The sequence below is a fragment of the Methylobacterium sp. 1A genome, assembly GCF_058072805.1.
Window position 1 is genome coordinate 3,421,187 of sequence record NZ_JBYQVE010000001.1, and the last position, 114,679, is coordinate 3,535,865.

The window sequence follows — 114,679 nt, forward strand, 5'->3', positions numbered from 1 at the left end:
CCTCGACCGCATCCCGCCCCTCCGCGCGTTCGGCACACACCGTCACGACAGCAACGCGACCGGATCTCGCTCGACAATGACCCCTGTCGCGAAGGAGCTTCTCTGACCTTCGGTGTTTAAGAATGGTGATTTTCCGCTCCGGCATTGAATCGAACTTCATAAAAGCGCGACCTCGAGATTCTATGACGAGTCATGCACGCATATTACAGATTTTATTGGGGATCCTATTGATTGTATATCATGCACAATCGGTCATAGTGCGAATATTACAATACGTTTGCCAAATTATCGATATGCACATCCCACGAAATCGAACGACTGGCGCGCTGATCCTTGGATCGTCGAGGCTCCTCAGACGGGCGCGCGACGGGGCCACGCGAGCGCGGCCGGCGCGGCGAGGTCGGGACCGGTGGCGATTGACAGGCCGGGCCGTACAATGCGGGGACACGGGGTCGCGCACCGGGAGGAACCGCATGAGGGTCGCCTGCATCGGCGAGTGCATGGTCGAACTGTCCGAACGCCCGGACGGGAATCTGGTCCGGGCGTTCGGCGGCGACACGCTGAACACCGCGCTCTACCTCGCGCGCCTCGGCGTCGCGGTGGACTACGTGACCGCGCTGGGCGACGACATCTGGAGCGACGAGATGGCGGCGGCCTGGGGCCGCGAGGGCATCGGCCTCGACCGGGTCCGGCGCCTGCAGGGCCGGATGCCGGGCCTCTACATCATCCGCACGGATGCCGACGGCGAGCGCAGCTTCCACTACTGGCGCGACCGGGCCGCCGCCCGGGACCTCTTCACCGAGCCGGGCGCCGCCGAGACGGAGGCGGAGCTGGAGCGCTACGACCTCGTCTACCTGTCCGGCATCAGCCTGTCGCTCTACGGCGAGACCGGGCGCGCCGCCCTGTTCGAGACGCTGTCGCGCCTGCGGGAGCGGGGCGGGCAGGTCGCCTTCGACACCAATTACCGTCCCCGCGGCTGGCCCGACCGGGACGAGGCCTGGGCGGCCTTCCGCGCGGCCCTGGACCTGGCCGACGTGATCTTCGCCTCGGCCGAGGATCTGGACTGGCTGTTCGGCGCTGCGGGCGAGGACGAGGTGCTGCGCCACCGCGGCCGGGCCGAGATCGTGCTCAAGACCTCGGACGGATCCGGCCCCGTCGCCCGGGTGCTGCACGGCCGGGCCGACACCGCGGTGCCGGCCGGGCGGGCCGCGCGGGTCGTCGACACGACGGCGGCGGGCGACAGTTTCGCGGCGGGCTACCTCGCGGCGCGCATCGCCGGGCTGGCACCGGAAGCCGCCGCCGCCGAGGCGCACCGCCTGGCCGGGGCGGTGATCGGGCATCGCGGCGCCGTGATTCCCCGGGACGCGATGCCGGTCCCCGCCGCCCGACCGCCGGGTGCGGACGCCTGAGGGAGGCGGGGCCGCCCTTGAGGCGGACAAGCGCAACCGCTACCTCTCTGCCAGCGGGGGACGGCCCCGCAGCGTCATCGCCGCGCGTGGTGCGGCCGAGAGGGCACCCGTGGCGCCGATTCCCCCGCCGATCCAGGTTCCCGAGCCCGACGCCGCGGCGGGCGGCGGCACCCCGAAGACGCGGGTCAGCGCGCGCGGCCGGCTGCGCACCTATTTCCTCACCGGCATCATCGTCGCCGGCCCGCTCGCCATCACGGCCTACATCACGTGGTGGTTCATCGCGCTGATCGATTCGTTCGTGAAGCCGCTGGTCCCGGCGAGCTACCTGCCGGACCACTACCTGCCGTTCTCGATCCCGGGCCTCGGCCTGGTGATCGCGTTCCTGGCGGTGACCCTGCTAGGCTTCCTCACGGCGAACCTCGTCGGACGCTCGGTGATCGAGTTCGGCGAGGTCCTGCTGGCGCGGACCCCCGTGATCTCCGGCCTCTACAAGGGCCTGCGGCAGATCTTCGAGACGCTGTTCTCGGCCAACGGCACCTCGTTCCGCACGGTGGGGCTCGTGGAGTTCCCCGTGAAGGGCACGTGGTCGGTGGTGTTCCTGTCCGCCCCGGCGGCCCACGAGGTCGAGGGGGCGCTGCGGGCCCGGGGGGCGCCGGCGGACGACCTCGTCGGCGTCTTCCTGCCCTGCGCGCCCAACCCGACCACGGGCTTCTTCTTCTACCTGCCGCGCGCGGAGGTGGTGGAGCTCGCCATCAGCGTCGACGACGCCGCCAAGCTGGTGATGTCGGCCGGGGTGATCCAGCCGGAGGACCCGCAGGGCCGCCTCAACGCCATGGCGGCCACCTTGCGGACGGCCCAGCAGGCCGGCGGACCGCTGCCCCGCCGGGAGCCGCAGGACGCGTGATGCGGCGCCCGGTCGCCGGCTTCGTCGCCGTCTCGGCGGCCTGAGCCACCCCGTGTCGCGCCACGGTGCAGGATGTCCCGCTGCCCCGGGTCGCTGCGCTGCGCTCGCGATGACGGCAGCGTCGACCGGAACCGTCGAAGCGGGGACGACCTCCGGTCCGCTCAAGGGGCCGTCCCCGAGGCGCCGGCGCGCGATCCAGGCCTCCTGCGCGCCGATCTCACCGCTCCTCGGCTTGCGGGAGACCGTGGGATTGGCGGCCATCGTCCACGAGAAAGGCCGCCCCGCGCGCGCGGGACGGCCCTGAAATGATCAGACTGCTATCGGCTCAGCGCTGCAGCGAGGCGGTCTGCGGCGCGATGGTCGGCGGCGTCGCCTGCGCGACCGTCACGGCGCTGCGGGGCGCCGTCGGGCCCCAGCCGGAGGCGCATTGCAGGGTGAGGGCGAGGCCCAGCGCGATGCAGAGCCCGTTGGCGGCCAGCCAGAAGGGCCGGGACGCCCGACGCACGGCGGCCTGCAGCTCGTCCGCGGTCTTGCCCGCCGCCTCGGCGGCGCGATCCGAGATCGGCAGGAGCCAGGGCTCGGTCGGCAGGGCGTGGGCACCGGCCATCTCGTGGGAGCCCGGCAGGCCTTGGAACAGTCCGTTCGACATGTCCGTCCTCCAGATTCGTCCGTGATGTCCCGGCTTACCGGGCCATTCGTTCATCTCCAGTTAAGGGAAGAATATGGCTGATGCAAGGTCACGAGGCCTGTCCGGAGCCTCCCGGACCGCCCGTACGGCGCCGCCAAGCTTCCGCGCGATCCCGTCAAACCTCTGAAACGAAACACTTTTCCAGAGAGCCTGTGACATCGGCGCATCGGAGTACCGATCCGGTCGCGCGGCGGCGATTCCGGATCCGGCCGTTCAGGAAGGCCGGACTTTCCTGAACGAATCCGTTCAGGAAACCGTTCATCCGGCCCCGATCAGCCGGATCGCGGCCTCCCGCTCGAACAGGTAGAGCAGCACCCGCAGCGCCTGTCCCCGCGGGCTCTTGAGGCCGGGATCGCGCTCCACGATCATCCGCGCGTCGTCGCGGGCGGCCTCCAGCAGGGCGGCGTCGCTCTCCAGCCGCGCCAGCCGGAACGCCGCCATGCCGGATTGGCGGGTGCCGAGCACCTCGCCCTCGCCGCGCAGCTTCAGGTCGGCCTCGGCGATGCGGAAGCCGTCCTCGCTCGCGCGCATCATCTCCAGCCGGGCCCGGGACACCTGCCCGAGGGGCCCCCGGTAGAGCAGCAGGCACGAGGAGGCCTTCGAGCCGCGCCCGACCCGGCCGCGGAGCTGGTGCAGCTGCGCCAGCCCGAAGCGCTCCGCGTGCTCGATCACCATGATGGTGGCCTCGGGCACGTCGACTCCGACCTCCACCACCGTGGTCGAGACCAGGAGCTTGGTCTCCCCGGCGGCGAACCGCGCCATGGCGGCGTCCTTCTCGGGGCCGGGCATCTTGCCGTGGATCAGCCCGACCGCGTCGCCGAAGTGCTTCCGCAGATCGTCGAAGCGCTCGGCCGCGGCGGCGAGGTCGACGAACTCCGATTCCTCCACAAGGGGGCAGATCCAGTAGACCCGCTCGCCCCCGGCGATCGCCCGGGCGAGGCCGGCCACGACCTCGTCGATCCGCTCGGTCGGCAAGGTGATCGTCCGGATCGGCTGGCGGCCGGCGGGCTTCTCGTCGAGGATCGAGACGTCCATGTCGCCGAAGAAGGTCAGCGCCAGGGTGCGGGGGATCGGCGTCGCGGTCATGACCAGGAAGTCCACCGCCTCGCCCTTGGCGCCGAGCGCGAGGCGCTGGTGGACGCCGAACCGGTGCTGCTCGTCCACCACCGCGAGGCCGAGGTCGCGGAACGTCACCGCCTCCTGGAACAGGGCGTGGGTGCCGACGAGGATGTCGATCTCGCCCGCGGCGAGGTCGGCCAGCGTGCTTTTCCGCTCCGCGGCCCGGTCGCGGCCGGTCATCAGGCGCAGGCGTAAGGAGCCGGCCAGCGGCCTCAGCCGCTCGAAATGCTGCCGCGCCAGGATCTCGGTGGGCGCCATCAGGGCGGCCTGACGCCCGGCCTCGACCGCCGAGGCCATGGCGAGCAGGGCCACCGCGGTCTTGCCCGAGCCGACATCGCCCTGGAGCAGGCGCAGCATCCGCCGGGGCGCCGCGAGGTCGGCGCGGATCTCCGCCACCGCCCGGCCTTGCGCGCCGGTCAGCGCGAAGGGGAGGGCGGCCTCGAGGCGCCCGCTCAGGGCGCCGTCGCCGGCATTGACCCGGCCGGCCTTGCGCCGCTGGCGGGCGCGCAGGAGCGCCAGCGCCAGCTGCGAGGCGAGGAGCTCGTCGTAGGCGAGCCGCTTCCGGGACGGCGTCGCGGGCGGCGGCTGGAGCGGGTCCTCGGCCTTCGGCGGCGCCTCCTCGGGGCGGTGCTCGAGGCGGAGCGCGTCCGCGAAGGCGGGCAGGCGGTTCCGCTCCAGCCAGGCCGGGTCCTGCCATTCCGGCAGGACCGGCAGCCGGTCGAGGGCCGCGACCGCGAGCTTGTTGATCGCCCGGGAGGTCAGCCCCTCGGTGGCGCCGTAGACCGGCTCGACGGCGGGGAGTTCCGCGAGGCCCGCCTCGTCCACGATCCGCGACGGGTGGACCATCTGGCGGGTGCCGTCCCAGAGGTCGATCCGGCCGGTGATGTAGCGGTGCGACCCGAGCGGCAGCATCTTCTCCACCCGGGCGCGGGGCATGCCGAAGAAGACCAGGGAGATGTCGCCGGAGGCATCCTCCACCAGCACCCGGTGCGGGCGCCGGCCGGGCCCGGCCTGGGCCGGGCGGTGCGCCACCACGGTGACGCCGATCGTCACCGGCTCGCCGGTGGGGGCCTCGCTGATCGAGCCCATGAGCTTCCGCGCCACGCCGCCCTGGGGCAGGTGGAACAGCAGGTCAACGACCCGGGCCTCGCGCTCGGGGGTGCCGAGCAGCTTCTCGATGAGCGGCGCCATCTTCGGCCCGATCCCCGGCAGGGCGCGGGCCGGCGCGAAGAGCGGGTCGAGGATGCTGGGCCGCAGAGGTGGGACGACGGCAGGCGCGGGGGCGGCCTCCGCCGCCGGCGCCTCGGCCGCGTCGGAATCGTTCAAGGCCGGGTCCTGAGTCGCGCGTGCATCTGTCATGGCGGTTCGGCGGACATGGTGCCGGAGGCGCCTTATCATCCGGTGCATCCCGGCGCGCCAGTGCGGCAGGATGGAGACCGACCCCGGAGACCGAATCCATGGCCCGCGACTTCCTGCCGGGTTTCGACCGGCACCGGATCGAGACCGCGCCCGGCGTGACGATCAACGCCCGCTCGGCCGGGTCCGGGCCGCCGGTGCTGCTCCTGCACGGCCACCCGCAGACCCTGTCGACCTGGCTCCACGTCGCGCCGCGCCTCGCCGAGCGGCACGCCGTGGTGGCGATGGACCTGCGCGGCTACGGCGATTCGGCCAAGCCCCCGGGCGGCGAGCGCCACGTCGCCTATTCCAAGCGCGCCATGGCGGCCGACGCGGTGGCGGTGATGCGGGCGCTCGGCCACGAAAGGTTCGCGGTGGTCGGCCACGATCGGGGCGGGCGCGTCGCCCACCGCCTCGCCCTGGATCATGCGCAGGCCGTGGAGCGGATCGCCGTGTTCGACATCGCGCCGACCGCGACCATGTACGCGCGCACCGACAAGGATTTCGCCACACGCTATTTCTGGTGGTTCTTCTTCATCCAGCCCTATCCCCTCCCGGAGACGCTGATCGGGGCCGACCCGGAATACTTCCTGCGCCACCACGTCGAGGGCCAGTCGAAGACCCCCGGCTCGACCCCGCCGGAGCTCTTCGCCGAGTACCTGCGCTGCTATTCCGACCCGGCCTGCCGCCACGCGATCTGCGAGGATTACCGGGCGGCCGCCGGGATCGACCTGGAGCACGACGCGGCCGATGCCGAGGCCCGGATCACCGCGCCGCTGCTGGCGCTCTGGGGCGCGAAGGGCGTGGTCGGCCGGACCTACGACGTGCTGGAGACGTGGCGCGAGAAGGCGACCGACGTCTCGGGCCGGGCGCTGGATTGCGGTCACACCCTCCAGGAGGAGCGGCCGGACGCGGTTCTCTCGGAGCTTGCGGCGTTCCTGGGTTGACGGGCTGCGGCGCCGTGGCCCCGCGTCGCCGGTCTTGGCAGATCCGCTGAAAAGCGCAGATACGAGACGTGCCGGGCTCGCGAACAGCGTCCCCGGTTGATGACTTCGACACCTCCGTCATCGCGAGCGGAGCGAAGCGACCCAGGGTGGCACCACGCTTCCTGACGTCCCGCTGCCCCGGGTCGCTCCGCTCGCGATGACGGGGCCGCGCATCAACCGGAACCTTGGGAAGCCCGACGCCACACTGTCCCGAGTGGGACGCGTCGATCGTGCAGGACACCATGCCGGAGGACACCAACACCGTCTTCGACGTCGCCGTGGTCGGGGCCGGGGCCGCGGGGCTCGCCGCCGCCCTGGCGATCGCGCGCGAGGGCACTCCCACGGCGCTGGTCGGGCGCCACGCCCCGGTGGCGGACGGGCGGACCGTCGCGCTCCTCGACGGGTCGGTACGCCTCTTGGAGGCGCTCGACGCCTGGGAGGCGGTGGCACCGCACGCGAGCCCGCTCTGCACGCTGCAGATCGTCGACGACACCGGCAGCCTGTTCCGGCCGCCGCCGGCGCGGTTCCGCGCCGCCGAGATCGGCCTCGACGCCTTCGGGTGGAACGTCGAGAGCGCCCGCTTGGTCGAGAGCCTGCGCGCCCGCGCCCGGGCGCAGGACAACCTCACCCTGGTCGAGGCGGACGCCGCCGGCGCCGTGCCCGGCGAGGCGGCGGCCCGCGTCGCGCTGGCGGACGGGCGTGCCGTCGAGGCCCGGCTCGTGGTGGGGGCCGACGGGGCCCGCTCGCCGCTGCGGGCCGCCAGCGGCGTCCGCGTGCGCGACTGGACCTACCCGCAGAGCGCCATCACCACGATCCTGGCCCACGCGCGCCCGCACCGCGACGTCTCCACCGAGTTCCACACCCGGTCGGGGCCCTTCACCCTGGTGCCGCTGCCCGGCGGCCACCGGTCCAGCCTCGTCTGGGTGACCGGGGAGGGGGCGGCCCGGCGGCTCGCCGCCCTCGACGACGCGGCGCTGGGGCAGGCGGTGGAGCGGCAGGCCCGGGCGATGCTCGGCGCCATGCGGGTCGACGGCCCCCGCGGCCTCGTGCCGATGCGCGGCCTCGCGGTGGCGACCCCCGTGGCCCCGCGGCTGGCGCTGATCGGGGAGGCGGCCCACGTCTTCCCGCCGATCGGCGCGCAGGGGCTCAATCTCGGCCTGCGCGACGCCGCGACCCTGCGCGACGCGGTGCTGGCCGCCGTCCGCGACCGACGCGATCCCGGCGCCCGCGCCGTGCTCGACGGCTACGCGCGGGCGCGCCGCGTCGACACGGCCGCGCGCACCGCCGCGGTCGATCTCCTCAATCGCAGCCTGCTCACCGACCTGCTGCCGGTCGACGCGCTGCGCGGTCTCGGCCTGCTGGCGATGACGCAGCTCGGACCGCTGCGGCGCCTGGTGATGCGGGAGGGCGTGCTGCCCCGGATCGGCGCGCCGGAGCTGATGCGCGCGGCGCGCTAGGACCGTTCCCGATCGTCTCGCGCCAGCGGCGCCCCCTTTCCCGCGCGGGAGAGGGGACCCGCGCCTCGTGCGGCACCGGCAGTGACAGGGAGCGGTCGGACGGCGCTTCCCGGAGGCGGCCTCAGTCCCGGCGCGAGCGCCCGGACGCCGCGACCTCGGCGCGCGCCGGAGGGGGCCTCAGAGATCCGGCTGGGCGGCGACGTAGGCGCCGAGCCGGGTCGCGAGATCGACCGGGCCGCCGCCTCGGGCCTCGCCCGAATCACCGATGAGGATCACCGGGATGCCGCGCTCGCGCAGCTGGCCGCGGAGGCGGGCCGCGCGGCGGGCGTAGGCGGGATTCCGGCGGGTGGGCGCCTGGAGCAGCACGGCCGCCGGACGGGCGATCACGGTCAGGACGTCGTCGGCCGCCTCCATCGAGGCGGTCACGCTCGCGTATCCGAGGCTGGCCAGCTCGCCCGAGAGGGACCGGTCCACGGCGCGGACGCCGTCGTCGACCACGAGCACTTGTTGCAGCGCACCCATAAGCTTGAGCGGTACTCCATCCCGGACGGCTTGGAAAGATAGCCGTCACGACAATCCGATGCAGAACCCGCGAAGAGGCGGATCGGATCCGTCGGTTCGTGTGCAGATGCGAGATTATCCGCGCCGCCTGAGTGCCGGATGAACCGGCGATCGTCCGCCGTTCAGGCGGAGGGGACGGTCGCGACGGTGGCGGCGATCGCCGCGACCGCCCCGTTCGCGCCCCCGTCCGCGCGCCCGTCCGCGCGGAGCGGGCGGAAGCCCGTGCTTCGCCACGCCAGGGGGTCCGTCGCCGGGATCGCGCCGCGGGTGAGCGGGGAGGCCGCGCAGGCCGCCCCCCGGCAGGCGAGGTCGCCGTCGGCGCCGGCGGCGAGGTCCAGGAGGTCGCGGGGCAGGAAGGCCTGCCCGGGCTCGGCCAGGGTCGCGGCGAGGTCGTCCGGGCCGGGGCGGGTCAGCACGAGCGCCTCACCCAGGACCAGCGAATCGAGGCGCTGCGGGCCCGCGGGCCCGGCGCCCCGCGGGGTCAGCCGGGCGGGCGCGCGGTGGACCACGTCGAGGACCCGGACGGTCCAGGGCAGCGGCAGGGCGGCGAGGGCCGATTCGACCCGCGCCGGGACCACCAGCCGGGTCGGAACCGGCCGCAGCAGGGCGGCGCGGAACCCGGTCTCGTCGAAGGGCAGAACGGTCTCTAGGCCGGCGCCGGCCGCCAGGGCGGTGCCCAGGCCGGTCACGAGGCCGCGCAGGTCGTGGCCGGGCAGGAGCGTCAGGACCCGCTCGTCCGCGGTCAGGGGCAGCGCGTCGAGATGGGCGGCGACCGCCGCCGCCAGCGCCGCGGCGGTGCGGTAGACCGGCCGGCCGGGATCGCCGCCCGCGAAGGTGACGAGGCCGCGGCCCGGCGCCGGCTCGACCACGCCCCGCTCCAGGGCCATCGCGTCGAGGCTGATCACGCCGTCCGGCACGCTCGGGCCGAAGGCCGCGAGGTAGCGCAGGGCGAAATGGCGCATGGCCGCGCGGGTGAGGTCCTCGGCGGGCCGGCGCGCGCCGCGGCGGCCCTCCGTCAGCACAGCGACGAGGCCCGCGGCCTCGATCCCGGCGGAGAGCTCCGCCCCGTCCCAGAGGGCGGGCATCGCGCAGGGCAGGTGGCCGGCCGCCTCGACGGCGAGGTGGGCGAGGGCCGATTCGGCACCGCCCGAATACCACAGCCCGATCCGGCTGCCGGCCGGGAGCCGCCACGCGGCGATCCCGCGGGCGAGCCGCCCGACGATCTCGGCGGCGGCCGCGTAGGTCCAGGTGATGGACGGGCGCCCGCACCACGCGACCCGGTCCCCCGAATCACGCAAGAGGGTGCGCTGCGGGCCCGCCAGGGCGGCGGCGAACAGGCGGGTCGCGAGACCGTCGGACAGGCGTCCGGACAGGACTCCGGACAGGCCGTCGGGCGCGTCCTCGGATCGCGCGGACGCGTCCGGTGCGGCGTCTTCCGCCCACTCCGCCACCGCCAACGCGCTCAAACCCGCCGCCCCCGCCGATCCTGCAGAACGCCTATCATCTCGGCCCGACAGGGTTAACCGACCGCTAAGAGCGGCCGAGCCGCTGGACGCCGCCGATCGCTGCCGGAGGGCGTCCGGAAGGCCTTCGGCGGCGTCCGGCGGCGCGGCCCGATCACGCGCTCGTGCCTCGCGGCCGCGCAACGTCGCGCTTGCGGCCGGGCGGATGGGAGCCTATCGGGGGCCGGGCGCGGTCGGGACGGTTCCGACAGCTTCCCCGGCCGCGGTGTCATGCCTTCGCCTCATTCGAGGGGAAAGGCAGGCCGCCCGGTCGCCGGGGAGAGGGATGCGCGCAGACGGCGCCCGTCCCGCCCGATGGCCGGACCGATTCATCCGGAGTTCCGGGCGGCGCGCCAACGCGGCGGGCAGCCGGACGCTCCGGCGGACCTGCCGCCAGGCCGGCTCCGCATCCTGCCAGCCACACCACGTCTCTTCCAAGGGGTCAGAGCCGATGTCCTTCACCCGCACCGCGACGCTCGCCCGCGCCGCCCTCCTCGGCCTCGCGGGCCTCGGTCTCGCGGCCGCGCCGGCCCTGGCGCAGCCGAAGAAGCCCGCCGCGCCCGCGCCGGCCGCCCCGGCGCCGACCGCCCCGGGCACCCCCGCGGCCAACACCCCGGCCGCCCAGACGGGCCCGCAGATCGTCGCGGTGAAGTCCGAGCCGAGCCAGGCCGACTGGACCAAGGTCTGCGGCAAGGACCAGGGTTCGGGCACCGACATCTGCTACACGACCCGCGACTTCGTGTCCGACCAGGGCCAGCCGGTGCTGGCCGTGGCGGTCTACGAGATGAAGAACGCCGCCCAGAAGCAGGAGGTGCGCGTGGTGCGCTACCTGCTGCCGCTCGGCCTGCTGCTGCAGCCGGGCATCCGCTTCAGCGTCGACGGCCAAGCGGCGACCGCCGGCCGCTTCGCGGTCTGCTTCCCGAACGGCTGCTTCGCCGAGGCCGGCGGCGTCGATGCCGGCGTGATCGCCGCGATGAAGAAGGGCACGACCCTGAACGTCTCGGTTCAGAACCAGACCCAGCGCGAGGTCACCTTCGCGGTGCCGCTGGCCGGCTTCGGCAAGGCCTTCGACGGCCCGGCCATCGACCCGAAGGTCCTCGAGGAACAGCAGAAGAAGCTCCAGGCGGAGCTGGAGAAGCGCTCCGAGGACATGCGCAAGAAGCTCGAGCAGCAGCAGGGCGCCGCCCCGGCCGCCGGCGCGGCTCCGGCGCCGGCCCCGGCCGCCAAGTAAGCGCCATCGACCCGCCGCGCGGCGGGTCCGTACCGGGGGCCGGGCCGCGAGGTCCGGCCCTTCGCGTTCGAGCCGCCCGGCGACGGGACCTAACGCGTCCCCGGGGTCGCCGAAGCCGGCTGGACGATCAGCACGCGCAGGTCCTGGTCGGGCACGTAGTCCCGGGCCTCCCAGCGGAACGTGGTCGGCCCGGTCTTCCGGATGTCCGTGCGGCAGAAGCTGACGACCGCCTCCGGGCTGCCCTTGTCGACCGTCAGGGTGAAGCGCCCGATCGGCGCGGCCCAGTTGCGCGCCGTGGTGACGATGTAGGGCACCACGGTCGCCCGCAGGGTGCCGCCGGGATCCGGCGCCTTCGCGTGCAGGCGCCGGATCGCCGCGAGCCCCGCCTCGTCCAGGCAGTAGGTCGCCCGGTAGGCCGCCCGGGATGCCGCCTTCGGGTCGAGCAGGTGGAAACCGGTCACCGGCGCGTAGCTGTGCGCGATGCGGACCTCCTGCCCGGGCGGGAAGGTCTGGAGCCAGTGGAACTTGGCCTCGCCGCGCCACAGCCCCTCGGTCATCCGGTCCGGCGTGTCGGGGACGTCGGGGAAGAGCCCGGCCTTGACCAGCGCGGCCCATTCGGGCGCGCCGATCCGCTTGGCCGCCGCGCTGATCGCCTCGAAGCGCAGCGGGTTCAGCGGCAGGCCATGACGGCGCAGCAGGTCCGTCACCTCGCGCTCGCCCACGAAGGCGCGCTCCTCCAGCTCGGGCTCGAGGGGCTTGCCGTCCACCGTGACGGTGAAGCCGACGAAGTTCGGGCTGTCGGGCCGGGGCAGCGCCAGGGCCGAGAAGCTGAGTTCCCGCCCGTCGATCGGCGGCAGCGGGAAGGCGATCCGGACCGTGCGCGCCTCCTGAACCTGATTGCGGAACAGGTAGGACACGTCGATCCGGTCGCGGGCGATCGACAGGTCCTCGCTCACCAGCGCGATCCCGGGCTCGCGCCGCAGGACGAGGCCGCCGGCATCGAGTTCGGCCGCGCTGTCGTTGGCGCGCGCCGTGCCCGTGAGCAGGCCAGCGAGCAGGCCAGCGCGCAGGAACGCGGCGGCGAAGCGCGGTTTGGCGACTATCGGGCGGGCTCGTCCGACGGCACGGGCCGTCGCGGCAGACGAGCGCCCGCCGCTTGCCAGGACCTTCACGGACCGGGCGCCTCAGTTCGTGGCGCGGTCGCGCATCCGGTACGCGCCGGCGGCGTCGCGCTCGAACATCTCGGCGATGCCGGCGTGGCGCAGGGCCTCGCCCGACGTGTCGGGCAGGAGGTTCTGTTCCGACACGTAGGCCACGTACTCGGTCTCGGCGTTCTCGGCGAGCAGGTGGTAGAACGGCTGGTCCTTGCGCGGCCGGACCTCCTCGGGGATCGACAGCCACCATTCCTCGGTGTTGTCGAACACCGGGTCGACGTCGAACACGACGCCCCGGAACGGGTAGATCCGGTGGCGCACCACGGCGCCGATCGCGAATTTCGCGGTTCTCAGTGTTACGTCCGACATGGTTCAACCCGTCCAGATCGGACAGATAGGTCCGATGACGGATCGTGTCACCCGGTCGCCGCGGAAGTCGGCGTTTCCGCGGCGCGGGCCAAGCGGTCCCGGACGGCGATCGCCTCCGGCAGCGGCCGCCACGGGACGGTCATCTCGGCGATGCGCCCGGCCGCGTCGAGACGCCGCTCATCCATCCCGTCGAGCCGGTGCGGGCCGGCCGCCGCGCCGAAGAAGGCGGCGGCGTGCGCGGGGCCTTCCAGGATCGCGCGGCTCTCGAAGGCGTCGACCACCGGCCGGATCGCCGCCGTCCCGCGCACGGGCTCGGCGGCGAGCGGGGTGTTGAGCACGCCCCCCTCGGCCATCTGCGCCAGCATGGCGTCCCGGTCCTTCGCCGCCAGGGCGGCCGCGAAGGCGCGAACGCGGGTCAGGTCCATCGGAGGTCTCCTACGGGATCCGGATGCCGAGCTCGGTCGCGATCGCCCGGGCGGTGGCCTCGCGCCGGGCCGTGATGTCGGCCGCCGCCGCCCGCACCCGCGCCACGGTGTCCGGGGAGGCCGTGTGGGGCGTGCCGCTGTCGAAAGGGGGCTCGGGGGCGTACTGGATCCCGAGCTGGATGGTCCGGGCGGCCTCCTCGCCGCGCAGCGCGGCGGCGAGCTGCAGCGCCCCGTCGATGCCCGCGGTGACGCCGGCCGCGAACACCCAGGTGCGCCCGTCCGCGTCGCGGTCGATCACCACGCGCGCGTCCACCGGCTCGGCGCCGAAGAACGGCAGCAGGTGCACGGCGTTCCAGTAGGTCGTGGCCCGCCGCCCGACCAGCAGGCCGGCCGCGCCGAGGATCAGGGCGCCGGTGCAGACCGAGAGGACGTGGCCGGCCCCGGCCGCCTGGTCGCGGATCCAGCCGAGCACGGCCGGGTCCCGCATCAGGGCCTCCTGGCCCGTGCCGCCCGGGACGTGCAGCACGTCGAGCCGCGGGGCTTCCGCGAGCGTGGCATCCGGCAGCATCCGGAGGCCGCGGACGTCGCGGACGGGCTCCGGGCCCGGCGCGTAGACCCGGTAGGTGCTGTTGGGCACCCGGGACAGGACCTCGAACGGGCCGGTGAGGTCGATCTGGTCCAGCCCCTCGAACAGGAGCGAGCCGATCTGCAGGTGGGTGTCGGGCGGGATCATGCCGGGCCTCCGTGGTGGACAGGGTGATCCTAGCGCGTCAGGATCTGGCCGAAATGCCAAAGAGCCCTCGTTTCTCGCCAGATCCGCCGCGCCCGGTCGAGGTGCTGGCCTTCCCGTCGGTGCAGCTCCTCGACGTGGCCGGGCCGCTCCAGGTCTTCGCCACCGCCAACGAGCACGGCGGCGCCGGGATGCCCTACGCGCCGCGGGTGATCGCGGCCGGCGACCCGGGGCTCACCGCCTCGGCGGGCCTGCGGCTGGTCGCCGACCCATTGCCGGATCCCGACGCGCCGGTGGACACGCTGGTGATCGCGGGCGGCCCCGGCGTCGTCGCGGCCTGCGACGACGCCGCTCTGGTGGCCTGGGTGCGGGCCCGGGCGGGCCGGGCCCGCCGGGTCGCGTCGGTCTGCACCGGCGCGTTCCTGCTCGGGGCGGCGGGGCTCCTCGACGGGCGGCGGGCCGTGACCCACTGGAAGCATTGCGGGGCGCTCGCCGCCCGCTACCGGCGCGCCCGGATCGAGCCCGACCCGATCTTCGTGCGCGACGGCCCGGTCTGGTCCTCGGCGGGGGTGACGGCGGGGATCGACCTGGCCCTGGCGCTGGTCGAGGAGGATCTCGGCCGCGCGACCGCGCTGACGGTGGCGCGCCACCTCGTGATGTTCCTCAAGCGCCCCGGCGGGCAGGCGCAGTTCAGCGCGGCGCTGGCGCTGCAGGCGGGCGAGGAGCGGTTCGGGCGGCTCCACGCCTACATCGCCGACAACCTGTCCGGCGACCTGTCGCTGCCGGCGCTCGCCGCGGCGGCCGGGATGAGCGCGCGCAGCCTGAGCCGGCACTATCGCGAGGCGACCGGTCTGACCCCGGCCAGGGCCGTGGAGCGCCTGCGGGTGGAGGCGGCGCGGCGCGCGCTGGCCGAGACGGCGCAACCGGTCAAGCGCGTCGCCCGGACCTGCGGCTTCGGCTCCGAGGAGACGATGCGGCGCAGCTTCCTGCGGCACGTCGCGGCGACACCGCAGGAGTACCGGGCGCGGTTCAGCGGGTGATCACACGGTCTCGCGGCGTTCAAGAGCCGCCAGGATGGTCTCGCGCACGCCTTCAAGATGTTTGTGGATGTCCGCATTCGGGATGCGGAGGAGGGCGAAGCCGAGCGACTCAAGGATTTCGGTCCGCGCGGCATCCCGAGCGATCTCGGCGGCCGTCGAATGCGTCGCCCCGTCCACCTCGACGATGAGTCCGGCCTCGATGCAGGCGAAGTCGATGATGAATCGGTCGATCGGGTGCTGTCGGCGAAACTTCCAGCCGTTCAGGGCGCGGTTTCGCAGGACGCGCCAGAGCTTGGCTTCGGCCGAGGTTTGAGTGCGGCGCAGGTTGCGGGCCTGCGGGATTGACTTATTCACCGCCCGGCTCCGGCAGTTCGGCCGCTCATTCAGCGAATGATTTGGCCGTTCCGCTTGCGTGGGCCTGTCTCGACGAACCTGTCGGATCGGACGTCGACGCTGGCGGCAAAGCGCGACGCGCCCCCTCTCCCGTGCGGGAGAGGGTTGGGGTGAGGGTCGAGAAAGTCCAGGATAGGGCACGCCGTCGACGCGCGTGTAGGCACACGCCTTCTTCGGACAGACTTGATCCCTCACCCTGTCCCTCTCCCGCACGGGAGAGGGGACCCGCGCTTCATCCTGCCGCTGCTGTGCCGCACACGATGCGCCAATCGAGTAGTCCGCACGGGAAAGGCGTATCGCGGGCTCGGTAACCCTCACCCCAGCTTGTACACTGCCGCCAGCTCCGGGTCCTTCGCGGCCACGAGCTTCGCCAGGTCCACGATGACCTTGGCCTGCTTCCAGGTGGCGTCGTCCTGCATCTTGCCGTCGAGCATCACGGCGCCGGTGCCGTCCGGCATGGCCTCGACGATCCGGGCCGCGAAGGCGACCTCGGCCGGGTCCGGCGCGAAGACCCGCTTGGCGATCGCCACCTGGCTCGGGTGCAGCGTCCAGGCGCCGGCGCAGCCCATCAGGAAGGCGTTGCGGAACTGCGCCTCGCAGGCGTCGCCGTCGGAGAAGTCGCCGAACGGGCCGTAGAAGGCCTTGATGCCGTTGGCCATGCAGGCGTCCACCATCCTGGCGATGGTGTAGTGCCAGAGGTCCTGCTGGGCGGTGGCGCGGGGGGCATCGCCGGAGGGATCGCTGAGCACCCGGTAATCCGGGTGGCCGCCGCCGACCCGGGTGGTCTTCATGCCGCGCGACGCCGCGAGGTCCGCCGGCCCGAGGCTCATGCCGTGCATCCGCGGCGAGGCCGACGCGATCGCGTCGACGTTGGCGACGCCCTCGGCGGTCTCCAGGATCGCGTGGACCAGGATCGGCTTCGTCACCCCGTGGCGCGCCTCGAGCTGGGCGAGCAGCTGGTCGATGTAGTGGATGTCCCACGGTCCCTCGACCTTGGGCACCATCACGACGTCGAGCTTGTCGCCGACCTCGGCCACGATCGTGAACAGGTCGTCCAAGATCCAGGGCGAGTTGAGGGCGTTGATCCGGGTCCAGAGGCCGGTGCCGGTGGCGGCGAAATCGGTGGCCTGGGCCATGGCGACGAAGCCCTTGCGGGCCGCCTCCTTCTGGTCGGCCGGGACCGCGTCCTCGAGGTTGCCCAGCACCACGTCGACGGTCCCGGCGAGCTCCGGCACGCGGGCCCGGACCTTGTCGTTGTGGGGCGGCACGAAGTGGATCATCCGCTCCAGCCGCACCGGCAGTTCGCGGAACGGGGCCGGCGCGCCGGTGGCGAGGGGCTGGAAGAAGCGGCGGGGCAGTTTCATCGGGTGCCTCTTGTCAGGGCTGGCGTCTGAGCCCCGTTAAGGCAGCTTGGGCGGGCGCGTAAAGCCGCGCCGCGCGGAAGTGATCTCGGACTTTCGTGACGCTCGGGCTTCCGGCCCGGCGCGCCGCAGGGCCCGCGGAGCCTCAGCCCCGGCCGCCCCGGCGCCCGGCGAGGCCGATCCGGTTGAGGATGCCGCCGCCGTCGCCGCTGCCGGCCACCACCACGAGGCGCCGGACCTCGCCCCGCAGGAAGGCCTGCAGGAAGCGGTTGTAGTCGCGGAACGAGACGCAGCCGTTCGAGGCGCCGGGCTGCCGCAGCATGTAGGTGTGGGCCAGCAGGCCGTCGCGGCCGTGGATCGCGGCGCTGCCGCCCACCGGGTTGAGCCGGATCGCCCGGACCCCGTGGAACAGGCGCTCGCGCTCGGTCAGCGTGTAGGTGCCGGGCGGGGTCGAGCCGCGCATGCGCAGGTGGACGTAGCGCGGGTTGTCCATGTGCTCGCCGAGGCCGGAATGGGCCTCCAGCACCTCGCCGGAGGGCAGCGTCACCGTGCGGGCGGTGATGTCGTAGACGGCCGTTCCGGCCACCGAATCGGGCTCCGGGCTGATCCGGGTGCGCGGCGCCTCCTGCGGCAGGGCGTCCGGGCTGGCATAGGCCAGCGCCTGACGGGGCTCCTGGCGGCTGTCCTGGCGGTTGTCCTGGCGGTTGTCCTGAGACGGCGCCGCGGCGCCGACGCCGAACAGCTTCTCGAAGAAGGACGGCTCCTCGGCCATCGCGGCGCGGAACACGTCGCGGGTCCGGGGCAGGGCGCGGCTCGCCACCCGCGCGGGCGGCGCCGGTGCGCGCCGCAGCTCGGGCGGGCGGGCCACCGGCAGCGGCACGAGGGCGGGAACGGGGGCGGGTGCGAGGGCGGCGGGCGTGGGCTCGGCCGCGGCCATCCGGACCGGCGCCCCCGTCCCCTTCTCGCCGGTCCTCTCGCCGGTCCTGTCCGCGACTCTCTCGGCGACTTTCTCTGCAGCTTTGGCCTGGGCCATCCGGACCTGGGCGGCCCGCGCCCGCTCCGCCTGCGCGACCTGCCGGGCGATCTCCCGGACCGCCGGGGACGGGGCGGCGGCGGCGACCTGGAAGCCGGCGACCGGCGGGGTTTCGCCCCCGAAGGCCGTGGCGGTGCCGGCGCCCAGCGCCGGGCTCCGGTCGAGCATCCAGGCGAGGCTCGGCCGCGGCGCCGCCGCGGCCTGCGGGACCGGGACGGCGGCCGGCCCGGCCGCCGCGACGGACTCCGCCTCGGGGCGGGCCGGCCCCTGCGGGTGGCTGAACACGGCCCAGCCGGCGAGGCTCACGCCGGTGAGAGCGATGAGCGTCGTCAGCCGGGCGCGGCGACGGGCGCGCCGCATGGCGCTCGGGTAGGGCGCCCGGGTGCGGACGACCGGGTCGTAGGCGGTCTCGACGTAGCTGGGGCGCGGGGGCGCCGGTCGCCGGGATTCCGCGCTCAGATACGCGGTCTGGAACGCGGCGAGGGACAACGCAGCCTGGGCCATTCGGGAACTCGCGTACGCGCTTCCCCTGGGCAGCCGCCGCCGTTCGCCCGCGAGAGCCGTTCTCACGCACGTGGCCCGGGTCACCCGTCTGGGGAGGACATCAACCGTCCACCCCATTAAGCCGTGCTGTGGTTAATCCCCGCTAAAGAGACAGTTTCCGCGGGCGTTCCCGTGTTGGGACACAGCCTCAGGTGGCCCGATTCGGCGCGTCCCCGGCCGCGTCGGCCGCCGGCTCCATCGGCCCGTGCCGGCGCGCGACCAGCAGGCAGAGCAGGGCCACCGGCACGCCGATGAGGGACGTGCCGACGAAGAACCACGCGAACCCGGTCCACTCGATCACGAAGCCCGAGAACCCCGCGAGCAGGCTGCCGGGCAGGGCGCAGAGCGAGGTCAGCAGGGCGTACTGGCTCGCCGCGTGGGCGGTGGCCGAGAGCCGCGACATGTAGGTGATCAGCACGATCGACGCGAAGGCGTAGGCGAAGCCGTCGATCCCGACGGTCAGCGCGAAGGTCCAGAACGCCGCGCCGCCGTGGCCGCCGTGCCAGGCGAGGTAGGCCAGCGCGAGGTGGGAGGCCGAGGCCGTCACGGTGCCGATGAGCAGGCTCGCCATCATGCCGATCCGCGGGATGATGGCGCTCGCCAGGAAGGTGCCCCCGAGCGCGATCCAGAAGCCGAACAGCTTCGTCACCGTCGCGATGTCGGTGTTGGTGTAGCCGAGCGTCTTGAACAGCGGGATCGCCATGGCGTTCGAGACGTAGCCGGGCATCCGGAAGCCCGCGACCAGCGCCAGCACCGGCAGGGCGAGCGGCCCGAGCCGGGCGAGGAGATCGCGGATCGGCGCCCAGACGGTCTCGACGAAGCCGCCGGTGGCGGGGGTCTCGGGGACGGGGGGTTCGGGCGCCAGCAGGGCCGCGACCGTGCCGGGCGCCATGAGCGCGGCCATGCACAGGTAGGCCACGCGCCAGCCATACGCGTCGGACAGGTAGAGCGCGCCGGCGCCGGCCGCGAGGTTGCCGATCCGGAAGCCGATCTCGGCCCAGGACGACATCAGCGCCTGCTGCTCGGGCGGCGCGGCGGTGATGCGCCAGCCGTCGATCACCACGTCCTGGGTGGCGCCCGCGACGCCGAGCGCCAGGGAGAACGCCACCGTCCAGGCGAGCCAGTGGGCCGGGTCGCCGAAGGCGACGCCCGCCAGCGCCAGGGCGACGAGGATCTGCGTGGCGACGATCCAGCCGCGGCGCCGCCCGAGCCAGCGGCCGATGAGCGGCGCGTCGTGGCGGTCGAGGAAGGGGGCCCAGAGGAACTTGAGCTTGTAGGCAATGGTGAGCTCGCTCATCAGCCCGATCGTGGCGAGCGGCACCTTCGCCTGGACGAGCCACGCCGACTGCGTCGCGTAGACGAGCAGGAACGGGATACCCTGCGCGAAGCCGAGCCCCAGCACCGCGGCGACGCGCCGGTCGGTGAACAGGGGCGTGAGGAAGGCGCCCGGCGCGGCCTTCACCGGCTCGGGCGCGCCGGTGATCGGCGCCGGGTCTGCCATCCACGCGTCTCCTCAAGCCGCCCCGCAGGATGAGGGGTCTCGCCGGGGCGCGACGCCCCCGCCCCTCACGCCGCCTTCTTCCCCCGCTCGGCGATCTTCACGAGACTGCGCAGCACCTCGGTGGCGGTCTTGAGCCGGGCCGGGACCGTGTTCAGCTCGCGCACGAACACCACGCTCATGTCGGGCCGCACCTTCGCGAACGACGCCTGCTCGGCGACGAAGGCCACGAGCCCCTGCGGGTTGGCGTAGGAGCGGTCGCGGAAATGGACCACCACACCCTTCGGCCCGGCCTCGACCTTCTCGACGTTCGCCTTGAGGCACAGGATCTTGATCGTGCCGATCTTGAGGAGCTGCTCCACCTCCGGCGGCAGCGGCCCGAACCGGTCGATCAGCTCGGCGCCGAAGCTCTCCATCTCGGCATCGTCCTGGAGGGTTGCGAGCCGCCGGTAGAGCGCCAGCCGGACGCCCAGATCCTCGACGTAATCCTCCGGGATCGTGACCGGCGCGCCGAGCGCGATGGTCGGCGACCACGCCTCTTCGGGCACGTCCTCGATGCCGGCCTTGAGCGCCGTCACCGCGTCCTCCAGCATCTGCTGGTAGAGCTCGTAGCCGACCTCCTTGATGTGGCCCGACTGCGCGTCGCCGAGCAGGTTGCCGGCGCCGCGGATGTCGAGGTCGTGGGAGGCGAGCTGGAAGCCCGCGCCCAGCGTGTCGAGGCTCTGGAGCACCTTGAGGCGCTGCTCGGCCTGGGCGGTGAGCTGGCGGTTCGCCGGGGTCGTGAACAGCGCGTAGGCGCGCGCCTTCGAGCGGCCGACGCGGCCGCGCAGCTGGTAGAGCTGGGCCAGACCGAACATGTCGGCCCGGTGCACGATCAGCGTGTTGGCGGTGGGGATGTCGAGGCCCGATTCCACGATCGTGGTCGAGAGCAGGACGTCGAACTTGCCCTCGTAGAACGCCGTCATCACGTCCTCGAGCTGGCCCGCCGCCATCTGGCCGTGGGCCACCGCGACCTTGATCTCGGGCATCTCGGCATCGAGGAACTTTTTGACCTCCGCCAGGTCCTCGATCCGGGGCACGACGTAGAAGGACTGGCCGCCGCGGTAGCGCTCGCGCAGCAACGCCTCCCGGATGGTCAGGGGGTCGAACGGCGTCACGAAGGTGCGCACCACGAGCCGGTCGACCGGCGGCGTGGCGATGATCGACAGTTCCCGCACCCCGGTCATGGCGAGCTGGAGCGTGCGCGGGATCGGCGTCGCCGACAGCGTCAGCACGTGGACGTCCGCCTGGAGCGCCTTCAGCCGCTCCTTGTGGGCGACGCCGAAATGCTGCTCCTCGTCCACGATGATCAGGCCGAGGTCCTTGAACGCGATGGTCTTCGCCAAGAGGGCGTGGGTGCCGACCACGATGTCGACCGTGCCGGCGATGAGCCCGGCGCGGGTCTGCTTCATCTCCCCCGCCGAGACGAAGCGGGAGAGCTGCGCCACCTGGACCGGCAGCCCTTTGAAGCGCTCGGCGAAGGTCCGGTAGTGCTGGCGGGCCAGCAGCGTGGTCGGGACGATCACCGCCACCTGCTTGCCGGAGATCGCCGCCGCGAAGGCGGCGCGGAGCGCCACCTCGGTCTTGCCGAAGCCGACATCGCCGCAGACCAGCCGGTCCATCGGGCGGCCGGCATTGAGGTCGTCCAGCACCGCGTCGATGGCGTTGGCCTGATCCTCGGTCTCCTCGAACGGGAAGCGGGCGGCGAACTCGCCGTAGAGCCCCTCGGGCGCCTGCAGGGACGGGGCCTTCCGGACGAAGCGCTGGGCCGCGACCTTGATCAGCTCGCCCGCCATCTCGAGGATGCGGCGCTTCATCTTGGCCTTGCGGGCCTGCCACGCGCCGCCGCCGAGCCGGTCGAGGGCGACCTCGGAATCCTCCGAGCCGTAGCGGGTCAGGAGCTCGATATTCTCCACCGGCAGGAGCAGCAGGCCGCCGGTGTATTGCAGCTCCAGGCAATCGTGCGGGGCGCCGGCGGCGTGGATCGTCTTGAGGCCCACGAACCGGCCGATGCCGTGGTCGGCGTGGACCACGAGGTCGCCGGGCTGGAGCGCCTGCACCTCCAGGATCACGTCCTGGGGCCGCTTGGCCTTGCGCTTCTGGCGGACCAACCTGTCGCCCAGGATATCGCCCTCGGAGACGACGGCGAGTTCGCCCGCGGTGAAGCCCGCCTCCAGGCCCCAGACGGCCACGGCCGCGTCGGTTCCGCGCTTGAGCGCGTAGACGTCGGTGAGCCGGGTGATCGCCACGGGCTTCCTCAGGCCGTGGTCGGTGAGCACGCCGCAGAGCCGGTCGCGGGACCCGTCGGACCAGGCTCCCAGGATCACGTGATGACCGGATCCCTGCAGATCGCGGATATGCGCCACCGCGGCGTCGAACACGCTGGCATTCTCGTCGGCCCGCTCGGGGGCGAAGCTCCGTCCGGCCTTGGCGCCGCAATCGATCACCGCGCGCTCGGACGATTCGGGCTGCGCGAAGGGCGTGAGCCGCGCCACGGTGGCGGTGCCGATCCGCTCCTTCAGCTCGTTCGGCGTCAGGTAGAGGGCGCGGGGCGGCAGCGGCTTGTAGGGGGCGACGCCGGCCTGCGGTGTCTTCATCGCGCCCTCACGGGCCTGGTAATAGTCCTGGACGAGGCTGATCCGCTCGGCGGCGGCATCCTCCACCTGCGGGTCGAAGACCAGCGGCACGCCGCCGAGATAGTCGAACAGCGTGTCGAGGTGGTCGTAGAACAGCGGCATCCAATGCTCGAGGCCGGCGTAGCGCCGCCCCTCGCTCACCGTCTCGTAGAGCCGGTCGTCCCGCGTCGCTGCGCCAAAACTCTGGATGTAGTTCTGGCGGAAGCGCCGGATCGTCTCGGTGGTGAGCTGGACCTCGCTCATCGGCATCAGGTCGAGCGAGCGGAGCTGCCCGGTGGTGCGCTGCGTCTCCGGGTCGAAGGCGCGGATCGATTCCAGCGTGTCGCCGAAGAAGTCGAGGCGGATCGGGGCCGGCAGGCCGGGGGGCGACAGGTCGAGGATGCCGCCGCGGACCGCGTACTCGCCGGTGTCGCGCACCGTCCCGGTGCGCAGGAAGCCGTTGGCCTCGACCCAGGCCACCACGTCGTCCATCGACACGACGTTGCCGATCGCCGCCGAGAACGCCTCCTTGGCGATGTGGGCGCGGGGCGGGACCCGCTGCACCAGGGCGTTGACCGTGGTGCAGAGGATGCGCGGGCGGTCCTCGGCCGAGCGGGTGCGGGCGAGGCGGGCGAGCGCCGTCATCCGGGCGGCGGCGACCGCCGTCGTCGGCGAGACCCGGTCGTAGGGCTGGCAGTCCCAGGCCGGCAGGCTCATCACGTCCATCTCGGGCGCGACGAAGCCGAGGGCCGCCTGGAAGGCCGCCGAGCGCCCGGAATCGCGCGCCACGTGGACCAGCACCGCCGGCGCGTCGACGGTGGGCGCCAGGGCGCGGGCGAGGTCGGCGAGCGCCAGCGCGTCGAAGCCCTCCGGGGCGTTCGCCAGGACCGGGCTGTCGCCGCGCTTGAGGGCGTCGATCGCCCGGGCGAGCGCGGAGGATTTCGGCAGCGCGAAGCGCGCGACCTGCGGCTTGGCGGCGGGGGCGGGGGGCTTCGGCTGAGGCTTGGCCATCGGGTCTTTCGCGGGGAGGCCCGCCGGGCGCGTCAGGGGTGGTGATCAGGTGGCGTTAGCCCATCGGGCAAGCGCGATAAAGCGATCCCGCGGTCACGGCTGAACGCACCCTATATGGCGGTTCTGCCGCAGCAGGGAACGGTTGTCGTCCTTGCGAGCGCAGCGAAGCAATCCAGGGGGGCGCCACGTCTCCGGGCGTCGCGCTGCCCTGGGTCACTTCGCTCCGCTCGTGATGACGGAGCGCGCTGCATCGGCCGAAAGCTGCGATGGGATGCGGTTGAAGCCCCCGGGCCCGCGCCCCTCAGGCGTCCGGCCCGACGATCTCCGCCAGCGCCGCCTCGACCCGGCCGCGGAAGAAGTCCGCGTTGGGCATGTGCTCGGTCATCGCGGCGGCGCGCGCCGTCGCCTGCCGCAGGATCTCGGCGCGGAGTGCCGGATCGGAGCGCTCCATCATCTCCAGCATGATGCGCACCACCAGCTCGGTGGCGATCGACCGGGCCGGGTGGTCGTAGTTGGGCTTCGGTTCGTCCATCGCGGGCTCTCTCGACCGGTCGCTCTCAGGAGTGGATCGGCGCGTCGTGCCGGTGGAACGCCCGCACCCGCCGCCAGACCGACGTGTCGTAGTTCGTGGGCGTCTCGACCTCGCCGGTCAGCCACTTGAACAGGTCGCGGTCCGGCACCTCGATCAGCGCCTCGAACTGGTCGAGCTCCGCCTCCGACAGGTCGCCGATCTCGGCATCGGCGAAGCGGCCCATGATCAGGTCCATCTCGCGGATGCCCCGGTGCCAGGCGCGGTAGAGGAGGCGGCGGCGGCGCGGATCGAGGTCGGCGCTCGTGCGGGTGGTGCCGGACATGGATGTCGGACCTCGGCTCAGGGAATCGCAGGGCCTAGATAGGCGTCCGGGTCCGGCGGATCCAGAACGGGGCCGCGGCCGGGCGGGTTACAACCGGGGCGCGAGAGGCCAAAAACGAATTGCCTCCGGCGGGCGGTCCGTTATCTCGGGCTGCAACGCCCCGGACGGGGCGGCGAGCGGGAGTCCAACGATGCCGAAGGCGATCCGGGTCTACGAGTACGGCGGTCCCGAGGTGATGCGCTTCGAGGACATGCCCCTGGCCGAGCCGGGCCCCGGGCAGATCCGGGTCAGGCAGGCCGCCATCGGCGTCAACTTCATCGACATCTACTTCCGCACCGGCGCCTACAAGTCCCCGCACATGCCCTACACCCCCGGCAAGGAGGGCGCCGGCACCGTCACGGCGGTGGGCGAGGGCGTGACCCAGTTCAAGGCCGGCGACCGGGTCGCCTACGGCTCGGTGGCGGACGGCTGCTACGCCGAGGAGCCGGTGATCCCGGCCTCGGCGGCCGTGCCGATCCCCGACGGGGTCGACGAGAAGACCGCCGCCGCCATGATGCTCAAGGGCCTGACCGTCGAGTACCTGCTGCACCGGACCTACGCGGTGAAGCCCGGCGACACGATCCTGTGGCAGGCCGCCGCCGGCGGCGTCGGCCTGATCGCGTGCCAGTGGGCCAAGCACCTCGGCGCCACCGTGATCGGCACCGCCGGCAGCCCCGAGAAGGCGGAGCTCGCCAAGCAGAACGGCTGCGACCACGTCATCCTCTACCGCGAGGAGGACGTGGCCAAGCGCGTGCGCGAGATCACCGGCGGCAAGGGCGTGCCGGTGGTCTACGACGGCGTCGGGCAGGCGACCCTGATGGGCTCCCTGGACAGCCTCGCGCCGCTCGGCCTGCTGGCGAGCTTCGGCTCGGCCTCCGGGGCGATCACCGGGCTCGACCTCGGCCTGCTGGCCCCGCGCGGCTCGCTCTACGTGACGCGCCCGACGCTCGCGACCTTCTCGTCGAACCGTGCCACCCTCGAGGAGGCGGCCGCCCGCCTGTTCAAGGTGGTCCGCGACGGCGCGGTGAAGATCGCGGTCAACGCCACCTACCCGCTGGCCGAGGCGCAGCAGGTGCACCGCGACCTCGCGGGCCGGGAGACCACCGGCTCGATCGTGATGCTGCCGTAGGGACCGACCGTGACGCCCGGCAACGCCGACCTGCTCCTCGTCGTCGACGTGCAGGTCGACTTCCTGCCGGGCGGGGCGCTCCCCGTCCCGGGGGGCGACGCGGTGATCGGCCCGATCAACGACCTCCAGCACCGCTTCCGGCACGTGGTGCTGATGCAGGACTGGCATCCGGCCGATCACGTCTCCTTCGCCGAGACCCATCCGGGGCGGGCCCCGTTCGAGACCGTGACGCTGCCCTACGGGCCGCAGGTGCTGTGGCCGCGCCACTGCGTCCAGGGCAGCCCCGGGGCCGCCTTCGCGCCGGACCTCGCCACCGACCGGGCGAGCCTGGTGGTGCGCAAGGGGCTGGATCCGCGGGTCGACAGCTACTCGGCCTTCCTGGAAGCCGACCGGGCCACGCGCACCGGCCTCGCCGGGGCGCTCCGGGAGCGCGGCATCACCCGCGTCGCCGTGTGCGGCCTCGCCACCGATTTCTGCGTCGCCTGGAGCGCGCTCGACGCGCGCGACGCGGGGTTCGACGTCCTCGTGGTGGCGGACGCGGTGCGCGGGATCGACGTGGACGGGTCGCTCGCGCGGGCCTGGGCGCGGATGGAGGCGGCGGGCGTCCGCCGGATCGCCGCGGCGGAGATCGGCTGAGGGCGTGCGGGGACCGGGAGGCGAACCGCCGCACGCCGCGCGGGAGACCGGCCCCGCGCCGACGCGTTGGCCCGACATCAGCATCCGACAGGAGCCTGCATGTCATCCAAGCACCCGAAGACCGACACGCCCACGGACGCCGACCTCAAGGGCAATCCCGGGATCGGCACCTCGAAGGGGATGAGCGGCGCCGACCCGGCGGATCTGCAGGCGGATTCGACCTTCGAGGGCGACGTCGACAACGAGACGAAGCTCGACGGCGGCGTCGACCCCGACCACCGGCCGCGCAAGAACGCGTGACCGAGAACGCGTGACCGGATGCCCGAGCCGGTGCGGCCCGGGTCGATCTCAGCGACTGCGCGCCGGCGCCTTCGGCCGCTGCGGTGCGGGGGCCGCGGGCCTGGCGCTCGGGCCGCCTGCCGGAACGTAGACCTGGGCCGGGCTCGCGGTGTAGCCCCGGAGTTGGGCCGCGTTGGCGGCCCCGAAAGCGGATGTGCCGTCCGCGCGGGCGGCGCCCGCCGCGAGGGCCGATAGAAGCGCGGCGGCCAGGGCCAGGCGGGCGTGCTTCGGCATCGACAGGGTCCTTGTGTTCGCGCGGGCTCGAGAAACCCTGATCCAGACCGGATCGCTCCGCTCTGCGATCGACCCGGCCTTCCCGACGTGCGGAACCGCACAGGCGCCGTGTCGTGCATGACGGCGGCGGCTCTATCGCTTTCCGGTTGATCGCTTCCCAACCGTCGTCGTTGCGAGTGGAGCGAGGCGATCCAGGGCAGCGCCACGCTGACCGATGTCCTGCTGCCCGGGGCCACTTCGCTGCGCCCGTGATGACGGAGCGTGGGCCTGCCCCGGAGGCCGTGTCAGAGCGCCAGCCCGAGCTGGAGCGGCGCCTCGGGCGCGTCCTGCGCGAAGCCCGACAGCGACACCCCGATCAGCCGCGCGCTGCGGCGCAGGGGGAACAGGCCGGCGAGCAGGTCGAGGCCGATCCGCTCCAGGGCGGCCCGGTCGGCCACCGGCACGGCGAGGGACTTCGCCCGGGTGACCTGCGCGAAATCCGAGAACTTGAGCTTCAGGGTCACGGTCCGGGCGCGCATGCCCTTGGCGTCGGCGCCCGCCCAGACCTTGTCGAACAGCGGCGCCAGCCGGGCGGCCAGGACCTCGAAAGCGGCGGTGTCGTCCGAGAAGGTGGTCTCGGCCCCGATCGACTTGCGCACCCGGTGGGCGCGGACCGGCCGCGCGTCGATCCCGCGGGCGACCGCGTGGTAGTAGGCGCCCGCGGAGCCGAAGGTCTCGCGCAGGCGCTCCGGCGTCCAGGCGCGCAGATCCGCCCCGGTCTCGATCCCGAGCCGCTTCATCTTCGCCTCGGTGACCGGGCCGACGCCGTGGAACCGGCCGATCGGCAGCGCCGCCACGAAGTCCGGCCCCATGGCGGGAGTGATGACGAACAGGGCGTCGGGCTTGCGGTGGTCGGACGCCACCTTGGCGAGGAACTTGTTGTACGAGACCCCGGCCGAGGCGATGAGCCCGGTGCGCTCCAGGATCTCGGCCCGGATCGCCTTCGCCACGGCCGTCGCCGTCGGGAGGCCCTGGAGGTTCTCGGTGACGTCGAGATAGGCCTCGTCGAGGGCCACCGGCTCGATGATGGCCGTGTGCCGGGCGAAGACCGCCCGGATCTCCTCGGAGACTGCCCGGTAGACCTCGAAGCGCGGCTTCACGAACAGCAGGTCCGGGCACAGCCGTCGCGCGGTGGCCGACGGCATGGCGGAGCGGACACCGAATTTTCGGGCCTCGTAGCTCGCAGCGGCCACCACCCCGCGCTCCCGGGAGCCGCCGACCGCCAGCGGCCGGCCGCGCAGCGACGGGTCGTCGCGCTGCTCCACGGAGGCGTAGAACGCGTCCATGTCGATGTGGATGATCTTTCGGAGCGCGACCTCCGGATCCATCGCCGCCTCGGGTCCCGACCAAGTTCCTGATCTGTTCCGAAAGACCGCGCGGGGCGGGCGGGGTCAAGCCGCGCCGGACGCGGCGTCAACAGGAGTCCGGTCCGCGCCCGTCATCGCGAGCGCAGCGCGACGTTCTCGAGCGCAGCGCATCCCTGGATTGCTTCGCTGCGCTCGCAAAGACGGGGTCTGCCGTCAGGCGACGCTGCCGTAGAGGTCGTAGGCCTCGGCCCGGTCGATCTTCACCGTGACGATGTCGCCGACCCGCACCGGGCGCCGGAAGGCGGCGTGGACGGTGCCGTCGATCTCCGGCGCGTCGGCCTTGGACCGGCCCCGCGCCACCCCGCCCTCGACGGAATCGACGATGACGGGCAGCCGCTTGCCGACCTTGGCCCGCTGCAGCCGGAGCGCGATGCCGTTCTGGGTCTCCATGAACCGGCGCTTGCGCTCGGCCTTCACCGCCGGCGGCACGAGGTCGCCCAGCGCGTTGGCGGTGGCGCCGGCCACCGGCTCGTACTCGAAGCAGCCGACGCGATCGAGCTTGGCCTCCTGCAGCCAAGCGAGCAGCTCCTCGAACTCGGCCTCGGTCTCGCCGGGGAAGCCGACGATGAAGGTCGAGCGGATAGCGAGGTCCGGGCAGGTCTGCCGCCAGCTGCGGATCCGGTCGAGCTGGCGCTCCTGGTTGCCGGGGCGGCGCATGCGCTTGAGCACGGAGGGGCTCGCGTGCTGGAGCGGCATGTCGAGGTAGGGGAGCACCTTGCCCTCGGCCATCAGCGGGATGACCTCGTCCACGTGCGGGTAGGGGTAGACGTAGTGCAGCCGCACCCAGGCGCCGAGCTCGCCGAGTTCCTTGGTGAGGTCGTAGAACTTGGCGCGGACCTGGCGGTCGCGCCACGGGCTCTCACTGTAGCGGATGTCGACGCCGTAGGCGCTGGTGTCCTGGCTGACGACCAGCAGCTCCTTCACGCCGGCCTTCACCAGTTTCTCGGCCTCGCGCAGCACGTCGGCGGCGGGGCGGCTGACGAGGTTCCCGCGCAAGCTCGGGATGATGCAGAAGCTGCAGCGGTTGCTGCACCCCTCCGAGATCTTCAGGTAGGCGTAGTGGCGCGGGGTGAGCTTGATCCCCTGCGGCGGCACGAGGTCGAGGAACGGGTCGTGGGCCGGCGGCACCGCCTCGTGGACGGCCGCCACCACAGACTCGTAGGCCTGGGGCCCGGTCACCGCCAGGAGGTCGGGGTACTTCTCGCGGATCTCCTCCGGCTGCGCGCCCATGCAGCCGGTGACGATGACGCGGCCGTTCTCCGCCATGGCCTCGCCGATGGCCGAGAGCGACTCCGCCTTGGCGGAATCGAGGAAGCCGCAGGTGTTGACGATCACCACGTCGGCGCCGTCGTGCCGCCGGGCCAGCTCGTAGCCCTCCGCGCGCAGGTGGGTGAGGATCCGCTCGGAATCGACCAGCGCCTTGGGGCAGCCCAGCGAGACGAACGAGATTTTCGGGGCGGCGCCGGGAGCGGGGCCGCGGGGAGCGGGCGTGGCGGTCATGGCATTCGGGTCGGACAGTCCGGCGGGGCGATCGGCCGCCCGGCGCGCGGGACCAGGAATTCGGGGTCGCGCTCCTATACAGGCTCCCGCGCCTCCGCGCGAGGCCGGCCGCCGCAGGGGTGCCCGGCCCTGCGCGCGAGCCTGAGCCCTGACAAAGATCCTATCGCTACGGCAAAGCTTTGCGGCCGGTTCCTCAGACCCCACATCAGGATTGGGCGGCGCGGCCCTGCGCCCCGGACACGGCCCGCCCGCGCGCGGCGGCGGGGCCTGCGTGGAACTGCCGCTTCCCCCGCGGCATCGCCTGTGCGACGGCAGCGCACGACGCACAGCTCGAGGATGGCGGCCCCGAACCCGGTCATGTGGACCCGAGAGATCCCCTTCATCGATCCCGTCGCGGCGGCGGCGCGGCTGCGCGCCCTGCCCGGGCTCGCCTTCCTCGACAGCGCCATGCGGCACGACCCGCTGGGGCGGCACTCGATCGTGGCCGCCGACCCGTTCGCGCGGTTCCGCTACCGCGACGGGCGCGCGACCCTCGACGGGAGGCCGGTGGCGGGCGGCCCGATGGCCGCGCTCCGGGCCTGCCTCGAACCCTACCGGCTCGAGGCAGGCCCGGAGCCGTTCCCCGGCGGGGCGATCGGGTACCTCGCCTACGACCTCGGCGCGGCGCTGGAGCGGGTGGCGCCGCCCGCCCGGCGGGCGGGGCTCACCGACGACATCGCGCTGAACCTCTACGACACCGCGCTGGTCGTCGACCACGCCGCCGGCACGGGCCGGCTCGTCGCCACGGGTTTCCCCGAGACCGCGCCGGACGCGCGGCGGGCCCGCGCGGAGGCGCGGCTCGCCCGCTTCGCCGACCTGCTCGGCGGCGCGGAGCCGCCGGTCCCGGCCCCTGCCCGGACGGCCCAGCCGCTCGCGTGGCGCTCGAACTTCGACCGCCAAACCTATGAAGAAGCAGTCGAAAAGGTCCGCACCTACATCCGGGCCGGCGACATCTACCAGGCCAACATCGCCCAGCGCTTCGTCGCCGACCTGCCGGCCGGCTTCGACCCGTTCGCCCTCTACCGGCGGCTGCGCGAGACCAACCCGGCGACCTTCGGGGCCTACCTGGAACAGGAGGGCCTGACCGTCGCCTCGTCCTCGCCGGAGCGGTTCATCCGCCTCGACGGACGGCACGTGGAGACGCGCCCGATCAAGGGCACCGCCCGCCGCCTCGACGACCCGGCGGCCGACCGGGCGGCGGCCGAGGCGCTCCAGGCCAGCGTCAAGGAGCGGGCCGAGAACGTCATGATCGTCGACCTACTGCGCAACGACCTGTCGCGGGTCTGCCGGCCGGGCACCGTCGCCGTGCCGACCCTGTGCGGCCTGGAGACCTACGCCAACGTCCACCATCTGGTGTCGGTGGTGACCGGCGACCTCCGCGACGGGCTCGACGCCCTCGACCTCCTGGAAGGGACCTTCCCGGGCGGCTCGATCACGGGCGCGCCGAAGATCCGCGCCATGGACATCATCACCGAGATCGAGGGCGACGCGCGGGAACTCTACTGCGGCGCCATCGGCCGGATCGGCTTCGACGGGGCGCTCGACACGTCGATCGCGATCCGCACCGTGTTCATGGACGACCGGCAGGCGGTCCTGCAGGCCGGGGGCGGGGTGACGCTGCTGTCGGAGCCCGGCCCGGAATACGACGAGACCCTGGCCAAGGCCGCCCGCGTGTTCGAGGCCTTCGCATGATCCTCGTCCTCGACAATTACGACTCGTTCGTCTTCAACGTCGTCCGTTACCTGGAGGAGCTCGGCGAGACGGTCCGGGTCGTGCGCAACGACGCGCTGGACGTCCCCGGCATCCGGGCGCTGGAGCCGGAGGCCCTGGTGGTCTCGCCCGGGCCCTGCACCCCCGCGGAGGCCGGGATCTCCCTGCCGGCGATCCGCGACCTGTCGGGCGCAGTGCCGATCCTCGGCGTCTGCCTCGGCCATCAGGCGATCGGCGCGGCCTTCGGCGGCACGGTCGCGCGGGCACAGCGCCCCCTCCACGGGCAGATGACGCCGATCGCCCATACCGGCGAGCGCCTGTTTTCCGGAATCCCGGCGCCGATGCCGGTCGGGCGCTACCACTCGCTGGTCGTGAATCCCGACCCCGACATGGAAAGACACCTCTCGGTCGACGCGGTCTCGCAGGAGGGGGAGGTGATGGCGCTGTCGCACCGAACCCACCCGACCTACGGCATCCAGTTCCACCCGGAATCGGTCCTGACCGAGGGCGGCCACGCCCTGTTCGCCAATTTCCTGGATCTCGCCCGCGCGTGGCGGGAGAGGCCGGAGGGGCGCCGCGATGCTGTGGCGTGACGGGGCGCTTCTGCCCGGAACCGCGGCTCCGCTCGACCACACCGACCGCGGCCTGACGCTCGGCGACGGCCTGTTCGACACCGCACTGGCGCTCGGCGGCCGCGTCGCCTTCGAGGACGCCCATATCGCCCGGCTCGTGGCCTCCGCGGAGACGCTGGGGATCCCCGCCGAGCCCGAGCGGATCCGTGCGGCCATGCGGGACCTCGCGGGTCAGGGGGAGCGGCTCGCGATCCGGACCACGCTGACGCGCGGCTTCGGCCCGCGCGGCCTGAGGCCGCCGGACGCGCCGAACCCGACCCTGTTCGCCACCGCGGCCGCGAGCGCCAGGGCCGCGTCCTTCGCGCCCCTGCGCCTGTGGCCGACGGCCATCGCCCGCAACGACACCTCCCCCGCCGCCCGCCTGAAGACGCTGGGCTATCTCGACGCGGTGCTGGCCGCCCGCGAGGCCGCCGCCGCGGGGTTCGACGAGGCGCTGTTCCGCAACACCCGGGGCCGCGTCGCCTGCGCGGGCACCGGCAATCTCTTCGCCCTGTTCGGCGCCAATCTGGTGACGCCCCCGCTCGGGGACGGCGTGCTCGCCGGCATCGTGCGGGCGGAGGTGCTGGGTCTCGCCGCCGGATGCGGGCTGCGGGCCGAGGAACGGTCGCTCGGCCTGCCCGATCTCCTCGGCGCGGAGGCCGTGTTCCTGACCAACTCCCTGCGGCTCCTGGCCCCCGTGACGGCCATCGGCGACACGGCCTTCCCGAGCGCCGGCCCGGGCGCCGGCCATCCGGCGGTGACCCGCCTCGTGGCGGCCCTGCGCGCCCGCGTGGCGCAGGCCTGCGGCGTCACGGAGGACGCGGTCGCGTGACCGAGGGAGCGATCGAGGCGTCAATCGAGACTTGGCGGCGCCGGCTGCGCTACGCGCTCGCGGCGATCTACGGGTTCATCGGCGTGGTCCACCTCGTGGCGACCGACGCGATGCTGCCGCTCATGCCCGACTGGGTGCCGCAGCCGCGGCTCGTCATCCTGGCGACCGGCCTGTGCGAGATCGCGGGCGCGATCGGCCTCCTCACCGGGCGGTTCCGCCGGGCGGCCGCGCTCGGCCTCGCCCTCTACGCGGTCTGCGTCTATCCGGCGAACCTCAAGCACGCGTTCGAGCACGTCCACGTCGAGGGCATCCCGGATTCCTGGTGGTACCACGGGCCGCGGCTCGCGTTTCAGCCGGTCTTCGTCTGGGCGGCGCTCTGGGCCGGCGGCCTGATCGACTGGCCGTTCGGCGGCCGCCGCGGGTCCGGACAGGGCGCGACCGAGATCTCCGGTGATCCGGCACGGCCGCCGAAAGATCCGGATCCCGACGCGCCGGCAACCATCCGCGAACCTTGATCACAGGATCCCGGGATCCCCGGATCCCGGCAGGCTTTGATCCCGGGATCCTGGCCGATCGACCGGCCGGAAGCCGCCGCGCGGGCCGGAAGACCGGTCGGCCCGGCGGCGATACGGGCGGACGACATGCCGAAGCGCCGCGACCCGGGCCGATCGCCCCCGCCTCCGCCGGACGCGGTGCCGGAGACCGTGCCGGACCGCGACGCGGTGGAGCGCGCCCTGGAAACGGTCCTCGACCGCCTGCGCCCGAAGCCGGGCGGCGCGCCGCGGGGCAGCCGGAAGCCGCGCCCGGACGGGGCGGGCGGCTGAGCCCCGAAAGGTTCCTCCACAGGGCGAAGATATCGCCCGGATACGGCGGGCCGGACCGGAGTTCCCCGGAGGACGCCGCCGAACACGGCGCGCGGACCCCAGCGGAGACAGACCGAATGGCCAAGCAGAAGACGCTGCAGGACGCCTTCTACGAGACCCTGAAGGACGTCTACTACGCCGAGAAGCAGTCGGTGAAAGCCCTCAAGAAATCCGCCAAGGCGGCGGAGCACGACGAGCTGCGCCAGGCCTTCGAGACCCACGCCGAGGAGAGCGCCCAGCAGGTGGAGCGCCTGACGCAGGTCTTCGAGATCATCGGCAAGCCGGCCCGGGCCAAGACCTGCGAGGCGATGCAGGGCATCGTCTCGGAGATGGAGGAGGATCTCGACGACTTCGCCGACAGCCCGGCCGCCGACGCGGTGCTGGCCGCCTGCGCCCAAGCGGTGGAGCACTACGAGATCGCCCGCTACGGCACCCTGAAGACCTGGGCGGCCCAGCTCGGCTACGCGGACGCCGCCCAGCTCCTGGACGAGACCCTGCAGGAGGAGAAGCGGACCGACGCGCTGCTCTCGAAGATCGCCGAGTCGATCAACGCCGCGGGCGAGCCCGGCGGGGCGGAGCCGGACGCGGAGCCGTCGAAGGGCCGGGGGAAGAAGGCCGCCTGACCGCGCACCGGCCGCGCGGGCGGGCCGGCGCCCCCGGGCGCCGGTTCGCCGCCGCCCCGCGGGGGCGTCAGTTCGCCGTCAGTTCGACTTCTCGATGGCGCTCAGCGGCGTCCAGTAGCAGCGATCCTGCGTGTCCTTCAGGGCGAGGCAGCCGTAGCTCATCGTCCGGGACTCGAGCCGGACCTCCTCGCCGGGCTTGAACGACCGGCACTCGCCGCTGGCGAGGCTGCCCTGCAGCAGCTGGCCGAACCCGGACTCGTCGCCCGCCATGACCAGCTTGAACAGGCGGTCCGTGACCTCCTGGGTGTGGCACCCGAACCGCTCCTGGAGGATCGTCTCGGCCGCGGCCGGCCGGGACAGGGCGGCGGTGACGGCGAGGACGGCGAGGGCGGGCAGGGCGAAGCGCATGCGCGGAACATATCCGCGCGCCGCGACGTGTCGAGCCCTCGCCGCGCGGGGGAGCCGCGGAGGATCGTCGCGGGGATCGCCGCGAAGGCAGCCGCGAAGGCAGCCGGCCCGGTCGGGCGGCGCGTCCGGGCGAGGGCCGATCCGCGCTACCCGGCGACGGGCCGGACCACGACGTCCTCGGCGTAGACGAGGGTTGCCATGACGCCGGACCGGATCCGATCGAAGACCGCGTCGAGATCCCCGACGCTCTGCATCAGCACGGCGCACGAGAGGGCGACGATCTGCGGGGTGCGCTCCGTCCCTTCGGCGAGGAACTCGCGGATCGCGTCGACGAGGGACGCGGTGGCGTCAGCCTCCGCGGAGACGTCGAGGACGTGCAGGCAATCCTGCCGCAGGGACACGAGATCGCCGTCCACGACCGAGACCCATTGCCGGTCGTGATCGTAGATGAGCCAGCGCACCGACCCCGCCGCCACGGGGGCCAGTCCCGCGAGGTAGCGCCGAGCGGCCGCGTCGTCGAACATGGCACGGGTTTATCGCCCGCCCGCCGGAACGCCAACGCGTCGGATCACCGTTTCGGAGCCCGACGGATCCGCCGCGACGAGCCGGCATCTCGGGCCGCGAGCGAGCGAGCGGGCAGGGCGGGGCGGGGCGGCCTGACAGCGCCGCTACGCCTGTCCCGCCGCCTCGTCGCGCTTGGCCGCCTGCCACGCCGCCTCCATGGCGGCGAGGTCGGAGCGGCCGAGGGCGCCCCCGGACGCCGCGAGATACCGCGCCATGGCGGCGAAGCGCCGCTCGAACTTGGCGGTGCCGTCGCGCAGGGCGGTCTCCGGGTCGATCCCGGCGTGCCGCGCGAGGTTCGCCACCGAGAACAGGAGGTCGCCGATCTCCTCGGACAGGGCCTCCGGGTCGCCCGCCGCCAGGGCCTCGGCGACCTCGTCGGTCTCCTCGCGGACCTTGTCGACGACCTGGGCGGCGTCGTCCCAGTCGAAGCCGTAGGCGGCCGCCCGCCGGGAGATCTTCTCCGCCCGGGCGAGGGCCGGCAGCGCCCGCGCGACGCCGCCGAGGGGGTCGGGCGCCGGGTCCGGCGCGAGCCCCGCGTCCCGCCGCTCCGCCTGCCGGGCCGCCCGCTCCTGCGCCTTGATCGCCGCCCACTGGGCCTCGACCGCCGCGGGGTCGCGCAGGGGCGAGCCGGCAGGCAGGGGCGCGCCGTCCGGGGTGAAGACGTGGGGGTGGCGCCGGACCAGCTTGTCGCCGATGGCGCGGGCCACGTCGTCGAACGCGAAGGCGCCCCGCTCCTCGGCCATGCGGGCGTGGAACACCACCTGGAGCAGCAGGTCGCCGAGCTCGTCGCGCAGGTCGCCGAGGTCCCCCCGCGCCACCGCGTCGGCGACCTCGTAGGCCTCCTCGATCGTGTAGGGCACGATGGTGGCGAAGCTCTGCGCCACGTCCCAGGGGCAGCCGGCGACGGGATCGCGCAGGGTCGCCATCAGGCGCAGGAGCCGGCCCAGGGGCGCCTCCGCGGCGGGATCGGCGTCCCGCCCCCCGCTCGCCCCGGACCGGCCCGCGTCGCGTGTCTCGCTCATGCGGACGGGGTTAGAGCATGGCGCGGCGCAGGGAAATGCGTCTCGCGGATCGCCGGTCCTCAGCGTCGGTCCTCAGACCCGGCTCGGGTCGCGCTCGCGCACCTGCTCGGCCTGCAGGCCGTTCAGGTAGCCGGTGAGGCGGCCGCTGACCGCCGGGTCGGCGCACTGCACCCAGAGCGGCGCCGGGAGGGCGCGGACGGGCAGGCGCAGCAGGAAGGCCTCGGCCGAGAGGGCCGCCTCCCGCTCGGAGGCGGCGGCCAGGAGGCGCGCCCCCGCCTGCGTGCCGATCAGGATCGCGATCGTGCTCATGGCAGCTCTCCCGGCAGCTCGCTCGGCCGCGCTCTCGGCCGCACTCTCGGCCTCTCCGGGCCGCGCCCGTGCGGGACAACGGCGCGCGGGCCGCGGGCGTTGCACGGCGCGCCGATCCGCGCGGGTTCCGTCGGGGCCCTCAGCTCGTCGGTCGGACGCAGAGCGGCTCCCGGGCCAGCGCCAGGGTGAACGACCACAGGATCCGGCCGAGGGAATCGGTCAGCACCGCCCCGGTCAGGAGCATGTTGGCGGCGGTCCGGCACAGGTCGCGGGCGCGGCGGATCGCCGCCTCCGCGTCGTCCGCCTCCAGGCGGTCGCTGGCGAAGGCGAGGCCGCAGCGGCCGTCCGCGTGCTCGAGGGTGCGTCGGAGGTGATAGGCCGGCATCGCTTGGACCACCGCGAGGCGAATCACCGGCCGCCCGCGGCGCGGGCGGGAGCCGGCTGGCCAAGCTAGCGGCCCGGCGCGGGCCCGCGACTGATCCAGATCAAGCCGACGCGCATCCGCCGCCGTCCGGTCACGTCCCGGTGTCGCAGGCTGTCGCAGGGTACGCCCGCCGCCGCCGGCCGCTGCGGGAGGTCCGCGCGAGGCCGTGCCGGGTCTTGTTCCAGCGCAGCGGCGCCCGGACCAGCTCGATCAGCGCCAGCCACGCGGCGAGGCTGACCAGCAGGAAGTAGACCGGCATCCACGGGACCGACCGGGCGAGGTCCCCCCAGCCGCGCCGGGCGCAGCCGACGAGGGCGGGCAGGACCAGGGCGGCGAGCCCCGTCCCGAACAGCGTGATGGCGAGCCCCGTGGAGAGGTTGTCCAGGAAGACGGGGGCGGCCGGGATGTCCCGGACCAGGAAGGACCACGCCGCCGCGGCGAGGCAGGCCGGGTAGGCGAGCGCAGAGACCACCGTCCCGGGGACCAGGGCGGCGGCGCAGAGCGTCTCCAGGCCGCCGAGCCTGCGGGCGTTGGCCAGCGGGTGCCGCCCGTGGGTGAGGCTCGTCTGGACCAGGCCCTTCAGCCAGCGGGTGCGCTGGCCGAGCCAGGGCCCGAGGCGGGCCGGCGCCTCCTCGAAGGTAGGGCTGGGAAGGTCGCCGACGGTGTAGCCCGCCAGCGCGAGGCGCAGGCCGAGATCCGCGTCTTCGGTTACGTTGTGGGCGTCCCAGCCGTGCAGAGCCCGCACCACGACGGTGCGCAGGTGCATCGAGGTGCCGCCCAGCGGGACCGGCAGGCCGCAGCGGGCGAAGGCCGGGTTCAGCACGTCGAACAGCCCGGCATATTCGAGGGCGAAGGCACGGGCGAGGCGCGAATCGCCGGCATTGTCGATCACGAGCCGCCCCTGGAGGCAGGCGGTCCGCGCGGGCAGGCGCGCGAACAGGGCGGCCGCCAGCCGCAGTTGCCCGGGATCGGGCACGTCCTCGGCGTCGTAGACCGTGATCAGGGTGCCGCGGGCCAGCGGCAGCGCGGCGTTGAGCGCCCGCGGCTTGGTGCGCGGGCCGCCCGGCGGCACCGTGATCACCTCGAACCGGGCCGGGAGGGTGTCGCGGGGGAGGGCCGCGGCGGTCTCCGCGTCGTCCGCCTCGAGCAGCAGCTTGATGTCGAGCTTGGCGGCCGGATAGTCGAGGGCGGAGAGCGCCCTGAGCAGGTCCGGCACCACCGCCGCCTCGCGGTGGAGGGGGACGAGGATCGTGTAGACCGGCAGGTCGGCCTCGGCGAGGGGCACCACCGCCTCCGCGGCGACCGGAGCCGCGATGGCGAGGGCCGCGATCCGCAGGGTCGCCATGGCCAGGAACAGGACCTGCCCGGCCGTCATCACCGCGCGCGCCAGCGGGGCCGGCAGCGCCGCGCACAGGCAGAGCGCGGCGGTCCCGCCGAGGGCGAGGACCAGCAGCCAGCGGAAGGCCGGCTCGGGGGCGGCCGCCCACTCGGGGCCGTGCCGCCGCAGGTCGTGCGCCGCGTGATCCGCCACCTGCCCGGGCACGGACGCGAACACGGCCTCGCGCAGGCGGGTAGGGCTGGTGATCGCCGGCACGGCGGCGTGGCCAGCGGCGCGGCCGGCGGCGTCGAGGAGGTCCGCGATCGCCCGCCCGCGGGGCGCCAGGACCCAGGGCGCCACCGCGCCCGGCGCCAGCGGCGCGAGGCCGGCCACGAGGCTGTCGGGGAAGCGCAGGCCCAGGCCGAACGGGATCGGGCCGTCGAGGTAGGGGGCGCCGAGCGCCCGGGCCAGGGCCGCGTAGTAGGCCGATTCCGCGATCAGGCCGGCATTCATCAGCGCGGTCGCCGCGTCGGTCCCGGCCGCGGTCGCCGCGGCGGCGGCCCGGACCAGCAGCCGCGCGTCGACGCCCTCGTCCAGCAGGAAGGCGATCTCCGGCGGCAGGCCCTCCGGCCCCGCGGGCGGGCGCTGGAACGACACGCCGCGCGCTCCCCCGGCGGCCCGAGGACGTGGTAGAGGAGGGGGGTGAGCCAGTCCCCGCCCCCGCGCTCCGAGAGGAGCACCGCCCCGTCCCCGTCGTCAAGAGGCGATAGGACAGCCATCCCATCCCGGATCGCGGCGGCCGCGGTCGCGGCGCTCCTCGCGGGGCCGGCCGCCGCCGCGGCGCCCCCGGCCGCGCCGGCCACGGGCGTCACCGCCACCCCCGTCGTCACGATCCCGGATTTCTGGAACCCGCGCAGCCGGGGCGAGCGCGTGGAGGCGCCGCAGACCGGCCGGGCGGTCCGCTTCCTCACGGACGACGAGTTCCCGCCGCTGCACTTCGCCGGCCCCGACGGCAACCCGACGGGCTTCGTGGTCGAGCTCGCCCGGGCGGTCTGCGAGAAGCTGACGATCACCTGCACGGTGCAGGCGCGCCGCTTCGACACCCTGCTCGACGCCCTCGACGGCAAGCAGGGCGACGTGGTCGCGGCCGCCATCCCGCTGACCGCGTCCCTGCGGTCGCGATTCCTGGCGACGCGGCCGTATTTCCGCTGGCCGGCGCGCTTCGCGGCCCGGGCCGACAAGGGCCTGCCGGTCCCCTCCGCGGCGGCGCTCGTCGGCCGCAGCGTCGGGGTCATCGCCGGCAGCGCCCACGCGGCCTACCTCAAGGCGTTCTTCCCGAAGGCCGTGCCGAAGGACTTCACCGATCTCACGGCGGCCGAGAGCGCGCTCAAGCGCGGCGAGATCGACTACCTGTTCGCCGACGGCCTCAACCTCGCCCTGTTCGTCGGCGGCCAGGACGCGGAGAGTTGCTGCGCGCTCACCGGCGGCGACTACCTCGAGAACCGCTATTTCGGGGAGGGGATCGGCCTGATCACCCGCCAGGAGGACGCCGCCCTCTCCCGGGCGCTGGACGACGCGCTCCAGCGGGTCTGGGACGACGGCAAGTACACCGAGCTGTACCTGCGGTTCTTCCCCGTCAGCCCGTTCTGAGGGCTTTCGTCGCCACCAGGAATGGGGATCCTGCTGCCGGGCTTCGGTTGTCGGACGGCACGCGGACGGCACCGTGGCGGATCTGCTCGAGCAGGCGGTGGCGAAGGCGCGACCCGTCCCCGGATCTCCAGGACGAGAGCGCGCGGCTCATGCTGGCCTTCGCGGGGGACGAGGCCCCGGTCTACCGGTTCACCCCGGAGGAAGAGGCGGAACTCGACGAATCCGGGGCCGCCGAGGCGCGCGGCGATCGCGCCACCGATGCGGAGATCCGCGCCATCTGGGCCAAGGTTCGGCGCCGAGAACCTGTTCGACTCGGGACTTCCCCTCCTCGCCCTCTTCCTGAGGTGCCGCGCAGCGGCCTCGAAGGAGAGCTCCAGCCAGCGCAGCGGTCACTGGAGGGCTCCTTCGAGGCCTCCGCTGCGCTGCGGCACCTCAGGATGAGGGCGAGATTCGGAGATCCGGGATTCGCGATTCGGCCTGGCACGCGCAGGAAGCCGAGCGGATCGGGCGTGCGTCTGCCAAGCCGAAACCGGCCCACGCTGTCATAGGCCGCACGCACAGGCCTCACGCGCGAGCCCGCGATGGAACCCCGCATTGCACCTCCGGGCGTTCCGCTCCGATGCGAACCGCTCTAGGGTGCGCGCTCCCCAACGCGTTCAGCCCTGAAGATCGTCTCCAACGACATGCCCGCCGCTCCCCCAGCCCTGACCCTCGACGCCGACGTGATCGAGGCCGCCGCCAACGCCGCCGCCTGGCCCTTCGAGGAGGCGCGCAAGCTCGTGGCGCGGCTGGAGAAATCCGGCAAGACCGAGGTGCTGTTCGAGACCGGCTACGGCCCGTCGGGCCTGCCGCATATCGGCACGTTCGGCGAGGTCGCCCGCACCTCCATGGTGCGCCACGCCTTCCGGGTGCTCACCCGCGACGCGGTGCCGACCCGGCTGATCGCCTTCTCGGACGACATGGACGGGCTGCGCAAGGTTCCCGACAACGTCCCGAACCGGGAGATGCTGGCCGCGCACCTCAACCAGCCGCTCACCCGCGTGCCGGACCCGTTCGGCACCCACGACAGCTTCGGCGCGCACAACAACGCCGAGCTGCGCCGCTTCCTCGACGCCTTCGGCTTCAGTTACGAGTTCCGCTCGGCGACCGAGTGCTACCGCGCGGGCGTGTTCGACGCGACGCTGCTGCGCGTGCTGGAGCGCTACGATTCCGTGATGGAGATCATGCTGCCGTCGCTGCGGGCCGAGCGCTCGGCGAGCTACTCGCCGTTCCTGCCGCTCCACCCGGTTACCGGCCACGTGATGCAGGTGCCGATCGACGAGGTGAGGGCGGAGAGCGGCACGATCGTGTGGCGCGATCCCGCCACGGGCGAGCGCTACGAGACCCCGGTGACCGGCGGCCACGCCAAGCTGCAGTGGAAGCCCGACTGGGCGATGCGCTGGGTGGCGCTCGGCGTCGATTACGAGATGGCCGGCAAGGACCTGATCGACTCGGTCAAGCTCTCGGCCAAGATCGCCCGGGCGCTCGGCGGCGAGCCGCCGGAGGGCTTCAACTACGAGCTGTTCCTCGACGAGAAGGGCCAGAAGATCTCGAAGTCGAAGGGCAACGGCCTGACCATCGACGCGTGGCTCAAGTACGGCACGCCGGAATCGCTCGCCCTGTTCATGTACAACAAGCCGCGCGAGGCCAAGCGCCTGTTCTTCGACGTGATCCCCCGGCACGTCGACGAGTATATCGGCTTCCTCGACCGCTACGCCGGCCAGGACGCGAAGCTGCGGCTGGGCAACCCGGTCTGGCACCTCCACGCCGGCACCCCGCCGGAGCCCGAGCGGGTCGAGGGCGCGAGCCTGACCTTCGCGATGCTGCTCAACCTCGCGGCGGTCGCCAACACCGAGGATCCGGCGGTGCTGTGGGGCTTCATCCGCCGCTACGCGCCGCGGACCGGGCCGGAGACCCATCCGGGCCTCGACCGGCTGGTGAAGCACGCCCTGAAGTACTTCTCGGACTTCGTGCGGCCGGCCAAGACCTACCGGGCGCCGACGCCCGAGGAGCGGGCGGCCCTGGAGGACCTGTCGGAGACGCTGGCCGAGCATGCCGGCTCCACCGATCCCGAGGCCCTGCAGGCGGCGGTCTACGAGGTCGGCCGGCGCCACTTCCCCGACACGTCCGGCAAGGCCAAGAGCCCGGACGGGCGGCCCGGCGTGTCGCAGGCGTGGTTCACGAGCCTCTACAACGTGCTGTTCGGTGAGGCGCGCGGACCCCGGTTCGGCTCCTTCGTGGCCCTCTACGGCGTCGACGAGACCCGGGGCCTGCTCGCCTCGGCGCTGTCGGGGGCGCTGGTCGCCGAGCACGAAGCCTTCGCGGCCGGCAAGGCCGCCCCGGTCGCGTGAGGGCGCGATGATCGTCAACGATCTCGCCGCGCTGGAGGCGCTCTACAGCGCGCCCCTGGCGCCCGCCTCGACGGTGAAGGTGGCGGCCGCGATCGCGCCGGACTACGCGGCGCTGATCGCGGCCTCGCCCTTCGCGGTGCTGGCGACCGCCGGTCCCGAGGGGCTCGATTGCAGCCCGCGCGGGGACCGGCCGGGCTTCGTGCGGGTCGCCGACCCGCGCACGCTGATCCTGCCCGACCGGCGGGGCAACAACCGGATCGACTCGCTCCGCAACGTCGTGCGCGACCCGCGGGTGGCGCTGCTGTTCCTGATCCCGGGCTCCGGCACGACGCTGCGGGTGAACGGCCGGGCGGTGATCTCGGCCGACCCGGACCTGCTCGCCTCGTTCCGGGTCGACAGCCACGCGCCGCGCACCGCCCTCGTGATCACCGTCGCGGAGGTGTACTTCCAGTGCGCCCGGGCGATCATCCGGGCCGGGCTGTGGGATCCGGAAGCCCGCGTCGACCCGGGAAGCCTGCCGACGCCGGGGGCGATCCTGGCGGCGCTGACAGCGGGCGAGGTCGGCGGCCAGCGCTACGACGCGGAATGGCCGGAGCGGGCGGCCAAGTCGATGTGGTGAGGGTGGCGTCCGCGACATCCCCGTCCTTTCGGGCGGAGCGGAGCGATCCGGTGTCGCGCCACCTTCGGGGATGTCGCGCCGCCCTGGGTCGCTTCGCTGCGCTCGCGATGACGGAGCGTCACCTCACCCCACCAGCGCGAGATCCCGCGTCTCGGTGTCGGGGATGACGTCGACCTCGACCTTGAGGCGCTGCTTGCCCGAGCCGCTGACGATGCCGTCGACCGGCGCCACGTCGCCGTAATCGCGGCCGCGGGCCACCACGATGTGGTCGTCCCGCACCGCGACGCCGTTGGTCGGGTCGAGGCCGAGCCAGCCGGCGCCGCACCAGACCGCCACCCAGGCGTGGCTCGCATCCGCCCCGCGCAGGCGCGGCCGGCCGGGCGGCGGCACCGTGCGCAGGTAGCCGCTCGCATAGGCCGCGGGCAGGCCCATACCGCGCAGGGCCGCGATCATCACGTGGGCGAAGTCCTGGCAGACCCCGGCCCGGAGCGCGAAGGAGTCGGCGAGCGGCGTCGAGACGGTGGTGGCCTTGGAATCGAAGCGGAAATCCCGGCCGATCCGCAGCATCAGGTCGTGGGCCGCCCCGTAGGCGCTGCGGCCCGCGGCGAAGCTCGGGCGCGCGTAGTCGGTGATCGCGGGCAGCAGCGGCACCCGGCTGCTCGGGAACAGGAAGTGCACCGGCGCCCGGCCGCCGAGGTCGCGCCCGGCGAGAACGGCGTCGCGGACCCGCTCCCAGGGCATCCCGGATTCGGGCGGCGGCGGGGCCGGGCGCTCGACCCGCACGGTGGAGAGCGCCTCGACGCTGAAGGTGGTGTGGGGCGTCTCCAGGGTGATCGCCACCGCGTCGATCCCGAGATAGTCGCGCCGCATCACCGCGCGGGCGGGGCTCGGGTCGATCGTGACCGCGCTCGCCAGCACGCTCTGGCCCTCGCAATCCTGCGGCTTGAGCCGCAGGGTGCAGCGGGCGAAGTGCACCGGCCGGCCGTAGCGGTAGGCGGTGCGGTGGCGCAGCGTGTAGATCATCCCGGCCACCGCCCATCGCGACGTCCGTCGCCTGCGGTCGCCGGCAAGCGCGAAGGCGCGCCGCAGCCCGTGCTGCGGATCGTCCTTGAGGCGGCAGCGTCAAGGACACACAGCATCAAGCCAGCCCCGTCAGCTTCTCGGGGCGCAGCGCGTTCGGCCCGGTGGGGAAATAGCGGGCCGCGATGCCGTCGGCGAGGCGCTCGAGGTCGGTCGCGAGCGCGGTCAGGCGCACGGCGTCGAAATCCGCGGCCTCGCCGCTGCGCAACTCCGCCAGGATCCGGGTCGCGAGGCGGCAATGGGGCTCGGGGATCCCGTCCGCGGCGAGCGCCGGCAGGTCGGCGAGGTGCCGGGTGATCGCCTCCGCCTGGAAGGCGATCGAGCGCGGGTTGTAGGGGTCGAGCAGCACCATGTCGCGCACGGGGTCGAGGGCCGCCCCCTGCAGGTAGCGCCGCCCGTAGCTGATCTGCGAATCGCACAGGGACAGCATCACCCCGAGGCAGCCGGGGGTCGCCTCGTCGTTGGCGAAGGCCAGCGCGAAGGCGCCGGTGTTGATCGCCCGCTCGATCCGCCGCCCGAGCTCGATGAAGTGCCAGCCCTCGGCGCGGCTCATGTTCTCGTGGGTGAGGCCGGCGAGCGCCGCGAGCTGGCTCAGGGCCCGCTCGGCCCGGCCCGCGAGCTGCGACTCGGTGAAGGCCCGCTCGGTGTTGAGGGACAGGAACTCGTTCAGGTCGGCGAGCACCCGCCACGCCTCGCCCGACAGGCGGGCGCGGAGCGCGGCGGCGTTGCGGCGGGCCGCGATGACGTGGGACCGGGCCGAGCCCGGCCGGTCGCGCCCGGCCAGCGCCTCCTGGGCGAGGCGGGCGGTCGGCAGGTCGGCGGCCGCGATGGCGCCCCACTCGTGCAGCAGCGCCCGGAGCGCCAGGGCCGCCGGCGTGTCGAGGGCGCCCGAGATGTCGGTCCCAACGGCGTCGCCGACGCTGCGCAGGTGGGCGAGCACCAGCCGGATCACCGCCTCGCCGCGCTCCAGGTAGCGGCCGAGCCAGAACAGGCCGTCGGCGGCCCGGGCGGGGAGGTGCCCGCCGACCCGCCGCACCCGCGGCGCCGCCTGCGTGCCGATCAGGGGCGCGGCGACCGGCTCCTCGGACAGGACCCAGACGTCGGCGGAGCGGATGCCGAGCCGCAGCTCGATCGGGTCGACGTCCTCGCGCTCCGAGACCCGGCAGAAGCCGCCGGGCATGACCTGCCAGCCGAGGGGCGTCCGCGCGGCGAAGACGCGGACCACGAAGGGGCGGGGCGTCAGGAACAGGCCGTCCGGGCCGCGCTCCCAGCCCGGCATCGTCGAGAGCGGCGCCGCCTCCTGGGCGACGTAGTCGAAGGGCCGGTCGCGCAGGGCCGCCACGACCCGCTCGCGCTCGGCTGCCAGGACCGGGCCCGCCAGGATCGCGTCGCGCCCCGCCCCGCGCTGGGGCGTGGCGGCCGGGCGCAGGGTCAGGCTGTCGAGGTTGGCCCGCGCGTGCGCCAGGCCCTCGAGGTCGCCGCACCACCACGTGCGCGGGTGGCCGAGCCGCAGCGGCTCGCCGAGGACGCGCCGGGCGATGCCGTCGAGATAGGGGGCGAGGGCGGCCGACTCGACGAGCCCCGCGCCCGGCATGTTGGCCATCACCAGGGAGCCGTTGCGCAGGGCGTCGAGGATGCCGGGCACGCCGAGGCGCGAGGCCGGGTTCAGCTCCAGGGGGTCGAGGAAGTCGGCGTCGATCCGCCGCCACAGGGCGTCGGCCCGCTTCAGGCCCGAGACGGTGCGCACGTGCAGGCGCCCGTCGCGCATGACGAGGTCGTCGCCCTCCACCAGCATCAGGCCGAGGTAGCGGGCGAGCGCCGCCTGCTCGACGTAGGTGCTGCTGTAGGGGCCGGAGGTCAGCAGGCAGATCCGCGGGTCGGCGCGCTCCGCCCCCAGCGCCAGCCCGTCGCGGAACGCCTGGAAGAAGGCCGGCAGGCGCTCGACGTGGAGGTCCTGGAAGAAGTCCGGGAAGGTCCGGGCCAGGACCATGCGGTTCTCCAGCGCCCAGCCGAGGCCCGAGGGCGCCTGGGTCCGGTCGGCGAGCACCTGCCAGCGCCCGTCCGGTCCCCGGCCGAGATCGGCCGCGTAGAGCTTGAGGTAGTGGCCGCCGGGGGGCGCGACCCCGTGGAGCGGGTGCAGGAACTCGGGCGTGCCGGCCACGATCGCGGCGGGGAGGAGCCCCTCGGCGACCAGCCGGCCCTCGCCGTAGGCGTCGGCGAGGATCGCCTCCATCAGCTCCGCGCGCTGGACGATGCCGGCGCTGAGCGCCGCCCATTCCGGCCCCTCGATCACCAGGGGCAGGCAGCCCAGCGGCCAGGGGTGCTCGCGCTGGTCGCCGGCGATGCGGAACGAGATGCCCGCGTCCCGGATGTGCCGCTCCGCCGCGACGAACCGGGCCATGATCTCCGGCTCGGTGAGGCCGCCGAGACGGTCGAGCAGGCGCGGCCACGCCCCGCGGGGCGCGCCGTCGGCGCCCAGGAACTCGTCCGGCCGGCCGGGGGCGGGGCGGTAGCCCGCGCTCCAGCGGGCGACGCGCTCGCGCGCGCCCTCCGGCCGCTCGGCCCGGCCGCGGCTGCCCGCGAGCGCCGCCTCCATCACGGATCCCGGGTCATCGCGGCTCGCGGATCCACGCAGCGTGGACGACGACGCGGCCGCAGAGCGGAGCGCGGGTCCCTCTCCCGCACGGGAGCGGGGGCGGGGGCGGGGGCGGGGGCGGGGGCGCGTCGCGCTCTGTCGACCGCGCCGGTGTCCGCCCCGGATGTCCGAACATCGCGGGTCATTGCGGGGCCGGCGTCCGCAGGTCGAGGGTCAGCGGGAACTCGGCGCTCGATTCCGGGCGGGGCATCTCCAGCCGGCCCGGCGTGTGGCCGTTCGGCTGGAACCGGGCGAGGCGCCGCCCCTCCGCCTCGTAGGCGTTGACCGGGTGGGTCTCGTAGTTGCGCCCGCCCGGATGGGCGACGTGGTAGCGGCAGCCGCCGAGGGAGCGGCCGCTCCAGGCGTCGAGGATGTCGAAGGTCAGCGGCGAGTGCGCGGGGATCGTCGGATGCAGGGAGGAGGCCGGCTGCCACGCCTTGAAGCGCAGGCCCGCCACGGCCTCGCCGCCGCGGCCGGTGGAGGTCATGGGCAGGCGGCGGCCGTTGCAGGCGATGACGTGCCGCTCGGGCACGAAGCCCTCGACCCTGACCTGCAGCCGCTCGACCGAGCTGTCCACGAAGCGCACGGTGCCCCCGCTGGTCCCTTCCTCGCCCATCACGTGCCAGGGCTCCAGCGCCTGGCGGAGTTCCATCCGGACCCCGCCCTGCTCGACCGTGCCGAAGACCGGGAACCGGAACAGGGCCTGCGCCTCGAAGGCGACCGGGTCGAAATCGTACCCCGCCGCCCGGAGATCCTCCAGCACCGCGAGGAAGTCGGACCAGAGGAAATGCGGCAGCATGAACCGATCGTGGAGGTTCGTGCCCCAGCGGACACAGCCGCCGGTCTGCGGCTCGCGCCACAGCCACGCCACGAGGGCGCGGAGCAGGAGCTGCTGCGCGAGGCTCATCCGCGCGTCCGGCGGCATCTCGAAGGCGCGGAACTCCAGGAGGCCGAGGCGCCCGGTCGGGCCGTCCGGCGAGTACAGCTTGTCGATGCAGATCTCGGCCCGGTGGGTATTGCCGGTGACGTCGACGAGGATGTTGCGGAAGATCCGGTCGACGAGCCAGCGCGGGATGTTGGGCGCGTCCGGGGCCGGCACCTGGGCCAGCGCGATCTCCAGCTCGTAGAGCCCGTCGTGGCGGGCCTCGTCCATGCGCGGCGCCTGGCTCGTGGGCCCGATATAGAGGCCCGAGAACAGGTACGAGAGCGCGGGGTGGCGCTGCCAGTAGAGCACGAGGCTCTTGAGCAGGTCGGGCCGGCGCAGGAACGGGGAATCGTCCGGCGTGACGCCGCCCATGACCACGTGGTTGCCGCCGCCGGTGCCGGTGTGGCGCCCGTCGGTCATGAACTTTTCCGCGCCGAGCCGGGTCTGGCGGGCCTCGGCGTAGAGGTCGGTGGTGATGGACACCGCCTCCCGCCACGAGGCGGCCGGGTGGACGTTCACCTCGATCACGCCGGGATCGGGGGTGACCTTGATGACGCCGATCCGCGGGTCGTAGGGCGGCTCGTAGCCCTCGAGGTGGATCGGCAGCTTCAGCGCGGCGGCGGCGGCCTCGAGGTGGCTGGCGAGTTCGAGATACTCGTCGGCGCGCTGCACCGGCGGCATGAACACCCGCACCACCCCGTCGCGGGGCTCGAACGACAGGGCCGTGCGCACCGCCACGCCGGTGACGCCGGCGCCGTTGACCACCGCGGCGCCGGGGTGTCCGTCGGGGAGGGCGGCGCGGGGCTCCAGGGGATCCTGCGGCTGGTAGTAAGGATAGTGCTCCGGCGGCACGTAGGGCAGGGACGACAGCGGCAGGCGGAAGCCCACCGGCGAGTCCCCCGGCACCAGGAAGGCGGCGCCGCGCCGGAAGTCCCACGTCTCCGAGATCCAGACGCGGTCGGCCTCGCCGCCCTTGCCGGTGGGCAGGCTCGCCAGCGGCAGGACGTAGCCGGCCGCCTCCCCGAGGCCCCGCGCGTAGACCCGCCTGATCCGGGCGTCGAACTCCACCGAGCCCGACTTGGCGTCGGCCGGCGTGACGTTGACCGGCAGCTCCGCGGTCTTCCGCTCCCAGAGCTCCCCGTCCTCGAAGGCCGGGAAGACGTAGTCGGCGAGGCCGAGGCGGCGGGCCAGCGCGTCGGCGAGCGCCTCGGCCTGCGCGATGGTGGCGTGCCCCGCCTCCCCGGCGGCCACCTCCGGCGCGATCAGGTCCGGGTCGCGCCAGATCGGCTTGCCGTCCTTGCGCCAGTAGAGCGCGAAGGCCCAGCGGGGCAGGCTCTCGCCGGGATACCACTTGCCCTGGCCGTAATGGAGCAGCCCTCCCGGGCCGAACCGGTCGCGCAGGCGCCGGATCAGCTGGTCGGCGAGCCCGCGCTTGGTCGGGCCGACGGCCGCGATGTTCCACTCGGGCGATTCGAAATCGTCCACCGACACGAAGGTCGGCTCGCCGCCCATGGTCAGCCGCACGTCCTGCGCGGCGAGGTCGGCGTCGACCCGCTCGCCCAGCGCGTCCATGGCGGCCCAGACGTCCTCCGAGAACGGCTTGGTGATCCGCGGCGTCTCGGCGACGCGGGTGATCGTCATCGCGAAGTCGAAGGTGGTCTTGGCCGGCTCCATCGCCCCCGAGATCGGCGCGGCGGAGTGGTAGTGCGGCGTCGCGGCGAGCGGGATGTGGCCCTCGCCGGTGAGCAGGCCCGACGTGGCGTCCATGCCGACCCAGCCGGCGCCCGGCAGGTAGACCTCGGCCCAGGCGTGCAGGTCGGTGAAGTCCGCCGACGCGCCGGTCGGCCCGTCGACCGCGGTCGTGTCGGGCACGAGCTGGATCAGGTAGCCGGAGACGAACCGGGCGGCGAGGCCGATCCGGCGCAGCACCTGCACGAGCAGCCACGCCGAGTCGCGGCAGGAGCCGCTCTTCAGCCGCAGGGTCTCGGCGGGGGTCTGCACGCCCGGCTCCATGCGGACGCCGTAGGCGGTCTCCCGGGCGATCAGGCCGTTCAGCGCCACCAGGAACTGGACCGTGCTGGTCTCCTCCGGGAGACGGGCCAGCAGCGCCTCCATCTCGGGACAATCCGCGTCGACGGGCGTGAGATACGGGGCCAGCTCCCCGGCGAGGGCGGGGTCGTACGCGAAGGGCCGGACCTGGGCGTAGTCCTCCACGAAGAAGTCGAACGGGTTGATCACCGCCATGTCGGCCGTGAGGTCGACCTCGATCCTCAGCTCGTCGGTCTTCTCGGGGAAGACCAGGCGGGCGAGCCAGTTGCCGCTCGGATCCTGTTGCCAGTTCAGGAAGTGGTTGGCGGGCGTCACCGTGAGCGCGTAGGCCGGGACCTTGGTACGGGCGTGGGGGGCCGGGCGCAGGCGGATCACCTGGGGCCCCAGGCTGATCGGCCGGTCGTAGCGGTAATGCGTGACGTGGTGCAGGGCGGCTCTGATCGACACGATGGCTCCGTCGAAAGGATCGAACGCGGTCGCGCTGCCGGTCCCTGGCGCCGGCGCCCACCGCACGGTTATGCGACACGGATCGCGCAACAAGCAATTTCCGTGCGTCGCCCGGCCGTCCGGGCCGCTGGCAGGAACTTTGCCGCCCGGCCCTGCTTGACCGGCAGGTGGGCCGGCCGCCGGCCCGGGACCGCGCGATGAAGATCTTCCAGTGCCAGGCCTGCGACCAGCCGGTCACCTTCGAGGCGACCGCCTGCGAGAGCTGCGCGCGGCCGCTGGGCTACGCCTGCGCGGTCCACGAGGTCTCGGCGCTGGAGCCGCAGGGGCTCTCGGCCCACCCGCTGATGGGCGGCGCGCAGATCTTCCACGCCTACGCGGATCCCGGCCGGCGCTACCGGCTGTGCAACAACGCCCTCGCGCAGGCCTGCAACTGGCTGGTGCCGGAGGACAGCCCCGACATCTACTGCACCGCATGCCGCCACAACCGCGTGGTGCCGGACCTGTCGCAGCCCTGGAACCTCGCCCGCTGGCGCCAGATCGAGGCGGCCAAGCACCGGCTGTTCTACTCGCTGCTGCGCCTGGAACTGCCGCTCGCCACCCGCGCCCAGTACACGGACGGGCTGGCCTTCGACTTCCTGGTCGACCCGTCCGAGAGCGTCTCCGGCGGGCCGCCGGTGTTGACGGGCCACATCAACGGCCTGATCACCATGAACATCGCCGAGGCCGACGACGTCGAGCGGGAGCGCCGCCGGATCCTGTTCGGCGAGCATTACCGCACGCTGCTCGGCCATTTCCGGCACGAGATCGGGCATTACTTCTGGTACCTGCTGGTGCTGAACAGCCCCGACTGGGACGCCTTCCGGGCGCTGTTCGGCGACGAGCGCCGCGACTACGTCCAGGCGCTGCAGGACCACTACGCGAGGGGCGCCCCCGCCGACTGGGACGAGGCCTACGTCTCGGCCTACGCCACGGCCCATCCGTGGGAGGATTTCGCCGAGACCTTCGCGCATTACCTGCACATCGTCGACACGGTGGAGACCGCCTCGACCTTCGAGCTGCACGTGCGCCCGCGCCTGCGCCAGCGGGGGCCTTCCGGGCCGCAGGCGCCGACCGTGATCGACTTCGACCCGTACAACACGGCCGACCTCGACCGGCTGATCGCCGCGTGGCTGCCGCTCACCTACGCGATCAACTCGCTGTCCCACAGCATGGGCCAGCCGGCGCTCTACCCGTTCAAGCTGACGCCCGCGGTGATCGCCAAGCTCGCCTTCGTGCACGAGCGGGTCTACGCCTCCCGCACCGGCACCCTGCCGGATGCCGGCGCGGCGGGCGCCGAGATGCTCCGCGCGGTGATCCTGGGCCTGCGCCAGAAGGTGGCGGCGCCGACGGCGTGAGGGTGGCGGTCGCGGCAGACACAACGTCTCTGCGAGCGTCTCCGCGAGCGGCGCGAGGCGATGACGGTCGGAGGGGCGCCTCACGCCCCCCCGTGCCGCTCCGCGAAGGCGCGGAACGCCGCGAGCGTCTCGGCGCTGACGTGGTGCTCGATCCCCTCCGCGTCCCGCCGCGCGGTCTCGGGACTCACGCCCAGCGCGCACAGGAAGCGCTCGACGATGCGGTGGCGCTCCCGGGCCTGGGCGGCGAGCCGGCGGCCGGCCTCGGTCAGGAACACGCCGCGATAGGGCCGCTGCTGGACGAACCCGTCCTCGCACAGGCGCTTCAGCATCTTGGCGACGGTCGGCTGCGCCACGCCGAGCCGGGCCGCGATGTCCACCTGCCGCGCCTCGCCGCCGTCGCCGATCAGGTCGTCGATCAGCTCGACGTAATCCTCCACGAGTTCCGAGCGCCGGGCCTCGCGGGCCTGGCGGAAGCTCTCCACGTGGCGCTCGGGATCGACCAGCGCGGTCTCGGGCGAGCCCGGCTCGGACGGTTCCTGCATCGGCTCTCCCCCACCGCGGTCCGCGCGGGCCGCCCCGACCCCTGTCTAGCAAACACCGCCACCTCGAGGGGAGTCCCGCGGGGCCGATACCGGCGGCCGCTGCCGGCCCCTTGAATCCAACCCCTTGAATCCTGGCCGCGAACCCTGAATATAGCCTCCGCTATATCTTTGAGGAGAGGGTTCGAGCATGGTGGCGCCGAACGCCGCGACGGCCCCCGGGCGCGCCGCGCCCGGGGCGATGAGCCGGCGGACCGAGGGCGCCATCCGCGACGTCCTCGACGGCCGTCCCGGCGGCCGGGCCCGGTTCCTGCTGTTCGCCGGCCCCGCCGTGACGGCGTCGATCGCCTACATGGACCCGGGCAATTTCGCGACCAACATCCAGGCCGGCGCCCGCTACGGCTACGGCCTGCTCTGGGTGGTGCTGCTCGCGAACCTGACGGCGATGCTGTTCCAGGCCCTGTCGGCCAAGCTCGGCATCGTGACGGGCAAGAACCTCGCCGAGCACTGCCGGGACGCGACGACGCGGCCGGTGCGCCTCGCCCTGTGGGGCATCAGCGAGGTCGCCGCCATGGCGACCGACCTCGCGGAGTTCCTCGGCGGCGCGATCGGCCTGTCGCTGCTCACCGGCATGCCGCTCATGGCCGGCATGGCGATCACCGCGGTGGTCACCTACGCGATCCTGCTCCTGGAGCACGAGGGCTTCCGGCCGCTGGAGATCGCCATCGGCGCGATGGTCGGCACGATCGGCCTCTGCTACGCGGTCGAGCTCCTGATCGCGCCCGTGGCCTGGGGCGAGGCCGCCAAGGGCCTCGTCACCCCGCGGATCCCGGACGCGCAGGCGCTCACCATCGCGGTCGGGATCATCGGCGCCACCGTGATGCCGCACGCGCTGTTCCTGCATTCGGGCCTGACCCAGGGCCGGGGCAATCCCCGCACCGAGGCCGACCGGCGCCTGCTGGTCCGCTACTCGAACCGCGAGGTGGTGGTGGCGCTGCTGCTGGCGGGCCTCGTCAACATGGCGATGGTGATCATGGCGGCGGCCGCCTTCCACGTCGGCCACAGCGAGGTGGCGGAGATCGGCGAGGCATACCGCACCCTGACGCCGCTCCTCGGGCCCGCCGCGGGGGCGGCCTTCCTGGTGTCGCTGCTCGCCTCCGGGATCTCCTCCTCGGTGGTGGGCACGCTCGCCGGGCAATTGGTGATGCAGGGCTTCACCGGCTGGCGCATCCCGCTCCTCGTCCGCCGGCTCGTGACCATGCTGCCGGCCTTCGCGGTGGTGGCGATCGGCGTCGACCCGACGCAGGCGCTGGTCCTGTCGCAGGTGGTGCTGTCGCTCGCCCTGCCGGTGCCGATGGTGGCCCTGGTGGTGTTCACCCGGCGCCGCAGCGTGATGGGGCCCTTCGCCAACGGCCCACTCACCCAGGCCGCCGCCGTGGCGGGGGCCGCCCTGGTGCTCGCCCTCAACATGGTGCTGCTGGCAGTCGCCTTCGGGGTGCCGGTGCCGGGACTGGAGTGAGAGCCCCGCCGGCAGATCCACCGGCAGCCCTGCCGACAGCCTCGCCGACAGCCCCGCTCAGGTCGCCCGCACCACCACCTCCACGAGGTTGGCGCCCCCCGAGCGGATCCCGGCCTCGATCGCCGGGGCGATGTCGGCCGCCCGGGTCACCCGCCGGGCGGGCACGCCCATCGAGGCGGCCAGCGCCGGGAAGTCGATCCGCGGGTCGGTGAGGTCCATGGCGATGAAGCGGTTGGCGCGCACCGAGGCGTAGTGCGCCTGGCCCTTCATGAAGGTCTTGAGGATGTTGTACTCGGCGTTGTTGATCACCACGAAGGTGACCGGCAGCTTCTCGTGCGCCGCCGTCCAGAGGGCCTGGGGCGAGTACAGCGCGGCCCCATCGCCGACCACGCAGACCACGGGCGCCCGGTCGAGCCCGAGGGAGAAGCCGACCGCGGCCGGCATGCCCCAGCCGAGCACGCCGCCGCGCATCGCCGCGTACTGGTGCGCGAAGGGGCTGTCGAGGAAGGTGCGCAGGTGGGTGAGCGTCGCGGGCGCCTCGTCCACGATGGTGGTCTCGGCCCCGACCGCGCGGGCGACCTCCCGGGCGGCGACCAGCGGCGCGATCACCGGATCCTCGAAGGCCGCGTCGGCGGCGGCGGCGAGCTTCGCCCGGCGCTCGGCCCGGGCGGTCACCGCCTGGGCGCGCAGGCCCGCGAAGGCGTCGGCCCGGTCGGCGAGGCGGGGCGCGAGCAGCGGCAGCAGGGCGTCGAGGGAGGCGCGGATGTCGCCCACCGTCGACAGGCAGGTGGCGTAGGTGCGCCCGAGGTCGCGCACGTCCGCCGAGAGCTGGAAGACCTGCACCCCCGGCGGCACCGCCGAGACCTCCGAGTAGAGCACGGTGATCAGCGACTTGCCGCCGAGCGCGAACACCGCGTCGTAGCGCCCGAGGATGTCGGCGATGGCGTCGGCCCGGGTCGGCAGGTTCCCGGCCCAGAGCGGGTGCGCGGTGGGGAAGGGGATGTGGGCCGGCCAGGACGAGCCGTAGACCGGCGCCGCCAGCAGGTCGGCGAGCGCCACCATCTGCGCCGAGGCGTCCGAGGCGTCGATCTCGTCGCCCGCGATCAGCGCGAGGCGACCCGGCGCGATGGCGGCGAGCTTCTCCGCGAGGCGGTCGAGGGAGCCCGCCACGGCCCGCTGGTCGATGGTCGAGGTCTCGCCGGCCGGCACCGCCGACAGCGCCTCCATCACGTCCATGGGCAGGGACAGGAAGACCGGCCCGGAGGGGGCGGCCCCCGCGTCGTGGAAGGCCCGGCGCAGCAGGATCGGGATCTGGTCCGGGCTCGTCACCTCGCGGGCCCACTTCATCACCGGGTCGGCGATGGCGACGAGGTCGCCCATCAGCAGCGGGTCGGTCAGGGCGTGGCGGAGATCCTGCTGCCCGGCGGTGACCACCAGCGGCGTGCCGGAGACCTGGGAATTCACCAGCCCGCCCATGGCGTGGCCGAGGCCGCCCGCCGTGTGCAGGTTGAGGAAGGCGGGCCGGCGGGCGCCCTGCGCGTAGCCGTCCGCCATCGCCACGGCGGTCGCCTCCTGCAGGGCGAGGATGTAGGCGATGTCCGGCGCCTCGGTGAGCGCGTCGATGAGCGGCAACTCGGTGGTGCCGGGATTGCCGAAGATGTAGCGCACGCCCTCCGAGCGCAGCACCTCCACCAGGAGGTCGGCGCCCCGGCGGCGGCCGGCGGTCTCCACGGTCTCGATCGGCATGCCCTGTCCTCTCCGACGGAATCAGCTGGAGGCTACCCCATGGGCGGACCGGGGCAATGCCGGCCCCGCCCCACGCCGCCCCGCGCCGGGCGGCGACCGATCGGCAACCGATCGGCAGGCATTTCGGCGTAGCCTCCGACCGGGACGCGCCCGCGCCCCCGGGCGCAGGCCTGCCGATCCACGCCACCGACCAGGACGAACATCATGCGGATCGCGGCGTCCCTCGCGCTCCTCGCCACCCTGGTGGCTCCCCCGATAGCCACCCTGACAGCCGCCCTGGGCCTCGCCGCGGGCGCGCGGGCGCAGGGGCTCGAGCGCGGGGCCCAGGAGGGCGCCTCGCGCGGCGAGGAGATGGCGGGCCCCCTCGGGGCGATCGTCGGCGGCGCGATCGGTGCGGCCGTGGGCACCGCCAACGGCATCCTCGGCGTCGACCGGCGGGAGCGGTTCCGCATCTACGCCCGCGGCGAGCGCCGCCCCTCCATCGCGCTCGCGGGACCCGTGCGGGTCGGCACGGTGCTCCCGGAGGACGGCATCGTGTACTACGATGTCCCGCGGGAGTTCGCCCTGCCGGATTACAGCTACACGATCGTCAACGACCACCCGGTCCTCGTCGACCCGCGGTCGCGCCGGATCGTTGAGGTGATCGACTGACGGCCCGGGCGGCCGGCCGGGGATCCGGCGCGAGGGAGAGGGCGAGCCGATGCCGAGAAGGGTGGGGATCCGGGCGATGCTCCCGTCGGCGCTCCCGGTGACGGGCCTGGTGACGGGATGAGCGCGCGCGACGCCGCGGATGCCGGACGACGGCACTGGTTCTACGACAGCCGGATCCTGGTCTGCACCTTCTGCCTGCTCGCGGTCATGGTCATCTTCTGGCAGGTGAGCCGGTTCGAGGGTTTCCAGCCGATCTTCACCTGCGCGCGCAATCAGGACGTCGATCGCGACCTGCTCTCCGTCGGGATGCGCGCCTGCATGGGCGACGCGCCCTCGCAGGCCGCCCAGGCGCGCTGCATGCACGTCGTCTACCTGCTGGCCTGCACGGACGAGCGGTGGCGCTGACGCCGCCGCGCGCGGGCCCGTCCGCGGCGGGGCGGGTTCCGCTCAGGCGCGCAGCTCCGCCACGAGGGCCCGGATGAACGGCGGCAACCCGTCGAGGTCGCGCAGGCACAGAGTCAGGTCGCGCCGCGCCCAGGCGTCGGCGAGGGGCACCACCGCGAGGGCGAGGCCCTGCGCGGCGCGGGCGGCGGCGCTTTCGGGCAGGATCGCCAGCCCGACCCGCGCCTCGACGAGACGGCAGACGGCGTCGAAGTCCCGGAGTTGGACGCGCAGGCGCATCGGTCGCCCCTCGCGCACCGCCTGGGCGACGAGGAAGCGGCTGATGGCGCTGCGCCGGTCGAGGCCGACGAGGTCGTGGCCGAGCACCTCGGCGAACGGGATGGTCCCGCGCGCGGCCAAGGGATGGTCCCGGGCCGCCACCAGCACGAACCGGTCCTCCCGGAACGGGAAGGTCTGCAGCGAGCCGGTATCCACCGTGCCGGACAGGATGCCGAGATCGGCCGCCCCCTCGGCCACCAGCCCGACGATCTCCTCGGAGGTGCGCTCGTCGATCTCGACGCCGATCCCGGGGTGATCGGCCAGGAAGGCCGAGAGCGCCTCCGGCAGGAATTCGGTGAGCGCGTTGGTGTTGGCCAGCACCCGGATCTGCCCGAAGGCGCTCCCCGAGAAGGCCGCCATCTCCTCGCGCAGGCGCTCCACCCCGGCCAGGACCTCCCGGGCATGGACGAGGAGCGCGCGCCCGGCCGGGGTCGGGCTGACGCCCTGCCGGCCCCGGGTCAGCAGGGCGGCGCCCAGGGAGTCCTCCATCAGCCGGATCCGCGTCGAGGCGGCCGCCAGGGCGAGGTTCGCCCGCGCGGCCCCGTGGGTGATCGAGCCGGCCTCGACCACGTGCCGGAACAGGCCGAGATCGACGAGATCGAACCGCATCATCGCGAAGGCGCCTCCCGCCGCGCCGTCCGGCCGGCGCGTCCCGGACCGCCCGGGACCCGTCCTGATCCGCGTCTCCGTCGGGGGGCTTGGCGACCGCGTCAACCCCGCCATCCCGGGGCCGCGCCGGGGCCGCCGCGGCGATCCCGGTTACAGACACGCCGATCCCTCAGGCGCCCCGGAGCGGGCGAAGCCAACTCTCCGCGGGTCGATCGCCGCGGCCCCACCGGTCTCCGACAAACGAAGACCCGAATTCGCACCCGCCAAGGCTCCGAGTAAAGTAAATCTCCTCAATATAGCCGAGAACGACGATTTACCGCCCGTTAATGCCGCATCCTTCAATGCTGCTCGACAGTCTTGCGAGGCGTCGCGGCGATGGTTCCTGTGTCGACATACCCGGTCCGGCGGCCGCCCCGGGATCGCCTGCGCCGGCCCGGGAACCGCTGATGGACGCGCTCCTCGTCGACGACAGCGCCACCATGCGGATGCGGCTGCGCCTGCTGCTGGAGGCCAAGCCCGACGTGTCCGTCACCGATCACGGCGACCCGGTCGCCGCCATGGTCGAGGCGCGGACGCGGGCCTTCGACCTCGTCCTGGTCGACTGCCACATGCCCGACATCGACGGGATCGCCTTCATCCGGCAGATGCGGACCATCCCGCACTACGCCCAGGTGCCCATCGTGATGGTCACCAGCGACATCTCGGACGCGGTGCGGCTCGCCGCCCTGGAGGCCGGGGCGACCGATTTCCTCGACAAGTCCATGCAGGGCGTCGAGCTCACCGTCCGCCTGCGCAACCTGATCCGGCTCGCCCGGGCGGTGCGGCGGCTGGCCGAGCAGGCCGCTTGGCTCGACGGCGAGGTGGAGGCCGCCCTGCGCCACATGCGCGAGCGCGAGGAGGAGATCATCTTCCGGCTCGCCCTGGCGGTCGAGTACCGCGACAACGACACCGGCGATCACACGTGGCGGGTGGCCCGCTACAGCCAGATCGTGGCCGAGGGGCTCGGGCTGGCGCCGGAGATCTGCCGCAACCTCTACCTCGCGGCGCCGCTGCACGATGTCGGCAAGGTCGGCATCCCGGACGGCGTCCTGCTGAAGCCCGGCCGGCTCGACCGGGACGAGTTCGACCTCGTCAAGACGCACCCCGCGATCGGCCGGCGCATCCTGGGCGGGAGCGCCTCCGAGCTGATCCGGCTGGCCGCGGAGATCGCCGAGTTCCACCACGAGAAGTGGGACGGCGGCGGCTACCCGCACGGGCTCGCCGGCGCCGCCATTCCCCTCTCGGCCCGGATCGTCGCGGTGGCGGACGTGTTCGACGCCCTGACCACGGCGCGGCCCTACAAGGACGCGATGCCCTTCGAGGCGGCCCTGGACTGCATCCGCGCCGAGAGCGGCCGCCATTTCGACCCCGACTGCGTGGCGGCGTTCTGCGCGCGCTTCCCGGACATCCGCGTCGCCGGCGGGCGGACCCGGGCGGGCCTGCGGCCGAGCGCCGGGCCGGTCACGGAACCCTGGGCCCGGGTCCCGACCCTCCTGCGCGAGGTCGCCCCCGCCGCGCCCGACCCGACGGGGTGGCGCGCCGACACCCTCGACAGGATCTTGGAGCCGTCATCGGCCCTGTCGGCGAACCCGGAGACGTTTGCGCCGTTGATCCCCGACCCGCACGGATCACGGACGGAGCCGGACCATGACCCCGACCTGGAAGACGCTGCCGGAGATCGCCCTGGCGCACGGGATCTCCCTGGAGGATGCCCAGCGCCTCGTGGACGGGGCGAACTGCCCGAAGGTCTTCCGCGCGGACGGCACCGTCTACCTCATCTGAGCCCGTCCCATCCGGGCGCGTCCCATCCGGGCGCGTCCCATGCGGGTGCATCCCATGCGGGTGCATCCCATGCGGGCGCGCCCCGCGAGGCCGTCCCGGGCGGATGACGCGCGGCCCGGCGGGCCCTAACCTGCCGGCATGCGCATCGTCCACACGCCCGATTCGAGCCGGCACGATCCCGAGCGCTACATGCGCCGCGGCGCGCCGATCCCGCATCCCGAGCAGGCGGCCCGCTACGCGATCCTGCGGGACGCGGCCGTCCGGGGCGGACACGACCTCGCCGAGCCGGCCGATCACGGCCTCGACCCGATCCGGGCGGTGCACGATCCCGACTACGTGGCGTTCCTGGCCGAGGCCTGGGCGCGCCGGGACGCGATCCCCGGCATCGGCGACGAGATCCTGACCGGGGCCTTCGCCCGGCCGCAGATGCACCGGAAGCCCGCCGGCCTCCTCGGGCGCCTGGGCCTCTACACCGCCGACACCTCGACGCCGATCCGCGCCGGCACCTGGGCGGCGGTCTACGGATCGGCGCAGTGCGCGGTCGCGGCCGCCGACGCTGCGCTGGCGGCGGGGCACGCCTACGCCCTGTGCCGCCCGCCCGGCCACCACGCCTACGCGGATTCCGCCGGCGGCTTCTGCTTCCTCAACAACAGCGCCATCGCGGCCGAGCGGATGCGCGCCGCGACCGGCGGCCCGGTGGCGATCCTCGACATCGACGTCCATCACGGCAACGGCACGCAGGGGATCTTCTACGCCCGCGCCGACGTGCTGACCGTCTCGGTCCACGCCGACCCGTCCGACTACTTCCCGTTCTTCGCCGGCTACGCCGACGAGACCGGCGCCGGGGCGGGGGCGGGGTTCAACCGCAACCTGCCGCTGCCGCCGGGCTCGGGGGACGCGCCCTGGCTCGAGGCCGTCGAGGCGGGCCTCGCGGCGATCGCCGTGCACCGGCCCCGGGCGCTCGTGGTGGCGCTCGGCCTCGACGCCGCCGCGGACGACCCGATCGGCGCCCTCGCGGTCTCCCGGGGGGGCTTCGTCGGGGCGGCGGAGCGGATCGCCCGGGCCGGGCTGCCCACGGCGCTGGTCCAGGAGGGCGGCTACCTCTGCGCGGCCCTGCCGGACAACCTCGCGGCCTTCCTCGCCGGCTTCGACGCCGCGCGCTGAGCCGCGCGGCGCGGGCGCGATGTGAAGGCGTGATGCGATAGTGATCGCCGGGGCGCCGGACCGCCCCCCCGATATGGTCGACCCGATGCCACAACCGACCTATCAGGGCGGGGCGGGCGCCGCCGACGCGTCCCGGGCGGGAGGAGCGGGCGATGGACGCGGGCGACGTGGGCATGCGCGAGGCGGCCGGCGCCCCGTGGCACGCGGGTCTCACCCGACGCCACTGGCGGATCCTGTGGGGCAGCTACCTCGGCTGGATCTTCGACGGCTACGAGGCGGTGGCCCTGGTCTACGCCCTGCGCCCGGCGCTGGCCTCGATCCTCACCCCCGAGCAGGCCCAGGCGCCGGCCTTCTACGTGGGCCTCGCCATCGGCATCACGCTGCTCGGCTGGGGGATCGGCGGCCTGATCGGCGGGATCGCGGCCGACTACATCGGCCGCAAGCGCATGATGATGGTGTCGATCCTGGGCTACGCGCTGTTCACGGGGCTCACCGCCTTCGCGGAGAGCTTCACGCAGCTCGCCGTCCTGCGCTTCATCACCGGGCTCGCCATCGGCTCGGAATGGTCCACCGGCATCGCCCTCGTGGCCGAGACCTGGCCGAACCGGGCCCGCCCGAAGGGCTGCGGCTTCCTGCAATCGGGCTTCGGCGGCGGCGCGGTGCTCGCCGCCATCGTGTGGGCCGTGCTCGCCGCCACCGAGCCCCTGGGCGCGGAATCCTGGCGGATCCTGTTCGCGCTGGGCGCGCTGCCGGCCTTCGTGTGCCTGTACCTGCGCCGGGCGCTGGAGGAATCCGAGCAGTGGATGCGGGCGCTCAAGGCGCAGCGCTGGGCGGCCACCGCGGAGGACGCGGACCGGGCCCCGCGGCGCGCGCGGCGCCCGTTCTCCCTGACGGAGATCTTCCGCGAGCCCGAGAGCCGGCGGCGGGTCCTCCTCGCCACGCTCCTGTCCTTCGCCACCACGGTGGGCTGGTGGGCGGTCTCGTCCTGGCTGCCGGCCTACACGGAGGGGCTCGCCAAGGCCGCGGGCGCGCCGGCCAATGTCTGGGGCCCGCGCATGGGCATCGTCTACAATATCGGGGCGATCACCGCCTACGTGATCTCGGGCTTCGTGGCCGACGCGATCGGGCGCCGCGCCTTCCTGCTCGTGACCTATGCCGGCTGCATCGCCACGTCGCTCGCCTGCTATCTCTGGACCGGCGGGCTCGTGCCGTTCATGGCGCTCGCCTTCCTGAACGGGTTCTTCACCCTGGGCTTCGCCTTCTCGTGGATGGCGATCTACCTCGCGGAGCTGTTCACCCCGGCGGTCCGGGCGACGGCGTCGAGCGCGGTCTTCAACGGCGCGCGGCTGATCGCCTGGATCTTCCCGATCCTGGCCGGGCAGATCGTGACCGCCTTCGGGGGCGTCGCCGCGGCGGCGCTGACCCTGTCGAGCGTCTACGTGATCGGCCTCGTGGTGCCGTGGTTCATGCCGGAGACGCGGGGCCGGCCGCTGCCGGAATAGGTCGGTCCGGCCCCCGCTCGGTCGGAGCGGGGGCCGGTCCTAGTCCTAGTCCTAGTCTTGGTCCTAGTCCTCGTCGTCCTCGTCCTGGTGCCGGCCCTTGAGCTTGGCGAAGACCGAATCGGCGTCGAGCCGCTCCTCGCGGCCGCCGTGATCGTCCTCGTGGTCCCGCTCGTCGGCGTCGCGGGCCGTGGAGACCTCGGTCGGCAGCAGCGAGGCGCCGGATTCGGCCGCCACCGCGGCCGGGCGGTCGGCCGCCGCGCGCTGAACCTCGAAATCGAGGTTGATCTGGGTGGTCAGGCCGAGGGTGACCGGGTCCATCGGCTGGAGCGAGCCCGAGTTCCAGTGCGTGCGCTCGCGGATCTGCTGGATCGTCGACTTGGTGGTGCCCACGAGCCGGATGATCTGCGAATCCTTCAGCTCGGGGTGGTTGCGCAGCAGCCACAGGATGGCGTTCGGCCGGTCCTGGCGGCGGGAGAGGGGGGTGTAGCGCGGGCCCTTGGTGGTGCGCTTCACCTCCGGCAGCTTCACCTTCGAGACGGCGGGCTTGAGCTTGTAGTGCGGCGCCTTCTGGGCCTTCTCGATCTCGTCGCGGGTGAGCTGGCCGGTGGAGACCGGGTCGAGCCCCTTGATGCCGGCCGCGACCTCGCCGTCGGCGATGCCCTTCACCTCCAGCGGGTGCAGCTTGCAGAAATCGGCGATCTGCTCGAAGGCGAGCGAGGTGTTCTCGACCAGCCAGACGGCGGTCGCCTTCGGCATCAGCGGACCCTGGGACATGCTTCTCGTGCTCCGGCCTGGCGGGACGGGGGCCGGGCATCGGGCCGCGGGCTCCGGATGACCGATCCGGATGTCCCGTCTCACGCTGTCGAATGGGGATGACGCACTATAGGCCCGGGCGGGGAGGGGCGCAATCGCGGGTTGGACCCGTTCGGAGCCCGGCATGCCGATTCACCGGCGTCTAAATCACCGGGGCCGGGCGCCCCTCAGCGCGGGCGCACCCCGTCGAGGAACAGTCGCACCGCCGCCTGCCGCCGCCGCTCCTGCGCCTCCGGGTCGGTGGCGATGCCGTAGAGGGTCGCCTGGGACGACCGGCCGAGGACGAGGCTGAGGAACAGGTCGGCCGCGATCTCCGGATCCGCCACGGCGATCCGCCCGCGCCGCGCGAAGGCGTCGAGCAGCTGCGCCACCGCGCGCACGCCGCGCAGCCAGCCCTCCTCGTGGGCGAGGCGGGCGAGCTCGGGGAACTGCAGCGCCTGGGCCACGAGGTTGCGCTTGAGCATCGCCGCGCCCGGCGACTGCCCGTGGGCCAGCAGGGTGCGGCTGAGATCCTCCAGGGCGGTCTCGACGTCGTCGCTCCCGCCCTGCGCGGCCTGGGCCTCGGCGGCCGTTGAGAGCGGTGCCAGCCACGCGGCGATCCGCTCGCGCAGGACCGCCTCGAACAGAGCCCGCTTGTCGCGGTAGCGCGCGTAGACCGTCGGCTTGCTCATCCCGGCGGCCTCGGCCACCGCGTCGATGGAGGTGGCGTCGAAGCCGCGCTCCAGGAACAGGGTCGTGGCGACGGCGATCAGGTGCGCCTCGCGCCGGGCCGCCTCCGCGCGGGTCGGCCGGCCGCCGCGCCGCGGGCCCGCCTCCGCCCGCTCGATCTCCGTGACCGTCACCCCGCGATCCTCCTTGCTCACCACCGCCGTTCGTCCTATTAAAACGATACCGTACCGTTTTGATTCTGGCCAGACCCGATGGACGCACGTCGCAGCGACAGCTTCAAGAGCGCCGACCCGGTCGCGGGTGCGCCGGTCACCGCCCCGACCACCGCGGCTGTCACGCCCCCGGTCTCCGCGCCGGTCCCGGCCACCGTCTCCGCACCGGCGCCGCGCCGCCGCCGCGCGCGGATCGTGCTGCCCCTCCTCGGCCTGCTCGCGCTGGGCGGGGCCGGGACCTACGGCTGGCACTGGTGGAGTGTCGGGCGCTTCCTCGAGGTGACCGACGACGCCTATCTCCAGTCCGACAAGGTCACGGTGGCGCCGCGCATCGCCGGCACCGTCGCGGCGGTGCTGGTCGGCGACAACCAGCCGGTGAAGGCCGGGGACGTCATCGCCCGCCTCGACGACCGGTCCTACCGGGTCCAGCTCAGGCAGGCCGAGGCCGAGGTCGAGAAGGACCGGGCGCAGATCCTGGGCGTCGCCTCGGCGATCGTCCAGCAGCGGGCGCAGGTCGCCTCGTCGCGGGCCGACCTCGCCAACGCTGAGGCCGCCCTCACCTTCGCGCAGCAGGAATACACCCGCTACCAGAACCTGCTGCAGACCGGGTCCGGCACGGTGCAGCGCCAGCAGCAGGCGGAGTCCGACCTGCGCCAGCGCCACGCCGCCCGCGACAAGGCCGCCGCCTCCCTGGACGCCGCGCAGAAGCAGATCGACAGCCTGCAGGCGCTCGAGGCCAGCACCCGCGCGAGCCTGGAGGGCGCGCAGGCCAAGGTCGAGGGGGTGAGGCTCGACCTGAGCTACACCACCATCGTGGCGCCGATCGACGGCGTGGCCGGCGACCGGGCGCTGCGGATCGGGCAGGTCGTCTCGGCCGGCACCGGGCTCCTGACCCTCGTACCGATGGGCCGCGACATCTACCTCGTGGCGAACTTCAAGGAGACCCAGACCGGCCGCATGGTCGAGGGCCAGCGCGTCACCTTCACGGTCGACGCCTTCGGCGACCACGCGTTCCGGGGCCGGATCGAGAGCTTCTCCCCGGGCACCGGCTCGCAATTCGCGCTGCTGCCGCCGGAGAACGCCACCGGCAACTTCACCAAGGTGGTGCAGCGCGTGCCGGTGCGCGTCGCCCTCGACCCGTCGGATCCGCTCATCGCCCGCCTGCGCCCGGGCCTGTCGGTGGAGGCCACGGTCCACACCCAGGATCCGGTCGAGCCGGTGCGGCCCGCCCGGCCGAGGCCCGCTCCGGCCCTCGTCAGCGAGGCCCTGCCCCGATGAGTCCGGCCCCGACGAGCCCCGTGCCGGCCGTGGCCGTGCCCGAGGCGAAGGCGAGCGCCCGGGACTGGCTCGCCGTGTTCGGCGCGATCCTCGGCGCCTTCACGGCGATCCTCGACATCCAGATCACCAACGCGTCGCTCGCCGACATCCAGGGGGCGCTCGGCGCCTCCACCGAGGAGGGCAGCTGGATCTCCACCGCCTACCTGATGGCCGAGATCATCGTGATCCCGCTCACCGGCTGGCTGTCCTCGGTGATCGGCCTGCGCCGCTACCTCGCGGTGAACACCATGCTGTTCACCGCCTTCTCGCTGGCCTGCGCGCTGTCGACGACCTTGGGCCAGATGATCCTGTTCCGGGCCGGCCAGGGTTTTACCGGCGGCGTGCTGATCCCCACCGCCATCGTGATCGTGCGCACCCGGCTCTCGAAGGCGCAGCAGCCCATCGGCATCGCGCTGTTCGGGCTGACCGCGACCTTCGCGCCCGCGATCGGCCCGACGGTCGGCGGCTGGCTCACCGACAACCTGTCGTGGCACTACATCTTCTACCTGAACCTGATCTTCGGACCCGTGGCGGCGGCGATCCAGCTCGGCGCCTTCGACAGCGTGCCGGCGCGCTGGGGCGAGCTGCTCAAGGGCGACTGGATCGGCATCGGCCTGATGGCGATCGGCCTGCCGGCCCTGACCTACGTGCTGGAGGAGGGCCAGCGCAAGGACTGGTTCGGCTCGCAGGTCATCGTGAACATGTCGCTGCTGGCGGTGGCCGGCATCGCCGGCTTCATCGTCCGCGAGCTCACGACCGAGCGCCCGTTCATCAACCTGCGGGTCCTGGCCAATCGCTCGGTCGGCGGCGCCTGCGTGCTGATGACCGTGCTGGGCGCGGTCTCGTTCGGGTCGATCTACATCATCCCGGTCTACTGCGCGCAGATCCAGGGCTACAACGCCCAGCAGATCGGCTACGTGGTGATGTGGTCGGGCCTGCCGCAGCTCGTCCTCTTCCCGATGATGCCGCTGCTGATGCGGACCTTCGACGCCCGGGTGCTGGTGGTCACCGGCACGCTGTTCTTCATCGCGAGCTGCTGGATCAACGTCGGCCTGACCCACGATGTCGGCGCCGACCAGCTGATCCTGCCGCAGCTGATGCGGGCCATCGGCCAGCCGCTCTTCACCATCCCGCTGTCGCAGCTCTCCACCGTCGGCCTCGCCCCGCGCGACACCGCGGACGCCTCCGCCCTGTCGAACATGATGCGCAACCTCGGCGGCTCGATCGGCATCGCCATGCTGTCGACGATGATCGACCGGCGGGAGCACTTCCACTTCTCGATGCTGGCCGAGGCGATTACCGTCAACGCCACCCGCACCCAGGACCGGCTCGCGGCGCTCGCCGCCGGGATGCACGCCCGCATCGCCGACCCGCTGGCCGCCAAGGGCGTCGCGCTGGGCCAGCTCGCCGCCCAGGTCCGCCGCGAGGCCTACGTGATGGCCTACGCGGACGGGTTCTGGCTGGTGAGCGTGAGCCTCGTGGCGAGCCTCGCCGTGGTGGCCATCCTCAAGAAGCCGCAGCGCGCCGCCGGGCCCGTGGAGGCGCACTGAGCGGCCGGGGTCCTACCGCCCCGGCAGGTTGTGGACGATCGGGAAGAACGTGTCCTTCCAGTCCTTGGGCTCGGTCTTGATGGTCTTCATCGCGTAGAAGTGCCGGGCCTGGAGCATGATGCCGTAGGGCGTGGTGGAGAAGTTCGTCCCGGGCTCCTTCATGATCTCGACCAGGGTCTCGGGGGGCGTCTTCTCGTTGGTGGCCGCGACGTAGTCCTTGGCGGCCTTCAGCGGATCCCGGGCGATCTCGGCATTGGCCTCGTCGATGGCGGCCACGATGGCGGCGGCGAGCTTCGGGTTGCGGTTGTACCAGCCGGTCCGGGCGTAGAAGATCGCGTTGCTCACCGGCTCGCCGACCATCTCGTAGGAATTGAGCACCTTGTGGATCGCCGGATCCTGCAGCTCGCGCTGCTGGAACGGCGGCAGCGAGAAGTGGCTGTTGACCTCGTTGTGCGGGCTCGCCAGCGCCGCCACGGCGTCGGGATGGCCGAGCTGGACGGTGAGCGGGTCGAGCTTGGTGGCGTTCTCGGGCCCGAACGCCTTCTTGGCGGCGATCTGCAGCAGCACAGCCTGGGACGAGACCTTCACGGAGGGCAGGGCGATCTTGTCCTTGGACGAGAAGTCCTTGAGTTCCTTCACGTCCGGATTGCGGGTGAGCAGCATCATCGGCGTGGTGCCGACCCCGCACAGGCCCTTCACGTCGCCCTTGGTGCGGTCGTTGAGCAGCAGCATGTTGGTCGAGCCGCTGTCGACGATGTCGATGTTGCCCGAGAGCAGCGCGTCGTTGCCGGCGGCGCCGCTCGTCAGGTTGACCCACTCCACCGTGACGTCCCCGAGGCCCGCGGCCTTGGCGTGCTTCTCGATCAGCTTGTGCTGCTCGGCCAGCACCGCGGGCAGGTAGACGAAGCCCGGCTGCCGGCTGATCCGGACCTTGGCATCGTCGGCCCGGGCGGGGGTGGCGAGCGCCAGCCCGGCCAGCAGGAGGACCGATCCCGCCTGCAGGAGCCGGCGGCGGCCCGGCAGCAGCGAGCCCGTCCGAGACGTACGCACCATGACGCTTCTCCCTGTGGCCCGGCGCGATCCTGAGCGGCGCCGGGCTTTCGTTGGACGGGGAGTGGACAGGCTCGGGCCGGCGCGCGCAAGGCCGTCTTCACGCTCCGCTAACGCAGAAGCTGCAAAATATCGCAGGTTGAAATCATCTTCTTGCAATCATCATCGCGGGGGCGTGGGTGAAGATCGGGCTCGGAGCGAAGCTCCACACCATCACGGCCACCGCGCTGGTCGGCATCGTCGCGGTCTCGGGCATCGGGCTCGTCAGCCTGAAATCCCAGGTCGAGCAGGACCGGATGGCCAAGACGCGGAACCTCACGGACGTCGCCTACGGGGTCGCGGCCTATTTCGAGGGCGAGGAGCGGGCCGGGCGCCTGTCCCGGGCGGACGCGCAAGGCGCCGCGATCCGGGCCCTCAAGGCCCTGCGCTACGACGACAAGGAGTACTTCTGGGTCAACGACATGCAGCCCCGCATGGTCGCCCACCCGATCAAGCCCGAGCTGGAGGGCAAGGATCTCGCCGCCGTGCAGGATCCCACCGGCAAGCGCCTGTTCGTCGACTTCGTCGAGACGGTGAAGCGGCAGGGGCAGGGCTTCGTCGACTATTACTGGCCGAAGCCCGGCGCCGACGCCCCCGTGCCGAAGCTCTCCTACGTGCGCGGCTTCGCCCCCTGGGGCTGGGTGATCGGCACCGGCATCTACGCCGACGACACCGCGGCGATCCTGCGGGACGCGGCCTGGAAGGCGGCGGCCGGCATGCTCGTGGTGGTGGCGCTGATCGGCCTGCTCGCGGCGCTGATCGGCCAGCGGCTGACGCGGCCGCTGCGCGCGCTGAACGGCGCCATGCACCGCCTCGCGGCCGGCGAGACCGCCGTGCCGGTGCCGGCACGGGAGCGCCGGGACGAGATCGGCGCCATGGCGGGCGCCGTGCAGGTGTTCAAGGACGCGCTGATCGCCAAGGCCGAGACCGACGCCCGCGCCGCCGCCAGCGCCGACGGGGATGCCCGGCGGGCCGCCGCCCTCGACCGGCTGACCCGGTCCTTCGAGACCCGGGCCGGGACCCTGAGCCGCGGCCTCGCGACGGCGGCCGCCGACCTCGAGGCGACGGCGCGGACGCTGACCGTCACGGCCGCCCACACCACCGAGCGCACCGGCGCGGTGGCCGCGCAGGCGGCCGGCACCTCCGCCGACGTCCAGACCGCCGCGGCGGCCACCGAGGAGATGTCGGCCTCGGTTCAGGAGATCGCCGGGCAGGTGAACCGCGCCTCGGAGATCGCCGGGCAGGCCGCGATCAGCACCCGCCAGGGAGAGGCGACCGTGCGGGCGCTCGCCGCCGGCACCGAGAAGATCGGCGACGTGGTCGGGCTGATCGCCTCGATCGCCGGCCAGACCAACCTGCTGGCGCTCAACGCCACGATCGAGGCGGCCCGCGCGGGCGCGGCCGGGCGCGGCTTCGCGGTCGTCGCCTCCGAGGTGAAGGCGCTGGCCGAGCAGACCGCCAAGGCGACCGAGGAGATCTCCGGCCAGATCGGCCGGATCCAGGGCGAGACCCGGGACGCGGTCGCGGCGATCGGCGCGGTCGGCCGGACCATCGAGGAGATGCGCGGCATCGCGGTCGGGGTCGCGGCCGCCATGGAGGAGCAGAACGCCGCCATCCAGGAGATCGTCCGCGGCGTGGCGAGCGCCGCCACCGGGGCGCAGGGCGTGTCCGAGAACGTCGTCGACCTGCGCCGCGGCGCCGACGAGACCGGCAGCGCCTCCGAGCAGGTGCTGGCGGCCGCACGCGACCTCACCCGCGGCTCGGACGAGCTCGACCACGCCGTGAAGGCCTTCCTGGCGGAGGTCCAGGCTGCCTGAGGGCGCGGCCTGAGGGTGGCCTGAGGGGCGGGGCCCCGCGGGCGGGCAGGGCGGCGCTCAGCCCGCGGAGAAGCCCCGGACCGCGGCCCGCACCAGCGCGTCGATCATCGGCCGCACGTCGCTGACCCCGAGGGGACCCAGGCTGCCGAGATCGGCGAGATAGGTCATGCCGTGGACGCTGGACCACAGCGCCCGCGCCATCACGGGGATCGCCGCCTCGCCGAGGCGGCCACCGTCGCGCAGCACCCCCTCCAGGATCCCGAACAGGGCCGCGATGTCGGCTTGCACCGAGTCCGGCGCCGCCACCGTGCGCCGCTCGAAGATCGCCGCCCAGGCGGCGTGGTGTTCGGCCGCGAAGGCGAGATACGCGTCGGCCAGGCACAGGAGCCGCGCCTCCGTCTCCCGCGACGGACAGGCCGCCAGCGCCCCCACGAGGGTGTCCCGGAGCCGGCGCATGGTGACGGCGTTCGCCTCCAATCGCAGCACTTCCAGGCTGTCGAACTGCGTGTAGACCGAGCCGACCGCCGTACCGGCCCGCTCCGCGACGCCGCGGGCGGTCAGCGCCGCCGCGCCGCCCGCGTTCAGGATCGCCACTGCGGCCGCGATCAGGGCCTGGCGATCGGCCGCCCGATCGCCGGGCTCCTTCCGCGGCCGCCCCCTCACTTTTTTATGAACCTCGTTCATTTTATCCCTTGCGGCCCGGCACGTCCCGTGTTTACTTGTTTCATGAACGACGTTCAATCAAATCCGGACGCGGTCCGGCCCGTCGTTCCCGCGAGGTGAACCGTGATGAGGACCCTCTCCTTCCTGATGCGCGGCGTGATCGCCGACAACGCCCAGGCGATCCACGACGCCCATGCCGTGACGATCCTGCGCCAGCAGATCCGGGACGCCGCCGGCGCCCTGGCGACCGCCCGGCGGGAACTCGCCGTCGCCATGGCCTACCACGCCGCCGAGGCGCGCGCCCTCGACGCCATCGGCACCCGCATCGACACCCTGTCGGACGGGGCGCGGCGGGCGCTCAGCGACGGGCGCGAGGATCTCGGGACCGAGGCGGCGATCCACATCGCCGCCCTGGAGGACGAGCGGGCCGACCGCCGGGCCGCCGCCGAGCGCTTCGCCGCGGAGGTCGAGCGGCTGAAGGGCCTGGTCGCGCAGGGCGGCGAGCGCCTGCGGGACCTCGACCGCGGGCTCCAGACCGCCCGCACCACCGAGGCGCTGCGGCGGGCCGGACTGGAGGGCCGCCGGGTCACGACCCTGTCGGCGGGGGCGCTCGGGGAGGCCGAGCGGACGCTGGCGCGCCTGCGCGAGCGGCAGGCGGCCGAGGCGGACGTCGCCGCCGCGCTGACCGCGCTCGAGGCCGAGGCCGCGGGCGGGATCGAGGCCGATCTCGAGGCGGCGGGCTACGGCCGCCCCCGCACCGACCCGCGGGCCGTGCTCGACCGCCTCAGGGCCGGCGCCTGACCGGCGCCGCACCGCTTCCCCTTCGATCATTCCTCAGGAGACCGCACCATGACACCGCAGATGCCCCATACCGGCGCCTGGAAGACCTTCACGCTGGTCAGCTTCGCCGTCGCCGCCGCCATGCTGACATTCGGCATCTTCTTCCTGCCCGCCGACATCTGGATCAAGGGCTACCTCGCTATGGCGTCGCTGTTCCTCACGGGCACGACCTTCACCCTGGCCAAGACCCTGCGCGACGAGCACGAGGCGAAGCGGCTGATCAACAAGATCGAGGACGCCGCCACGGAGCGCGTCCTGCGCGAGGTGGTGCCGGGCCGGCTCTGAGGCCCGGCAGGCCCGCGCCCCGACCCGGGCGGCGCGCGTCCGGGGTCGGGGAGGCGGCGCGCGGCGGAGCGCGGCACCTCCCCGGATCGCTCACGCCGCGGCGTCCAGGAACCCGGCCACGACCCGGGCGAATTCCGGGGTCCGCAGGTAGCCGTAGGATTTGTGCCGGTTCTCGGCACCGTCCGGCCTCCGGTAGGCGTTGATCACCGGTACGTCCCGCACCCGCACCCCGGCGGCGTTCGGCGCGTAGAGGGCCGCGAGGTCGTCGCCCACCGTGGCGATGTCCTGGCGATCCATCAGGTTGGTCCAGGCGGCGAGCGCCGCAGGCACCCGGAGGTCGCCGTGCTCGTCGGCGAGCTTCAGCTTCAATTCGGCGAGCCCGAGGGGCGCGCCGAGGGTGACGAGGTCGCAGCGGGGCATCGGCGTCCCGTCCGCCTCGGCGGCGCGCAGCACGTCGTAGGCGATCAGGCCGCCCATCGAGTGCGCGGCGATCAGCACGCGGTCCGCCGCGGCCGCCGCCAGGGCGTCGCGCAGGCGCGCCCGCGCCGCCGCCCGGAAGTCCGCGTCCTCGTAGTAGCCCCAGAGGTCGTCGAGGCGGTATTCCAGGATCAGGTCGTCCACCGGCGTCAGCCCGGCGGCCTCCTGCAGGTGCGACAGGCCGCGGTAGATCCGGTCGGTGAGGGTCGGCTCGGCGCGCTCCGGCTCCCCCGCCGGGGAGGGGAACGGCCCGAGGCCGTGATCGGGGCGGTAGGGCTCGCGGTTGCGGTCGCCCGCGAGCGGCTGCGGGTAGCGCAGGTCGGCCCAGTAGACGAAGGTGAAGGGCAGGTCGGGCTCCGCGACCCGGAGCCCGAGATTGCGGTCGAGCCCCTCGCGGATCGCGGCGCGCCACCAGGCGGCCTTCTCGTCCCGGGGCGGCTTGTTGGCGAGCCCGTGGATGCCGATGATGTGCGTCCGACCCAGTGTCCGCTCCCAGACCGAAGAGAGTGCCGGCCGGGCAAGATAGGGCCGCCCCGCGCGGACGGAACTGCGGCTTAGTTTCCGCGCGGCCCGCCGTCACGCCGCTGCCCTCCGCCGTCACCTGGCCGTCACCTCGCCGTCACGCCCGCCGATACCCCATTGCCACGCGGCCGCTCCGCCATAGCTGCGCTGCGGGAACCGGATCGGGCCCGGGGCCTTCTCCCACGACAGATGATCCTGCCGCGCTTGCGTCCCGGTCGCGCGGCCAATGACGAGGACGGTGGCCCGATGCGGCGCGCCCACAGCATGGATTTCGGGGCCGAGATGGTCGGGGGCGGCGTCCGCTTCGCCCTCTGGGCGCCCACCGCCCGGAGCGTCGACCTCGTCGTCGACGGCGTCGACCACCCGCTGCCCGAATCCGGCGGCGGCTGGCGCCGCACGGCCCTGCCCGGGGTGAAGCCCGGCGCCCGCTACGGCTTCCGCGTCGACGGCGACCTCGTCGTGCCCGATCCCGCCTCCCGCTTCCAGCCGGACGACGTCTCGGGCCTCAGCGAGGTGATCGACCCGCGGAGCTTCGAGTGGTCCGACGCGGGCTGGACCGGGCGGCCCTTCGAGGAGGCGGTGATCTACGAGTGCCATGTCGGCACCGCGACGCCGGAGGGCACCTATGCCGGCCTGCAGGCCCGGCTTCCCGACCTCAAGGCGCTCGGCGTCACCGCCCTCGAGCTGCTGCCGCTCGCCGACTTCAAGGGCTCGCGCAACTGGGGCTACGACGGCGTCCAGCCCTACGCGCCGGACGGCGCCTACGGTCGACCGGACGACCTCAAGCGCCTGATCGACGCCGCCCACGGGCTGGGCCTGATGGTCTATCTCGACGCGGTCTACAACCACTTCGGGCCGGCCGGGAACTACCTCCACGCCTATGCCGGGACGTTCTTCACCGAGCGCCACCAGACCCCCTGGGGCGCGGGCATCAACTTCGACGGCAAGGAGAGCGGCGCCACGGTGCGGCAGTTCTTCATCCAGAACGCCCTGTACTGGCTGGAGGAGTATCATTTCGACGGCCTGCGCTTCGACGCCGTCCACGCCATCCTCGACGATTCGCCCCGCCACTTCCTGGCCGAGCTCGGCGAGACGGTCCGGAGGATCTTCCCGAACCGGCAGATCCACCTGATGCTAGAGAACGAGGCCAACCAGGCCCGCTGGCTGGAGCGCGACGCCGCCGGGCGCCCGAAGATGCACGACGCCCAGTGGGCCGACGACCTGCACCATTGCTGGCACGTCCTGCTGACGGGCGAGGACGCCGGCTACTATAAAAGCTTTGCCGACAAACCGGTCGCCCACCTGGCCCGCTGCCTCGCCGAGGGCTTCGCCTACCAGGGCGAGCCCTTCCCGACGCTCGACAACCACCCGCGCGGCGAGCCCTCCGGGCACCTGCCACCCTCCGCCTTCGTGACCTTCCTGCAGAACCACGATCAGGTCGGCAACCGGGCGCTCGGCGAGCGGCTCAACCACCTCGCGGATCCCAAGAAACTCGACCTCGCCCGGGCCGGGCTCCTCCTGGCACCGCAGATCCCGATGCTCTGGATGGGCGAGGAATGGTCGGCCTCCGCGCCGTTCCTGTTCTTCGTCGACTTCGCGCCCGACGCGGACCTGAACAAGGCGGTGCGCGACGGCCGCCGCCGGGAGTTCAAGAGCTTCGCGGCCTTCGCGGACGACACCTCCAAGATCCCGGACCCGACCGAGGCCGAGACCTTCGCGGCCTCGAAGCTCGACTGGTCCGAGCGGGAGCGCTCGCCCCACCGCGAGGTGCTGGCCGAGACGACGCGGCTCCTGGGGCTGCGCCGCGACGTGGTCGTGCCCCTGGCGAAGTCCGGCTACGACGGCGCCGCCGCCGCGATGCCGCGCCCGGACGTGGTCGACTGCACGTGGCGCTTCGGCGCCGGCACCCTGCGCTTCGTCGCCAATGTCGGGACCGAACCCTTCGCGCTGGATCCGGGCGGTGCCCGGCCGGTCTGGACCAACGCCCCGGACGGGGCCGGACGCGATCTCCCGTCCTGGACGGGCGTGTTCCTGACGGAGTCCCGCGCGTGAGCCGCCTCGAGACACTCGCCGACCTCGTCGGCGTCGCCCCCGGCTACACCGACGCCTTCGGCCAGCCCGTCGAGACGTCGCTGGAGGTGCGCCGCGGCCTGCTGGCGGCCCTCGGCTTCGCGGTGGAGGACGAGGCGGCGATCGCCGCGAGCCTCGCGGAGGTCGAGCGCCTGCGCCGCGGCCTGATCCCGCCGCTCCTGCCGGTGGAGGCCCGCCGGGCCGCCCGGGTGCCGGTGCGCCCGCAGGACGGCGCGCCCCACACCCTGGTCTGGCGCCTCGTCGACGAGCGCGGCGCCGCTCGTGAGGGCCGGGCCAACCCGCAGGGGTCGGAGCCCGGCTTCGAGCTGCCGCCGCTGACCCCGGGCTATCACCGCCTCACCGTCCAGGCCGGGCAGACCCGCACCGAATCCTGGGTGATCGCCGCGCCGCAGCGCTGCTGGCGCCCGCGGCCCTACACGGAGGAGGGCGCCTCCGACTGGGGCATGGCCGCCCAGCTCTACGGCCTGCGCTCGGCCACCAATATCGGCATCGGCACCTACGCGGATGCCGGCGAGGCCGCCCGCGAGGCCGCCCTGCGCGGGGCGGCGTTCTTGGGGCTCAGCCCGGTCCACGCCCTGTTCGGCTCCGACCGGACCAAGATCTCGCCCTACTCGCCCTCCTCGCGGCTGTTCTTGGAGACGCTGTTCATCGCCCCGCGCAGCCTGCCGGGGCTCGCGGGCTCCCGGGCCGAGGCGCTGCTCGCCGAGCGCGCGGACGCGATCACGGCTTTGCGCGAGGCCGCCCTCGTCGACCACCAGGGCGTCCACGACGTGCTCGACCCGGTGCTCCGGGCGCTCTGGGCCGAGTCGCCGGCCCGGGCCGGCACCGACGCGGGCTTCGAGCAGTTCCGCCAGGAGGGCGGGGAGGATCTCGAAGCGCACGCCCTGTTCGAGGCGCTGTCCGAGCATTTCCGGGGGCAGGGGGCGCACTGGCTGGGCGACTGGCCGGAGGCGTATCGCCGCGCCGGCACGGAGGCGGTCCGAGCCTTCGCGGCGGAGAACGCGGACCTCGTCGGCTACCACGCGTGGCTGCAGTACCTCGCCGACCGGCAGCTCGCCGAGGCCTCCGCGGCGGCGCTCGGGGCCGGCATGCGGGTCGGGCTCTACCGCGACCTCGCGGTCGGCGCCGACCGGGGCGGCTCCGAGATCTGGTCGCATCCCGAGCGCTTCGCCGACAAGGTGTCGATCGGCGCGCCGCCGGACCTGCTCGCACCGAAGGGCCAGAACTGGGGCCTGCCGGCCTTCGATCCGCTGGCGATGGAGCGCGACGGGCTCGCGGCCTTCCGGGCCCTGGTCCAGGCCAACATGCGCCACGCCGGCGCGATCCGGATCGACCACGCCTTCCAGCTCGCCCGCCTGTTCCTGATCCCGCTGGGGGCGGGGGCTCAGGCCGGCGCCTACGTGGCCATGCCGTTCGAGCCGATGCTGGCGGTGCTGCGGCTGGAGAGCCACCGCAACAAGTGCCTCGTCATCGCGGAGGATCTCGGCACGGCGCCGGAAGGCTTCTCCGACGCGCTGATGCGGGCCGGGGTGCTGAGCTACCGGATCCTCGCCTTCGAGCGCGAGGCCGACGGACGCTTCAAGCCGCCCTCGGCCTACCCGCGGGACGCGCTCACCGCCATCACCACCCACGACCTGCCGACCTTCGTCGGCTGGTGGCGCGGGGTCGACACCGACACCCGCCAGTCGCTCGGCCTCTACGATCAGGAGCGGGCCGAGGTCGAGCGGGGCGAGCGCGTCGTCGAGCGCCGCCGCCTCGCCGAGGCGCTGGCGGCCGAGCAGCTGCTGCCCTCCGCCGAGCCGCCGGATTCCGCGCCCTTCGAGGCCGCCGCCCGCTACCTCGCCCGCGCGCCCGCGATGCTCACCGCCGTCCAGTACGAGGACGTGGTCTCGGAACTCGCCCAGGCCAACGTGCCCGGCTCGACCGAGGGCTACCCGAACTGGCGGCGCAAGCTCGACCGGGATCTCGTGGACATCGCCGCCCCCGGCGGGCCGCTGGCGAAGCTCGCGGCGTCCCTCTCGGCCGAGGCGCGGGGCCCGCGCTCGGGCGCCGCGCGGCTCGCCGCGCCGCCGCCGCGCGCGACCTACCGGCTGCAGTTCCACAAGGACTTCACCTTCGCGGATGCGGGCCGGATCGTCCCCTACCTGCACCGGCTCGGGATCAGCCACGTCTACGCCTCGCCGCTCCAGAAGGCGCGGCCCGGCTCGACCCACGGCTACGACATCGTCGATCACGGCGCGATCAACCCGGAGCTCGGCGGCGAGGAGGGCTTCATCGCGCTCTCCGAGACGCTCCACGCCCACGGGATCAAGCTCCTGCTCGACATCGTCCCGAACCACATGGGCGTCGGCGGGGCCGACAATCCGTGGTGGCTCTCGGTGCTCGAATGGGGCTCCCTGTCGCCCTTCGCCGACGCCTTCGACATCGACTGGCAGCGGCTCGGGGCCGGGCGCAACCTCGTGATCCCGTTCCTGGGCGACCGCTATGGCGAGGCCCTGGAGAAGGGCACGCTGGAATTGAAGTTCGACCCCGAGAAGGGCGCCTTCAGCGTCTGGCACTACGAGCACCAGCTGCCGATCCGGCCCCTGAGCTACCCGACCATCCTCAACCGGGTGATCGCCGCGATCGGGGCGGTGGACGACGACACCACGGCGGAGCTGCTCGCCATCTCCGAGCGGCTGCGGGCGATGTCGATCGATCCCGACGAGACCCGCCGCAGAGGGTTTCCGGACGAGGCCGAGGGGCTGAAGCGCCGGCTCGCCGAGATCTACGGCGTGTCGCCGCTGATCCAGGAGGCCACCACCAGCACGCTGGCGCTGCTCAACGGCTTCAAGGGCCGCCCGGACAGTTTCGGGCCGCTGCACCGGCTCCTGGAGGCCCAGGCCTACCGGCTCGCCCACTGGCGGGTGGCGTCGAGCGACATCAACTACCGCCGCTTCTTCGACGTGAACTCCCTGGCGGGGTTGCGGGTCGAGCTCTCCGACATCTTCCACCGCTCCCACGAGACCGTGTTCCGGCACGTCCGCGAGGGCCGGATCGACGGCCTGCGCATCGACCATATCGACGGCCTCGCCGACCCGCTGGGCTACGCAAGGGCGCTCCAGGCGGCCGTCGGCCCCGGCTTCTACGTGGTCGTGGAGAAGATCCTGGAGCCCGGCGAGCGGCTGCGGCCCTGGCCGGTGGCCGGGACCACGGGCTACGACGTGCTCAACCAGCTCGACGGCATCCTCGTCGACAAGGGGAAGCGCGGGAAGGTCGAGCGGCTCTACACCTGGGCCACGGGCTTCGACGAGCCCTACGGCTTCCAGCTCCGCGCCGCCAAGGCCGAGATCCTGGAGATCAGCTTCGCGAGCGAGCTGGAGGTGCTGACCACCGACCTCAAGGAGGTCGCCGACGCCGACCGGCGCACCCGCGACTTCACCGTCAACGCGCTCCGCCGGGCGCTGATCGAGATCATCGCGCGCTTCCCGACCTACCGGAGCTACCTGCCGTCGGATCTGGAGGAGGGCGAGGTCGAGCCCGAGGATGTCCGCCTGATCGAGGGCGCCGTCGCCAAGGCCAAGCGCTGGTCGAGCCTGCCGGACCGCTCGGTCCACGACTTCGCCGCCGACGTCCTGCTCGGTCGGGTCGAGACGGCGGGCCCCGGCCGGCCGGACCCGCGGGTGGTGCTGCGCTTCCGCCGCCGGTTCCAGCAGCTCACCGGCCCGGTCATGGCCAAGAGCCTGGAGGACACGCTGTTCTACCGCTACGCCTGTCTCCTCGGCCTCAACGAGGTCGGCGGCGATCCGGGCGAGTACGGGATCGACGCGGAGCACTTCCACGATCTGCAGATCGCCCGCGCCCGGGACTGGCCGAGCGCCATGATCACCACCGCGACCCACGACACCAAGCGGGGCGAGGATGCCCGCACGCGGCTGCTCGCCCTCTCGGAGATCCCCGAGGAATGGGCCAAGGCCTGGGACTTGTGGCAGCGGGTCGCCGGCCCGCACCTCGCCCGGATCGACGGCGAGCCGGCCCCGGACGCCAACGACCAGTGGATGTTCTTCCAGGCGATCCTGGGCGCCTGGCCGCTGGAGCTTCTGGAGCGGGACGAGGCCGGGGCGATCGCGGAGTTCCGGGACCGGCTGATCGCCTACGGCGAGAAGGCCATGCGGGAGGGCAAGCGCCGGTCGAGCTGGGTCAACGTCGACGAGGTCTACGAGGGCGCGGTCAAGCGGCTGTTCACGGCGCTGATCGCCCCGGGCTCGGATTTCCTGAGCGCGCTCAGGCCCTTCGCCCGGCGTCTCGCCCATCTCGGCATGCTGGCGAGCCTCGGCCGGACGGTTCTGAAATGCACCCTGCCGGGCCTGCCCGACACCTACCAGGGCACCGAGATCTGGGACTTCTCCTTCGTCGACCCCGACAACCGCCGCCCGGTGGACTACCCGGCGCTGGAACGGATGCTGGAGGAGGGCGGGGCGCCCGCGGAGCTGCTGGGCCACTGGCCGGACGGGCGGGTCAAGCAGGCGACGCTGACGCGGCTCCTCGCCGAGCGGGCCGAGCGCCCGGACTTCTACGCCAGCGCCGCCTACGAGCCCGTCGCGGCCACCGGCGCCCGGGCCGACCACGTCATCGCCTACCGGCGGACCGACCCCGTCCAAGAGGGCGGCGACCTGTTCGTGGCGGTGCCGCGGCTGGTGGCGGGCTTCGTCGGGGAAGCCGTCTGGTCGGGCGAGGCCTTTGCCGGCACCCGGGTCGATCTCGGGGCGGGGACGCGCTGGCGGGACCTCGCCTCGGGGCGGGTGGTGGAGGGGGAGGGGGCCGATCTCGGCGCTCTCCTGCGCGACCTCCCCTACGCGGTGCTGCGGCGGGAACCGTGACCGCGCCGTCATCGCGAGCGGAGCGAGGCGACCCAGGGCAGCGCGACCTGGATCAGCGTGGCGCCGCTCGCAGAGACGGCGGCGGTCCGGGCGCGTCTTCCGGTGGCCCCTCCGCAGCCCTGTCACGCGACTCTGCTGAGACACGTCGGACCGGATCGCGCGGCACAGCCCGGCGGTTCGGGCGTTACGACACTGGGAACGGGAGCCGAGAGGCAGCATGAACGCACCGACCAAAGCCGCTGCGACGTCCGGGGCCGCGGCCGTCCTGACGGCCGCGCTGGCCCCCCGGGCCGAGGGGCCGCGGATCTACAACCTGTTCCCGCTCCTGGTCGGGCGCGTCTCGGACTGGACGGCCGAGTTGCCGCGGATCGCCGCCCTCGGCTTCGACTGGGTCTACCTCAACCCGTTCCACCAGACCGGCGGCTCGCGGAGCCTCTACGCGGTCGCCGATCCCGAGCGCCTGGACGAGCGGTTCCGCGACCCCGACGGCACGCCCGACGACGAGCAGATCCGCCGCTTCTGCACCGCCGCCGCGGCTCTGGGCCTGTCGGTGATGACCGACCTCGTGATCAACCACACCGCCGACAACGCCCGGCTCGCCACCGAGCGGCCCGACCTGTTCATGAAGGAGCCCGACGGCTCGATCATGCACCCGGCCGCCGTCGACCCGGACGACCCGTCGATCCGCACCGTCTGGGGCGACCTGGCCGAGCTCGACTACCACACCCCCTCCGCCCGGGACGAACTCACCCGGATCTGGGGCGCCTACGTGGCGCATCTCCAGGGCCTCGGCGTGAAGGGCTTCCGGTGCGACGCCGCCTACAAGGTGCCGCCGGAGACCTGGCGGGTGCTGATCGGGCAGGCCAAGAGCCAAGACCCCGCCTGCCTGTTCGCCGCCGAGACCTTGGGCTGCACCTTCGAGGAGGCCCGGGCCACGGCCGGCGCCGGCTTCGACTACCTGTTCAACTCCTTCGCGTGGTGGGACCTGAGGAAGCCCTGGGCGCTCGAGCAGTACGAGCGCCTGCGGGTGCTGGCCCCCTCGATCGCCTTCCCCGAGAACCACGACATGACGCGGCTCGCCGCCGAGATCGGCGGCGGCCCGGAGGCGGTGGCGGCGCATCTGCGCACCCGCTACGCGCTCGCGGCCTTCTTCTCGGCCGGCGTGCTCATGCCGATCGGCTACGAGTGGGGCTACCGGCGGGCGCTGCACGTGGTCGAGACCACGCCGCGCGACCGCGAGAACGAGACCGGCATCGACATCTCCGGCTCCATTCGGGCCATCAATGCCCTGCGGGCGGAGCTGCCGGCCGCCAATGTCGAGGGCGCGCAGATCCGCATCTCGGCCCCCGACAGCGATCTGGTGGCGCTCGCCCGCTTCGACACCGGACACCCGGCCTCGGCGCAGCACGGGCTGATCGTGCTCTACAACCCGACCGACAAGCCGGTGCCGGTGGAGGCCGGGTCGCTCATCGCCCGCACCGGCGGGATGCTCGGCGCCTTCGTCGACCGGACCCCGGAGGCCGAGCCGATCGCGTTCCATCCCGGCAGCGCCATCGACCTGATGCCGGGCGAGTTGCGCATCCTCGCGGCCAGCGCCCAGGAGGTCGCCCGCCAGCCGGCGCGCGGCACCCCGGACGGGGAGGGAAGGGTGGTGATCGAGGCGGTCAGCCCCGAGATCGACGGCGGTCGCTCGGCGGTGAAGCGGATCGTCGGCGAGTCCCTGCGGGTCGAGGCCGACATCTTCTCCGACGGCCACGAGATCATCGACGCCGCGATCCTGTCGCGGGTCGCCGGCACCGAGGCGTCTGGAGGCGAGACTTGGCGCGAGGACCCGATGGTCTTCGTCGACAACGACCGCTGGGCCGGGCACTTCCCCCTGGAGCGGAACGCCCGCTACGAGTTCACCCTGATCGCGTGGCGCGACGCGTTCTCGTCCTGGGTGCGCGACACCCTGAAGAAGCGCGCCGCCGGCGTCGACGTGCGGCTCGAGACGATCGAGGGCGTGGCGCTCGTCGGGACCGCGGCCTCGCTCGCCCGGACCCGCGGCGGCCGCGACGCCGAGCGCCTCGCCGCGCTGGTGGCGGCGCTCGCTGCCGAGGAGACCGGCTCGGCGGCCCAGCTCGACCGGATTCTCGCCCCCGACGCGGCGAGCCTCGTGCGCCGGAACGCCGAGCGGGTGAACCTGACCCGCTATCCGGTGACCCTGCCGGTGATCGCCGACCGCCTCGCGGCCCGGTTCTCCGCCTGGTACGAGATCTTCCCGCGCTCCCAGTCGATGGACGTGAACCGCCACGGCACCTTCGACGACGTGATCCGGCGCCTGCCCGAGATCCGCGAGCTCGGCTTCGACGTCCTCTACTTCACGCCGATCCACCCCGTGGGCCGCACGAACCGCAAGGGGAAGAACAACACCCTCAAGGCCGAGCCCGGCGATGTCGGCTCGGTCTACGCGGTGGGCGCCGAGGAGGGCGGCCACGAGGCCGTGCATCCCGACCTCGGCACGCTCGCGGATTTCGAGCGGCTGGTCGCGGCGAGCCACGCCTACGGCATGGAGATCGCCCTCGACTTCGCGATCCAGTGCTCGCCGGACCATCCCTGGATCAAGAACCACCCGGAATGGTTCGAGTGGCGCCCCGACGGCACCCTGAAATTCGCCGAGAACCCGCCGAAGAAGTACGAGGACATCTCGAACGTCCACTTCTACGGGGGCGCCCTGCCCTCGCTCTGGATCGAGCTGCGCGACATCCTGCTCGGCTGGTGCGCGCGCGGCGTGCGCATCTTCCGGGTCGACAACCCGCACACCAAGCCGATCCCGTTCTGGGAATGGGTGATCGGCGAGGTCAACGGCCGCTACCCGGACGCGATCTTCCTCGCAGAGGCCTTCACCCGGCCGAAGATGATGAAGAAGCTCGCCAAGGCCGGCTACCAGCAGAGCTACACCTACTTCACGTGGCGCAACACCAAGCAGGAGCTCACCGACTACGCCCTGGAGCTGGCCGGCGAGATGGGCGAGTACTACCGCCCGAACTTCTTCGCCAACACGCCCGACATCAACCCGTACTTCCTCCAGACCAGCGGGCGGGCGGGGTTCGTCATCCGCGGCACGCTCGCCGCGACCCTGTCGTCGGTCTACGGCATCTACAACGGCTTCGAGCTGTGCGAGGCCGCGCCGTACCCGGGCAAGGAGGAGTATCTCAACTCCGAGAAATACGAGCTGAAGGCCTGGGACTACGACCGGCCGGGCAACATCCGCGAGCACATCGTCAAGCTCAACAGGATCCGGCGCGAGAATCCCGCTCTCTGGGATTTCCGCAACGTGACCTTCACGGGCGCCTGGAACGACAACATCATCGCCTACGCCAAGGCGACGCCGGAGCGCGACAACTGCGTCTACACCATGGTCAACCTCGACCCGAAGAACCGCCAGGAATGCACCTACGAGGTGCCGCTCTGGCTGTTCGGCCTGCCCGACGACGGCGCCGTCGAGGTCGAGGACCTGCTCCAGGGCTACACGTTCGAGTTGCGCGGCAAGACCCACCGCATCGCCCTCGATCCGGCCGAGCGATCCTGCGTGATCTGGCGCCTCCGGGCGCCGCGGCGGGTTGCGGGCTGAGGCCGCGCGTGGCACTCGGCCATGGCCCTTGAATGCGGCGGCGGGAATTCCCGTCGCCGACCCTCGCACCCGCGCGGCGGCCCGCCGCCCGCGCCCCGGCCGGGTCCCCCGCCGGTCCCGTCAGACTCGACCGATGAGGCAGCGACGCGATGATCGATCGCAGCGACCCGCAATGGTACCGTGACGCCATCATCTACCAGATCCACGTCAAGTCGTTCTTCGACTCGAACAACGACGGGATCGGGGATTTCGAGGGCCTGACCCAGCGCCTCGACTACGTGCGCGATCTCGGCGTGACGGCGATCTGGCTGATGCCGTTCTATCCCTCGCCGCTGCGCGACGACGGCTACGACATCGCCGATTACCGGGACATCAACCCGTCTTACGGGACCATGGAGGACTTCAAGGCCTTCGTGGAGGCGGCGCACGAGCGCGGTCTGCGGGTCATCACCGAGCTCGTCATCAACCACACCTCGGACCAGCACCCCTGGTTCCAGGCCGCCCGCGAGGCCCCTCCCGGCTCGCCCGAGCGCGACTTCTACGTCTGGTCGGACACCGACGAGCCGTACAAGGACACGCGGATCATCTTCCTCGACACCGAGGCGTCGAACTGGACCTGGGACCCGGTCGCCAAGCAGTATTTCTGGCACCGGTTCTACAGTCACCAGCCGGATCTCAACTTCGACAACCCGAAGGTGCTGGAAGCGGTCATCGACGTGATGCGCTACTGGCTCGACATGGGCGTCGACGGCCTGCGGCTCGACGCGATCCCCTACCTGATCGAGCGCGACGGCACGAACTGCGAGAACCTCGCCGAGACCCACGACGTCATCAAGGCGATCCGCGCCGCGCTGGACGCGAGCTACCCCGACCGGATGCTGCTCGCCGAGGCCAACCAGTGGCCCGAGGAGACCGCGCAGTATTTCGGCGACGGCGACGAGTGCCACATGGCGTTCCATTTCCCGCTGATGCCGCGGATGTACATGGCGATCGCCCGGGAGGACCGGCACCCGATCACCGACATCATGCGCCAGACCCCGGAGATCCCGGAGGGCTGCCAGTGGGCGATCTTCCTGCGCAACCACGACGAGCTGACGCTCGAGATGGTCACGGCCGAGGAGCGTGACTACCTCTGGTCGTTCTACGCCGCCGAGCGGCGCGCCCGGATCAACCTCGGCATCCGCCGACGCCTCGCGCCGCTCCTCGAGAACGACCGTCGCAAGATCGAGCTGATGAAGTCCCTCGTCCTGTCGATGCCCGGCACGCCGGTGCTCTACTACGGCGACGAGGTCGGCATGGGCGACAACATCTACCTCGGCGACCGCGACGGCGTGCGCACGCCGATGCAGTGGTCGCCCGACCGCAACGGCGGCTTCTCCCGGGCGAATCCCCAGAAGCTGTTCCTGCCGGCGATCCAGGACCCGATCTACGGGTTCGACGCGATCAACGTCGAGGCGCAGACCCAGGCCCAGACGAGCCTGCTGAACTGGACGCGGCGCATGATCGCGATCCGCAACAACAGCGTCGCGCTGGGGCGCGGCACCATCCAGTTCCTGTACCCGTCGAACCGGAAGGTGCTCGCCTGGATCCGCGAGCACGAGGACGAGCGGATCCTGTGCGTGGCGAACCTGTCGCGCGCGCCGCAGGCGGTGCAGCTCGACCTGTCGGAGCTGCGCACCGCGGTGCCGATCGAGCTGACCGGTGGCACCGAGTTCCCGCCGATCGGCGACCTGCCCTACCTGCTGACCCTGCCGTCCTACGGCTTCTACTGGTTCTCCTTGAGCGCCGCCCGGTCGGGGGTGATCGGCCCGCAGCAGGAGCCGCCCGAGCTGTTCACCCTCGTGCTCACCGGCGGGATCGAGACCCTGATGAGCGGGCGCGAGCGCGTCGCCTTCGAGCGCACCGTGGTGCCGCCGTTCCTGACGAGCCGGCGCTGGTTCGGCGCCAAGGGCTCGCGGATCAAGGCCACGAAGGTCGTCGACTGCGCCGCCCTGAAGGACGTCGACGGCAGCGCACGCTTCCTGCTGCCGCGGCTGCAGGTGCAGCTCGCCAGCGGCGAGACCCAGGAATACTTCGTGCCCGTGGGCGTCGAGGAGGGCCGCGAGGACGAGACCCTCATGCCCTTCGCGGTGGCGCGGGTGCGCCGGGGGCCGCGCACCGGCCTGCTCTACGGGGCGGCCGGCTCCAACGACTTCGCCGCCTGCCTGATCGACGACATGCGGCAGGCCCGCGAGATCCCCACGGAGACCGGGCGGCTCGTCTTCGCCGTCACCTCGGCCTTCGACCCGGACGTCACGGTCGACGTGGCCGACATCCGCCGGCTCTCGGGCGAGCAGAGCAACACCTCGATCGCCATCGGCTCGAAGATGATGCTCAAGCTGCTGCGCCGCCTGCAGCCGGGCCTGCATCCCGAGATCGAGGTCGGGCGCTTCCTCACCGAGAAGGCGGGGTTCTCGAATACACCCGCCCTGCTCGGCACCCTGGAGCATGTCGCCGAGGACGGCACCCGGACCGCCCTGGCGGTCCTGCAGAAGTTCGTGATGAACCAGGGCGACGCCTGGACCCTGATGCTGGAGGGCCTGCGCCGGGACTTCGAGACCGTGGTGCTCACGCCCGAGAGCGAGGCCGCGACCCCCGAGGAGGCGTTCCAGGCCCACCGGCCCTGGGCCGACCTGCTCGGCCGGCGCACCGCCGAGCTGCACGCGGCGCTCGCCATCGAGACCGACGACCCGGCCTTCGCGGCCGAGCCGTTCACCGGGGACGACCTCGCCGTGCTGGCGCGCGACGCCCGCCACCAGGCCGAGCGCGCCTTCCGGGCGCTCAAGGGCCTCGCCGACCGCGGCCTCGACGCCGGCAAGCCGGCCTGCGCGGAGCTCGGCCAGCGCCGGGGCGAGGTCGAGGCGCTGATCGCCGCGCTCACCGAAGCGCCGGTCCGGGGCGCCCACAAGACCCGCATCCACGGCGACTACCATCTGGGCCAGGTGCTGGTCGCCGAGAACGACCTGATCATCGTCGACTTCGAGGGCGAGCCCTCGCGCCCGGCCGACGAGCGCCGGGCCAAGTCGATGCCCCTGCGGGACGTCGCCGGGCTGATGCGCTCCTTCGCGTACGGCGCCGAGACGGTGATCCGGGAGATCACCGCACGGTTCGCCGATTCGGAGGAGCGGGCGCGGGACGCGGCGACCGCGTGGCGCGGCATGATCGAGGCGGCGTTCCTCGCCGGCTACGAGACCGCGGTCGAGGGCTCCCGGGCGGCGGTGACCGATCCGGAGAGCCGGACCCGTCTGCTGCGCCTCTGCCTGCTGACCAAGGCGCTCTACGAGGTCGACTACGAGGCCAACAACCGGCCGGACTGGATCGAAATCCCCGCCCGTGGGGTTCTCACCATTCTGGACACGGACGGACACGAGCCCGGAGCAACTGTATGACGGCGATCGACGAGACCTTCGCACGACGGGCCGACCCGGGCGCGGGGACGGCGCGGACCGCGGATGTCCCGGGCTCCGGCGCCGCGCAGCCGCCGAGCGTCCACCCGGACGCGATCGCCGCGCTGATGGCCGCCAACCACGGCGACCCCTTCGCGGTGCTCGGGCCCCACCGGGTCGGGCCGAAGGCCTGGGAGGTGCGCGCCGTGCTGCCCGAGGCGCGGGCCGCCACCCTGGTGATGGACGGCCGCACCGCGCCCTTCGAGAAGCGCCATCCGGACGGGTTCTGGGTCGCGAAGGCCGAGGGCGAGCACCGGCCCCTCTACGAGATCGAGGTCGAGTCCTGGGACGGGACGAAGCGCCGCCGCTACGACCCCTACGGCTTCGGCTCCTCGATCGAGCAGTACGACGTGGCGGCGCTCCGCGAGGTCGGCACCAACCTCGTCTACCGGATGCTCGGCGCCCAGTTGGGGCAGCTCGACGGCATCGACGGCTTCCGCTTCGCCGTCTGGGCGCCCAACGCCCGCAAGGTCAGCGTCGTCGGCGACTTCAACGACTGGGACGGGCGGCGCCACCCGATGCGCCTCTGGCAGGACGGCGGCATCTGGGAGCTGTTCGTGCCGGGCCTCAAGGCCGGCGTGCGCTACAAGTTCGAGATCCGCGGCCCCGACGGATCCCTGGTCCCGCTCAAGGCCGACCCGGTCGCCTTCGCGGCCCAGCACCCGCCGGAGACCGCCTCGGTCACCCACGGGTCGAGCGACTTCGACTGGCGCGATTCCGGCTGGATGAGCACCCGCGGCGCCAAGGACCCGCGCCACGCGGCGATCTCGATCTACGAGGTCCATCTCGGCTCCTGGGCGCGGGTGCCCGAGGAGGGCAACCGCTACCTCACCTACAAGGAACTCGGCGACCGGCTGATCCCCTACGTCAAGGATCTGGGCTTCACCCATATCGAGATGCTGCCGATCACCGAGTTCCCGTTCGACGGGTCCTGGGGCTACCAGCCGGTCTCGCTCTTCGCGCCGACGAGCCGCTTCGGAAGCCCTGAGGACTTCGCGGCCTTCGTGGACGCGGCCCACGAGGCCGGCATCGGCGTGCTGCTCGACTGGGTGCCGGGCCACTTCCCGCTCGACGCCCACGGGCTCGGCCTGTTCGACGGCACCCACCTCTACGAGCACGCCGACCCGCGCCAGGGCTTCCACCAGGACTGGGGCACCTACATTTACAATTTCGGGCGGACCGAGGTCGCGACGTTCCTCGCCGCCAACGCCCGGTTCTGGCTGGAGCACTACCACCTCGACGGCCTGCGCGTGGACGCCGTGGCGTCGATGCTCTACCTCGACTACTCGCGCCGCCAGGGCGAGTGGATCCCGAACCGCTACGGCGGCAACGAGAACCTCGACGCCATCGACTTCCTGCGCAAGACCAACGAGGCGACCTACAGCCACGCCCCGGGGACGATCACGGTGGCGGAGGAATCGACCTCCTGGCCGGGCGTCTCGCACCCGACCTACACGGGCGGCCTCGGCTTCGGCTTCAAGTGGAACATGGGCTGGATGCACGACACCCTGCATTTCATGCAGGAGGATCCGATCCATCGCCGCTACCACCACCACAACCTGACCTTCGGGCTGCTCTACGCCTTCTCGGAGAATTTCATCCTGCCGCTCTCCCACGACGAGGTCGTGCACGGGAAGGGCTCGCTGCTCGGCAAGATGCCGGGCGACCGCTGGCAGAAATTCGCGAATCTCCGGGCCTATTACGGCTTCATGTGGGGGCATCCCGGCAAGAAGCTGCTGTTCATGGGCGGCGAGTTCGGCCAAGAGCGGGAGTGGAACCACGACAGCAGCCTGGACTGGCACCTCCTGGACGATCCCCTGCACAAGGGCGTCCAGAGCGTGATCCGCGACCTGAACCGGCTCTACGTCTCGACCCCGGCCCTCTACGGCCGCGACGTCGAGCATACCGGCTTCCAGTGGCTGGTGGCGGACGACCAGGACAACAGCGTCATCGCCTGGGCCCGCAAGGGTGCCAAGCCCGGCGAGGTGGCGATCGTGGTGTCGAACTTCACGCCGGTGCCGCGCGAGGGCTACCGGATCGGCGTGCCGCAGGCGGGTTTCTATCGCGAGGCGTTCAACTCGGATGCCGGGGTCTACGGTGGGTCCAACCTGGGCAACCAGGGCGGCCGCCACACCGACGATCAGGCGAGCCACGGCCAGGGTCAGAGCCTGTCGCTGACCCTGCCGCCGCTCGCCACGATGATCTTCCTGCTGGAGGGGTGAGGGGCCGCGCGGCGGAACCCGGGATCCGGACCCGCCGGCGCGCCGCGTTCCGCGCCGACAGCGGGTCCGGATCCCGCCTCCGATGACCGCTCCGGGTCCGGGCTCGCCTGCGGAGCCCAGCGAGGCGGCGCGCCGGGAAGCGCCCGCCCCGCTGGCAGGGATGATCTGACCCGAACGGGCTCACCCGCCTCGCGGAGCGGAAGAGAAGAGAAGAGAAGAGAAGAGAGGGGCCGCGAGAAGTCCCTACGCCGCCCGCCAGCGCAGCCCGACGCTGTTGCCGATGGCCCGGCCGTAGAGCCCGGCGTAGTTGTCGGCGGCCTGGTCCCAGCCGAAGCGGGCCGCCATGGCCCGCCGCCGCATGGCGTTGAGCCGCTTCTTCTGGCCGAAGGCCTCCAGCGCCCGCCGCACCGCCGCCCCGAAGGACGCGGCCGAGGCCTCCCCGAAGGTGAAGCCCGTCACGCCGTCCTCGACCGTGTCGGCGAGGCCCCCGGTCCGCCGCACGATCGGCAGGGAGCCGAAGCGCTGCGCGTACATCTGGGCGAGGCCGCAGGGCTCGAAGCGCGAGGGCATCAGCAGGAAGTCGCTGCCGGCGAACATCCGCCGGGCCTGCGCCTCCTCGAAGCCGACATGCACGCCGACCGCGTCGGGATGGCGCTTGGCCAACCCCTGCAGCGCCTGCTCGAACCGGCCCTCGCCCTGGCCGATCACCACGAGCTGGCCGCCCCCGGCCACGATGGTCTCGGCCGCCTGCAGGCTCAGGTCGATGCCCTTCTGGTGCACGAGGCGCGACACGATGGCGAAGAGAGGCCCGCGGGAGACCGCGAGGCCGAATTGCTGGCGCACCGCCTCGGTGTTGGCGCGCTTGCCCTTCCAGTCGTCGATCTCGAAGCGCGTGGCGAGGTGCGGGTCGGTGGTCGGATCCCAGCTCTCGTCGATGCCGTTCAGGATGCCGGCGAGCCGGCCCTGGCCGGCGCGGGTGCGCAGCAGCCCGTCGAGGCCGCAGCCAAGCTCGGGCGTCTGGATCTCCCGCGCGTAGGTCTCGCTCACCGTGGTGACCTGCGAGGCGTAGAAGATGCCGGCCTTCAGGAAGGAGAGCTGTCCGTAGAACTCGGCGCCGTCGACCTGGAAGGCCGAGTCCGGCACGCCGAGCCGGGGCAGGGCGTCCCGGGGAAACAGGCCCTGGTAGGCGAGGTTGTGGATGGTCAGCACGCTCGGGACCCGCCGGCCGCGCCACGCGAGATAGGCCGGCGCCAGGGCCGCCTGCCAGTCGTTGAGGTGCAGGATGTCGGCCGCCCAGTCGGGATCGGCGCCGGTGGCGAGGTCCGCCGCCGCGAGGCTGAGGCGGGCGAAGCGCAGGTCGTTGTCGCCGAAATCGCCGTGCTGGTCGCCGTAGGGCGTGCCGTCGCGCTCGTAGAGGTCGGGGCTGAGCAGGACGTAGATCCGCAGGCCGTCGGCCGCCTCGACCAGGCCGAGGTCGCAGGCGGGAATGCCCGCGAAGCCCTCGAGGCGGGCGACGACCGGGATCTCCGGGAAGGCCGCCCGGACCTGCCGGTAGCCCGGGATCAGGACGCGGATGTCGTAGTGCGGGACCAGGGCCCGGGGCAGGGCGGCCGAGACCTCGCCGAGGCCGCCGGTCTTCACGAAATCCGCCATCTCGGGCGTCGCGTAGAGGATGCGGCGGCGCAGCGAGGCCGGCCGGGCCGGAACTGGTACGGGACCGACGCCGTTCCCCTCGCCGGACGACCACTCGGCGAAGGGACCACCACGGCGCGCATCGAGCATCAGCATTGATCCTGGCCGGGCGGAATGCCCCGGTCTGGCAGTCGACCGGGCAGGCACGGCTGTCACGATCTCAACCACGGCCAATGCTCCTTCGCCGCGACGGTTCCGTTGCGACGCACAAAATAGGCCACCGTGGTGATTAAGCGTCACTTACCTATGTGGCATCGCAGCGAGAAATCGCGCCGCCACGGCGGATTTCGGCCGCTGGATACAGATCTTCGGCCCGGAACGACGGCGCCCGGCGTAACCGGACGGGTCCCGCACGTCCGTCTTCGCCCGATCGGCGGTGCCCGCCGAGCCCCTGATTCGGTCCCCGGCCTGACGGGTGCCGGAGCCGGGGCGGCCTCGCGTCACCCGGCGCGGCGCAGGATCACCCCCTCGGCGGGCTCCAGCGCCAGGGTGAGGCCGGCCGGCTCGCCCGCGCGCCCCGGACGGGTCGAGAGCAGCACGGTCCAGGCCCCCTCGGGGAGCGGCAGGTCCTGCGACGCCGCGCCGAAATTCAGCAGCACGCGCAGGACGGCCCCGTCGGCGAAGCGCTCGTAGGCGAACACCTCGGCGATCCCGAGCGGCACCTCGCGGTAGCCGCCCACGGCGAGCGCCGCGTGGTCGCGGCGCAGGGCGAGCAGCCGCCGGTGCAGGGTGAGCATCGAGCCCGGATCCGAGCGCTGGCTCTCGACGTTGCAGGCGGCCCAATCCGCCGCCAGCGGCAGCCAGGGCTCGGCGGTGGAGAAGCCCGCCTGCGGACTGTCGTCCCACTGCATCGGCGTGCGCTCCGGGTCGCGGCCGTGCCCGGGCTCGTTGTGCTCCCAGGGATCCCGGGCGCGATCCGGAGGAATCGGCACGTGGCCGAGCCCGATCTCGTCGCCGTAGTAGAGGGTCGGCGTGCCCCGCAGGGTCAGCAGCAGCATCGCGGCGATGCGGGCCTGGGCCGGCCCGACCCGGGCGGCGATGCGCGGCTGGTCGTGGTTGCCCAGCACCCAGTTCGGCCAGCCGCCCTCGGGCAGGGCCGCCTCGTACTGCGCCACGAGGTCGGCCACCGCGTCGGCCCGCCACGGGGTCTGGATCAGCTGGAAATTGAACGGCAGGTCGGCCCCGGTCAGGTCCGGGCCGTAATAGGCGACGAGCCGCTCCACCGGCAGGTAGATCTCGCCGATCAGCACCCGCTCGCCGTACTGGCGCAGCACCCCCCGCATCCCGGCGATCACGTCGAAGATCTCGGGCCGGTCGGCGGAGTAGACCTGGGTGAAGCGGTTGATCTCGGGCGAGCCCGGCGCGTAGTCGGGATTGGCCGGGTTGTCGCGGAAGCCCGCATCCTTCATCAGGTGCCAGATCACGTCGACCCGGAACCCGTCGACTCCGCGCTCCAGCCAGAAGCGGAGCACGTCGTGCATGGCCGCCCGCACCGCGGGGTTGCGCCAGTTCAGGTCCGGCTGCTCCGCCAGGAAGGCGTGGTAGTAGTACTGGCCGGTGGTCTCATCCAGCGTCCAGGCCGGGCCGCCGAAGTTCGACAGCCAGTTGTTGGGCGGGCCGCCGCCGGGTGCCGGGTCGCGCCAGATGTACCAGTCCCGCTTCGGGCTCGCGCGCGACGACCGGCTCTCGGAGAACCAGGGATGCGCGATCGAGGAGTGGTTCGGCACGAAGTCGAGGATCACCTTCAGCCGGCGCCGATGGGCCTCCGCCACGAGGGCGTCGAAATCGGCCAGCGTGCCGAACAGCGGGTCGATCCCGCAGTAATCCGCCACGTCGTAGCCGAAATCGGCCATGGGCGAGGGGTAGACCGGCGAGATCCACACGGCGTCGACCCCTAGCCATGCGAGGTAGTCCAGCCGCGCCGTGATGCCCGGCAGGTCGCCGACACCGTCGCCGTTCGTGTCCTGAAAGGAGCGCGGATAGACTTGGTAGACGGTCCCGCGCTTCCACCAGACGGTGTCGGTCATGCTGCGCCCCTCGCATCGGCGGCCCACGCTTAAACGCTGACCCGCGCCCTGGCGACCGGCGATGGTTGCGCCGAGAGCGCGCGTTGCGCGCGAAACGCCCCGACGCGGCGTCGCCCAGGGAATGGCTGCGGCCCCCAAAACCTGTGCGCATGCCCCTCACGCAGGGCGACGCCGCGCGGCTGTGCCTGGAATGTCACGCCGCCCTGCCATATCTCCTCCGCCGTGCCCGTGCGCTCCGCCGGAGCGGCGCTGCCACGACTTCGCCGGAAGCCGACCGCATCGTCGGACGCTTCGGGGCACGGATCGCCCGTCCGTTCATGCGGCGGCAATCCATCAAAAGAGATAATCCGCCCACGATACCCCCGGCGCTAGAATCCGGGGCGACGACTTTGGGGGACCCGCACGTGTTGAACGATGTTCTGACCCGGCCTGTGCCACAAGATGTCTCGCGCGACGAGCGCGCAACCGAGGCGCCCGCCCCGGCCGCCTGGACCGCCCCGGTGCTGTCCGGCAGCGGCGACGCGGTGGTGGACCTGCGCGAGGCGATCCGCGCCAAGCTCACCTTCACGCTCGGCCGCACGCCCGAGACCGCCCGCCCGCGCGACTGGTTCGCCGCGACGGCGCTGGCCCTGCGCGAGCGGATCGTGGCCGCCGCGCTGGCCTCCGAGCGGAGCGTGCCGAACAAGCGCGTCTACTACCTGTCGCTGGAATTCCTGATCGGCCGGCTGATGTCGGACGCGCTGAACAATCTCGGCCTCACCGAGACGACCCGCGGCGCGCTCCGGGAACTCGGGATCGATCTCGACGCCGTGCAGGACGCCGAGCCCGACGCGGCGCTGGGCAATGGCGGCCTCGGGCGGCTCGCCGCCTGCTTCATGGAGAGCATGGCCAGCATCGGCATCCCGGCCATGGGCTACGGCATCCGCTACGACCACGGCCTGTTCCGCCAGTCCTTCGAGGACGGCTGGCAGCGCGAGGCGCCGGAGACCTGGCTGGCCGAGGGCAACCCCTGGGAATTCGCCCGGCCCGAGGCGACCTACGCGATCGGCTTCGGCGGCACCGTCACGCTGTCCTCGCCGGAGGAGGGCGTGATCCGGCGCCACTGGCAGCCGGCCGAGACCGTGCGGGCGGTGGCCCACGACGTGCCGGTGGTCGGCTGGCGCGGCCGCCACGTCAACGGCCTGCGCCTCTGGAAGGCCGAGGCCGGCGAGCCCGTCGACCTCGCCCGCTTCAACGGCGGCGACCACGTCGGCGCGGTCGCGGCGCGGATGCGCGCCGAGGCGATCTCGCGGGTGCTCTACCCGAGCGATTCCTCGGCCGAGGGCCAGGAGCTGCGCCTGCGCCAGGAATACTTCTTCACCGCGGCCTCGATCCAGGATCTCGTGGCCCGCCACGTGGCCGAGCGCGGCGACGTCCGGTCCCTGCCGGACCACGCGGCGATCCAGCTCAACGACACGCACCCGGCCATCGCGGTGCCGGAGCTGATGCGCGTCCTGCTCGACGTCTACGGCCTCTCCTGGGAGGATGCGTGGCACGTCACCACGCACACGCTGCACTACACGAACCACACCCTCCTGCCCGAGGCCCTGGAGACCTGGCCGGTGGAGCTGATGGAGCGGCTGCTGCCGCGCCACATGCAGATCATCTACCTGATCAACTGGATGCACTTGGAGGAGCAGGCCAAGCACGGCCGGCAGGAATCGGCGGATGCCGCGGCCTACCTCGCGTCGATCTCGCTGATCGACGAGTCGCACGGGCGGCGGGTCCGGATGGGGCACCTCGCCTTCCACGGCGCGCGCCGGGTCAACGGCGTCTCGGCCCTGCACACCGACCTGATGCGCTCGACGGTCTTCTCCGACCTACACGCGCTGGATCCGGACAAGATCGTCAACAAGACCAACGGCATCACCTTCCGCCGCTGGTTCCACAACGCCAATCCCGGCCTCACCCGGCTCGCCGTGGAGACGGTGGGCGCGGGCGTGCTCGACAATCCCGAGCTGCTCCGGGGCCTGGAGGCCCACGCCGAGGATCCGGCCTTCGTGGCGCGCTACGCGGCCGTGCGCCGGGAGCGCAAGGAGGCCCTGGCGGCGATCATCGCCGAGCGCACCGGCATCGACGTCGATCCGGCCGCTTTGTTCGACATCCAGGTCAAGCGCATCCACGAGTACAAGCGCCAGCTCCTCAACGTGGTCGAGACCGTGGCGCTCTACCAGGCGATCAAGGCCGAGCCGCACCGGGACTGGACGCCCCGGGTGAAGATCTTCGCCGGCAAGGCGGCGCCGAGCTACGTCCAGGCCAAGCTGATCATCAAGCTCGCCTGCGACGTCGCCAAGGCGGTGAACGACGATCCCGAGGTCGCGGACCGGCTGAAGGTGGTGTTCCTGCCGAACTACTCGGTGAGCCTCGCCGAATCGATCATCCCGGCCGCCGACCTGTCCGAGCAGATCTCCACCGCCGGCATGGAGGCCTCGGGCACCGGCAACATGAAGTTCGCCCTCAACGGCGCGCTCACGGTGGGGACCCTCGACGGCGCCAACATAGAGATCCGCGACCATGTCGGGGCGGACAACATCTTCATCTTCGGCCTGGAGGCCGACGGCGTCCGCGCCCGGCAGGCCGAGCCGGACTACGCGGCCCGGGCGATCCAGGCCTCGCCGCGGCTGGCCGCCGCCCTCGACATGATCGCCTCGGGACGGTTCTCGCCGGAGGAGCCGGGCCGGTTCCGGCCGCTCACCGACGACCTGCGCCGGCGCGACCAGTACCTGCTCACCGCCGATTTCGACGATTACTGGCGGGTGCAGCGGTCGATCGACGCCGCGTGGCGCGATCCCCGCGGCTGGTGGGCGAAGGCGATCCGCAACACCGCCCGCATGGCGTGGTTCTCCTCCGATCGCGCCATGCGCGAGTACGCCGAGGAGATCTGGCGGGTTCGCCTGGGCTGAGTCGCCACCGGCCCGCTCCCGCACGGGAGCGGGCCTGCCCTGCCCTCAGGCCGCGCGCACGCCGTCCAGGAACCGCCCGACCTCCGCCGCGAGCCCCTCGGACTGACGGGACAGGGCGGTGGCGGCCGTGAGCACGTGGTCGGCCGCGACCCCCGTCCGATCGGAGGCCTCGGCCACCCCGGCGATGGTGCCGGTGACCTCCGCGGCGCCCCGCGTCGCCTCGGCGACGGTGCGCACGATCTCCCGGGTCGCGGCGCCCTGCTCCTCCACGGCCGCGGCGATCGCGATCGCCACCCCGTTGATCTCGCGGATCCGGTCGATGATCGCGCCGATGGCGCCGACCGCGGATCCGGTCACGCCCTGGATCCGGCCGATCTGCGCGGCGATCCCGTCGGTCGCCCGCGCGGTCTTCTCGGCCAGGGCCTTCACCTCGCCCGCCACGACCGCGAAGCCGCGGCCGGCCTCGCCGGCCCGCGCCGCCTCGATGGTGGCGTTGAGGGCCAGCAGGTTGGTCTGCTCGGCGATGGACGCGATCAGCCGCACCACGTCGCCGATCTCGGAGACCGCCTGCCGCAACTCGGCCACGAGCCCGGCGGTCTGGTCGGCCTCGCCGACCGCCTGCTGGGCGAGTTCGGACGAGCCGCCCGCCTGACGGCCGATCGCCTGGATGGCGCTGCCGAGCCGCTCGGTCGCGGCCGCCACCGCGCCGATGTTGACCGCCGCAGCCTCGGCCGCCAGCGCCACCGCGCCGGACTGGCTGGCCGTCTCCTGGGCGGTCGCGGTCATCTGGTGGGCGGTGCCTTCGAGTTCGCCCGCGGCGGTCGAGACCCGGTCCACGATCCTGGCCACCGCCGCCTCGAAGGTCCGGGCGAGGCCCATCGTGGCGTCCTTGCGGGCCGCGGCCGCGGCGGCGTCCGCGCGCCGCCGGCCCTCGGCTTCCGCCTCGGCGTTGCGGATGATCAAGCTCCGGATCGCCTCGACCGCCCGGCCGACCGCTCCGATCTCGTCGCCGCGCCGCGCCTCCGCGATCGTGGCCGCGCCGTCGCCCTGCGCCACGCGCCGCAGCGCGGCGACGAGGCGGTGGAGCGGCCGCGTGACACCGACCACGACGATGGCCGCGGAGAGTCCCAGGGCGACGAGCAGGCCCGCCACCGTGGCGCCGATCAGGACCGTCCGGGCCTGCTCGGCCCCCTGCTGCGTGGCGATCTTCGCCTCGCCGAGGCGGGCCGCCGCCGCCGCCTCGTACGCCTGGGCCGCGCGATCGAACTGCGCCCGGACCTCCCGGCTGGCGACCACGCCGACCTGGATCGCCGCCGGCCGGTCATTCCGGAGCGCGAGGTAATTGGAGCGGTCGAGCAGGTCGAAATAGTCCCGGGCGACGGTGCCGATCTGGCGCTGCAGCGCCGCGATCTCAGCGCGCCGCGAGCCCTGTTCCAGCGTCTCGATGCCGTCGGCCACGGCCTTGACGGAGGCGTCGTAGCGCTTGCGGAAGAGGGGGATGTCGCCTTTCGGCTCGCCGATGATGAGGTTGCGGTTCATGAGCGCCGCATCGACGAATTTTTTGCGGACACGTGAGAAGATCTCGAGCCTCGCGAAATAGTAATCCACCAAAAATCTATCTCTCTCCTCGATCGCTCTGAGTTCTCTGAGCGAGTACGCGGCAGAGGCAGCGCACACGATCACCATGAACAAGAGCGGCGCGGACATTTTTACATGCAGGTTCGCATCGCGCAGGATCCGCATTCCGTTCGATCTCCGCCGGCGTCACCGGCACAGCTTATCACACGCTACGAACAGGAAGCCACGATCGATCAGATCACTCTTCGCGCGCATGAGTACGCGAACCGATACAGAGACTGAATTGATAATTACAGAGATCGATAAATCGAATGCCATAATGGTGCGTTATTCAAACGCTCGTGCCTGCATGACTATGCCCGAACGGGGCCGGGGTCAGGCGCCTCGGACGAGCCCGAGCCGCAACCCGACGCGGCGCAGGCCGCGCCGCAGCCGGTGAAGCTGGCGGGCGGCGCGCGGGGCGAGGCCGAGTCTGCGCCGGCAGACGACGTGCGACACACGCCCGATCCGCGGGCCCGGATCCGGCACGCCCTTGCGCAGGGCGATGTCCGGGCGTTCCGCCGACTGCGCGATCGTCAGCGCGCGCGCCGCCGGGAGGGTCACGCTGCGGAACATCGCGCGCGTGTAGTAGGAGAACGCGTCGTAGGCGACGAGGGTCCGCGCCCGCCCGGTCGCCGGATCCTCGACCGTCAACGTGCCCGCCCGCGGCCCGTAGGTCACGAGGAGCCCGATCACGTCGCGGGGGCGTCCCAGGGGAACGGCGACGCGCGTGCCCTCCGGGATCTCCAGGAAGTCCAGCGGGATGCCGTTGCGGCGCAGGGCGAACCCGCAGGTCAGGCCGGGGAGGGCGCGCAGCGGCAGGGCCTCGAACCGGCCCGGCAGGGTCCGGAAACGGTCGATATAGGCCCGCCCCGGCGGCGGCGCGCGCAGGAAGCTGTAGACCAGGGTGCCGTAGAGGTCGGCGCCCGCCGGCGTGACGTGGGTCGCGTCCTTCAGCAGGTAGGTGATGTCGCCCGCGCCCGCGGCCGCCACCGGGGCGGCGATGTCGAGATAGGGGATCCCGTAGAGGGCGCGGTACTCCGCCAGCAGGCCGGCGACGGGCTCGGCCGCGTAGTCGACGCCGCCCTGGTGGAGGTTGAGGAAGGCGACGGGCAGGTCCCGCCGGGCGGTCGCCGCGAGGATGTCGTCGAGATAGGCCCGCATCGTCGCGCCGTCGAAGTAGCGGACGTTGCCGGTGAACAGCTCGAGGAGGACGCGGTCGCAGGGGAGCGCGTCGAGGATCTCGTCGATCAGGGCGGCGATGGAGGGCAGGGAATGGCCGCCCCAGCCGCTGCGGAGGAACGTGACCGGGCGCCCCTCGGCCTCGGCCAGGGCGTTGGCCCGCTCGACGTAGCCCGGCAGCTCCGTGACGCTGTAGCCGAGGCAGAGGACGCGGATCATCGGGGCTCGGATCGGACTCGGATCGGGCTCGGGACCGGCCCCGTGCGGCCGCCCCGGCGCCGGTAGCAGCCGGGCGCCGCCGCGTCGAGGCGACGCCGGTCAGTCGATCACGATCGGGTAGCAGCGGGCGCCCACCGCGGCGGCGAGCACCTGCACGGCGCCGACCGTCGAGTGGTCGCCCGCCACGTGGACCACGTCGGTGGCGCGCAGGCTCGGCAGGTGGGCGCTGAGCGGGCCGGAGCGCACGTCCGGCGGCCGCTGGCGGCCGCGATCGGCGCAGAGCACGATCCGGCCGACGCCGGTGCGGCGCAGCCAGTCCAGGCTCTCGCGCATGTAGAGGTCCAGGGCGTCGCGGGCGCCGACGGCCAGGGCCATCTCGCGGGCGGGCTCGACGTAGCGGGCCGCCCGGGCGATCGCCCAGATCGCGCCGAAGCCGGCGCCGGCCGCCACCAGCACGAGCCGGCCGCCCCCGGGGCGGTACTGCCCCCGGCCGACGGGGCCCTTGAGACGCACCGGCTGGTCGAGGCGGAGCCCGTCGAGGGGATCGCCCTCGGGGTCGCGGGCGACGTGGAACACCACGTCGTTGATCTCGGTCGTGCCGTCGAGCCGCAGGGTCGGGGACAGCGTCCGCGTCGGCAGACCCGCGAAGGTCACCAGTGCCTGGTGGCCGGGCTCGCCGGTCGGGCGCCGGGTCAGGGTCGCGACGATCTCGAGGATGCCGGGACTGAGCCGGCGGATCTCCGTGACCGTGCCCTTGCGGACGGCGACCGGCGGCGGCGGCGCCTCCTCCTGGCCCTGGATCGGGGCGCCGGGGAGGGCCGGGCGCAGGGCCTCGGCCCGGGCCCGGCGGGCCGGATGGCGGCGGCCGGACGGCGCCGCGCTGCCCTGTGCGATCCCCTGTGCGATCCCCTGGCCGGCGAGCAGGTTGCCGGACTGCGCCTGCAGCGGCGCGATCATGCCCTCGGCCAGCGCCGCCTCCAGCGGCGTGTCGCCGGTCGAGACGCGGACCGACCGACCGTTGACGACGAGCGAGCAGCGCGCCCCCATGGCTCTCCCCCGCATGCCCTGGTGACGGATCAGCGGGCGCGGATCAGGAGCGAGTCGACCAGGGCCGCCCAGCGCTCGCGGGTCGCGCGGACATCGTCGGTCGGGGCCGAGTCGGTGAGGAGCTGGCGCTGCGCCCGCAGCGACTCGACCTCCTGCCGCTGGGCCCGGAGTACCGCCTTCATCACCTGCAGCTCGGTCTCGAGGCGGGCGATCGCGTCGGCCTCGTCCCGCGCCTCCGCGTCGTCCGCGGCCTCGTCGGCGTAGACGTAGGCGTCGGCGAACGCGTCGACGCGGCGCGGGTCGCGGAGGGGCATCCGGGTCCGGACCTGCTGCTCCAGCCGGACCGGCCGGGCCATCAGGCGACGCACGAGGTCCGAGCCGCCCGCCTGCTGGTAACGCCGTGCCGCCTCGGCCATCCGACCCATCCCCATCGCGGGCGCTGGAGGGCCCGCCTATCAACAGGAGCTTGATCGGACATGGTTAAGGCGGACTTAAACCGATCCGCAACTTTCGCCGGATCGGGTCCTGGGAGCAGCCCTCAGGCCGCTTCCGGGGCGGCCCCGACGATCTGGCGGGCCTGCAGCATGGTCATCGGCTCGCCGAAGGCCGGGCCGAGGGCGTACTCGCAGCCGAGACCGGCGAGCGCCTGGGCGTCGGCCTCGGACTCGCAGCCCTCCGCCACGATGGCGAGGTTCAGCTCGCTCGCCATGCGCACGATGGAGCGCAGGATCGCAGTCTGCCCGGTGCCGATCTGGCGCACGAAGGTCGCGTCGACCTTGATCGTGTCGAACGGGAAGCGCTGGAGATAGGAGAGGGCCGAGTAGCCGGTGCCGAAATCCGACAGGCACAGGCCGGCGCCGAGGTCGTGGATCCGCGCCAGCATCTGGGCGGCGTATTCCGGGTTCTCCATCACGAGGCTCTCGCTGAATTCCAGCTTGAGCGAGCCGGGCAGGGCCCCGGAGCGGGCCAGCACGGTCTTCACGTCGTGCAGGAGGTCGTGGCGCAGGAGCTGGCGCGAGGACAGGTTGCAGGCCGCGAAGATCGGCGGCTCGACCTCCAGGGAGCGCTGCCACGCCGCGAGTTCGAGAGCCGTGCGCTCCAGGGCGAAGATGCCGAGATTGACCACGAAGCCGCTCTCCTCGGCGAGCGGCAGGAAGGTCGAGGCGGGGATGCGCCCGAGCTTCGGGTGGTCCCAGCGCAGCACGGTCTCGAACCCCGCCACGGTGCGGTCCTCGAGCCGCACCACCGGCAGGAACAGCACCCGCAGCTCGTTGCGCTCGATCGCCTTGCGCAGGTCGCTCTCCAGCATCAGCCGGTCCGAGCGGTCGGTGCGCATGTGGGCGCGGAACACCTCGATCCGGTCGCCGCCGTTGCGCTTGGCCTGGATCATGGCGATCTCGGCGCTCTTGAACACCTCGTCGCGCTTCAGGTTGGCGCCGGCCTCGTAGAGGGCGAGGCCGATCGAGACGGTCAGGAAGATCTCCCGGTCGGCGTAGGTGATCGGCGTGGCGATCGCCCGGCGGATCATCTCGGCGAAGGCCAGGATCCGGTCCGGGTCGCGCTCGGAGAGCAGGATCACCGCGAACTCGTCGCCGGCGACCCGGGCCAGCGTGTCCTGCGGGCGCAGCAGGCGGCCGAGGCGGCGCGACAGGGTCAGCAGGATCGAGTCGCCCGCCGACAGGCCGATCGCGTCGTTGATGCCCTTGAACCGGTCGACGTCGAGGACGATCACGGTGGGCTTGAGGCGCTGGTCCTGGCCGGCGAAGGCCAGAGCCGCGTCGAGGCGGTCGCCGAACAATTCGCGGTTCGGCAGGCCGGTGAGGCTGTCGTGCACGGCGTCGTGGAGCAGGCGCTCCTCGGCGGTCTTGATCTCGGTGACGTCCGCGATGGTGCCGACCACCCGGATCACCTCGCCGTCGGCGCCGATCACCGGCCGCGCCTTCAGCCGGTACCAGAAGAACGTGCCGGCCTCCGAGCGCAGGCGGAAATCGTGGACGATGCGGCCGCGCCGCTCCTCGATCACCGTGTCGAGGGCCGCCGAGTAGCGCTCCACGTCGAAGGGGTGGAGCGCGCCCAGCCAGTTGGTGGCCGGCCCCTCCAGGGTGCCGCGGGCGAGGCCGAGCTGGCCCTCGATCTCAGGGCCGACGAAGACCCGGTCGGCGGGCACGTCCCAGTCGAACACCACGTCGCCGGCGCCGGTCAGCGCCAGCGCCCGCCGCTCCGTGTCGGAGACCAGGGTGTGGCTGAGGCCGCCCCCCGCGAAGGCGTGCTGGAGCACCGTGAAGCCGATCAGCATCACGATCAGCACGAGGCCGCCGATCAGGGCCGGCTGCACGAGGTCGCTGCCGATCTGGCCGGTGACCGCGAAGCCCGCCGCCGTCACCCAGACGACGAGCAGGAGCCAGGTCGGCACCAGCAGGATCGCCCGGTCATAGCCGTTATGGGCTGCGAGGTAGACGATCAGCAGCAGGCCGATCCCGGCCACCGCGGCGATCGAGATCCGCGCCACACCCGCCGCCACCGGCGGGTCGAACACCGCGAGCCCGACGAGGCCCGCCAGGAAGGCGAGCCAGAAGAACGCCACGTGGCTGTAGCGCACGTGCCAGCGGGCGAGGTTGAGATAGGCGAACAGGAAGACCAGCAGCGTCGCCCCGAGCACCGCCTCCGCGGAGGCCCGGTAGACCCGCTCGGCGAGCTCGGTGACCGGGAACACCCGCTGCAGGAAGCCGAAATCGATGCAGGCATAGGCCAGCACCGACCACGCGAGCGCGGCGGCGGCCGGGAAGATGATCGCGCCCTTGACCACGAACACGATGGTCAGGAAAAGGGCCAGCAGGCCGCTGATCCCGATGATGATGCCCTTGTAGAGGGTCAGGCCGGCAGTCTTGCGGCGGTAGGCGTCCTGGTCCCAGAGGCGCAGCTGGGGGACGTTGGAGCCGCGCAGCTCGGCCACGTAAGTGACGGTGGCGCCGGGATCGAGCGTGATGGTGAACTGGTCGGCCTCCGGGTTCTCGTCCCGCTCGGGCCGGATGCCCTGGCTCGCCGTGATGGCGGCGATGCGCGAGCCGCCGAGATCGGGCCAGATCACCCCGGAATCGACCAGCCGGAAATGCGGGGCGACCAGGATGCGGTCGATCTGCTCGTCGGTGTCGTTGGTGAGCGCGAACACGATCCAGTCGGGCCGGGCGCCGGCGTCGCGCGCCTTCACGACGATGCGCCGGACGATGCCGTCCTTGCCGGGCGCCGTGGAGATCTGGATCAGGTCGCCGTCGGAGCGGTAGCGCTCGATCGCGGTGGTCAGGTCGATCACCGGCGCGTCGAGGGTGACGCGGACCGCCTCCACGGCCTGGGCGGGCGCGCTCGCGGCGAGCGTGAGCGCGAGGGCACCGACGAGACCGCCGACCAGGGTCAGGAGGAGGGCGAGGATGCGCAAGGGTGTCTTGACTTCCGGCCGTGCGAGCTTCGGCATCGGCCGCCCGGGCGGCCTCGATCGATAGGCGCGGACCTGACCTGGGGCAAGGTCACCCCGGGGCCGGTCCACCGCCCGCGGATCGCGCCCCTTTGCGGCCAAATCAAGTTGGGCGGGGCGGGGGCCGGCCGTTGCGGGGGGTCTCCGCTCGCAAAGACGGTGGCGCGGCGACCGACCGAAGCTGCCCTACGCTCCCCGGAGCGCGCCCGCGATCCTGTCGAGGGCGGGCAGCTTGCGGATCGGGCCGATCGCCGCCAGCGTCGGTGTGCCCTGCAGCATCGCGGCCGCCGCGGCGCGGACGTCCTCGACCGAGACGGCGTCGACCTTGTCGATCACCTCCCCGGCGGGAATCACCCGGCCCCAGGCCAGGATCTGGCGGGCGTTGCGCTCGATGCGCCCGCCCGGCGTCTCCAGGGCCGAGAGCAGCGAGACCTTCAGCTGCGCCTTGGCGCGGGCGATCTCGGTGGCGTCGAGGTCGCGGGCCGCCCGGGCGGTGGCCGCCAGGGTCACGTCGACGAGTTCGGGCAGGTCCGCCCCGGCGGTGCCGGCGCCGATTCCGAACAGGCCGCAATCGGAGAAGGGCCAGTGGAAGGCCTGGATCTCGTAGGCGAGGCCGCGGGTCTCGCGCACCTCCTGCCAGAGCCGCGAGGTCAGGCCGCCGCCCAGCACCTGCGCGAACATGTGGAGCGCGTAGTAGCGGTCGTCCCGGAAGGAGAGGCCCGGCAGGCCGATCACCACGTTGGCCTGCTCGAGCTTGCGCGGCATCCGCCGCTCGCCGCCGCCGTAGATTCCCGGCACCGAGGCGGGGGCGGTCTTGGCCGGCAGGGTCCCGAAATGGCGCTCTGCCGCCGCCACGATCGCCTCGTGGGTCACGGCCCCGGCGCCGGCCACGACGATGCGGTCCGGCGTGTATTCCCGGTCGAGATAGGCGCGGATCCCGGCCTCGTCGAAGCTCCGGATCGTCTCGGGCCGCCCGAGGATCGGCCGGCCGACCGGCTGGTCCGGGAAGGCCGCCTCCGTGAAGGCGTCGTAGACCACGTCGTCCGGCGTGTCCTCGACGGCGGCGTATTCCTGCAGGATGACGCCCTTCTCCCGGGCGAGCTCGCCCGCGTCGAACACCGAGTCGGTGAGGATGTCGCCGATCACGTCGAGGGCGAGGCCGGCATCCTCGCCGAGCACCCGGGCGGTGTAGCTGGTGCCCTCCGTGGAGGTGGCGGCGTTGATCTCGCCGCCGACATTCTCGATCTCTTCCGCGATCTTCTGCGCCGACCGGGTGCGGGTGCCCTTGAAGGCCATGTGCTCGATGAGGTGGGACAGGCCCGCCTCGTCGGCGCGCTCGTTGCGCGAGCCGGCGCCGACCCAGACGCCGAGGCTCGCGGTGGCGACCCCGGGCATCGGCTCGGTCACCACCGTGACGCCGTTCGGAAGCCGCGTGGTGCGCAGGGACGGCGAGGCGGCGTGGGTGGAGAAATGCTGGTTCATCGACGGCTCGTCGCGGAGGGGGCCGGATGCGGCGCGGGTCCCCGCTCCCGCACGGGAGAGGGGGCGCGTCGCGTGACGCGCGCCGGGCTCACGCACCCCTCGTGATGCGGGCGCGCTCGCGGATGAGCGACTCCAGGGCGGCCTGGTCGTTGGCGACCCGGGTCAGGCGCTCGGGCCGGTCCATCAGATCGGCGAGGTGCGGGGGCAGGGCGGGGCGCAGGCCGCCGGTCGCCCGGGCGACCGCGTCCGGGAACTTCGCGGGATGCGCGGTGGCGAGCGCCACCACGGGGGTCGCCGGGTCCCGCTCCAGGAGCCGCCGCCCGGCCCGGACGCCGATGGCGCTGTGGGGATCGAGCACCACGCCGGTGGCGGCCTGGGTCAGGGCGATCTCCGCCATGACGTCGGGCTCCGGCACCGCCACGGCGTCGAACTCCGCCCGCACCGTCGCCAGCACCTCGGGGTTCAGCGAGAACCCGCCGGACTGCTTCAGACCGGCCATCAGCCGCGACAGGGACGCGGCGTCGCGCCCCAGCGCCTCGAACAGCAGCCGCTCGAAGTTCGACGAGATCTGGATGTCCATGGAGGGCGAGGTGGTGGGGACCACGCCGCGCAGCTCGTAGGCGCCGTGCTCCAGGGTCCGCACCAGGATGTCGTTGGCGTTGGTGCCGATCATCAGCCGCTCGACCGGCAGGCCCATCTGCTTGGCGACCCAGCCGGCGAGCACGTCGCCGAAATTGCCGGTCGGCACCGCGAAGGAGACCGGGCGGTGGGGGGAGCCCAGCGCCACGGCGCTGGTGAAGTAGTAGACCGCCTGCGCCGCGACCCGGGCCCAGTTGATCGAGTTGACGCCGGACAGCCGCACCGCGTCGGCGAAATCGGCGTGCTGGAACAGGGCTTTGACGAGGTTCTGGCAATCGTCGAACGTGCCGTCGACGGCCAGCGCGTGGACGTTCTGCGCCGGCACCGAGGTCATCTGCCGCCGCTGCACCTCCGAGACCCGCCCGTGCGGGTAGAGGATGAACACGTCGACCCGGTCGAGGCCGCCGAAGGCCTCCACGGCGGCCGAGCCCGTGTCGCCCGAGGTCGCGCCCACGATGGTGGCGCGGGCGCCGCGCTCGGCCAGGACGTGGTCCATCAGCCGCCCGAGCAGCTGCATCGCCACGTCCTTGAAGGCGAGCGTCGGCCCGTGGAAGAGCTCCAGCAGGAACAGGTTGTCGTCGAGCTGGGTCAGCGGGCAGACCGCCGGGTGGCGGAACGTCGCGTAGGCCGCGTCGATCATCCGGTCGAGGTCCGGCCCGGCGACGTCGCCGTCGATCAGCGGGCGCAGCACCCTTTTGGCGGCCTCCGCGTAGGGCCGGCCCGCCAGGGCGGCGATCTCCGAACGGCCGATCTGCGGCCAGGTCTGCGGCACGTAGAGCCCGCCGTCGCGGGCGAGGCCCGCCAGGAGCGCGTCCGAGAACGAGAGCGGCGCGGCCGCGCCGCGAGTCGAGACGTGGAGCACGGGGTCCTCCGAGGGAAGGCGCCCCCTCTACACGATGCCGGCGGACCTGTCGAAAGCCGAGCGCCGCCGCTCTGGCTGCCGGGCGCGCACGGGGCGGGGCCGGCGGTTTAACCGGGGCTGAACGGGCCGGTTCAGGGCCGGTTGCCCGGCCGCGTCCTAGAGCCGGACCGCCCCGCGGCCCCCGAGCCACCGGGGCGGATCCCGTCTCGGAGAGAGCCGACATGACCCGAATCATCGCCCTCGCGGGCGTCGCGGCACTGCTGTCCGGCACCGTCGCCTTCGCGCAGGCCCCGCCGCCGCCGCCCGGCGGCCCGAGGCCCGGCCCCGAGGCCGGCGCGCCACCCCCGCCCCCCGGCGACCCGCGCCGCGGTCCCGGCCCGGACGGCCCCCCGCCGCCTCCGCCCCCACCTCCGCCGTCGCGGGCCGCCCACATCGTGCTGGAGCGCGGCGACGCGCGGGTCGACGTGAAGTGCGCCGACGACGACACGACCAAGGCCTGCGCCGACGTCACCCTGCAGATGCTCGAGAAGCTCGGGACGTTCCGGCCCTGAGCTCGGCCTCCGCGCCCGCCGTGCCGGCGGCGGGCGCCCCTCGGGGGCGCGCTCTCCTGCGCGCGTCCTCAGGCGCGCGTGCCGGGCGCCTTGGTGAGGCGGCAGCCGGTGATGCGCCACTGCCCGTCCGCGTCGCGGGCGAGGCTGTACTCGGCCGTCCAGTCGACGCCGTACTCGTCCTGGATCGCCACAGACTGGACCACGCCCGCCGGGTCCGTGTCCCGCGCCTCGCCGAACACGAAGCTGCGGTGGCGGTAGACCGGACGGTACTGGTTCCGGACCATGCCGATGAACAGGTCGGCATTCGGGAACAGCTCCCGGATCCCGGGCGCGGCCTGCTCGTAGGCGGTCTGCGCGTCGTCGCGGCCGAGCGCCTGCTCCTGCTTGGCGATGACCGCCCGGGCCGCCGCGCGCCCCGCCTCGTCGGCCGCCACCGGCCCCGCGAGGCCGAGGACGAGGAGCAGGGCGGGCCACGCGCGCATCGCTGTCACTCCGGCAAGGTCAGGCAAGGTCAGGCAGGGTCGGACCGAGATCCGTCATCGTCACGGGAAGATGGTCTTCGCCACGCCCACGACAATGTTTGTGACCCTGCCGACAGTGATCGCCGCACCGTCACCGCATCGTGACCGATCATCGCGCCGCGCGGAAGCGCGGGCCGGCGGGAAGGCGCGGCCGGACGGGAAGCGCGCATGGGTTGGGCAGGCATCGCGCCCTGGTTGTGCAAGTCGCTGGAAAGATAGGCATTTTCGCGCCCGACGGGCGCCGCGGGTTTGACCCTCCGCGGCGGTTTTGCGAGCCTCCGCTTGCCGACTCGGTTCCGGCGGGGGACCGACCGGGCGGAGCGCGGGACGACGATGCAGAGCCACGCGGACGACAGCGCCGATGCCCGTCCGGCACAGGCCATGAGTGTCGGGGTGTTCATCCCCATCGGCAACAACGGCTGGCTGCTGTCGGAGAACGCCCCGCAGTACCGCCCGAGCTTCGCGCTCAACAAGGCGATCACCCTGAAGGCGGAGGGCTACGGGCTCGACTTCGCCCTGTCGATGATCAAGCTCCGCGGCTTCGGCGGCAAGACCGAGTTCTGGGACCACAACCTCGAATCCTTCACCCTGATGGCGGGGCTCGCCGCCGTCACCACCCGGATCCGGCTGTTCGCCACCGCGGCGACCCTGTGCCTGCCGCCCGCCATCGTGGCGCGCATGGCCGCGACCATCGACTCGATCTCCGACGGGCGCTTCGGCCTGAACCTCGTCACCGGCTGGCAGAAGCCGGAATACGACCAGATGGGCCTGTGGCCGGGCGACGATTATTTTGCCAAACGCTACGACTACCTAGCCGAGTACGCCCAGATCCTGCGCGACCTGTGGGAGACGGGCGCCAGCGACCGCAAGGGCACGTATTTCCAGATGAACGATTGCCGGCTGAGCCCCCGGCCGCAGGCGCCGGTGAAGATCATCTGCGCCGGCCAGAGCGGCGCCGGACTGGCCTTCACGGCGCAGTACGCCGACTACAATTTCTGTCTGGGCAAGGGGCTCAACACGCCGACCGCCTTCGCGCCCGTGGTGGAGACGCTCGCCGAGGCCGGCGCGCGGACCGGGCGGCGGGTGACCGCCTTCGCGCTGTTCATGATCATCGCCGACGAGACCGACGACGCCGCGATGGCGACCTGGGCGCACTACAAGGCGGGCGCGGATGCCGAGGCGATCGCGTGGCTCGGCGTCCAGGGCGCGGCCGACACCAAGTCCGGCAGCGACACCAACGTGCGCCAGCTCGCCGACCCGACCTCGGCGGTGAACCTCAACATGGGCACCCTGGTGGGCAGCTACGCCAGCGTGGCCGCGATGCTCGACGCCGTCATGACCATCGACGGCGTCGAGGGCGTGCTGCTCGTCTTCGACGATTTCCTCAAGGGCCTCGACGATTTCGGGACCCGGATCCAGCCCCTGATGCGGTCGCGCCGGCACGTGACGGCGGCGGCACTGCCCGAGGTCGCCTGATGGACCGCCCGATGGACCGACCGATGGATCGCCAGATGGATCGCCCCGCCGGTTACCGCGACGCCCAGGGCCGGCACGGCGGCGTCGTCCTGCCGGCCCGCCCGGAGCCGGTCGCCCTCGATCCCGCGACCACGGTCCTCATCGTGGTGGACGTCCAGAACGCCTACGCGAGCCCGGGCGGCTACCTCGACCGGGCCGGCTTCGACGTCTCGGGCACCGGCCCGGTGATCGCCCGGATCGCCCGGGCGGTGGCGGCGGCGCGATCCGCCGGCATCCCGGTCCTGTGGTTCCAGAACGGCTGGGACCCGGCCTATGTCGAGGCCGGCGGCCCGGGCTCGCCGAACTGGCACAAATCCAACGCCCTCAAGACGATGCGGCGGAATCCTGAAGCGAACGCGCAGCTCCTCGCCAAGGGATCCTGGGACTACGCGCTGGTGGACGCCCTGAATCCGGAGCCCGGCGACATCGTGATGGGCAAGCCGCGCTACAGCGGCTTCTACAACACGCCCCTCGACAGTACCCTGCGGGCCCGGGGCGTGACCACGCTGGTCTTCACCGGCATCGCCACCAACGTCTGCGTCGAGTCGACGCTGCGGGACGGGTTCCACCGGGAGTATTTCGGGATCGTGCTGGCCGACGCCACGCACCAGGCCGGGCCGGAGAGCCTGCAGCACGCGGCGCTCGCCAACATCGAGACCTTCTTCGGCTGGGTCTCGGACGTCGCCGCCTTCGAGGCCGCCCTCGGGGCGTCCTCACACGCCGGGATCGATACATCCGGCGGTACATCCGGCGGCGATCTGGCCGGATAAGTGCATCGCGCGCCCGGCCGGTGACCGGCAGGGTGCGCGAAGACCGCCGCGACGCGGCCTCCCGCGCGGCCTGCCCGGCCCGGCCGACAGGTCGCGCGCGGGAGGCGCAGGGGAATGCCCAAGCAGGTCGTGATACCGCCGGGGACCGGCAAGCCGCTGGCCCCCTACGTGCCGGGCACCCTGGCCGACGGAATCCTGTACGTCTCGGGCACGCTGCCGCTCGATGCGGAGGCCAACGTGGTCCATGCCGGCGACGCGGCGGCCCAGACCCGCCACGTGCTGGAGACCATCCGGGGCGTGGTCGAGGCCGCGGGCGGCACCATGGACGACGTCACCTTCAACCACGTCTTCCTGGCGGACTGGGCCGACTACGCGGCGATCAACGCCGTCTACGCCGAGTATTTCCCGGGCGAGAAGCCCGCGCGCTACTGCATCCAGTGCGGCCTCGTGAAGCCCGAGGCCCGCGTGGAGATCGCCGCGATCGCCCATATCGGCCGCTGATGGGCCCGCTCCATCACGCGGTGGCCGGCGCGGCGGGCGGGCGGCCGGTGCTGCTCTCGCCCGGGCTCGGCGGCGCGGCGGGCTACTTCGCGCCGCAGATGGCGGCCCTGACCGCGCGGTTCCGGGTCGTCACCTACGACCACCGCGGCACCGGGCGCTCGCCCGGCCGGCTCGCGCCGGACCACGACGTTCCCGCCATGGCGCGGGACGCGCTCGGGGTGCTGGACGCGGCCGGGATCGACCGGGCCGACGTGGTCGGCCACGCGCTCGGCGGCCTGATCGCCCTCCAGATGGCGCTGGACGCCCCCGGGCGGGTCGGGCGCCTCGTCGTGATCAACGGCTGGGACGCGATGGACCCGGCCACGCGCCGCTGCTTCGCGGCCCGCCGGGCGATCCTGGCCGGGGGCGGGCCGGAGGCCTACGTGCGGGCCCAGGCGATCTTCCTGTACCCGGCCCCCTGGCTCTCCGCGGAGGCCGACCGGGTCGAAGCCGACGCGGCGCAGGCCCTGGCGCATTTCCCCGGCGCCGAGACCGTGCTGACCCGCATCGCCGCCCTGGAGCGCTTCACCATCGCGGACCATCTCGGGGCGATCGGCCACGAGACCCTGGTCATGGCCGCCCGGGACGACGTGCTGGTGCCCTACACCCGGTCCGAGCGGCTGGCGGCGGCGCTGCCCAAGGCCCGGCTCGCCCTCGCCCCGGAGGGCGGCCACGCCCACAGCGTCACCCGGCCCGAGGCCTTCAACCGGGCGCTCCTGGAGTTCCTGGACCGGGACTGAGCGCCCGCTACGCCCGCAGCGCGATCATCGGCAGCACCACCGCGTCGAGGGCGGCGGCCAGCACCGGGAGCAGGGCCGGCCAGCGCAGGGCCGCCGCGGTGCCGATCCGCCCCCGGGCGAAGGCCAGGATCAGCATCGGCGCCAGCGGCAGCAGGTCCCGGGCCTGCATCCCCCCGAGGCCGCCCGCCGGGGCGAGGGCCTGCGGCAGCACCGCCAGCCAGAGGCCGAGCAGCGCGCAGCCCGAGAGCCACAGCCGCTCCGCGCGCGGGGGCAGGGGGCCGCGCCGCAGCGCGACGGGCGGCACCAGCAGCGCGGCGGCCCAGACCCCGGTGAGGAACCCGGGCAGCGGGACGGGCAGGGACACCAATCCGCCCCCCGCCGCGCCGGGGGGCGGAAGCCCGGGGCTCGCGGCCGGAAGCAGGGCCGGCAGGAGCGCCGACAGGAGAGCCGGCAGCAGGGCGAGCGCGGCGAGCGGCAGCCGCTCCCGCCAGGCGCGGACGCGTCGCCCCGGGGGCGGGAACGGCACCAGCAGCATCCCCACGAGGGGCGCGCAGGCCGGCCGCGCCAGCACCACCAGGGCGATCGCCAGCGCCGCGCCGGCGCGGCGCGCCGATCCGTGCCGGCCCGTCATCGGCCGGGGGCTGAGCAGCGCGGCCGCGAGCGCCGCCAGCGCCAGGACGGGCCCGTCCGGTCCGGAGGCGGCCGCGAGCGAGGCCGGGAAGCACAGCAGCGCGAACAGCGCGGCCCGGCCCCGGGTCGCCAGGGCCAGGGCAGCGAGCCCCAGGCCCAGGAACGCCGCGATGCCGGCGAGCCGGCCGCAGACGGCGAGGGCGGACGGGGTCTCACCGGTGAGACCGATCCAGGCCAGCGCGAGGCAGGCCGGGAGGCCGAGGCCCAGGAAGGCAAGGGCCCAGAACCGGCCGTCGCCGGTGACAGGCAGTCTCACGGCCGCGTCCGGGTCGATCGGGCGGCCGGCCCCTGCGCGGCGGGTGCGCGGACAGGGCACGGCATCGCCGGCCCGCTCAAGCGGCGGGCCGCGCGCGCGCGGCCCGCAGGAGGTCCGGCACGAGCCCCGGCAGCGCCGCGGCCAGGAGGCCCGCCGCCCGCAGGACCTCCGCGGCCTCCCGGGGGGAGCGGCGGGCGAGGGCCAGGGCGAGACGCAGGGGCACCTGCGCGCCGAAGCTCGCCGCCGCCAGGCCGAGGGCCGTCGCGGCGCCGTGGTGCTTGCCGGCGTACAGGATCTGGCTGCGCAGGAAGTAGAACAGCCGCCGCGCCCGCACCTGCCGGGTCGTGCCCTGGCCGACATGGCGGGCGACCGCCCCGGCCACGTGCCGCACCGCGAAGCCCGCCGCCCGGGCCCGTTCGCAGAGGTCGGCATCCTCCCAGTAGACGAAGAAGCGCGAGTCGAACCCGCCGAGGCTCCGGAACAGGTCGCGGCGGATCATCAGGAAGGCGCCCATCACCTGGTCGACGGCGCGGTCCTCCGCGTGGTCCCACTCCAGCAGGAAGTGCGGCCGCACGAGGCCGAGGCGGTCCAGCGCCAGGGCGCGGCCGAGGAGGCCCAGCGCCGAGGGCGCCCGGGCGCAGGAGCGCGCGGTCCGCCCGTCCGGGTCGACGAGCCGCGCGCCCACGATCCCGGTCCGCGGGTCGGCCGCCAGGGCGGCCAGGGCCACGCCGAGCGCGTCGGGCGCGACCTGCGTGTCAGGGTTCAGGAACAGGATCGCGGGGGCGTCGCCGGCGGCGGCGCCCTGGTCGCAGGCCCGGCCGAAGCCGAGATTCGCGGTGTTCTGGATCAGCCGGAGCGGGCGGGGCAGGGCGGGCAGGGTCTCGGTGGAGCCGTCCGTCGAGGCGTTGTCCACCACGGTGACCTGCACGGCCGCGGCGTCCCGCGCGGCCGCGAGGCTCGCGAGGCAGGCGCGCAGCAGGCCGCCGCCGTTCCAGTTGACGATCACGACGTCGAGGGCAGGGCGGTCGGTCACGGCAGGTCCCGGGGCAGGTCCCGGGGCGGCCCGAGGCGCCCGAGGGCGCCGTCGCGCGCGGCCGCGAGGAGCCTGAGCAGCACGGCGGGCCGGAAGCCCGAATCCGCCCAGTACAGCCCGGCCTGGAGCGGCAGGTAGGCGGCCTGGGCGAGTTTCCAGCGCGGCGGCACGTGCGGCAGCCGCCACGCGTAGATCGCGTTGCGCAGGTAGGTCGCCATGCGGAACAGGGGCTGGCGCGGCATCGTGATCCCGAAGGCCCGGATCGTCCCGCCGCCGACGCGGTGCGGGATCGCGACGGCGTCGGCTCGGTAGCAGCCGTAGCCGAGGCTCCAGGCACGGAAGCACCATTCGAGCTCGACCCCGTCGATGAAGAAGTCGCCGCGGAACGGCCCGACCCGCGCGAAGGCGTCGAGGTCGAGGAGCGAGCCCGAGGTCGCCAGGAACTGCACCGGGGCGAGGCCGTCGCGTGCCGGCGCGCCGGGACGGGGCGGGTAGGCCGGCGCCTTGTGGCCCGGTGCCGGCGCGGGCGCCGGGCCCACCACCGCCGCCGGGATCCCGGCCTCCCGCAGCCGGTCCCGCGCCGCCAGCAGCGCGGCGGCGAGATCCGCGGGCGGCTCGGCGTCCTGGTCGAGGAGGAGGAGGGTCCCGCCCCCCGCGGCGCGGGCGGCCGCCGCGATCCGGTTGAGCGCCTCGGCGATGCCGAGATTCGTGCCCGCCGACAGCAGGGTCACGCCGGCCCGGGCGAGCTGGTCGGCCGTCCCGGCCGGGAGGCCGCCATTGTCGAAGGCGATCACCGCGGCGTCGCCGGCCGAGGCCAGGGCCCGGACGCGCGCCACCTGGTCCGGCCGCGGCCGGAACAGGGTGATCCCGAGGACAAGGCTGCCGAGCCGCAGGTCGGGCACCGGCCGCGTCCCGGTGACGGGTCCGGTGATGGGTCCGGTGACGGGCGCGGGACGGCCCGTCACGCCCGCTCCACCGCGGCGGTCGCCGCCTCCAGGGCCGCCGTGATGGCGGCGGCCTGCTCGGCGCTGAGCGGGCCGCGGGCGAGCCGCATCTGCAGGGCGAGCTTCAGCCCCTCCTTGGCGCGCACGACCGAGGGCGGGGGACCGTCGCCCCGGGCGGCCTCGGCCTCCGCCATCCGGGCGAGGATCGCCTCGAGGGTCGGGCGGTTGCCGTCCAGGAAGGCCTGCCCCTCCGGGGTGATCGCGTGCAGCCGCTTTGTGCCCTCCCCGGGGGTCACCGTGACGTGGCCGAGTTCCTCCAGGAGGGTCAGCGTCGGGTAGACGGTCCCGGGGCTCGGGCTGTAGGCGCCGCCGACCCGCTCCTCGATCGCCTTGATGATCTCGTAGCCGTGGCGCGGCTTCTCGGCGATCAGGTGGAGGATGACGAGGCGCAGGTCGCCGTGGGCGAAGAAGCGCGCGAGGTCGCCGCGGCCGCCGCGGCCGAACATCCGGCGGTCGCCGGGACCGCGACCCGGGTGGCCGTGGGGCCCGTGCCGTCCGCGGGGGTCGCCGCCCATCGGCCCGCGATGGGCGCGGACGCGGAAGGCGTCGAAGGGATCGGCGTGCAGGCCGTCCGAGACATAGGGATGCATGGAGACGACTCGATTTCGATATGACGAATTTTCAGATATATCGAAATACGGTCGGCAGCAAGGCCCCTCCGCCGGTCCGCGGCGTGGCCCGCGGCGCGGACGCCGGCGGCGCCCCGCGGTTTACGGATTCGGCCGGTTCCGCTAGTGCGACTTGTGTCCGACAGGACGATCGCTCCCGCGCCGCCTCGCGCCTCCGACGCTGCCCGCCAGCTGCCGCCCATGACCCGATCAGAGCCCCGCGCCTCGACGGCGCCCGCCCGGCGGGCGGCCGATGGATCCCGCGCCCCGTGACGGCCCGCGGCGAACGCCCCTCCGCAGAGTCCTGAGATGCGCCGCGACTCCGACGGGACCGGCCGGATCTCGGCCCTGACGCGGATGCGACGCCGCCTCGGCCGGCTGCGCGACCCGCTGGCCACGCCGGCGGCGCTCCACCGACGCTGGGCGGGCGCGGCGACCGGCGCGGATCTCGAGGCGCGCCTGATCGCCGCCCTGGCCCCGCACTTTGACACGGCGTTCTACGCGAGCTGGTACGGGATCGCGGCCGACCCGGTGCGCGACTACCTCGTCCACGGCTGGCGCGCGGGCCGCGACCCGCGCCCCGACTTCGACTCCGCCGCCTACCTCGCCGCCCATCCCCACCTCGCCCGCGCCGGCATCAACCCGCTCCTGCACGCCCTCGCGCGCCGCCGCGCCGGACGTGAAGGGAAGGGGGAGGCGGCCGCCCTGCCCAAGCCCGACACGGCCGAGGCCCACCGCCTCGCCCGCCGCCTCGTCGACGGCGCCTACTATCTCGCCGGCAACCCCGACCTCGCCGCCGCCGGCGTCGACCCGGTCGACCACTACATGGCCTCCGGCTGGCGCGAGGGCCGCGAGCCGGCGCCGCACTTCGACACCCTGGCCTACTGCCTCAGCCGCGGGATCACCTTCGCCACCCGGAACCCGCTGGTCCACTACGTCCTCCACGGCGGACCGGCCCGCCCCGAC

Annotated in this window: 92 protein-coding genes (2 of these 92 cut by a window edge); 42 read left to right on the plus strand and 50 right to left on the minus strand. The window is 73.2% G+C overall.

Going from position 1 to position 114,679, the window contains the following annotated elements:
• Positions 1-12, minus strand: partial view of a hypothetical protein gene (locus ACX9MN_RS16670; RefSeq protein ID WP_489724956.1) — the 5' end (the start) only. 159 nt of this gene lie to the left of the window's left edge; 12 of the gene's 171 nt are visible here — the first part of the coding sequence; it begins with the start codon at positions 10-12; the stop codon falls past the left edge of the window.
• Positions 13-473: 461 nt separating this feature from the next.
• On the opposite strand from ACX9MN_RS16670, the gene ACX9MN_RS16675 reads away from it, so the two are divergent.
• Together ACX9MN_RS16675 and ACX9MN_RS16680 are read left to right on the plus strand one after the other, a co-directional pair.
• Complete coding sequence (locus ACX9MN_RS16675; protein ID WP_489724957.1) at positions 474-1,409, plus strand: sugar kinase; 936 nt, start codon at positions 474-476, stop codon at positions 1,407-1,409.
• A 109-nt stretch (positions 1,410-1,518) separates the two neighbouring features.
• Complete coding sequence (locus ACX9MN_RS16680; RefSeq protein ID WP_042672775.1) at positions 1,519-2,313, plus strand: DUF502 domain-containing protein; 795 nt, start codon at positions 1,519-1,521, stop codon at positions 2,311-2,313.
• 325 nt (positions 2,314-2,638) lie between these two features.
• Here ACX9MN_RS16680 and ACX9MN_RS16685 read toward each other — a convergent pair whose 3' ends face one another.
• Both ACX9MN_RS16685 and recG read right to left on the minus strand, forming a co-directional pair.
• A complete protein-coding gene (locus ACX9MN_RS16685; protein WP_012318646.1) occupies positions 2,639-2,962 on the minus strand; it encodes a hypothetical protein in 324 nt (107 codons plus the stop codon).
• A gap of 297 nt (positions 2,963-3,259) precedes the next feature.
• A complete protein-coding gene (gene recG / locus ACX9MN_RS16690; protein ID WP_489724958.1) occupies positions 3,260-5,479 on the minus strand; it encodes an ATP-dependent DNA helicase RecG in 2,220 nt (739 codons plus the stop codon).
• A gap of 98 nt (positions 5,480-5,577) precedes the next feature.
• Here recG and ACX9MN_RS16695 point away from each other — a divergent pair, with 98 nt between their 5' ends.
• Together ACX9MN_RS16695 and ACX9MN_RS16700 are read left to right on the plus strand one after the other, a co-directional pair.
• Positions 5,578-6,462 (plus strand): alpha/beta fold hydrolase, encoded by an 885-nt coding sequence (locus ACX9MN_RS16695; protein ID WP_091677531.1) that lies wholly within the window; start codon positions 5,578-5,580, stop codon positions 6,460-6,462.
• A gap of 281 nt (positions 6,463-6,743) precedes the next feature.
• The gene (locus ACX9MN_RS16700; protein WP_489725232.1) at positions 6,744-7,958 is read left to right on the plus strand and encodes a UbiH/UbiF family hydroxylase; all 1,215 of its coding nucleotides are present in this window, start codon (positions 6,744-6,746) and stop codon (positions 7,956-7,958) included.
• 177 nt (positions 7,959-8,135) lie between these two features.
• Here the strand turns inward: ACX9MN_RS16700 and ACX9MN_RS16705 are convergent, their stop codons facing one another.
• Together ACX9MN_RS16705 and ACX9MN_RS16710 are read right to left on the minus strand one after the other, a co-directional pair.
• Positions 8,136-8,480 carry a hypothetical protein gene (locus tag ACX9MN_RS16705; protein WP_020093275.1) on the minus strand — a complete coding sequence of 115 codons (345 nt, stop codon included), beginning with the start codon at positions 8,478-8,480 and terminating at the stop codon, positions 8,136-8,138.
• A 161-nt stretch (positions 8,481-8,641) separates the two neighbouring features.
• Positions 8,642-9,985 (minus strand): AMP-binding protein, encoded by a 1,344-nt coding sequence (locus tag ACX9MN_RS16710; protein WP_489724959.1) that lies wholly within the window; start codon positions 9,983-9,985, stop codon positions 8,642-8,644.
• Between the two features lie 487 nt (positions 9,986-10,472).
• Between ACX9MN_RS16710 and ACX9MN_RS16715 the strand changes: the two genes are divergently transcribed.
• The gene (locus ACX9MN_RS16715) at positions 10,473-11,252 is read left to right on the plus strand and encodes an invasion associated locus B family protein (protein ID WP_020093277.1); all 780 of its coding nucleotides are present in this window, start codon (positions 10,473-10,475) and stop codon (positions 11,250-11,252) included.
• Positions 11,253-11,341: 89 nt separating this feature from the next.
• On the opposite strand, the gene ACX9MN_RS16720 is transcribed toward ACX9MN_RS16715, so the two are convergent.
• Genes ACX9MN_RS16720 through ACX9MN_RS16735 form a run of 4 tightly spaced genes read right to left on the minus strand, consistent with a single transcriptional unit; the run spans position 11,342 to position 13,933 of the window.
• Positions 11,342-12,424 (minus strand): DUF4424 domain-containing protein, encoded by a 1,083-nt coding sequence (locus ACX9MN_RS16720; protein WP_489724960.1) that lies wholly within the window; start codon positions 12,422-12,424, stop codon positions 11,342-11,344.
• A gap of 12 nt (positions 12,425-12,436) precedes the next feature.
• On the minus strand, positions 12,437-12,775 hold the full coding sequence (gene hspQ, locus ACX9MN_RS16725; protein ID WP_012318638.1) for a heat shock protein HspQ: 339 nt from the start codon (positions 12,773-12,775) through the stop codon (positions 12,437-12,439).
• A gap of 47 nt (positions 12,776-12,822) precedes the next feature.
• Positions 12,823-13,200: a hypothetical protein gene (locus ACX9MN_RS16730; protein ID WP_489724961.1), complete on the minus strand. Its 378-nt coding sequence runs from the start codon at positions 13,198-13,200 to the stop codon at positions 12,823-12,825.
• A gap of 10 nt (positions 13,201-13,210) precedes the next feature.
• Entirely contained in the window at positions 13,211-13,933 is a 723-nt protein-coding gene (locus tag ACX9MN_RS16735; RefSeq protein ID WP_020093280.1) for a DJ-1/PfpI family protein, read from the minus strand.
• A 53-nt stretch (positions 13,934-13,986) separates the two neighbouring features.
• Here ACX9MN_RS16735 and ACX9MN_RS16740 point away from each other — a divergent pair, with 53 nt between their 5' ends.
• Positions 13,987-14,970, plus strand: a complete 984-nt coding sequence (locus ACX9MN_RS16740; RefSeq protein ID WP_489724962.1) for a GlxA family transcriptional regulator — start codon at positions 13,987-13,989, stop codon at positions 14,968-14,970.
• On the opposite strand, the gene ACX9MN_RS16745 is transcribed toward ACX9MN_RS16740, so the two are convergent.
• The 7 genes from ACX9MN_RS16745 to ACX9MN_RS16775 form a co-directional block, all read right to left on the minus strand.
• Positions 14,971-15,558, minus strand: a complete 588-nt coding sequence (locus tag ACX9MN_RS16745; protein ID WP_489724963.1) for an endonuclease domain-containing protein — start codon at positions 15,556-15,558, stop codon at positions 14,971-14,973.
• 119 nt (positions 15,559-15,677) lie between these two features.
• Entirely contained in the window at positions 15,678-16,727 is a 1,050-nt protein-coding gene (locus ACX9MN_RS16750) for an HpcH/HpaI aldolase/citrate lyase family protein (RefSeq protein ID WP_091978291.1), read from the minus strand.
• A gap of 142 nt (positions 16,728-16,869) precedes the next feature.
• On the minus strand, positions 16,870-18,261 hold the full coding sequence (locus tag ACX9MN_RS16755; RefSeq protein ID WP_489724964.1) for a DUF2778 domain-containing protein: 1,392 nt from the start codon (positions 18,259-18,261) through the stop codon (positions 16,870-16,872).
• 187 nt (positions 18,262-18,448) lie between these two features.
• The gene (locus tag ACX9MN_RS16760) at positions 18,449-19,801 is read right to left on the minus strand and encodes an AmpG family muropeptide MFS transporter (protein WP_020093285.1); all 1,353 of its coding nucleotides are present in this window, start codon (positions 19,799-19,801) and stop codon (positions 18,449-18,451) included.
• Positions 19,802-19,866: 65 nt separating this feature from the next.
• On the minus strand, positions 19,867-23,463 hold the full coding sequence (gene mfd, locus ACX9MN_RS16765; RefSeq protein WP_489724965.1) for a transcription-repair coupling factor: 3,597 nt from the start codon (positions 23,461-23,463) through the stop codon (positions 19,867-19,869).
• Positions 23,464-23,764: 301 nt separating this feature from the next.
• A complete protein-coding gene (locus ACX9MN_RS16770) occupies positions 23,765-23,995 on the minus strand; it encodes a hypothetical protein (protein ID WP_020093287.1) in 231 nt (76 codons plus the stop codon).
• A gap of 25 nt (positions 23,996-24,020) precedes the next feature.
• The gene (locus ACX9MN_RS16775; RefSeq protein WP_020093288.1) at positions 24,021-24,317 is read right to left on the minus strand and encodes an FAD assembly factor SdhE; all 297 of its coding nucleotides are present in this window, start codon (positions 24,315-24,317) and stop codon (positions 24,021-24,023) included.
• 190 nt (positions 24,318-24,507) lie between these two features.
• Here ACX9MN_RS16775 and ACX9MN_RS16780 point away from each other — a divergent pair, with 190 nt between their 5' ends.
• The 3 genes from ACX9MN_RS16780 (at position 24,508) to ACX9MN_RS16790 (ending at position 26,421) form a co-directional block, all read left to right on the plus strand.
• On the plus strand, positions 24,508-25,485 hold the full coding sequence (locus ACX9MN_RS16780; RefSeq protein WP_489724966.1) for a quinone oxidoreductase family protein: 978 nt from the start codon (positions 24,508-24,510) through the stop codon (positions 25,483-25,485).
• A 9-nt stretch (positions 25,486-25,494) separates the two neighbouring features.
• Positions 25,495-26,121, plus strand: a complete 627-nt coding sequence (gene pncA, locus ACX9MN_RS16785) for a bifunctional nicotinamidase/pyrazinamidase (RefSeq protein WP_042672749.1) — start codon at positions 25,495-25,497, stop codon at positions 26,119-26,121.
• Between the two features lie 99 nt (positions 26,122-26,220).
• A complete protein-coding gene (locus ACX9MN_RS16790; protein ID WP_056523028.1) occupies positions 26,221-26,421 on the plus strand; it encodes a hypothetical protein in 201 nt (66 codons plus the stop codon).
• A 48-nt stretch (positions 26,422-26,469) separates the two neighbouring features.
• Here the strand turns inward: ACX9MN_RS16790 and ACX9MN_RS16795 are convergent, their stop codons facing one another.
• The 3 genes from ACX9MN_RS16795 to rimO form a co-directional block, all read right to left on the minus strand.
• Positions 26,470-26,694 carry a hypothetical protein gene (locus tag ACX9MN_RS16795; RefSeq protein WP_091978295.1) on the minus strand — a complete coding sequence of 75 codons (225 nt, stop codon included), beginning with the start codon at positions 26,692-26,694 and terminating at the stop codon, positions 26,470-26,472.
• Between the two features lie 284 nt (positions 26,695-26,978).
• Positions 26,979-28,061 carry a DNA polymerase IV gene (gene dinB / locus ACX9MN_RS16800; RefSeq protein WP_042672746.1) on the minus strand — a complete coding sequence of 361 codons (1,083 nt, stop codon included), beginning with the start codon at positions 28,059-28,061 and terminating at the stop codon, positions 26,979-26,981.
• Between the two features lie 192 nt (positions 28,062-28,253).
• On the minus strand, positions 28,254-29,600 hold the full coding sequence (gene rimO, locus ACX9MN_RS16805; RefSeq protein ID WP_091677493.1) for a 30S ribosomal protein S12 methylthiotransferase RimO: 1,347 nt from the start codon (positions 29,598-29,600) through the stop codon (positions 28,254-28,256).
• A gap of 357 nt (positions 29,601-29,957) precedes the next feature.
• Here rimO and pabB point away from each other — a divergent pair, with 357 nt between their 5' ends.
• The 6 genes from pabB (at position 29,958) to ACX9MN_RS16835 (ending at position 34,278) form a co-directional block, all read left to right on the plus strand.
• On the plus strand, positions 29,958-31,331 hold the full coding sequence (gene pabB / locus ACX9MN_RS16810; RefSeq protein WP_489724967.1) for an aminodeoxychorismate synthase component I: 1,374 nt from the start codon (positions 29,958-29,960) through the stop codon (positions 31,329-31,331).
• On the plus strand, positions 31,328-31,942 hold the full coding sequence (locus tag ACX9MN_RS16815) for an anthranilate synthase component II (RefSeq protein WP_489724968.1): 615 nt from the start codon (positions 31,328-31,330) through the stop codon (positions 31,940-31,942). Before pabB ends, ACX9MN_RS16815 begins: the two co-directional genes overlap by 4 nt.
• On the plus strand, positions 31,929-32,792 hold the full coding sequence (locus tag ACX9MN_RS16820) for an aminotransferase class IV (RefSeq protein WP_489724969.1): 864 nt from the start codon (positions 31,929-31,931) through the stop codon (positions 32,790-32,792). Before ACX9MN_RS16815 ends, ACX9MN_RS16820 begins: the two co-directional genes overlap by 14 nt.
• Positions 32,789-33,307, plus strand: coding sequence for a DoxX family protein (locus ACX9MN_RS16825; protein ID WP_489724970.1), 519 nt, complete (start codon positions 32,789-32,791; stop codon positions 33,305-33,307). The genes ACX9MN_RS16820 and ACX9MN_RS16825 overlap by 4 nt, the downstream gene beginning before the upstream one ends.
• Positions 33,308-33,433: 126 nt before the next feature.
• Positions 33,434-33,616 (plus strand): hypothetical protein, encoded by a 183-nt coding sequence (locus tag ACX9MN_RS16830; protein ID WP_026604943.1) that lies wholly within the window; start codon positions 33,434-33,436, stop codon positions 33,614-33,616.
• Between the two features lie 116 nt (positions 33,617-33,732).
• Positions 33,733-34,278 (plus strand): YciE/YciF ferroxidase family protein, encoded by a 546-nt coding sequence (locus tag ACX9MN_RS16835; protein ID WP_042672733.1) that lies wholly within the window; start codon positions 33,733-33,735, stop codon positions 34,276-34,278.
• Between the two features lie 78 nt (positions 34,279-34,356).
• Here ACX9MN_RS16835 and ACX9MN_RS16840 read toward each other — a convergent pair whose 3' ends face one another.
• The 6 genes from ACX9MN_RS16840 to ACX9MN_RS16865 form a co-directional block, all read right to left on the minus strand.
• The gene (locus tag ACX9MN_RS16840) at positions 34,357-34,686 is read right to left on the minus strand and encodes a hypothetical protein (RefSeq protein ID WP_056523111.1); all 330 of its coding nucleotides are present in this window, start codon (positions 34,684-34,686) and stop codon (positions 34,357-34,359) included.
• 146 nt (positions 34,687-34,832) lie between these two features.
• The gene (locus ACX9MN_RS16845) at positions 34,833-35,210 is read right to left on the minus strand and encodes a hypothetical protein (RefSeq protein ID WP_056523114.1); all 378 of its coding nucleotides are present in this window, start codon (positions 35,208-35,210) and stop codon (positions 34,833-34,835) included.
• 144 nt (positions 35,211-35,354) lie between these two features.
• Positions 35,355-36,272: a nucleoside triphosphate pyrophosphohydrolase gene (gene mazG / locus ACX9MN_RS16850; protein ID WP_489724971.1), complete on the minus strand. Its 918-nt coding sequence runs from the start codon at positions 36,270-36,272 to the stop codon at positions 35,355-35,357.
• Positions 36,273-36,344: 72 nt separating this feature from the next.
• Entirely contained in the window at positions 36,345-36,581 is a 237-nt protein-coding gene (locus ACX9MN_RS16855) for a hypothetical protein (protein ID WP_020093304.1), read from the minus strand.
• 139 nt (positions 36,582-36,720) lie between these two features.
• The gene (locus ACX9MN_RS16860) at positions 36,721-36,966 is read right to left on the minus strand and encodes a hypothetical protein (protein WP_042672728.1); all 246 of its coding nucleotides are present in this window, start codon (positions 36,964-36,966) and stop codon (positions 36,721-36,723) included.
• Positions 36,967-37,096: 130 nt separating this feature from the next.
• Positions 37,097-38,980 carry a glycosyltransferase family 2 protein gene (locus tag ACX9MN_RS16865; RefSeq protein ID WP_427509450.1) on the minus strand — a complete coding sequence of 628 codons (1,884 nt, stop codon included), beginning with the start codon at positions 38,978-38,980 and terminating at the stop codon, positions 37,097-37,099.
• Positions 38,981-39,025: 45 nt separating this feature from the next.
• Between ACX9MN_RS16865 and ACX9MN_RS16870 the strand changes: the two genes are divergently transcribed.
• The 3 genes from ACX9MN_RS16870 (at position 39,026) to ACX9MN_RS16880 (ending at position 42,982) form a co-directional block, all read left to right on the plus strand.
• Positions 39,026-39,973: a transporter substrate-binding domain-containing protein gene (locus ACX9MN_RS16870; RefSeq protein WP_489724972.1), complete on the plus strand. Its 948-nt coding sequence runs from the start codon at positions 39,026-39,028 to the stop codon at positions 39,971-39,973.
• A gap of 683 nt (positions 39,974-40,656) precedes the next feature.
• The gene (locus tag ACX9MN_RS16875) at positions 40,657-42,363 is read left to right on the plus strand and encodes a lysine--tRNA ligase (RefSeq protein ID WP_489724973.1); all 1,707 of its coding nucleotides are present in this window, start codon (positions 40,657-40,659) and stop codon (positions 42,361-42,363) included.
• A 7-nt stretch (positions 42,364-42,370) separates the two neighbouring features.
• Positions 42,371-42,982 carry a pyridoxamine 5'-phosphate oxidase family protein gene (locus tag ACX9MN_RS16880; protein ID WP_489724974.1) on the plus strand — a complete coding sequence of 204 codons (612 nt, stop codon included), beginning with the start codon at positions 42,371-42,373 and terminating at the stop codon, positions 42,980-42,982.
• Between the two features lie 123 nt (positions 42,983-43,105).
• On the opposite strand, the gene ACX9MN_RS16885 is transcribed toward ACX9MN_RS16880, so the two are convergent.
• The 3 genes from ACX9MN_RS16885 to ACX9MN_RS16895 form a co-directional block, all read right to left on the minus strand.
• The gene (locus ACX9MN_RS16885) at positions 43,106-44,005 is read right to left on the minus strand and encodes a transglutaminase family protein (protein ID WP_489724975.1); all 900 of its coding nucleotides are present in this window, start codon (positions 44,003-44,005) and stop codon (positions 43,106-43,108) included.
• Positions 44,006-44,120: 115 nt separating this feature from the next.
• Positions 44,121-46,658: a circularly permuted type 2 ATP-grasp protein gene (locus tag ACX9MN_RS16890; RefSeq protein WP_132367661.1), complete on the minus strand. Its 2,538-nt coding sequence runs from the start codon at positions 46,656-46,658 to the stop codon at positions 44,121-44,123.
• Positions 46,659-46,839: 181 nt separating this feature from the next.
• A complete protein-coding gene (locus ACX9MN_RS16895) occupies positions 46,840-50,118 on the minus strand; it encodes a transglutaminase family protein (protein WP_489724976.1) in 3,279 nt (1,092 codons plus the stop codon).
• A 197-nt stretch (positions 50,119-50,315) separates the two neighbouring features.
• Here ACX9MN_RS16895 and ACX9MN_RS16900 point away from each other — a divergent pair, with 197 nt between their 5' ends.
• Positions 50,316-51,512, plus strand: a complete 1,197-nt coding sequence (locus tag ACX9MN_RS16900; RefSeq protein WP_026604947.1) for a zinc-binding metallopeptidase family protein — start codon at positions 50,316-50,318, stop codon at positions 51,510-51,512.
• Between the two features lie 80 nt (positions 51,513-51,592).
• On the opposite strand, the gene mntR is transcribed toward ACX9MN_RS16900, so the two are convergent.
• A complete protein-coding gene (gene mntR / locus ACX9MN_RS16905) occupies positions 51,593-52,054 on the minus strand; it encodes a manganese-binding transcriptional regulator MntR (RefSeq protein ID WP_020093314.1) in 462 nt (153 codons plus the stop codon).
• A 187-nt stretch (positions 52,055-52,241) separates the two neighbouring features.
• Between mntR and ACX9MN_RS16910 the strand changes: the two genes are divergently transcribed.
• A complete protein-coding gene (locus ACX9MN_RS16910) occupies positions 52,242-53,570 on the plus strand; it encodes an Nramp family divalent metal transporter (RefSeq protein WP_020093315.1) in 1,329 nt (442 codons plus the stop codon).
• Positions 53,571-53,627: 57 nt separating this feature from the next.
• Here the strand turns inward: ACX9MN_RS16910 and ACX9MN_RS16915 are convergent, their stop codons facing one another.
• On the minus strand, positions 53,628-55,316 hold the full coding sequence (locus ACX9MN_RS16915) for a thiamine pyrophosphate-binding protein (protein ID WP_489724977.1): 1,689 nt from the start codon (positions 55,314-55,316) through the stop codon (positions 53,628-53,630).
• Between the two features lie 204 nt (positions 55,317-55,520).
• On the opposite strand from ACX9MN_RS16915, the gene ACX9MN_RS16920 reads away from it, so the two are divergent.
• Positions 55,521-55,967 (plus strand): DUF1236 domain-containing protein, encoded by a 447-nt coding sequence (locus tag ACX9MN_RS16920; RefSeq protein WP_447681780.1) that lies wholly within the window; start codon positions 55,521-55,523, stop codon positions 55,965-55,967.
• Positions 55,968-56,084: 117 nt separating this feature from the next.
• Entirely contained in the window at positions 56,085-56,372 is a 288-nt protein-coding gene (locus tag ACX9MN_RS16925) for a hypothetical protein (RefSeq protein ID WP_020093318.1), read from the plus strand.
• A gap of 42 nt (positions 56,373-56,414) precedes the next feature.
• Here the strand turns inward: ACX9MN_RS16925 and ACX9MN_RS16930 are convergent, their stop codons facing one another.
• Positions 56,415-57,299: a LysR family transcriptional regulator gene (locus ACX9MN_RS16930; RefSeq protein ID WP_489724978.1), complete on the minus strand. Its 885-nt coding sequence runs from the start codon at positions 57,297-57,299 to the stop codon at positions 56,415-56,417.
• A 443-nt stretch (positions 57,300-57,742) separates the two neighbouring features.
• Here ACX9MN_RS16930 and ACX9MN_RS16935 point away from each other — a divergent pair, with 443 nt between their 5' ends.
• From ACX9MN_RS16935 to ACX9MN_RS16945, 3 genes are all read left to right on the plus strand, one after another.
• Positions 57,743-59,224 carry an HD domain-containing phosphohydrolase gene (locus tag ACX9MN_RS16935; protein ID WP_489724979.1) on the plus strand — a complete coding sequence of 494 codons (1,482 nt, stop codon included), beginning with the start codon at positions 57,743-57,745 and terminating at the stop codon, positions 59,222-59,224.
• Between the two features lie 31 nt (positions 59,225-59,255).
• Positions 59,256-60,281: a histone deacetylase family protein gene (locus ACX9MN_RS16940; RefSeq protein ID WP_020093321.1), complete on the plus strand. Its 1,026-nt coding sequence runs from the start codon at positions 59,256-59,258 to the stop codon at positions 60,279-60,281.
• A gap of 152 nt (positions 60,282-60,433) precedes the next feature.
• Positions 60,434-61,783, plus strand: a complete 1,350-nt coding sequence (locus tag ACX9MN_RS16945) for an MFS transporter (RefSeq protein WP_100252115.1) — start codon at positions 60,434-60,436, stop codon at positions 61,781-61,783.
• A gap of 63 nt (positions 61,784-61,846) precedes the next feature.
• On the opposite strand, the gene ACX9MN_RS16950 is transcribed toward ACX9MN_RS16945, so the two are convergent.
• Together ACX9MN_RS16950 and ACX9MN_RS16955 are read right to left on the minus strand one after the other, a co-directional pair.
• On the minus strand, positions 61,847-62,557 hold the full coding sequence (locus ACX9MN_RS16950) for a DUF1013 domain-containing protein (RefSeq protein WP_020093323.1): 711 nt from the start codon (positions 62,555-62,557) through the stop codon (positions 61,847-61,849).
• A 206-nt stretch (positions 62,558-62,763) separates the two neighbouring features.
• Positions 62,764-63,438: a TetR/AcrR family transcriptional regulator gene (locus tag ACX9MN_RS16955; RefSeq protein ID WP_489725233.1), complete on the minus strand. Its 675-nt coding sequence runs from the start codon at positions 63,436-63,438 to the stop codon at positions 62,764-62,766.
• A 78-nt stretch (positions 63,439-63,516) separates the two neighbouring features.
• On the opposite strand from ACX9MN_RS16955, the gene ACX9MN_RS16960 reads away from it, so the two are divergent.
• Positions 63,517-64,755 (plus strand): HlyD family secretion protein, encoded by a 1,239-nt coding sequence (locus ACX9MN_RS16960; protein ID WP_091978311.1) that lies wholly within the window; start codon positions 63,517-63,519, stop codon positions 64,753-64,755.
• Positions 64,752-66,344, plus strand: a complete 1,593-nt coding sequence (locus ACX9MN_RS16965; RefSeq protein ID WP_489724980.1) for a DHA2 family efflux MFS transporter permease subunit — start codon at positions 64,752-64,754, stop codon at positions 66,342-66,344. The genes ACX9MN_RS16960 and ACX9MN_RS16965 overlap by 4 nt, the downstream gene beginning before the upstream one ends.
• A 12-nt stretch (positions 66,345-66,356) precedes the next feature.
• Here the strand turns inward: ACX9MN_RS16965 and ACX9MN_RS16970 are convergent, their stop codons facing one another.
• The gene (locus ACX9MN_RS16970) at positions 66,357-67,397 is read right to left on the minus strand and encodes an ABC transporter substrate-binding protein (RefSeq protein WP_489724981.1); all 1,041 of its coding nucleotides are present in this window, start codon (positions 67,395-67,397) and stop codon (positions 66,357-66,359) included.
• Positions 67,398-67,573: 176 nt separating this feature from the next.
• Here ACX9MN_RS16970 and ACX9MN_RS16975 point away from each other — a divergent pair, with 176 nt between their 5' ends.
• Positions 67,574-69,250, plus strand: coding sequence for a cache domain-containing protein (locus ACX9MN_RS16975; RefSeq protein ID WP_489724982.1), 1,677 nt, complete (start codon positions 67,574-67,576; stop codon positions 69,248-69,250).
• Between the two features lie 57 nt (positions 69,251-69,307).
• On the opposite strand, the gene ACX9MN_RS16980 is transcribed toward ACX9MN_RS16975, so the two are convergent.
• A complete protein-coding gene (locus ACX9MN_RS16980) occupies positions 69,308-69,934 on the minus strand; it encodes a TetR/AcrR family transcriptional regulator (RefSeq protein ID WP_103985026.1) in 627 nt (208 codons plus the stop codon).
• Between the two features lie 105 nt (positions 69,935-70,039).
• Here ACX9MN_RS16980 and ACX9MN_RS16985 point away from each other — a divergent pair, with 105 nt between their 5' ends.
• On the plus strand, positions 70,040-70,714 hold the full coding sequence (locus tag ACX9MN_RS16985) for a PspA/IM30 family protein (protein WP_020093330.1): 675 nt from the start codon (positions 70,040-70,042) through the stop codon (positions 70,712-70,714).
• Positions 70,715-70,762: 48 nt separating this feature from the next.
• The gene (locus ACX9MN_RS16990) at positions 70,763-71,038 is read left to right on the plus strand and encodes a YiaA/YiaB family inner membrane protein (RefSeq protein WP_020093331.1); all 276 of its coding nucleotides are present in this window, start codon (positions 70,763-70,765) and stop codon (positions 71,036-71,038) included.
• A 90-nt stretch (positions 71,039-71,128) separates the two neighbouring features.
• Here ACX9MN_RS16990 and ACX9MN_RS16995 read toward each other — a convergent pair whose 3' ends face one another.
• A complete protein-coding gene (locus ACX9MN_RS16995) occupies positions 71,129-71,659 on the minus strand; it encodes a hypothetical protein (RefSeq protein ID WP_419545403.1) in 531 nt (176 codons plus the stop codon).
• A gap of 624 nt (positions 71,660-72,283) precedes the next feature.
• Here ACX9MN_RS16995 and treZ point away from each other — a divergent pair.
• The 5 genes from treZ to glgB all read left to right on the plus strand — a co-directional run bounded on the left by treZ (position 72,284) and on the right by glgB (position 88,307).
• On the plus strand, positions 72,284-74,089 hold the full coding sequence (gene treZ, locus ACX9MN_RS17000; RefSeq protein WP_482960156.1) for a malto-oligosyltrehalose trehalohydrolase: 1,806 nt from the start codon (positions 72,284-72,286) through the stop codon (positions 74,087-74,089).
• Positions 74,086-78,987, plus strand: coding sequence for a malto-oligosyltrehalose synthase (locus ACX9MN_RS17005; RefSeq protein WP_489724983.1), 4,902 nt, complete (start codon positions 74,086-74,088; stop codon positions 78,985-78,987). The genes treZ and ACX9MN_RS17005 overlap by 4 nt, the downstream gene beginning before the upstream one ends.
• Before the next feature lie 217 nt (positions 78,988-79,204).
• Entirely contained in the window at positions 79,205-82,600 is a 3,396-nt protein-coding gene (locus tag ACX9MN_RS17010) for a maltotransferase domain-containing protein (protein WP_489724984.1), read from the plus strand.
• Positions 82,601-82,749: 149 nt separating this feature from the next.
• Positions 82,750-86,028, plus strand: coding sequence for a maltose alpha-D-glucosyltransferase (gene treS / locus ACX9MN_RS17015; protein ID WP_489724985.1), 3,279 nt, complete (start codon positions 82,750-82,752; stop codon positions 86,026-86,028).
• Positions 86,025-88,307: a 1,4-alpha-glucan branching protein GlgB gene (glgB, locus tag ACX9MN_RS17020; RefSeq protein WP_489724986.1), complete on the plus strand. Its 2,283-nt coding sequence runs from the start codon at positions 86,025-86,027 to the stop codon at positions 88,305-88,307. Before treS ends, glgB begins: the two co-directional genes overlap by 4 nt.
• Positions 88,308-88,550: 243 nt before the next feature.
• On the opposite strand, the gene glgA is transcribed toward glgB, so the two are convergent.
• A complete protein-coding gene (glgA, locus tag ACX9MN_RS17025; RefSeq protein ID WP_489724987.1) occupies positions 88,551-90,089 on the minus strand; it encodes a glycogen synthase GlgA in 1,539 nt (512 codons plus the stop codon).
• 350 nt (positions 90,090-90,439) lie between these two features.
• The gene (locus tag ACX9MN_RS17030) at positions 90,440-92,026 is read right to left on the minus strand and encodes an alpha-amylase family glycosyl hydrolase (RefSeq protein WP_489724988.1); all 1,587 of its coding nucleotides are present in this window, start codon (positions 92,024-92,026) and stop codon (positions 90,440-90,442) included.
• 404 nt (positions 92,027-92,430) lie between these two features.
• On the opposite strand from ACX9MN_RS17030, the gene ACX9MN_RS17035 reads away from it, so the two are divergent.
• A complete protein-coding gene (locus tag ACX9MN_RS17035; RefSeq protein ID WP_489724989.1) occupies positions 92,431-94,968 on the plus strand; it encodes a glycogen/starch/alpha-glucan phosphorylase in 2,538 nt (845 codons plus the stop codon).
• A gap of 45 nt (positions 94,969-95,013) precedes the next feature.
• Here the strand turns inward: ACX9MN_RS17035 and ACX9MN_RS17040 are convergent, their stop codons facing one another.
• The 7 genes from ACX9MN_RS17040 to thrC all read right to left on the minus strand — a co-directional run bounded on the left by ACX9MN_RS17040 (position 95,014) and on the right by thrC (position 105,485).
• Positions 95,014-96,576, minus strand: coding sequence for a methyl-accepting chemotaxis protein (locus ACX9MN_RS17040; RefSeq protein ID WP_489724990.1), 1,563 nt, complete (start codon positions 96,574-96,576; stop codon positions 95,014-95,016).
• A 345-nt stretch (positions 96,577-96,921) separates the two neighbouring features.
• Positions 96,922-97,986 carry an SGNH/GDSL hydrolase family protein gene (locus tag ACX9MN_RS17045; protein WP_489724991.1) on the minus strand — a complete coding sequence of 355 codons (1,065 nt, stop codon included), beginning with the start codon at positions 97,984-97,986 and terminating at the stop codon, positions 96,922-96,924.
• 99 nt (positions 97,987-98,085) lie between these two features.
• Positions 98,086-99,033: a ferredoxin reductase domain-containing protein gene (locus tag ACX9MN_RS17050; RefSeq protein WP_020093343.1), complete on the minus strand. Its 948-nt coding sequence runs from the start codon at positions 99,031-99,033 to the stop codon at positions 98,086-98,088.
• Between the two features lie 29 nt (positions 99,034-99,062).
• Positions 99,063-99,449, minus strand: coding sequence for a hypothetical protein (locus ACX9MN_RS17055; RefSeq protein ID WP_489724992.1), 387 nt, complete (start codon positions 99,447-99,449; stop codon positions 99,063-99,065).
• A gap of 122 nt (positions 99,450-99,571) precedes the next feature.
• Positions 99,572-102,502, minus strand: coding sequence for an EAL domain-containing protein (locus ACX9MN_RS17060; protein WP_020093345.1), 2,931 nt, complete (start codon positions 102,500-102,502; stop codon positions 99,572-99,574).
• Positions 102,503-102,688: 186 nt separating this feature from the next.
• Complete coding sequence (locus tag ACX9MN_RS17065) at positions 102,689-103,984, minus strand: M16 family metallopeptidase (protein WP_489724993.1); 1,296 nt, start codon at positions 103,982-103,984, stop codon at positions 102,689-102,691.
• 88 nt (positions 103,985-104,072) lie between these two features.
• Positions 104,073-105,485, minus strand: coding sequence for a threonine synthase (thrC, locus tag ACX9MN_RS17070; RefSeq protein ID WP_489724994.1), 1,413 nt, complete (start codon positions 105,483-105,485; stop codon positions 104,073-104,075).
• Between the two features lie 221 nt (positions 105,486-105,706).
• Between thrC and ACX9MN_RS17075 the strand changes: the two genes are divergently transcribed.
• Entirely contained in the window at positions 105,707-106,036 is a 330-nt protein-coding gene (locus ACX9MN_RS17075) for a hypothetical protein (protein WP_056523167.1), read from the plus strand.
• A gap of 68 nt (positions 106,037-106,104) precedes the next feature.
• Here the strand turns inward: ACX9MN_RS17075 and ACX9MN_RS17080 are convergent, their stop codons facing one another.
• Entirely contained in the window at positions 106,105-106,518 is a 414-nt protein-coding gene (locus tag ACX9MN_RS17080; RefSeq protein WP_042674454.1) for a DUF4864 domain-containing protein, read from the minus strand.
• Between the two features lie 420 nt (positions 106,519-106,938).
• Between ACX9MN_RS17080 and rutA the strand changes: the two genes are divergently transcribed.
• The 4 genes from rutA (at position 106,939) to rutD (ending at position 110,122) form a co-directional block, all read left to right on the plus strand.
• The gene (gene rutA, locus ACX9MN_RS17085) at positions 106,939-108,033 is read left to right on the plus strand and encodes a pyrimidine utilization protein A (protein ID WP_091677692.1); all 1,095 of its coding nucleotides are present in this window, start codon (positions 106,939-106,941) and stop codon (positions 108,031-108,033) included.
• A gap of 11 nt (positions 108,034-108,044) precedes the next feature.
• Positions 108,045-108,842, plus strand: a complete 798-nt coding sequence (rutB, locus tag ACX9MN_RS17090) for a pyrimidine utilization protein B (RefSeq protein WP_489724995.1) — start codon at positions 108,045-108,047, stop codon at positions 108,840-108,842.
• 114 nt (positions 108,843-108,956) lie between these two features.
• The gene (gene rutC, locus ACX9MN_RS17095) at positions 108,957-109,343 is read left to right on the plus strand and encodes a pyrimidine utilization protein C (protein WP_020093352.1); all 387 of its coding nucleotides are present in this window, start codon (positions 108,957-108,959) and stop codon (positions 109,341-109,343) included.
• Positions 109,340-110,122: a pyrimidine utilization protein D gene (rutD, locus tag ACX9MN_RS17100; RefSeq protein WP_489725234.1), complete on the plus strand. Its 783-nt coding sequence runs from the start codon at positions 109,340-109,342 to the stop codon at positions 110,120-110,122. Before rutC ends, rutD begins: the two co-directional genes overlap by 4 nt.
• A gap of 7 nt (positions 110,123-110,129) precedes the next feature.
• Here the strand turns inward: rutD and ACX9MN_RS17105 are convergent, their stop codons facing one another.
• The 4 genes from ACX9MN_RS17105 to ACX9MN_RS17120 form a co-directional block, all read right to left on the minus strand.
• Positions 110,130-111,068 (minus strand): hypothetical protein, encoded by a 939-nt coding sequence (locus ACX9MN_RS17105; RefSeq protein ID WP_489724996.1) that lies wholly within the window; start codon positions 111,066-111,068, stop codon positions 110,130-110,132.
• Positions 111,069-111,144: 76 nt separating this feature from the next.
• Positions 111,145-112,101 (minus strand): glycosyltransferase family 2 protein, encoded by a 957-nt coding sequence (locus ACX9MN_RS17110; RefSeq protein WP_489724997.1) that lies wholly within the window; start codon positions 112,099-112,101, stop codon positions 111,145-111,147.
• On the minus strand, positions 112,098-113,066 hold the full coding sequence (locus ACX9MN_RS17115) for a glycosyltransferase family protein (RefSeq protein WP_489724998.1): 969 nt from the start codon (positions 113,064-113,066) through the stop codon (positions 112,098-112,100). Before ACX9MN_RS17115 ends, ACX9MN_RS17110 begins: the two co-directional genes overlap by 4 nt.
• Complete coding sequence (locus ACX9MN_RS17120; RefSeq protein ID WP_020093357.1) at positions 113,063-113,695, minus strand: PadR family transcriptional regulator; 633 nt, start codon at positions 113,693-113,695, stop codon at positions 113,063-113,065. Before ACX9MN_RS17120 ends, ACX9MN_RS17115 begins: the two co-directional genes overlap by 4 nt.
• A 327-nt stretch (positions 113,696-114,022) precedes the next feature.
• Here ACX9MN_RS17120 and ACX9MN_RS17125 point away from each other — a divergent pair, with 327 nt between their 5' ends.
• Positions 114,023-114,679 carry the 5' portion of a glycosyltransferase gene (locus tag ACX9MN_RS17125; protein WP_489724999.1) on the plus strand. Its footprint extends 3,312 nt past the window's final position, so 657 of the gene's 3,969 nt are visible here — the first part of the coding sequence; its start codon is at positions 114,023-114,025; its stop codon lies beyond the right edge, outside the window.

What these genes read in the sequence shown, in the direction of transcription:
- ACX9MN_RS16675 (WP_489724957.1), top strand. Translation starts at nt 474, where the DNA reads ATGAGGGTCGCCTGCATCGGCGAGTGCATGGTCGAACTGTCCGAACGC.
- ACX9MN_RS16685 (WP_012318646.1), bottom strand. Translation starts at nt 2,962, where the DNA reads ATGTCGAACGGACTGTTCCAAGGCCTGCCGGGCTCCCACGAGATGGCC.
- recG (WP_489724958.1), bottom strand. Translation starts at nt 5,479, where the DNA reads ATGACAGATGCACGCGCGACTCAGGACCCGGCCTTGAACGATTCCGAC.
- ACX9MN_RS16695 (WP_091677531.1), top strand. Translation starts at nt 5,578, where the DNA reads ATGGCCCGCGACTTCCTGCCGGGTTTCGACCGGCACCGGATCGAGACC.
- ACX9MN_RS16700 (WP_489725232.1), top strand. Translation starts at nt 6,744, where the DNA reads ATGCCGGAGGACACCAACACCGTCTTCGACGTCGCCGTGGTCGGGGCC.
- ACX9MN_RS16705 (WP_020093275.1), bottom strand. Translation starts at nt 8,480, where the DNA reads ATGGGTGCGCTGCAACAAGTGCTCGTGGTCGACGACGGCGTCCGCGCC.
- ACX9MN_RS16715 (WP_020093277.1), top strand. Translation starts at nt 10,473, where the DNA reads ATGTCCTTCACCCGCACCGCGACGCTCGCCCGCGCCGCCCTCCTCGGC.
- hspQ (WP_012318638.1), bottom strand. Translation starts at nt 12,775, where the DNA reads ATGTCGGACGTAACACTGAGAACCGCGAAATTCGCGATCGGCGCCGTG.
- ACX9MN_RS16730 (WP_489724961.1), bottom strand. Translation starts at nt 13,200, where the DNA reads ATGGACCTGACCCGCGTTCGCGCCTTCGCGGCCGCCCTGGCGGCGAAG.
- ACX9MN_RS16735 (WP_020093280.1), bottom strand. Translation starts at nt 13,933, where the DNA reads ATGATCCCGCCCGACACCCACCTGCAGATCGGCTCGCTCCTGTTCGAG.
- ACX9MN_RS16740 (WP_489724962.1), top strand. Translation starts at nt 13,987, where the DNA reads ATGCCAAAGAGCCCTCGTTTCTCGCCAGATCCGCCGCGCCCGGTCGAG.
- ACX9MN_RS16750 (WP_091978291.1), bottom strand. Translation starts at nt 16,727, where the DNA reads ATGAAACTGCCCCGCCGCTTCTTCCAGCCCCTCGCCACCGGCGCGCCG.
- ACX9MN_RS16755 (WP_489724964.1), bottom strand. Translation starts at nt 18,261, where the DNA reads ATGGCCCAGGCTGCGTTGTCCCTCGCCGCGTTCCAGACCGCGTATCTG.
- ACX9MN_RS16760 (WP_020093285.1), bottom strand. Translation starts at nt 19,801, where the DNA reads ATGGCAGACCCGGCGCCGATCACCGGCGCGCCCGAGCCGGTGAAGGCC.
- mfd (WP_489724965.1), bottom strand. Translation starts at nt 23,463, where the DNA reads ATGGCCAAGCCTCAGCCGAAGCCCCCCGCCCCCGCCGCCAAGCCGCAG.
- ACX9MN_RS16770 (WP_020093287.1), bottom strand. Translation starts at nt 23,995, where the DNA reads ATGGACGAACCGAAGCCCAACTACGACCACCCGGCCCGGTCGATCGCC.
- ACX9MN_RS16775 (WP_020093288.1), bottom strand. Translation starts at nt 24,317, where the DNA reads ATGTCCGGCACCACCCGCACGAGCGCCGACCTCGATCCGCGCCGCCGC.
- ACX9MN_RS16780 (WP_489724966.1), top strand. Translation starts at nt 24,508, where the DNA reads ATGCCGAAGGCGATCCGGGTCTACGAGTACGGCGGTCCCGAGGTGATG.
- ACX9MN_RS16790 (WP_056523028.1), top strand. Translation starts at nt 26,221, where the DNA reads ATGTCATCCAAGCACCCGAAGACCGACACGCCCACGGACGCCGACCTC.
- ACX9MN_RS16795 (WP_091978295.1), bottom strand. Translation starts at nt 26,694, where the DNA reads ATGCCGAAGCACGCCCGCCTGGCCCTGGCCGCCGCGCTTCTATCGGCC.
- dinB (WP_042672746.1), bottom strand. Translation starts at nt 28,061, where the DNA reads ATGGATCCGGAGGTCGCGCTCCGAAAGATCATCCACATCGACATGGAC.
- rimO (WP_091677493.1), bottom strand. Translation starts at nt 29,600, where the DNA reads ATGACCGCCACGCCCGCTCCCCGCGGCCCCGCTCCCGGCGCCGCCCCG.
- pabB (WP_489724967.1), top strand. Translation starts at nt 29,958, where the DNA reads ATGTGGACCCGAGAGATCCCCTTCATCGATCCCGTCGCGGCGGCGGCG.
- ACX9MN_RS16815 (WP_489724968.1), top strand. Translation starts at nt 31,328, where the DNA reads ATGATCCTCGTCCTCGACAATTACGACTCGTTCGTCTTCAACGTCGTC.
- ACX9MN_RS16820 (WP_489724969.1), top strand. Translation starts at nt 31,929, where the DNA reads ATGCTGTGGCGTGACGGGGCGCTTCTGCCCGGAACCGCGGCTCCGCTC.
- ACX9MN_RS16830 (WP_026604943.1), top strand. Translation starts at nt 33,434, where the DNA reads ATGCCGAAGCGCCGCGACCCGGGCCGATCGCCCCCGCCTCCGCCGGAC.
- ACX9MN_RS16835 (WP_042672733.1), top strand. Translation starts at nt 33,733, where the DNA reads ATGGCCAAGCAGAAGACGCTGCAGGACGCCTTCTACGAGACCCTGAAG.
- ACX9MN_RS16840 (WP_056523111.1), bottom strand. Translation starts at nt 34,686, where the DNA reads ATGCGCTTCGCCCTGCCCGCCCTCGCCGTCCTCGCCGTCACCGCCGCC.
- ACX9MN_RS16845 (WP_056523114.1), bottom strand. Translation starts at nt 35,210, where the DNA reads ATGTTCGACGACGCGGCCGCTCGGCGCTACCTCGCGGGACTGGCCCCC.
- mazG (WP_489724971.1), bottom strand. Translation starts at nt 36,272, where the DNA reads ATGAGCGAGACACGCGACGCGGGCCGGTCCGGGGCGAGCGGGGGGCGG.
- ACX9MN_RS16855 (WP_020093304.1), bottom strand. Translation starts at nt 36,581, where the DNA reads ATGAGCACGATCGCGATCCTGATCGGCACGCAGGCGGGGGCGCGCCTC.
- ACX9MN_RS16860 (WP_042672728.1), bottom strand. Translation starts at nt 36,966, where the DNA reads ATGCCGGCCTATCACCTCCGACGCACCCTCGAGCACGCGGACGGCCGC.
- ACX9MN_RS16875 (WP_489724973.1), top strand. Translation starts at nt 40,657, where the DNA reads ATGCCCGCCGCTCCCCCAGCCCTGACCCTCGACGCCGACGTGATCGAG.
- ACX9MN_RS16880 (WP_489724974.1), top strand. Translation starts at nt 42,371, where the DNA reads ATGATCGTCAACGATCTCGCCGCGCTGGAGGCGCTCTACAGCGCGCCC.
- ACX9MN_RS16885 (WP_489724975.1), bottom strand. Translation starts at nt 44,005, where the DNA reads ATGATCTACACGCTGCGCCACCGCACCGCCTACCGCTACGGCCGGCCG.
- ACX9MN_RS16890 (WP_132367661.1), bottom strand. Translation starts at nt 46,658, where the DNA reads ATGGAGGCGGCGCTCGCGGGCAGCCGCGGCCGGGCCGAGCGGCCGGAG.
- ACX9MN_RS16900 (WP_026604947.1), top strand. Translation starts at nt 50,316, where the DNA reads ATGAAGATCTTCCAGTGCCAGGCCTGCGACCAGCCGGTCACCTTCGAG.
- mntR (WP_020093314.1), bottom strand. Translation starts at nt 52,054, where the DNA reads ATGCAGGAACCGTCCGAGCCGGGCTCGCCCGAGACCGCGCTGGTCGAT.
- ACX9MN_RS16910 (WP_020093315.1), top strand. Translation starts at nt 52,242, where the DNA reads ATGGTGGCGCCGAACGCCGCGACGGCCCCCGGGCGCGCCGCGCCCGGG.
- ACX9MN_RS16915 (WP_489724977.1), bottom strand. Translation starts at nt 55,316, where the DNA reads ATGCCGATCGAGACCGTGGAGACCGCCGGCCGCCGCCGGGGCGCCGAC.
- ACX9MN_RS16920 (WP_447681780.1), top strand. Translation starts at nt 55,521, where the DNA reads ATGCGGATCGCGGCGTCCCTCGCGCTCCTCGCCACCCTGGTGGCTCCC.
- ACX9MN_RS16925 (WP_020093318.1), top strand. Translation starts at nt 56,085, where the DNA reads ATGAGCGCGCGCGACGCCGCGGATGCCGGACGACGGCACTGGTTCTAC.
- ACX9MN_RS16930 (WP_489724978.1), bottom strand. Translation starts at nt 57,299, where the DNA reads ATGATGCGGTTCGATCTCGTCGATCTCGGCCTGTTCCGGCACGTGGTC.
- ACX9MN_RS16935 (WP_489724979.1), top strand. Translation starts at nt 57,743, where the DNA reads ATGGACGCGCTCCTCGTCGACGACAGCGCCACCATGCGGATGCGGCTG.
- ACX9MN_RS16940 (WP_020093321.1), top strand. Translation starts at nt 59,256, where the DNA reads ATGCGCATCGTCCACACGCCCGATTCGAGCCGGCACGATCCCGAGCGC.
- ACX9MN_RS16945 (WP_100252115.1), top strand. Translation starts at nt 60,434, where the DNA reads ATGGACGCGGGCGACGTGGGCATGCGCGAGGCGGCCGGCGCCCCGTGG.
- ACX9MN_RS16950 (WP_020093323.1), bottom strand. Translation starts at nt 62,557, where the DNA reads ATGTCCCAGGGTCCGCTGATGCCGAAGGCGACCGCCGTCTGGCTGGTC.
- ACX9MN_RS16960 (WP_091978311.1), top strand. Translation starts at nt 63,517, where the DNA reads ATGGACGCACGTCGCAGCGACAGCTTCAAGAGCGCCGACCCGGTCGCG.
- ACX9MN_RS16965 (WP_489724980.1), top strand. Translation starts at nt 64,752, where the DNA reads ATGAGTCCGGCCCCGACGAGCCCCGTGCCGGCCGTGGCCGTGCCCGAG.
- ACX9MN_RS16970 (WP_489724981.1), bottom strand. Translation starts at nt 67,397, where the DNA reads ATGGTGCGTACGTCTCGGACGGGCTCGCTGCTGCCGGGCCGCCGCCGG.
- ACX9MN_RS16980 (WP_103985026.1), bottom strand. Translation starts at nt 69,934, where the DNA reads ATGAACGAGGTTCATAAAAAAGTGAGGGGGCGGCCGCGGAAGGAGCCC.
- ACX9MN_RS16985 (WP_020093330.1), top strand. Translation starts at nt 70,040, where the DNA reads ATGAGGACCCTCTCCTTCCTGATGCGCGGCGTGATCGCCGACAACGCC.
- ACX9MN_RS16990 (WP_020093331.1), top strand. Translation starts at nt 70,763, where the DNA reads ATGACACCGCAGATGCCCCATACCGGCGCCTGGAAGACCTTCACGCTG.
- treZ (WP_482960156.1), top strand. Translation starts at nt 72,284, where the DNA reads ATGCGGCGCGCCCACAGCATGGATTTCGGGGCCGAGATGGTCGGGGGC.
- ACX9MN_RS17010 (WP_489724984.1), top strand. Translation starts at nt 79,205, where the DNA reads ATGAACGCACCGACCAAAGCCGCTGCGACGTCCGGGGCCGCGGCCGTC.
- treS (WP_489724985.1), top strand. Translation starts at nt 82,750, where the DNA reads ATGATCGATCGCAGCGACCCGCAATGGTACCGTGACGCCATCATCTAC.
- glgB (WP_489724986.1), top strand. Translation starts at nt 86,025, where the DNA reads ATGACGGCGATCGACGAGACCTTCGCACGACGGGCCGACCCGGGCGCG.
- glgA (WP_489724987.1), bottom strand. Translation starts at nt 90,089, where the DNA reads ATGCTCGATGCGCGCCGTGGTGGTCCCTTCGCCGAGTGGTCGTCCGGC.
- ACX9MN_RS17030 (WP_489724988.1), bottom strand. Translation starts at nt 92,026, where the DNA reads ATGACCGACACCGTCTGGTGGAAGCGCGGGACCGTCTACCAAGTCTAT.
- ACX9MN_RS17045 (WP_489724991.1), bottom strand. Translation starts at nt 97,986, where the DNA reads ATGATCCGCGTCCTCTGCCTCGGCTACAGCGTCACGGAGCTGCCGGGC.
- ACX9MN_RS17050 (WP_020093343.1), bottom strand. Translation starts at nt 99,033, where the DNA reads ATGGGGGCGCGCTGCTCGCTCGTCGTCAACGGTCGGTCGGTCCGCGTC.
- ACX9MN_RS17055 (WP_489724992.1), bottom strand. Translation starts at nt 99,449, where the DNA reads ATGGCCGAGGCGGCACGGCGTTACCAGCAGGCGGGCGGCTCGGACCTC.
- ACX9MN_RS17060 (WP_020093345.1), bottom strand. Translation starts at nt 102,502, where the DNA reads ATGCCGAAGCTCGCACGGCCGGAAGTCAAGACACCCTTGCGCATCCTC.
- ACX9MN_RS17065 (WP_489724993.1), bottom strand. Translation starts at nt 103,984, where the DNA reads ATGAACCAGCATTTCTCCACCCACGCCGCCTCGCCGTCCCTGCGCACC.
- ACX9MN_RS17075 (WP_056523167.1), top strand. Translation starts at nt 105,707, where the DNA reads ATGACCCGAATCATCGCCCTCGCGGGCGTCGCGGCACTGCTGTCCGGC.
- ACX9MN_RS17080 (WP_042674454.1), bottom strand. Translation starts at nt 106,518, where the DNA reads ATGCGCGCGTGGCCCGCCCTGCTCCTCGTCCTCGGCCTCGCGGGGCCG.
- rutA (WP_091677692.1), top strand. Translation starts at nt 106,939, where the DNA reads ATGAGTGTCGGGGTGTTCATCCCCATCGGCAACAACGGCTGGCTGCTG.
- rutB (WP_489724995.1), top strand. Translation starts at nt 108,045, where the DNA reads ATGGACCGACCGATGGATCGCCAGATGGATCGCCCCGCCGGTTACCGC.
- rutC (WP_020093352.1), top strand. Translation starts at nt 108,957, where the DNA reads ATGCCCAAGCAGGTCGTGATACCGCCGGGGACCGGCAAGCCGCTGGCC.
- ACX9MN_RS17120 (WP_020093357.1), bottom strand. Translation starts at nt 113,695, where the DNA reads ATGCATCCCTATGTCTCGGACGGCCTGCACGCCGATCCCTTCGACGCC.